Source organism: Roseburia sp. AF15-21 (assembly GCF_003479505.1).
Lineage (GTDB): Bacteria > Bacillota > Clostridia > Lachnospirales > Lachnospiraceae > Roseburia_C > Roseburia_C amylophila.
In genome coordinates this window covers 1-83,960 of record NZ_QUHG01000005.1, presented here as the reverse complement: position 1 = coordinate 83,960, position 83,960 = coordinate 1, and the positions used below count along the sequence as shown (strand labels likewise).

Annotated in this window: 69 protein-coding genes, 5 tRNA genes, 1 pseudogene and 1 riboswitch; of the genes and pseudogenes, 12 read left to right on the top strand and 63 right to left on the bottom strand. The window is 41.8% G+C overall.

The genetic code is table 11. The annotated features are described in order from the left end of the window. Window positions 1-24: 24 nt before the first annotated feature. The 8 genes from DWW33_RS08755 to malQ all read right to left on the bottom strand — a co-directional run bounded on the left by DWW33_RS08755 (window position 25) and on the right by malQ (window position 7,940). Window positions 25-97, bottom strand: a tRNA-Gly gene (locus tag DWW33_RS08755). A 21-nt stretch (window positions 98-118) separates the two neighbouring features. Further along, window positions 119-189 (bottom strand) — tRNA-Gly (locus DWW33_RS08750). A 20-nt stretch (window positions 190-209) separates the two neighbouring features. Then, window positions 210-282 (bottom strand) — tRNA-Phe (locus DWW33_RS08745). A 140-nt stretch (window positions 283-422) separates the two neighbouring features. After that, window positions 423-2,135 carry an alpha-amylase family glycosyl hydrolase gene (locus DWW33_RS08740; protein WP_118639293.1) on the bottom strand — a complete coding sequence of 571 codons (1,713 nt, stop codon included), beginning with the start codon at window positions 2,133-2,135 and terminating at the stop codon, window positions 423-425. A 603-nt stretch (window positions 2,136-2,738) separates the two neighbouring features. Then, window positions 2,739-3,617: a sugar ABC transporter permease gene (locus tag DWW33_RS08735; protein WP_117947131.1), complete on the bottom strand. Its 879-nt coding sequence runs from the start codon at window positions 3,615-3,617 to the stop codon at window positions 2,739-2,741. Then, on the bottom strand, window positions 3,617-4,999 hold the full coding sequence (locus DWW33_RS08730; protein WP_117947132.1) for a carbohydrate ABC transporter permease: 1,383 nt from the start codon (window positions 4,997-4,999) through the stop codon (window positions 3,617-3,619). Before DWW33_RS08730 ends, DWW33_RS08735 begins: the two co-directional genes overlap by 1 nt. 130 nt (window positions 5,000-5,129) lie before the next feature. Further along, on the bottom strand, window positions 5,130-6,413 hold the full coding sequence (locus tag DWW33_RS08725; protein ID WP_117947133.1) for an extracellular solute-binding protein: 1,284 nt from the start codon (window positions 6,411-6,413) through the stop codon (window positions 5,130-5,132). A 75-nt stretch (window positions 6,414-6,488) separates the two neighbouring features. Next, window positions 6,489-7,940: a 4-alpha-glucanotransferase gene (malQ, locus tag DWW33_RS08720; protein ID WP_197420814.1), complete on the bottom strand. Its 1,452-nt coding sequence runs from the start codon at window positions 7,938-7,940 to the stop codon at window positions 6,489-6,491. A 336-nt stretch (window positions 7,941-8,276) separates the two neighbouring features. Between malQ and DWW33_RS08715 the strand changes: the two genes are divergently transcribed. Continuing rightward, the gene (locus DWW33_RS08715) at window positions 8,277-9,296 is read left to right on the top strand and encodes a LacI family DNA-binding transcriptional regulator (protein ID WP_117841617.1); all 1,020 of its coding nucleotides are present in this window, start codon (window positions 8,277-8,279) and stop codon (window positions 9,294-9,296) included. A gap of 91 nt (window positions 9,297-9,387) precedes the next feature. Here DWW33_RS08715 and DWW33_RS08710 read toward each other — a convergent pair. From DWW33_RS08710 to DWW33_RS08575, 27 genes are all read right to left on the bottom strand, one after another. Next, window positions 9,388-9,471: transfer RNA gene (locus DWW33_RS08710), tRNA-Leu, on the bottom strand. 55 nt (window positions 9,472-9,526) lie between these two features. After that, window positions 9,527-9,608 (bottom strand) — tRNA-Tyr (locus tag DWW33_RS08705). Window positions 9,609-9,697: 89 nt separating this feature from the next. Beyond that, window positions 9,698-11,809 (bottom strand): alpha-glycosidase, encoded by a 2,112-nt coding sequence (locus DWW33_RS08700; RefSeq protein WP_118087983.1) that lies wholly within the window; start codon window positions 11,807-11,809, stop codon window positions 9,698-9,700. 141 nt (window positions 11,810-11,950) lie between these two features. Next, window positions 11,951-12,280 (bottom strand): LptM family lipoprotein, encoded by a 330-nt coding sequence (locus DWW33_RS08695; protein WP_118087832.1) that lies wholly within the window; start codon window positions 12,278-12,280, stop codon window positions 11,951-11,953. An 85-nt stretch (window positions 12,281-12,365) separates the two neighbouring features. Further along, window positions 12,366-13,676 (bottom strand): sensor histidine kinase, encoded by a 1,311-nt coding sequence (locus DWW33_RS08690; protein ID WP_243088618.1) that lies wholly within the window; start codon window positions 13,674-13,676, stop codon window positions 12,366-12,368. Beyond that, on the bottom strand, window positions 13,673-14,407 hold the full coding sequence (locus DWW33_RS08685) for a LytR/AlgR family response regulator transcription factor (protein WP_118639292.1): 735 nt from the start codon (window positions 14,405-14,407) through the stop codon (window positions 13,673-13,675). Before DWW33_RS08685 ends, DWW33_RS08690 begins: the two co-directional genes overlap by 4 nt. A 786-nt stretch (window positions 14,408-15,193) precedes the next feature. Continuing rightward, complete coding sequence (gene ftsH / locus DWW33_RS08680; protein WP_022242335.1) at window positions 15,194-17,044, bottom strand: ATP-dependent zinc metalloprotease FtsH; 1,851 nt, start codon at window positions 17,042-17,044, stop codon at window positions 15,194-15,196. 12 nt (window positions 17,045-17,056) lie between these two features. After that, a complete protein-coding gene (hpt, locus tag DWW33_RS08675) occupies window positions 17,057-17,581 on the bottom strand; it encodes a hypoxanthine phosphoribosyltransferase (protein WP_022242336.1) in 525 nt (174 codons plus the stop codon). Further along, window positions 17,574-19,034: a tRNA lysidine(34) synthetase TilS gene (gene tilS, locus DWW33_RS08670; protein WP_118639291.1), complete on the bottom strand. Its 1,461-nt coding sequence runs from the start codon at window positions 19,032-19,034 to the stop codon at window positions 17,574-17,576. Before tilS ends, hpt begins: the two co-directional genes overlap by 8 nt. A 1-nt stretch (window position 19,035) precedes the next feature. Then, a complete protein-coding gene (locus DWW33_RS08665) occupies window positions 19,036-20,871 on the bottom strand; it encodes a SpoIIE family protein phosphatase (RefSeq protein WP_243088616.1) in 1,836 nt (611 codons plus the stop codon). A 170-nt stretch (window positions 20,872-21,041) separates the two neighbouring features. Then, the gene (locus tag DWW33_RS08660; protein WP_022242339.1) at window positions 21,042-21,344 is read right to left on the bottom strand and encodes a septum formation initiator family protein; all 303 of its coding nucleotides are present in this window, start codon (window positions 21,342-21,344) and stop codon (window positions 21,042-21,044) included. Between the two features lie 14 nt (window positions 21,345-21,358). Next, a complete protein-coding gene (yabQ, locus tag DWW33_RS08655; protein ID WP_118639289.1) occupies window positions 21,359-21,835 on the bottom strand; it encodes a spore cortex biosynthesis protein YabQ in 477 nt (158 codons plus the stop codon). Next, the gene (gene yabP, locus DWW33_RS08650) at window positions 21,832-22,119 is read right to left on the bottom strand and encodes a sporulation protein YabP (protein WP_118639288.1); all 288 of its coding nucleotides are present in this window, start codon (window positions 22,117-22,119) and stop codon (window positions 21,832-21,834) included. Before yabP ends, yabQ begins: the two co-directional genes overlap by 4 nt. An 82-nt stretch (window positions 22,120-22,201) precedes the next feature. Continuing rightward, window positions 22,202-22,441, bottom strand: a complete 240-nt coding sequence (locus DWW33_RS08645) for an RNA-binding S4 domain-containing protein (RefSeq protein WP_022242342.1) — start codon at window positions 22,439-22,441, stop codon at window positions 22,202-22,204. Window positions 22,442-23,047: 606 nt separating this feature from the next. Then, entirely contained in the window at window positions 23,048-23,323 is a 276-nt protein-coding gene (locus tag DWW33_RS08635; RefSeq protein ID WP_022242343.1) for an HU family DNA-binding protein, read from the bottom strand. Between the two features lie 134 nt (window positions 23,324-23,457). Then, complete coding sequence (locus tag DWW33_RS08630) at window positions 23,458-25,194, bottom strand: phospho-sugar mutase (RefSeq protein ID WP_117841611.1); 1,737 nt, start codon at window positions 25,192-25,194, stop codon at window positions 23,458-23,460. A gap of 94 nt (window positions 25,195-25,288) precedes the next feature. Further along, entirely contained in the window at window positions 25,289-26,551 is a 1,263-nt protein-coding gene (locus DWW33_RS08625; RefSeq protein ID WP_118639287.1) for a hypothetical protein, read from the bottom strand. 66 nt (window positions 26,552-26,617) lie between these two features. Further along, a complete protein-coding gene (locus DWW33_RS08620; protein WP_158565981.1) occupies window positions 26,618-27,625 on the bottom strand; it encodes a phosphotransferase in 1,008 nt (335 codons plus the stop codon). A gap of 50 nt (window positions 27,626-27,675) precedes the next feature. After that, window positions 27,676-29,010, bottom strand: a complete 1,335-nt coding sequence (locus DWW33_RS08615) for a CCA tRNA nucleotidyltransferase (protein ID WP_117841668.1) — start codon at window positions 29,008-29,010, stop codon at window positions 27,676-27,678. A gap of 22 nt (window positions 29,011-29,032) precedes the next feature. After that, window positions 29,033-32,362, bottom strand: a complete 3,330-nt coding sequence (locus DWW33_RS08610) for a tetratricopeptide repeat-containing diguanylate cyclase (RefSeq protein WP_118639286.1) — start codon at window positions 32,360-32,362, stop codon at window positions 29,033-29,035. 234 nt (window positions 32,363-32,596) lie between these two features. Continuing rightward, the gene (locus DWW33_RS08605) at window positions 32,597-33,298 is read right to left on the bottom strand and encodes an aspartate/glutamate racemase family protein (RefSeq protein WP_117841607.1); all 702 of its coding nucleotides are present in this window, start codon (window positions 33,296-33,298) and stop codon (window positions 32,597-32,599) included. A gap of 142 nt (window positions 33,299-33,440) precedes the next feature. Beyond that, window positions 33,441-34,424, bottom strand: a complete 984-nt coding sequence (locus tag DWW33_RS08600) for an SIS domain-containing protein (RefSeq protein WP_118172886.1) — start codon at window positions 34,422-34,424, stop codon at window positions 33,441-33,443. Between the two features lie 42 nt (window positions 34,425-34,466). Next, window positions 34,467-34,886 carry a cupin gene (locus DWW33_RS08595; protein WP_243088614.1) on the bottom strand — a complete coding sequence of 140 codons (420 nt, stop codon included), beginning with the start codon at window positions 34,884-34,886 and terminating at the stop codon, window positions 34,467-34,469. A 22-nt stretch (window positions 34,887-34,908) separates the two neighbouring features. Then, window positions 34,909-35,814 (bottom strand): fructoselysine 6-kinase, encoded by a 906-nt coding sequence (locus tag DWW33_RS08590; protein ID WP_118639285.1) that lies wholly within the window; start codon window positions 35,812-35,814, stop codon window positions 34,909-34,911. A gap of 234 nt (window positions 35,815-36,048) precedes the next feature. Further along, complete coding sequence (locus DWW33_RS08585; protein ID WP_117697735.1) at window positions 36,049-37,362, bottom strand: anaerobic C4-dicarboxylate transporter family protein; 1,314 nt, start codon at window positions 37,360-37,362, stop codon at window positions 36,049-36,051. Between the two features lie 296 nt (window positions 37,363-37,658). Next, window positions 37,659-38,288 (bottom strand): HAD family hydrolase, encoded by a 630-nt coding sequence (locus tag DWW33_RS08580; RefSeq protein ID WP_117697737.1) that lies wholly within the window; start codon window positions 38,286-38,288, stop codon window positions 37,659-37,661. Beyond that, the gene (locus DWW33_RS08575) at window positions 38,288-39,298 is read right to left on the bottom strand and encodes an SIS domain-containing protein (protein WP_117697739.1); all 1,011 of its coding nucleotides are present in this window, start codon (window positions 39,296-39,298) and stop codon (window positions 38,288-38,290) included. The genes DWW33_RS08580 and DWW33_RS08575 overlap by 1 nt, the downstream gene beginning before the upstream one ends. Before the next feature lie 164 nt (window positions 39,299-39,462). On the opposite strand from DWW33_RS08575, the gene DWW33_RS08570 reads away from it, so the two are divergent. Next, entirely contained in the window at window positions 39,463-40,173 is a 711-nt protein-coding gene (locus DWW33_RS08570) for a GntR family transcriptional regulator (RefSeq protein ID WP_117697741.1), read from the top strand. 194 nt (window positions 40,174-40,367) lie between these two features. Next, the gene (locus tag DWW33_RS08565; RefSeq protein WP_118639401.1) at window positions 40,368-40,946 is read left to right on the top strand and encodes an alpha/beta hydrolase; all 579 of its coding nucleotides are present in this window, start codon (window positions 40,368-40,370) and stop codon (window positions 40,944-40,946) included. 25 nt (window positions 40,947-40,971) lie between these two features. On the opposite strand, the gene DWW33_RS08560 is transcribed toward DWW33_RS08565, so the two are convergent. The 13 genes from DWW33_RS08560 to DWW33_RS08500 form a co-directional block, all read right to left on the bottom strand. Next, window positions 40,972-41,841: an ABC transporter ATP-binding protein gene (locus DWW33_RS08560; RefSeq protein ID WP_118177201.1), complete on the bottom strand. Its 870-nt coding sequence runs from the start codon at window positions 41,839-41,841 to the stop codon at window positions 40,972-40,974. Further along, window positions 41,838-42,557: an ABC transporter ATP-binding protein gene (locus DWW33_RS08555; protein WP_118177202.1), complete on the bottom strand. Its 720-nt coding sequence runs from the start codon at window positions 42,555-42,557 to the stop codon at window positions 41,838-41,840. The genes DWW33_RS08560 and DWW33_RS08555 overlap by 4 nt, the downstream gene beginning before the upstream one ends. Next, window positions 42,557-45,388, bottom strand: a complete 2,832-nt coding sequence (locus tag DWW33_RS08550; protein ID WP_118639284.1) for an ABC transporter permease — start codon at window positions 45,386-45,388, stop codon at window positions 42,557-42,559. The genes DWW33_RS08555 and DWW33_RS08550 overlap by 1 nt, the downstream gene beginning before the upstream one ends. 11 nt (window positions 45,389-45,399) lie before the next feature. Further along, entirely contained in the window at window positions 45,400-47,622 is a 2,223-nt protein-coding gene (locus DWW33_RS08545; protein ID WP_118639283.1) for a biotin/lipoyl-binding protein, read from the bottom strand. Continuing rightward, the gene (locus DWW33_RS08540) at window positions 47,619-48,605 is read right to left on the bottom strand and encodes an efflux RND transporter periplasmic adaptor subunit (protein WP_118639282.1); all 987 of its coding nucleotides are present in this window, start codon (window positions 48,603-48,605) and stop codon (window positions 47,619-47,621) included. Before DWW33_RS08540 ends, DWW33_RS08545 begins: the two co-directional genes overlap by 4 nt. Before the next feature lie 9 nt (window positions 48,606-48,614). After that, entirely contained in the window at window positions 48,615-50,069 is a 1,455-nt protein-coding gene (locus tag DWW33_RS08535) for a DUF6034 family protein (RefSeq protein WP_118639281.1), read from the bottom strand. Between the two features lie 200 nt (window positions 50,070-50,269). Next, complete coding sequence (locus DWW33_RS08530; protein WP_158561824.1) at window positions 50,270-50,707, bottom strand: EAL domain-containing protein; 438 nt, start codon at window positions 50,705-50,707, stop codon at window positions 50,270-50,272. 78 nt (window positions 50,708-50,785) lie between these two features. Next, window positions 50,786-51,598 carry a hypothetical protein gene (locus DWW33_RS08525; RefSeq protein ID WP_117841598.1) on the bottom strand — a complete coding sequence of 271 codons (813 nt, stop codon included), beginning with the start codon at window positions 51,596-51,598 and terminating at the stop codon, window positions 50,786-50,788. Continuing rightward, window positions 51,574-53,001, bottom strand: a complete 1,428-nt coding sequence (locus DWW33_RS08520; protein WP_118639280.1) for a sensor histidine kinase — start codon at window positions 52,999-53,001, stop codon at window positions 51,574-51,576. Before DWW33_RS08520 ends, DWW33_RS08525 begins: the two co-directional genes overlap by 25 nt. Beyond that, on the bottom strand, window positions 52,998-53,657 hold the full coding sequence (locus tag DWW33_RS08515; protein WP_022243011.1) for a response regulator transcription factor: 660 nt from the start codon (window positions 53,655-53,657) through the stop codon (window positions 52,998-53,000). Before DWW33_RS08515 ends, DWW33_RS08520 begins: the two co-directional genes overlap by 4 nt. A gap of 300 nt (window positions 53,658-53,957) precedes the next feature. Further along, window positions 53,958-55,553, bottom strand: coding sequence for a GH1 family beta-glucosidase (locus DWW33_RS08510; RefSeq protein ID WP_118639279.1), 1,596 nt, complete (start codon window positions 55,551-55,553; stop codon window positions 53,958-53,960). A gap of 66 nt (window positions 55,554-55,619) precedes the next feature. After that, a complete protein-coding gene (locus tag DWW33_RS08505) occupies window positions 55,620-55,865 on the bottom strand; it encodes a hypothetical protein (protein ID WP_117841595.1) in 246 nt (81 codons plus the stop codon). A 194-nt stretch (window positions 55,866-56,059) separates the two neighbouring features. Then, window positions 56,060-56,995, bottom strand: a complete 936-nt coding sequence (locus DWW33_RS08500; RefSeq protein ID WP_117697763.1) for a glycoside hydrolase family 113 — start codon at window positions 56,993-56,995, stop codon at window positions 56,060-56,062. A gap of 153 nt (window positions 56,996-57,148) precedes the next feature. On the opposite strand from DWW33_RS08500, the gene DWW33_RS08495 reads away from it, so the two are divergent. Next, window positions 57,149-58,045 (top strand): AraC family transcriptional regulator, encoded by an 897-nt coding sequence (locus DWW33_RS08495; protein ID WP_118639278.1) that lies wholly within the window; start codon window positions 57,149-57,151, stop codon window positions 58,043-58,045. Between the two features lie 24 nt (window positions 58,046-58,069). On the opposite strand, the gene DWW33_RS08490 is transcribed toward DWW33_RS08495, so the two are convergent. The 4 genes from DWW33_RS08490 to DWW33_RS08475 are packed head-to-tail and all read right to left on the bottom strand — an operon-like array spanning window position 58,070 to window position 59,894. Continuing rightward, the gene (locus DWW33_RS08490) at window positions 58,070-58,387 is read right to left on the bottom strand and encodes a LiaF transmembrane domain-containing protein (protein ID WP_117697767.1); all 318 of its coding nucleotides are present in this window, start codon (window positions 58,385-58,387) and stop codon (window positions 58,070-58,072) included. 5 nt (window positions 58,388-58,392) lie between these two features. Further along, a complete protein-coding gene (locus DWW33_RS08485; protein ID WP_117697769.1) occupies window positions 58,393-58,929 on the bottom strand; it encodes a hypothetical protein in 537 nt (178 codons plus the stop codon). Between the two features lies 1 nt (window position 58,930). After that, a complete protein-coding gene (locus DWW33_RS08480) occupies window positions 58,931-59,389 on the bottom strand; it encodes a hypothetical protein (RefSeq protein WP_117697771.1) in 459 nt (152 codons plus the stop codon). 1 nt (window position 59,390) lies between these two features. After that, window positions 59,391-59,894 carry an RNA polymerase sigma factor gene (locus DWW33_RS08475; protein ID WP_117697773.1) on the bottom strand — a complete coding sequence of 168 codons (504 nt, stop codon included), beginning with the start codon at window positions 59,892-59,894 and terminating at the stop codon, window positions 59,391-59,393. A gap of 710 nt (window positions 59,895-60,604) precedes the next feature. On the opposite strand from DWW33_RS08475, the gene DWW33_RS08465 reads away from it, so the two are divergent. After that, window positions 60,605-61,963 carry an MATE family efflux transporter gene (locus DWW33_RS08465; RefSeq protein ID WP_243088612.1) on the top strand — a complete coding sequence of 453 codons (1,359 nt, stop codon included), beginning with the start codon at window positions 60,605-60,607 and terminating at the stop codon, window positions 61,961-61,963. Window positions 61,964-62,109: 146 nt separating this feature from the next. On the opposite strand, the gene nrdD is transcribed toward DWW33_RS08465, so the two are convergent. From nrdD to DWW33_RS08440, 5 genes are all read right to left on the bottom strand, one after another. Beyond that, window positions 62,110-64,272, bottom strand: coding sequence for an anaerobic ribonucleoside-triphosphate reductase (gene nrdD, locus DWW33_RS08460; protein WP_117841589.1), 2,163 nt, complete (start codon window positions 64,270-64,272; stop codon window positions 62,110-62,112). Window positions 64,273-64,366: 94 nt separating this feature from the next. Next, window positions 64,367-66,289, bottom strand: coding sequence for a type I pullulanase (pulA, locus tag DWW33_RS08455; protein WP_118639277.1), 1,923 nt, complete (start codon window positions 66,287-66,289; stop codon window positions 64,367-64,369). A gap of 108 nt (window positions 66,290-66,397) precedes the next feature. Further along, window positions 66,398-66,473, bottom strand: a riboswitch (cyclic di-GMP riboswitch). Between the two features lie 88 nt (window positions 66,474-66,561). Continuing rightward, the gene (locus DWW33_RS08450) at window positions 66,562-68,031 is read right to left on the bottom strand and encodes a UDP-N-acetylmuramoyl-L-alanyl-D-glutamate--2,6-diaminopimelate ligase (RefSeq protein ID WP_118639276.1); all 1,470 of its coding nucleotides are present in this window, start codon (window positions 68,029-68,031) and stop codon (window positions 66,562-66,564) included. Between the two features lie 17 nt (window positions 68,032-68,048). Further along, window positions 68,049-68,909 (bottom strand): diaminopimelate epimerase, encoded by an 861-nt coding sequence (dapF, locus tag DWW33_RS08445; protein ID WP_022243023.1) that lies wholly within the window; start codon window positions 68,907-68,909, stop codon window positions 68,049-68,051. 36 nt (window positions 68,910-68,945) lie between these two features. Next, window positions 68,946-70,130 (bottom strand): trans-sulfuration enzyme family protein, encoded by a 1,185-nt coding sequence (locus DWW33_RS08440; protein ID WP_022243024.1) that lies wholly within the window; start codon window positions 70,128-70,130, stop codon window positions 68,946-68,948. A gap of 207 nt (window positions 70,131-70,337) precedes the next feature. Here DWW33_RS08440 and DWW33_RS08435 point away from each other — a divergent pair, with 207 nt between their 5' ends. Together DWW33_RS08435 and DWW33_RS08425 are read left to right on the top strand one after the other, a co-directional pair. Continuing rightward, window positions 70,338-71,171, top strand: a complete 834-nt coding sequence (locus DWW33_RS08435) for an AraC family transcriptional regulator (protein WP_117947165.1) — start codon at window positions 70,338-70,340, stop codon at window positions 71,169-71,171. 537 nt (window positions 71,172-71,708) lie between these two features. Continuing rightward, window positions 71,709-72,887 carry an SLC13 family permease gene (locus DWW33_RS08425; RefSeq protein WP_118639274.1) on the top strand — a complete coding sequence of 393 codons (1,179 nt, stop codon included), beginning with the start codon at window positions 71,709-71,711 and terminating at the stop codon, window positions 72,885-72,887. A gap of 100 nt (window positions 72,888-72,987) precedes the next feature. Here the strand turns inward: DWW33_RS08425 and DWW33_RS08420 are convergent, their stop codons facing one another. Continuing rightward, window positions 72,988-73,215 carry a hypothetical protein gene (locus DWW33_RS08420; RefSeq protein ID WP_147404708.1) on the bottom strand — a complete coding sequence of 76 codons (228 nt, stop codon included), beginning with the start codon at window positions 73,213-73,215 and terminating at the stop codon, window positions 72,988-72,990. Window positions 73,216-73,527: 312 nt separating this feature from the next. Between DWW33_RS08420 and DWW33_RS08415 the strand changes: the two genes are divergently transcribed. From DWW33_RS08415 to DWW33_RS08405, 3 genes and pseudogenes are all read left to right on the top strand, one after another. After that, the gene (locus DWW33_RS08415) at window positions 73,528-74,388 is read left to right on the top strand and encodes a class I SAM-dependent methyltransferase (RefSeq protein WP_118639272.1); all 861 of its coding nucleotides are present in this window, start codon (window positions 73,528-73,530) and stop codon (window positions 74,386-74,388) included. Window positions 74,389-74,458: 70 nt separating this feature from the next. After that, window positions 74,459-74,917: pseudogene (locus DWW33_RS08410) on the top strand (DUF3990 domain-containing protein); the annotation flags it as partial. Then, complete coding sequence (locus DWW33_RS08405) at window positions 74,914-75,342, top strand: hypothetical protein (RefSeq protein WP_334294605.1); 429 nt, start codon at window positions 74,914-74,916, stop codon at window positions 75,340-75,342. The pseudogene DWW33_RS08410 and the gene DWW33_RS08405, both read left to right, overlap by 4 nt. Window positions 75,343-75,550: 208 nt before the next feature. Here DWW33_RS08405 and DWW33_RS08395 read toward each other — a convergent pair whose 3' ends face one another. After that, entirely contained in the window at window positions 75,551-75,847 is a 297-nt protein-coding gene (locus tag DWW33_RS08395; protein ID WP_118639270.1) for a hypothetical protein, read from the bottom strand. A 215-nt stretch (window positions 75,848-76,062) separates the two neighbouring features. Here DWW33_RS08395 and DWW33_RS08390 point away from each other — a divergent pair, with 215 nt between their 5' ends. Together DWW33_RS08390 and DWW33_RS08385 are read left to right on the top strand one after the other, a co-directional pair. Further along, window positions 76,063-76,893, top strand: coding sequence for a substrate-binding periplasmic protein (locus DWW33_RS08390; protein ID WP_117947171.1), 831 nt, complete (start codon window positions 76,063-76,065; stop codon window positions 76,891-76,893). Next, window positions 76,880-79,081 (top strand): ATP-binding protein, encoded by a 2,202-nt coding sequence (locus DWW33_RS08385; protein WP_118639269.1) that lies wholly within the window; start codon window positions 76,880-76,882, stop codon window positions 79,079-79,081. The genes DWW33_RS08390 and DWW33_RS08385 overlap by 14 nt, the downstream gene beginning before the upstream one ends. An 88-nt stretch (window positions 79,082-79,169) precedes the next feature. Here the strand turns inward: DWW33_RS08385 and DWW33_RS08380 are convergent, their stop codons facing one another. The 4 genes from DWW33_RS08380 to DWW33_RS08365 all read right to left on the bottom strand — a co-directional run. Beyond that, the gene (locus DWW33_RS08380; RefSeq protein WP_118639268.1) at window positions 79,170-81,191 is read right to left on the bottom strand and encodes an ABC transporter permease; all 2,022 of its coding nucleotides are present in this window, start codon (window positions 81,189-81,191) and stop codon (window positions 79,170-79,172) included. Next, window positions 81,184-81,951, bottom strand: coding sequence for an ABC transporter ATP-binding protein (locus DWW33_RS08375; protein WP_022243488.1), 768 nt, complete (start codon window positions 81,949-81,951; stop codon window positions 81,184-81,186). Before DWW33_RS08375 ends, DWW33_RS08380 begins: the two co-directional genes overlap by 8 nt. 256 nt (window positions 81,952-82,207) lie before the next feature. Then, window positions 82,208-82,669: a transcriptional regulator gene (locus DWW33_RS08370; protein WP_243006013.1), complete on the bottom strand. Its 462-nt coding sequence runs from the start codon at window positions 82,667-82,669 to the stop codon at window positions 82,208-82,210. A 66-nt stretch (window positions 82,670-82,735) separates the two neighbouring features. Next, the coding region (locus DWW33_RS08365; protein WP_243088599.1) for a recombinase family protein at window positions 82,736-83,960 on the bottom strand (1,225 nt) is incomplete at its 5' end.

The following is an 83,960-nucleotide window of genomic DNA, read 5'->3' as shown; positions in this document are numbered from 1 at the left end:
GATAAATTTCTTGCTTTTTGAAAGAGCGATAGACGGGGCTCGAACCCGCGGTCTCGACCTTGGCAAGGTCGCGCGTTACCAACTACGCCACTATCGCATATGCAATTGTATTCTGCAAAGCGGGTGATGGGAATCGAACCCACGTATCCAGCTTGGAAGGCTGGTGTTCTACCATTGAACTACACCCGCAGTTCATTGCCTTTCGGCAATGCCCAGTTCCGGAATCGAACCAGAGACACGAGGATTTTCAGTCCTCTGCTCTACCAACTGAGCTAACTGGGCTTGTGCTGTAAAGCACTCACAGCACTGATTATTTTATCGGAAAAAGCAGGGGTTGTCAAGACAATTTTCCTGCTTTTTTCATTTTTTCATTTTTATTCCGGTGGCACGATAACTCTGTTCCGTTTTTATGCATTTCGGCTTTATTCTACGGTAATAAGTGCCATGGAATAAGATGGCAGTGTCAGTTCATTATTATCCAGCGTAATTGTATCTTCTCCGGTCAGAAGCATTCCACCGATAGTACCTTCTCCGCCTAAATCTACACCTGAAATGTCAACCTTCTGAGTTTCCTGGGAAAGATTAAATACCAGTAATGTGGTTTTACCATCATATGTCTTGGTAATTGCTGCTATATTCTTATCAGAAAGATTCTCTACATTTGCAGCGATACCACGGGCGATTTCCGGATAACGGTTTCTCAGGCGGATTGCCTGTTTGAAATAATTATAAATGGAATCCGGGTCATCCTGCTGGTCTTCCAAGCTTCCATTTGTCATCTTAATGCTTTCCATTCCATCCGGCCCTTTACACATACCCTCTGCAGATGCATCTGAGGACCACTGCATTGGTGCACGCTTATTTTCATCTTTTCCAGAGCCTTTCATACCAATTTCTTCCCCATAATAAAGAAATACATTGCCGCTCATCATAAGATTCATGGCTCCGGCAGTCTTAATCTGTGCAGCCTTATACTCGCCGCTATAGTATCCGGCACCTCTTGCCATATCATGATTTGTATAAAACGGTGCATCAATATAATTTTCATTATACTGGCTTAAAAGCTCATCCATTTTGCCGCAGACATTGGCATATCCTTTTGCTCCGGACTCTGAGCTTCCTTTTACTGCATTGGCAATAATCCCATCGCCATCTCCAAAATCAAAATTGAATACACTATCAATTCCACTTTCCAGATATTTTGCATATGTCTCACGATCCGTCCAGACCTCTGCCACGATATAGGAATTCTCATCTTTTGCCTTTACCATATCATTAAACCATTTTAAGACTTCCACATTTTCTGTGGTATTATCTGAAAAATATTCTTTGGCACCATCCATACGGAAACCATCTACCCCAAGATCCATCCAGAAGGATGTAATCTCATCAAATTCAGCTCTCACCGCTTCACAGTCAAGGTTCAAATCCGGCATTTCACTCCAGAATTTTCCTTCATAATACCAATTGCTGCTGCCAGCTTTATAATACACACTGCTTAACTGATCTGTTGTAAAGTTATAATAATCTACATACGGACAAACGCTGCTATCCGGCTGCTGTCCGTCACTTAGTCCCTCCAGATATTCCACTGCCTGTGTAAACCATGGGTGTTTCGATGATGTATGGTTAATCGGGAAATCAATAATCACACGGATTCCGCGCTTGTGACATGCTTCGATTAACTGTTTAAAATCATCTATAGTTCCATACTGCTCATCAATATTTTCATAATCAGAAATGTCATATTTATGGTAGGTCGGTGATGGCATGATCGGCATCAGCCAGATTCCATTACAGCCAAGGTCTGTATCTGTACTGTCATCTCCATCATTGATATAATCCAGTTTATCAATTAATCCCTGGATATCTCCGATTCCATCTCCATCACTGTCATAAAAGCTATATAAAAACACTTCATAATAGGTGCGGTATTTATCATCAATGATATTCAGTTCTCCTGCATTTGCCTTTGCCATAGCAGAGTCTTCCACACTTGCGGTCTTTTCAGTTTCTGTCGCCGCAGCAGTCTCTGTTCCCGCAGCATTGTTATCCTGTCTGCCGCCACAGCCGGCACTTATAGTTCCAAGGGTAAGGCACAATGCAAGAAGTAACGCCTGTAGTCTTTTTTTCATATGATTCTCCTTTTCTTCTCTTTCTTATTTCATTGAAATGAAGGGGTGATGTAAATGCGATGCTTTTGTTCTGCATTTGAAATAACAGGTATTTTCATTCAGACAGAATGTGTCTCAATTCTTGGCAGTACATTTTTCTGATTTTCAGATGTCTTGCCACTGCTTTGACTGGATGCAGTGGGTGTCCGGCTGATACGGATACCTCATGCAACCGGTAAGGGGCGCTAAGAATTTCAATCTACATTACATCTATTCCGGCAACCGGCGCAAAGTCACATCCGTGTTCCAGTTGCGCCTCGTTGGCACGTCCTGTGCCAACGTTGCCGGTTGCCAGATGAAATTCCAAGCGCCCCTAACCAGTCACAAAATGGTATCCGTATTCAGCCGGACAACCACTTGCATTCTGTCAAACATTGGAAAGACAGATGATAATAAGAAACGAAAAATGTGCTGGTTAGAATTGGAGCATTCTGTCTGGAAAATAACGTTATTTCAAATGCAGAACAATGAAGTATTAAATCCCACACCCTTCATTATCAACTGATATAACAAAGAGAGGCAAAAAACTGCCTCTCTTTTAAACATTTTAAACGGCTGTGAAATTTAGCCTTTTACTGCTCCACTCATTCCTTCTACATAGAATTTCTGTGTAAACATAAAGAGGATAGCAATCGGAATTGATACTACTACAGCACCTGCTGCAAAACATGTATACCAGCTGTTGATATACTCTTTCTCTAACATCTTCCATAAACCGATAGATACGGTAAACTGGTCTGCATTTGCACCACAGATAACCTTTGCAAATACGAAGTCAATCCATGGTCCCATGAAGGAAGTCAGGATGGTATATACAATAATTGGTTTACTAAGCGGAATGGTAATCTTAGTAAATACCTGCCATCTGCTTGCTCCATCGATGATTGCTGCCTCATCTAAGGACTTTGGAATGGTATCAAAGAATCCCTTTGCTACATAGAATCCAACACCACTACCTGCGGAGAATACAATAATCAACGCAATACGAATCATGGATCCTTCGGATAATCCCAGTGCCTTTAAGATAAAGTATACCGCAATCATGGACATGAAGGATGGGAACAGACCTAAAATCATTGCAATATTCATAAACGGTTTTCTCATTTTAAAACGCATTCTTGACATACAGTATGAAACTGAAAGTACAAAGATGGTTGAAATGATACAGGTAAAGATTGCAATAATCAGTGTATTCATGAACATCTTAGGGAAGTTCAGGATACTTGTATCTGTAAATATTTTAATATAATTGTCAAAAGTATAACTCTTCGGGAAGAAGGTCTCAACATAAGAACCTTTCTCCGCACGGAAGCTTGTAAGTACTACCCAGAATACCGGAAGTACCCAGATAAATGCTAATACTGCAAGAAATATATGAACCAAAACATTTACAAGTGTTTTACGTACTTTTGCGCCAGATGTGGCTGTTTTCTGCTTACTCATTACATGAATCCCTCCTCATCTTTGTAGGATGTGGTATTTCGATAAGTAACCAGGGCAACAATAGCCAATACCACGAATGTCATAATACCAATAACGGCACCCAGGTTATAATATTTCTTATCAACAGTCAACTTATACAACCAGGTAACCAGAAGGTCTGTCTTTCCTGCGGTTGCATCCACCGGCGTAGGATTTCCTCCGGACAGAAGGTAAATAACATTGAAGTTGTTGATGTTTCCTGTAAACTGCGTAATTAAGTACGGTGTCATTACGAATAACATATATGGCAGAGTAATTTTGAAGAAAGTCTGGACAGCGTTAGCACCGTCAATCTTTGCTGCTTCGTATAACTCAGCCGGAATGTTCTGTAAAATACCGGTTACCTGAAGAATCGTATATGGAATACCTACCCACAGGTTGATTACAATAACGGTAACTCTCGCCCAGATTGCCTTGGTAAAGAATGGCAATGCAGTGTCGATAATACCATATTTCATAAGCAGCGTGTTAACAATACCGGTTGGCTGTAACATACTTCTCATAATCAGAAGGGAAACGAACTGTGGTACTGCGATAGATAATACAAAGCAGAATCTCCAGAATCCCTTTGCCCTTGTTTCTTTCCGGTTGATAATGATTGCAAGAATCATACCAAAAATATAGTTTAATGCTGTTGCAAACACAGCCCAGATCAGGGTCCATCCTAATACGGAATAGAACTGTTTTCCAATACTGTCTCCAACATTCAATATTTTCTTAAAGGTAGCAAATCCAACCCAGTCGAATAACACTAAGTGTTCTCCAGACGTACTGTAGTTGGTAAATGCCATTGTAATATTGTAAATCAATGGAAGAACAGTAAAGAGCAAAATTCCCGTCAGTGGGAGTGCCAACAGCAATTTATGTAAATTTTGATCAAACAAACTCTTGAAGTCTTCTTTAAATGTGTTTAAATGCTTACCTGCTTTTGCCAGCAGTTCTGATTTATATGAACTTTTTACTGCTTCCCTCCATACAATGATAAACATGAAGGTAAGATATAATGTTGCAACTCCATAAAGTAAGATAAGCTGTGAATTATCACCAGCCTGATATTCATAAATACTCTTTGCATCATTCCATACCTTTTCCTGCTCTCTCCATCCAAGTGATGGCAGCATGGAAACTGCATAGAATCCATAAGAAATCATGTAATAAAGATACACAACCTCAATTGCCAAAAACATAAGACCTTTTACAATCTGTTTATGTGCAATATTGCCCAAGCCCATGATTAACATGGAGAGCTTAGTAATTACATTTCCCTTAACTAACGCACCAGTAACGGTATATGGTGTCTGAAACTCTTTTACTTTTTTCTTTTTCGTAGCAGCCTTCTTCACGCTATGGGCCTCCTATACTCTCTATAGTAAGACATCCAGGGTACCGTTTCCGGTATCCTGGAGTCCCCGGTTCTTTTTCAAACCGCTTTTTTAGGAATTCTTATAATGAACTTCCAATTACATCTTCTGCTTATTCAGCAACGTCTGTATTCATAGTTGTGTTCATTTCTTCTGTCTTCTCAGCAGCGTTGTCTTTTGTTACTTCGCCAGACTGGATATTTTTACCCATATTCTCTGCTGGTGACCAGTAGTTACCCATTTCTTTACATAATGGCTGCATGATAGATGTATCTGTCATAACATTTGTAACTGCTGTTGCGATTGGATCGTCAGCTAAAGAGATGTTGATGTTTGAAGGAAGGATGTTTCTCATTTCATAATGAGCTGTCTGAGCCTTCTCACCTGCTAAGTAAGCTGCAAGAGACATAGCTACCTGCTGGTTCTCAGCATTAGGGTTAACACCGATTGCTTTAGATCCGATGAAGGATTTCATCTGGCCTTCTTTTCCGTCGATTGTAACGGTAGGAAGAGCTGCAACACCCATGTTGTCACCAAGTTTTTCTTTAACTGCATCAGCATCCCATGTTCCGGAGAATACTGCTGCTACACTGTCGCCTAATCCAGCAAGACCAGATCCGTCAGCATCTACTAAGAAGTTAGGATTTGCTGCTAAGTCTACTAAGTACTCTGTAACTGCTGCTGCTTTGTCTCCACCGAAGTCGATACCAGCATCTGTATCAGTTCCATCACCGAATAATGTACATCCGTTAGCTACATAGAATGCCTGAATATACCAGGAATCAGTTAATTTGAAAGAAACTTTCTTTCCAGCTTCTCCAGCTTTCTCTAACATTGTATCAAAGTTCTTTACGTCATCCTCTGAGAATACGCTCTTATCATAGTACATGAACCATGTATTAGAGGTAAATGGGAATGCTACTACTGAATCGTTGTATGTAACAGATGCAAGAATAGAATCAGAGTTTGTAGATGTTACATATCCAAGATAATCTCCACCAAGCTCTGATAATGCGCCTGCAGATACCAGATCCGGGATGTTATCGTTAGCAAGCATGTAAACGTCTGCTGCTGCTTCAACGTCTTTTGTTACGTTGTCTTTTGCTTCACCCTCTGCACATACACCATAATTGAAGTTGATTTTCCAGTTTGGATGCTCAGCTGCAAATGCTTCACACTGATCCTGAAGCCAGTTTGTATCCTGATCTTCCTGTGGGCTCCATACTGTTAAGTCACCCTCCCAAGCTTCATCTTCTGCTGCAGCTGGTTTTTCTGTTTCTACTGCTGCTTCAGTATCTTTCTTTTCTGTGTTCTTGTCTGCGTCTTTGCTACCGCATCCTACCATGGATACTGCCATAGCTGTTACAAGAAATAATGATAATGCTTTCTTTTTCATTTTCTTCCTCCTTAAAAATGTGATTTCGATTAAGCATTTATATAAAACGGTAATCCGTTCTATATCATATAGAAATTATCTGCGGTATACTGCCGCAATGGTGCGGATCCACGCTCTTCGTTCTTCACTCAGAGTATCTTTTCCCACCCGCCATTTCCAGTTCTGTCCGACTGTGGATGGCTGATTCATTCTGGCTTCATTGCCAAGCTGTAAAATATCCTGCATTGGAATAATTACCACATCCGCTATGCTTGAATAAGCCAGACGGATTAAGGCGTCCGGAATTTCTTCCTTCGAGCCGATATTCAAATATTCATAGAGGTAAGCCAGTTCATATTCTGTCTTATCCCGGAAATAACCAACAACAGTATCATTATCATGTGTTCCGGTATATACCACTATGTTATTTTCTTCAAAGTTATGTGGAAGATTTTCATTTCCTGTATTTCCATCAAATGCAAACATCAGGATTTTACTTCCAGGCCATCCAATTCTTGCAAGAAGCTTTCTGCTTCCGGCGATGGCACTTCCGGCATTGTCTGCTATGATTCTGCAGTCACCGGCACTTTCTTCCATCACATCTGTCAATTTCTTTCCAGGACCCTTGTTCCATTTCCCATTGCAGCAATCCTTTTCCCGAAACGGAATCGTATAGTACCTTACAACTCCAAGGAAGTGGTCAATCCGGATTACATCATATAACGCTGCGTTTTTCTCAATCCGGTGTCTCCACCAGTCAAACCGGTACTCTTCCATATAAGAGTAGTCATATACGGGATTGCCCCATTTCTGACCTTCTTCTGAAAAATTATCCGGCGGGCTGCCTGCTACATACTGCTGGCTTCCGTCTTCTTCTAATAAGAAGAGTTTCCGGTCTGCCCACACATCGGCACTGTCCATTGCCATATACAGCGGTATGTCCCCAATAATCTGTATTCCTCTTGTATTTGCGTACTGTTTTAAGAATTTCCACTGTTCATAAAATTTATACTGGCAGAATTTCCAAAACAGGATCTCTTCTTTTAGTAATTCTGTGTATTCCTGTAATGCCTCCGGTGTACGATTTCTGATTCCCGGTTCCCATGCCATCCATTCCCGGTTATTTTCTTTTCCTTTGACTGCCATGAACAATGCATAATCAGCCAGCCAGCAATCATTGTCTTCTTCAAACTTCCGGAAAGAAGGCTTTGCGGTATCAAACCGTTCAAATGCTTTCTTTAATATCTGAAAACGGTTTTCAAAAAGATTGGCATAATCAACATCTTTCTCATCTGCACCCCAGTTATAGCTTCGAATCTCGCTTTCCATAAGCAGACCGTCGCGAACCAGGTCATCTAAATCTATCAAATACGGATTTCCTGCAAATGCTGATATTGACTGATACGGGCTGTCTCCAAAACTGGTTGGTCCAATCGGAAGTATCTGCCAGTATCTTTGTTTCAGGTCTACAAGTAAGTCTACGAAATTGAAAGCTGCATCACCCAGAGTTCCGATTCCATAATCAGATGGAAGACTTGTTATTGCCATCAGGATTCCTGCTCCTCTGGTTAGTCTCTTTGCCTCCAATGTTTTTCCCCCACATCGGTTTTTGTTTTTTGCTTTTCGTTAATTTTCGTATCTGAGGTTATTTTACGTCTTTTTAACAACTTTGTCAAACAAAACAGTCCTTTTAGCATCATTTTTGCCGTTTTTAACGGAATTCGCATTGTTTTTTTGGTTATATTGCTATTTAAAACCCTGTTTTTTTCGAAAAATAATATTTTGCAGTACTTGCACCTGTCATGCAAATTCTATATAATACAGAATATAAGAGGTTTTTGATATGATTTTACTTAAAATATACCAGATTTATGGAGGCTTGTTATGGTCACAATTAAAGATATTGCCAACCGGCTCGGTATTTCCGTCAGCACTGTTTCCAAAGGATTAAACGGTGCCAGTGATATCAGTGAAGATTTACGGCAGATGGTTCTTGATACCGCTGTAGAAATGGGATATCAGTCCAAGAAGATGAAAAAGGACGAAAACAAGAAGCTTTGCCTTTTTATAGAAAATATGGACTATGAAACAGCCAACCAGTTCGGATACGAAATCATCCTGGGTTTCCGTCAGGCTGCTTTCCGGGATGGCTGGTCCGTCAGTGTAATTCCGGTTACTCCGGCTTTCCAGATGACTGAAAAATATGATACTTACATGTTAAAGAACGGTTATTCCGGCGGGTTCCTGGTAGGCTTTGCTCTCCATGATGACTGGATGCGGCAGCTTGCCTTCACCTCCATTCCGACCGTTCTTTTCGATAATTATATTAAGAAGAATCCACATGTGTGCTATGTAGGAACAGATAACTCTGAAGGAATTGAATCTGCAGTCGACCATCTCTATCAGCTTGGTCACAAAAAGATTGCTTTTCTCAACGGTTCTCTCTATTCCATGGTCAGTGAGAAACGCTATCAGGCATATTTAGATGCCATGAAATCCCACAATCTTCCAGTAGAAGAAGATATGGTTGCACATGGCTACTATGTTGCAGACAGTGCAAAATATCATGTACCGAATTTTCTTGCTGCCGGAGCAACAGCAATTCTCTGTGGTAATGACCTGATTGCTTCCGGAGTCATTACAGAATGCCGGCTTCGAGGTTTTTCTGTTCCGGATGATATCAGTGTGGTTGGTTTTGACGACCTGCCGATTTCTTCTTTCTTAGAGCCGCCACTGACTACAGTCCGTCAGGAAAGAACCGAGCTCGGCAAATGTGGATATGCTGCTCTGAGTAACCTTATTAATCATGTCTCCGTCAGCATGACTTTACTGCGTCCGCAGCTTATTACAAGAGCTTCTACTGCTCCATGTGCAGAGAGAGAAGAAGAGGCAGAAGAAGAATAGGACTATTCACAAAGGGAACATCACAACAATGGAAATGTGCTTTGCGGATTTCCGGCATAAAAAAAAAGAAAACGACCGTTTCCTTTTTTAATGCCCGCGACCGGAATCGAACCGGTACTGTGTCACCACAACAGGATTTTAAGTCCTGCGCGTCTGCCAGTTCCGCCACGCGGGCAAGCATCTTTTTATGGTTACATAAAAAAATTCTCATTGCATAACCACAACGAGAATGGGCAGAGGTGGATTCGAACCACCGAAGCAATTTGCAGCAGATTTACAGTCTGTCCCCTTTGGCCACTCGGGAATCTGCCCATTTATCAGTCATTAATTGTCCTGACGAATATAGATTATAGCATAACGCCCTGCTGTGTGCAAGGCGTTTTATGCATTTTTTGCATTTTTTATTCTTCCGGATTCTTTCCTTTCAGAATGACAGCTGCATGCTTTGGCAATGTAATATCCAATCTTCCATTGTCGATGTCATAGCTGACAGAAGAAATGGAGTATCCATTTTCACTGGTAAAAAGTATCTGTTCTAAAGTTCCATACTTCGGAAGCCCCACTGCCCATACAGACAAATCAATGTGCCGGATATTTTCATCATTATTTACAATAATGACAAACTGCTGTTCCCGGTTAAATCTTCCATAGCAGAGAAGATTATCCTCACCATTTAAAAATTTCACACTTCCGGTACGAAGTGCCGGGTTTTCTTTATGAATTCTGATGATATCACGATGGAAACGAATCAGTTCTTTATCTTCCCGGCCCCACGGATAAGTTCTGCGGTTATCCGGATCTGTAAATCCACATAGTCCGGCTTCATCACCGTAATAAACGGTAGGTGCTCCCGGCCAGGTCATCTGAATAACAACCGCCTCCCGTAGAACCGCTGTATTTACGCCCTCTTCTGCCGCTTTTGTTCCAAGGTGTTCCACTCTACCTACTTTATGATTGGTTCTGGTTAAAAATCTGGAATGGTCATGGTTGGAAAGTTCATTCATGGAGCACTGCAGCGATGGTGTCAAAAAGCTTGCCATATAATGCTTCATAGCGCCTTTAAAGTTCTCAAACTTTCCTATATTTTCCGGTTTAAAATCATCACTGTGTTTCTCCATTCCGGTAAGGAACCATGTCACCGGCTCCATAAAAGCATCATAGTTCATAACTGTATCCCACTGGTCTCCACCCAGCCAGTCTCTCGGGTCGCCGTAATGTTCTGCCAAAATCACTGCCTGTGGGTTGGCTTTCTTTACGGCATCACGGAATTCTCTCCAGAACTGATGGTTATATTCCGGACTGTGTCCCAGATCTGCCGCAACATCCAGTCTCCAGCCATCGGCATTATAAGGTGGAGAAACCCATTTTGCAGCCACATGCAGAATATAATCATGCAATGTATCTGAATCTTCGTAATTAAGCTTCGGCAATGTATCATGTCCCCACCAGCCATCGTAACTTCCGTTATCCGGCCACGCATTTTGATCATGGAACTGGAAAAAGTCATTGTACGGACTGTCCTTGCTGATATAGGCTCCCGGTTCATAGCCTGCTTCACTACGGTAGATTTTTTCACGATCCAGCCATTTATTAAAGGAACCGCAATGATTAAACACTCCATCCAGGATGACGCGGATGCCCCTCTGGTGCGCTTCCTTTACCAGCGTTGCAAAAAGTTCATTGCTTGCCTCCAAATTCCGTTTATCCGTCACGCGGGTGATATAGCGGCTGGCATGCTGGTTATTGCGGTCACCCGGTTGTAAAAGTTCTCCCTCATCCACCACTATTTTGCCGTAATGCGGGTCAATATAATCGTAATCCTGAATATCATACTTATGATTGGACGGAGAAACGAACAGTGGATTGAAGTATATCACCTCTATTCCAAGTTCTGTGAGATAATCCATTTTCTTTCTCACGCCCTCTAAATCTCCGCCATAAAATTCTGCTACCGAAAAATTCTCCGGGCATTTCTCCCAGTTATCTACCTTCTGACTGGTAGCACGGATATAGAAATATTCATCCGTCAACGGGTCGTTGGAAGTGTCTCCATTGTAAAAACGGTCTGTTAAAATCTGATACATAACCGCCCCTTTTGCCCAGTCCGGCGTGGAAAAACCCGGTACAATTTCAAAATTATACTGCGGTCTTGGTGTCTGATTCACGCCATAGCGGTCAAAGATACAGTGAAGCATTCCCGTCTCAATTTCAAAGTAATAGTAGAAATGCTCCTCTGTCATACGGATTTCTACGGAATAATAATCAAAGAGCCCCTCTGACTCGGTCTTTTCCATAAAATATTTTTTCTGTTCTGTACAAAGCCAGACTGCATCTACATTATCTCTTGCTGTACGAAAACGAATGGTCACCAGCTCTCCGACTTTGGGTTCTGCCGGACTACGATAATCTTCTGTTCCATCAGAAAAGAGTGCGCGTTTTCTAAGAATCGGGCGCATCTGCATAATATACTGCTGAATTCTGTTCAATTCATAAATCGATTGCTGTTTCTTCATCATCTTACAACAAGCCTCTCGTTTCTAAATAATTATTTTTATTACTATAATATACGAAAGTTCCAAAGATTACAACCAGAAAAGGACGGATACATTTTCCGTATCCGTCCCCTCTTTAAAGAAGTAACTCTATGAAATCTATTATATACCTAACTCCGCCTTTACGTCTGATACCCATTCTTCTACGGTACCATACCATTCAATCATTTCATTTAATTTGTCTTCTTCAATTTCAGTGTCTCCCTCTAACAGCTCTTTGTGCTGCTGTAAGACATCTGCCATTTCAACCATGGTATCAATCACATCCTGGTCGTATGCATCCGGATTCGCATTGATGGCATTCGCTACTTCATTGAATGATGTGCTTGCTTTATTGAATGCATCAATTGCAGCCTGTTTATCCGTTCCCCCGCAGGCAGCCAGTGAAATGCACATAGTTAATACCACTAAACATGAAATTATTTTCTTCATTTTTATCTTCCTCCTGTCTTTTGTGTGTCATCCTCGACTTAGATATATTTTACCATTCTTTCTTATCCAGCAGGAGATTCACGTCTCAAACGGCAGTAAAATGTACTGAATCGACATTCTTTTCCGACAGATTCAGACGGAGTACAAAATACTCTTTTTCCAATGAAAATGTATATACACCTCCATAGCGTTCCACAATGGCACAGATACTCCGGGTTCCGATACCATGTCCTTTTTTCTTTGAAACCGGGACTCCGTTTTCGAAGATTGGTGCTCCGGCACAGGAGTTTTTTATCTGTAAAAATACCTGCTGCTGTTTTTCATAAATCTGTACTTCTATTCTGGCTTCTTTTCCCTCTTTTTGTACTTCCCTGCAGGCATGGATGGCATTTTCCAGGGCATTAGACAATAGCACACACAAGTCAGTATCACTTATCACCGTCTTCGCTTTCATGCCGCCTTCCACTTTCATCACAATTCCTTCCGCTTCTGCCCTTCCTGCAAAGGATGACAAAATCAGATTCGCAGCTTCGTTTTCACAATACTGTATCACCTTCTGCTGTTCCAGCTCATTACAGATATCAGATATATAATCCTCTGCCTTCTGTATCTGATGGTTCTCCAAACAGGCATATAGATATTGTAAATGATGACGCAGGTCATGGCGGTAACGGCTGGCCAGATTCTGCGACTCCCGCAACGCCGTTATTTCACGCATGGACTGTGCTACCTGCATATCAAGGCTTTTCTGAATCTCCTTCATCCGGTTTTCTTCCTGCCCTTTTGTAAAGTTATACAACAAGAACACAAGATATGCCCCGCAACAGATAAACGGCATAAATTCCACAACAACCGGAGCCCCACTGGACAAAAGATCTGTGTACACCCTTGTCAGATAATCAAATACATAATACAGCACCGGTATCACACCAAACTGGCACTGCATTTTTCTGGAATAACCAGAAATATAGCGGACTGCCGGCGTCATAAAGTGCATCAGTCCAAACAGTAGTGGCAGCGTAATCAATAATTCCACCACATCCAGCATCAATACTCCTCCACCCAAAATTTCTACTGCAAGAAGTGCCAGCCAGCGTCGTAACTGGCAGCAAAGGTAGGCTGCCATCACAGAGAAAAATGGCCATAGCAATTTACCGGTCAGTCCACATAACAGTAAAATCAACGGAACATGTACCAGCAGCGGATAAATCTGCCTCAAAAAGCCATCATCCCATACATAGTAAATAATCCCCTGTGCAATCGGAATCAGTGCGATGCATATCCAGAATATGATCCGGTTTTTCCGCCGGTCCAGTGCATCACAGAAGGACGCCGCCAGCACACTTCCAAAAACACTGACTGCCACATTGTTAAGAAGGGACATCCAAAGGCTCATAACGTCACCTGCCCATCTTCAAATGCATTTTTCAGAAATGCACTCTTTATTTCATTGTATTTTCCTCTTGGAACAGGAATTTCCACAAGGCTTGACATCGTAATGGTACGATAAGAAAGATTCTTTATATATTCCAGATTCACAAGATATGAACGATGTGGACGTATAAAAGTTCCATAAGGCATAAGCTGCCGGCCCAGTTCATCCAGGCTGCCGCTACATTCATATACCATCCCATCGGCCAGATGTATCAATAAGGTTCTGTGAATCACTTCACAGTATTCCAGCTGCTTTAACTCAATCCGGGCAATTCCCGTCTTACAGCGCAGTACAATACTGCTGCCATGCTCTTTATCCATCTGTTCTAACACAGAATCCAGCAGATGATAGAATCCGCCCTTTTCAATCGGCTTCAACTGGTAATAATATGCTTTCACCTCATAAGACTGCACCGCAAACTCCACCGAAGAAGTAAGAAAAATAATTTTGATATTATTATCAAACTTCCGAATCTCGGATGCCGTTTGGATTCCATCTACCCCCGGCATTAAAATATCCAAAAACAAAATGTCAAAGCGGGTTCCTTTTTCCATTTCATTCAGTAAATCCAGCGGACTGTGATAGACTTTTGCATCTATTCTGTAATCACGCTCCCTGCGATACTCCTCCAGTAAGCTCTGCAGTTCTTTTAAAACCGTATCGTCATCATCGCAAAATGCTGCCTTTATCATGTTGTATCTCCCATCTATGTATCAGCTTTATCGAAATATTCTTTTCTTAAGATTCATTATAGGCAGTTTTAGGACCGATGTCCACTGTTTGAGGGATGGGAGTTTTCTATGCGAGATAAGTGAGGGAAAAACTCCCTCACTTCCGCGATAGGCTCGGGAACAAGTTCCCTCGCTATCGCGGTATTCGTCAAAGTTCCAAGCTGTAAAAAAGAAACTCAAGCAAGCTTGGTTTCTTTTCCTCGCCTGTCACTTTTCCTCATTACTCGCGTAAAAAAAAGACGACCTTTCGCACGGTCGTCCTTTTAGGAGAAGGTATTTTTACTATGGGGTGTAGCAAAAATTATATAATGTATTGGGGGGTTTTTACGTTAATTATAGTACCATTTTCCCATTCAAAAGTGTGCACAAACTTCCAAAAAAATTCACATTCCTTTTATTCAATCTGTATAGTTCATAAATTTCATGGCGAAAATACCACTTATTTTTTGCACAAAAGAATGGCTTTTTTAGGCTTCTATTTTGGTCTGACCATTTTTCTGCTCTTTTCCTCATTACTCGCGTAAAAAAAAGACAGCCACCGATCGGCTGCCCTTTTAAGGAGAAGGTATTTTTACTATGGGGTGTAGTAAAAACTATATATATAATGTATTGGGGGGTTTTTACGTTAATTATAGTATCACCTCTCCCGTTTAAAGTGTGCACAAACTTCACAAAAGTTGTGCCTACTTTTTGTATACTTTATATAGTACCTTTTTCCCATTTTCGAAAAAACTTTCTATTTGTGTTCTATTCCTCCGTTGTCTCAGTTACAACATCAGCTCCGCTCTGGAATAATGCTTCAAATTCATCTCTTCCAATCTTTTCTTTTTCCAAAAGAAGGTCTGCTGATTTATGGAGTACATCACTATTTTCCTGAATGATTGCCCTTGCTTTGGCATAGCATTCGTCAATGATACGTTTTACTTCTTCATCAATTTTGGATGCCACACCCTCGCCATAGCCTCTGGTATGTGCAAGGTCTCTTCCGATAAACACTTCGTCATCATCATTGTTATAATTAATCAGTCCGACATTTTCAGAAAATCCATATTTCGTTACCATTGCTTTGGCAAGCTCGGTTGCCTGCTTGATATCCTGTGAAGCTCCGGTTGTGATATCATCAAAAATCAACTCTTCTGCCACACGTCCACCTAAGGAAACAATTATCTGCTGCAGCATTCTTCCCTTGGTATCAAACATTTCATCACGCTCCGGCAATGGCATCGTATAGCCTGCTGCTCCACCACCGGTTGGGATAATGGATACGGTATATACCGGTCCCACATCTGGAAGTACATGGAATAAAATCGCATGACCCGATTCGTGATATGCGGTAATCTTCTTTTCTTTCTCGGTAATAATCCGGCTCTTCTTCTCCGGACCGACACCTACTTTCAAGAAGGATTCCTTAATATCTTTCTGGATAATATAACTTCTGTTTTCTTTGGCTGCAACAATTGCCGCCTCATTTAAAAGATTCTCCAGGTCTGCTCCGGTAAAACCTGCTGTAGTCTGTGCAATCTGTTTCAAATCCACATCCTCTGCCAGGGGTTTATTCTTTGCATGTACCTTTAAGATTTCTTCTCTTCCACCAATATCCGGACGCCCCACATGTACCTTACGGTCAAATCTGCCCGGACGCATAATTGCAGGGTCTAAGATATCAACACGGTTGGTTGCTGCCATTACGATAATTCCTTCGTTGACACCAAATCCGTCCATCTCTACCAGAAGCTGGTTCAAGGTCTGCTCCCGTTCATCATGCCCGCCGCCCATACCGGTTCCTCTTCTTCTTGCCACTGCATCAATCTCGTCGATAAATACGATACATGGTGCATTTTTCTTGGCATCTTCAAAAAGATCACGTACACGGGATGCGCCGACACCAACAAACATTTCTACGAAATCAGAACCGGAAATACTAAAGAACGGAACGCCTGCTTCTCCGGCAACTGCCTTGGCAAGCAGAGTCTTACCGGTTCCGGGAGGTCCCACCAGAAGAACTCCCTTCGGGATTCTCGCTCCCAGTCTGGTATACTTTCTCGGCTCTTTTAAAAAATCTACGATTTCTTCTAATTCTTCTTTTTCTTCCCGCAGTCCTGCCACATTTTCAAAGGTTACATTGCGGTTCTCATCGGTGGTCATCTTTGCCCGGCTTTTTCCAAAATTCATCATCTTGCTGCCACCACCACCGCCTGCCGCCTGATTGTTCATAACAATCATAAACAGAATAAACATTGCTCCAAACACAAGTAAGAGCGGCAATAAATTCATCAGCCAGTTTTCTGCCGGAATATCATTCACCACATAAGAAGTAAATTTTTCCTTATCCATCAGCGATTGAGCCTCACTGACATCCAGCACATATAAGGTCTCTTCTGACTTATCCGTTTTGACAATATCCAGTCTTCCGGTTGGATAAACTCTGTTTGGCTGCACTTCTACAGATTTAATCTCATCATCAGCCAGTTCCTGTTTAAACTGGGCATAATTATAGTCATCCTGATTCAGATGCTGTCCGTCCAGTAAGAACCAGACCAAAACCACAACTACAATCAGACTGATATAAAAGCCCCATCCTCTATATGATTTCTTCACGCAAACTCCTTCCTATCCCAAATCAAGAATGCCAATGTATGGCAGATTGCGATAGCGCTGGTCATAATCAAGACCATATCCTACTACAAATTCATCCGGAATTTCAAAACCGGTATAATCTACCGCAACGTCTGTTATCCTGCGATCCGGTTTATCTAACATTGCACACAATTTTAAGCTCTTCGGTCCTCTGGCGGATAAATCATCCAGCAGATAACGCAGTGTTCTTCCTGTATCAATAATGTCTTCAATGACAATTACATTTCTACCTTCAATAGATTCTTCCAAATCTTTCTTTATGGTGATTTTTCCACTGGACACGGTTGACGCGCCATAACTGGAAACGCACATAAAATCAATTGTTACCGGCACGGTAATACGCTTTGCCAGTTCACAGGTAAAGAATATACTTCCCTTCAGTATGCAGATTAAATGAACGCTTTCACCTTCATAATCCTTGCTAATTCTTTCTCCTAATTCAGCAATTTTACGATCAAGTTCTTCCTCTGAGAGTAATACACGAATCTGCTCACTCATTGTCTTCTCTTCCTCCATGATATTGTATTTCCAAAATTGTCTTCGTTGTACTGCTTACTTTGTAATATGCACTGATCCGGTATCCCACAATCCACAGGATATGAGCACCGTCTGCCACCAACGGAATCGTGTCCCGCTGCTCTTTTAAAATTTTCTCATTTACAAAATACTGCTTCAGCTTCTGTGTTCTGCCCGTCTCATCCAGCACAAAATAATCGCCCGGCTGTCTGTTCCGAATCAAAAGACTATTTTTTATTTTATCATAATCCAGCCATTTCGTATACTTTTTTTTAGAAATTCCTTCCGGTAACTCTTCCCGTTTATAAATCCGACAGGTAAAACCCGGATGTTCTTCTATTAACATCCCACAACAACCGGATGGCTGACCGCTTTGTCGTCCGACCGGCTGACTGGAAGACTGACTGGATAGCATTCCTACCGGTTCTGTAATTTTATGCTCCGGTTGTTTTTCACACTTTTGCAGACGCACACCGCCATAAGTCCGCTCTGCCACCACCTGATAAGGCAGGTTCACGCTTCTTCCCGTCTGCATGGCAAAAAGTTTCTGTACCAGTTCTACATGGGTTCTTGTAATATCTTTACTGCTTGCGGCCGTCTCACAGATACACTCCTTTATAATGCCTGTATACAGGATTTCCGGTTCTTTTAAAAGCTCCTCCGATATCAGGAAAGCCTGCGTCTTTCGGAAATCTTTTTCTACATATTGTGCCTTTTTTTCTTCTATTACAGCAGACAGATATTCCTGCGTCTTCCGGATGTCATCCCCAAGCTGTTCCATATGGGCATAAACTCCGGCATTCAGTTTCTCCAACACCGGAAGCACCTGATTACGGATCCGGTTTCTGGTATAATCCAAAGATGCATTGGTAGCATCCGTACAGTAGCTTTCACCTTTTTCTTTTAAATAATTTTCGATTTCCACCCTTGCCGTATGAAGAAGCGGACGGATGATGCCATCTCTCACCGGCGGAATTCCAGCCATGCCACGCATGCCGCTGCCCCGGATCATATTCCAGAGCATGGTCTCTGCCAGATCATTACGGTTATGGGCAACTGCAATTTTCCCTTCCGGCGCACCCAATTCTTCTAACGCTTTATGAAAACTTTCGTATCGTAAATTTCTTCCCGCCTCTTCTTCCGAATATCCATGCTGCTTTGCATATTCCGGCACATCATAATCATAGCGGAATAGCTGCACCTGATACCGCCTGCAAAATTCCTCTACAAACGCTGCATCCTGAAGGCTTTCTTCGCCCCGGATGCCATGCTGCACATGGACTGCTGCCAGCGTAAAGGAAAGTTTTTCTTTCAATTCAAGTAGATGCAGCAGCAGGCATACGGAATCTGCACCACCGGACACTCCGGCAACCACTACATCCGACTGCTCAATCATATGATATTGTTCCAGAAAAGATTCTACACCAGGAATCATATTATTTCTCCCAAATTGCGGTAGCAAGCACCGTCATATCGTCTGCTGCCTTTCCTCCGGTAAAAAGTAACACCCGCTCTAAAATGCGCTTTGCAAGAATTGTTGCATTATTGGTCTCAATGCTTTCTATAATTTCCTGCATGGTTTCTTCCGGATTCGGCACATGTAAATATTCTAGCACACCATCTGATACCATGACAAGGAAATCTCCGTTATATAAGTCCTTTTCGCTTTTTTCCATATCCAGTTTATAAGACACGCCCACCGGAAGACTGGTGGAAATAAGACATTCCACTATGCCATTTCTCCGGATAAAGGTTGCCGCCGCTCCGATTTTATAAAAGTGGCAGGTTCCGTCATATAAATCCAGTTCACTGATATCCACCGTGGAAAATAAATCCTCCTGCCCTTTCATCACCATGGCAGAATTCATCATGCGGACTGCCGTTTCCACATCAAATCCCGCCTCCAGGAATTTTTCCACCAGTTCAATAACCATTTCACTTTCCTTGCAGGCAAGACTTCCAGAACCCATGCCATCCGATAAGCACATGACCATTTTTCCACTTTCCGGCTCCAAAAAGGAAAAGTTATCCCCGGAAACTGCTGCTCCATCCTTTACCATCCGGGCTACGCCATAAATTGCCTGAAACCGCGGCTCTTCTTCATAGGTATAGAGGTTGACGCCTTTTCCAATCAGCGTCTTGGTATCCTTCTCCGGAATCATGCGCCGGTTCAGTGCTCCGGCTACTGCCTTTGTCAGTTCTCTCGTAGTGACACAGCCATCTTTTACCATGACTTTCATCACAAGCTGCCAGCGGCCGTTTTCCTTTTCCCAGAGTTGTTCATCAATCACTTTTATGCCCCGCTCTCTTGCCCGGTAAGCTATGTCCTGCAGATTTGCCCGGCACTCTTCTGTAATATTTTTCTGCTTCTTTGCACAATCCTCCATGATATATGCCATGGCATCCAGCTGCTCGGCTATGACCTCACGGTTTTCTACCAGCCGGTTGTACCACGCCATATTTAAAGAAGCTTTTTCAAATATCCGAAGAGCCTCCGCCGTCATTTCCTGCATATAGGGGCAATATTCTTCCATTTTCTTTTCAATATCGCGGTTTGTCTTTCCCGCCTCCCGGATAGATTGCAGCAGTGACGACAAATAGCCGTACATGGGGCTGTCATCCTTTTCCCAGCAAAGAGCACACTGGTCGCAGGAAACACACATTTTCCCGGTTATCTCATTTTGCATCCTGCCCATTTCCTCTGCCGAGAAACTGGTATGTTCCACATTCATCCGCCCGAATATATCTGAAAGGCTTTGAAAGGACTTTGCATAGGTCAGTAGTTTTTCTTCTTCATTACTCTTTATCTCCGGTATTGGCTGATTCACAAATGTGAATTCCAGAAAGCTATGTATGATACGGCTTAACACCATGGTGGCTGCAAATATAAAGACTCCTTCTAAGACCGCCATTTCCGTCCGCATCCCATCTCTTACGTTTAACATTTCTCCAAATACGGATAATAAGGTTGCCGAACAGCCTGCGCCAAAGGCAGCTATCCAGGTATAGCAGCCTTTATTTACCCATTCTGCCAGCTTGATGATTACTATGGTTACCAGCAGTGTCATTACATATTTTGTCATCAGTGTCAGCGGCAGCATAAATGCCATTCCAAGAAACATTCCAATTCCCAGCAGCAGCCGTCCGCCCCGTTCCAGGTAAGCTGCCGCAAAATATGCCGGGATAAAAGGGTAGCAGCCTGCAAATCCTAATTTACACACTGCTACCCCTATAAAACATATTACCGCCTGTTTCGTTCTCAATTTCTTCATTTCCATTGTTCCTCCTTCTCCTGTCATTTGTGACAGCAGAAGCTATTATAGAAATGTTTGTCCGAAATCTTTGTCAAACCGTTGTCTCATTTCAAAAAAGTTTTCGGCAAAAAGCGGAATGGTTTGTCTATTTTAAGTTTTTCTATGGTCTTTATGTTCTCGAAGCTGTTCTACTTCTTGTCTTCCTTGAAGATAATCTCATTTTCATGGGTCAGTCCCAGCTTGCTCTTTGCCTGGTCTTCAATATATTCCTGACTCTTGGTATATTCTTCGTAATTATCCAGCTGATTCTGACGTTCTGTTTCATCTTCTAAAGATTCCGTCAGTGCCTTCTCTCTGGCAGTATACTCCTGCTCCTTCTGGTAGAGCTTAACAATCTGAACTGACATAATCACTAAGAACATTATCGCAATCAAAGAGATACAGATTCTTCCGTTTCGTTTCTGTTTTCTTTTTCTTCGACTATTTGTCATACTCATTTCCTCATCTATAGTTTACATAATACCATTCTAATGGTTTTACGGATTTTTTTCAACGTTTTTTGTAATTTTCGTAATAATCTTCTGATTTTCCCTTTCAGGAAACGTAAGGGTACTGCCACTATGCGAAATACTGCCCGCAATGGTTTCCCCACTACTTGAAACAGTTTCTTAAATACTTTTACGATTCCCTTCACCAGCCATGGACTGATGGCATAATTGCATAACAGCATCCCAACGCTCATGCCCAGCATGCAAAAGCCTCGAATTGCTCCGTCATTTTCCCGGCAGAGCATAATAAATATAAATATGGCGCTTCCGATGCAGTACAGCATATCCTCCACTGCAACCACTCCGGTTCTATGGGGTATCAGCCTGCGCAGAATCCGAAACAGGTCAAAGGCTAAGATTAATAATATCCCCGCCAGCATGAACAAGAGGAACATTAAGGCTTCACCGGAAATTTCCGGGCTGATTTCTATCATTTAAACAACCTGCCTAAGAAGGATTCTCCGCCACCTTTGTGATAGGTTTCCACATCCGAATAGGTTAAGCCATCAATTCTTCCTGTGACATCCACTTCCCCCTGTTCTAAGGACAGGCGGTTTACATGAAGGTCATTTCCCTTTATCAGAAGCATTCCCTGTTCTGTTTCCAGTAAAATTTCATTTACATCAAAAGAAAGCACATCCAGCACTCCGCTGAAGTTTGCACTTTTCCGGTTTGCCAGCAATACTTTATGTGCTTTTGCTGTTTTCAATTCTTCCATTCAGTCTCATACTCCTTTACCCGAAAGTTAGTCCTTTCCAAAATATATGAGACTGTTTCTCTTTTTATGCGTTTTTACTCTTTTACAGATAGCGGAATAATTCTCCTGCCTCTTCTTTCTTGGTGGTATCTGCGATTGCAACCACTTCTACTTTCACCGTCTTCTGGCCAAACATGATTTCGATGATGTCACCTGCTTTTACATTGACGGATGCTTTCGCCGGTTTGCCATTTACGGTGACACGTCCGGCATCACAGGCTTCGTTGGCAACGGTTCTGCGTTTAATCAGGCGGGTTACCTTTAAATATTTGTCTAATCTCATTTGCTTACCTTCTTTCTTTTTGAAATTCGAAGGAAAACAGATATCTTTTCCTTCTTTCAAGTACAGCATGTACAGGAAACAATCCTGCCAAATCAGAATGTTGTAATTGCAAGGCTGCGTTTTTTCTTTTCTGATAAAACCAGTCTTTCCAATGTTTGACAAAATGCGGTGGATTGTTCGTCTGCATGCGGATACATGAACGAGACGGTTAGGGCGGCTTGCATTCTTTGGAGCAACTGGCAACGCTGACACAGGGATGTGTCAGCGAGGCGCAATTGGAGCATGGATGCGACTTTGCGCCGGTTGCCGGAACAGCCAATTTTTTTAAAAGAATGCCTAGCCGCCCTTACTGGTGAGTGTCGTATCCGCAGCAGACGGACAACCGCCGCATTCCGTCAAAGCAACCGGAAAGACAGGTTCTGCCAGAAAAACGCAGCCCTGAAATTACCACGCATTCTGATTCCACGCAGCATTCTTTCCTGTACATGCTTTACTTTAAAAAAATAAAAAATAAATCTCTTTCTCCTTCGAATTTCAATAAAAAAAGGTGTAGCAAAAGCAGTTTTCTACTTTCGTTACACCTCTAATCAGAATCATTTTATCAACTTATTTATTGATTAAATCTTTTAAAGCTTTTCCTGCTTTGAACTTAGGTGCTTTAGAAGCTGGAATAACCATCTCTTTACCGCTCTGTGGGTTTCTTCCTGTTCTTTCAGCTCTTTCAGATACTTCGAAAGTACCGAATCCAACTAACTGGATTTTCTCACCTTTTTTTAATTCTTCAGCTACGATATCAGTGAAAGCTTTTAAAGCTGCCTCTGCATCTTTTTTAGATAAAGCTGTTTTTTCAGCCATAGCTGATACTAATTCTGCTTTGTTCATGTTAAAATTCCTCCTCTGGATTTTATAATTCTTCTTGAGGTCTACACTCTCCAAGATTACCTACGAATATATTTATACTTGTTTTTCCTTTATTTGTCAAGGAAAATACGGTAAATTAAGGCATACAATTTGGTCTATAACATTTTGTTGATTTTGTCCAAAACTGCTTTTCCAAGGACTTCATATTTCTGCTCTGCTTCTTCCATGGATGAACCCTTCACACCAATGTAGAATTTTACTTTCGGCTCGGTACCGGATGGTCTTACACAGAACCACGCAGCATCGTTTAATTCATAGTAAAGTACATTAGAGCTTGGAAGTCCTGTTGCTGTTACTGCCCCTGTTGCAAGGTCTGTAATGGTATCCTTCTTGTAATCACGTACTTTTTCAACTTTATAGCCACCGATTTCAGTTAAAGTTTCGCTGCGCAGTGTATCCATGATTTCCTGAATCTTAGCCAGACCCTCGATTCCCTTTAATGTAATAGACTCAACATGGTCTTTATAGTATCCATATTTTTCATACATGGCAAGCATTGCATCCCAAAGAGTCATATTCCTGGTCTTGTAATATGCAGCAGCCTCACACAACGCCATAGATGCTACCACTGCATCCTTATCTCTTGCATAGGTTCCGGTCAGGCAGCCGTAGCTTTCTTCCATACCAAAGAGATAGGTTCCTTTTCCGGTCTTTTCGAACTCTAAGATTTTGCCACCGATAAACTTGAATCCGGTTAATACTTCGATTAACTGAATGCCATAGTATTCTGCAATGGCATCTGCCATATTGGTAGATACGATGGATTTGATAAATGCACCATCTGCCGGCAGGGAGCCGTTGATTGCTTTCTTTTGTCCGATGATATAATCACCAATCAGGCAGCCGGACATATTTCCGGTTAAGGAATGATATTCTCCCGTCTTAGAATCCTTTACATATACACCGAGGCGGTCTGCATCCGGGTCAGTTGCAAGGATTAAGTCTGCATCTACTTTCCTGCCCAGTGCAAGTCCCAATGCAAATGCTTCCTCTGCCTCCGGGTTCGGATAACTTACGGTTGGGAAATCTCCATCCGGAAGTTCCTGTTCTGGAACAACATATACATTTTCAAAGCCAAGCTCTTTTAACACACGGCGGACCGGGATATTTCCTGTTCCATGTAATGGTGTGTATACAATCTTAAGGTCTTTGCCTACTGCATCAATGGCATCCTGATGTACCACAAGCTTCTTAAGCTCTGCAATATAAGCATCATCGATTGCCGCGCCGATAGTCTCATAAAGACCTGCTGCCCTGGCATCCTCTAAGGACATGGTCTTAACGGTGCTGTAATCAGTTACTTTCTTTACTTCATCCATAATTCCGGTATCATGAGGTGGTGTAATCTGTGCACCGTCCTCCCAGTATACCTTGTATCCATTGTATTCTGGCGGGTTGTGGCTTGCTGTAATATTAATTCCGGCAGTGCATCCTAATTTACGGACTGCATAAGATAATTCCGGTGTTGGTCTTAATGACTCAAATACATATGCTTTGATTCCGTTTGCTGCAAGGCAAAGTGCGGATTCATCTGCAAATTCCGGTGACATATGTCTGGAATCGAAGGCAATTGCCACACCCTTATCCTGTGCATTTACTTTTAAAATATAATTTGCAAGACCCTGTGTTGCTTTGCGGACAGTATAGATGTTCATACGGTTGGTACCGGCACCGATTACCCCACGTAATCCTGCTGTACCAAACTCAAGATCTTTATAGAAACGATCCTCAATTTCCTTGTCATTGTCTTTGATTGCCTGAAGTTCAGCCTTGGTTGCCTCATCAAAATACGCTCCCTCAAGCCATGCTTCGTAAGTTTCCTTGTAACCCATTCCTGATTTCCTCCTACTTTTCATTTATGTTGTTTACCAAAAGAGCCTGCCAGTGGCAGCCTCCTTCGGATGTCTCGCCCTTTCATTTCTCTCACTAATCCGTAAGACTGTTAACTACCTGATTTAATGTACTTGTCGAAGAATTATTGTTACTGGTTAATGTATCAATAATTTCACTCAATGCCTTCCTATATGCATCAGAGTCACTGGATGAACTTCCACTGGAGCTGTTAGTTCCACTGGAATTCGATGTACTGTCGGAATGCTTATGCTCCACGGTTGTGTTCTCTTCATTTCCGGCAGTTTCCGTCGATTCTGTCTCTGTACTGCCCGTATCATCACCTGACAACGCAATCTCTATCTGCGCTTCCGGCGAATTTACATATAGCCGCTTCGACCAGGTGTCATATCCATCTGCAGTAATCTGTATGGAATGGATGCCATACTGCAGCTGTAATGGCTGTGTATAATCAACCTGACTACCATCAATATACATCAAAGCGCCTGCAACATCAACCGCAAAGGTTAAAGTACAATATTTCGGATCCTCACCCTTTATGGAATCTACATCCACGGAAATCTGCTCATTTCTTGTTACAGCTACCTCTGTGGAACCGCCGTAGCCATTGCCGGCAACGGTTAATTCATAGGTTCCTTCCGGCACCTCTAACTGCATATTCTCCGTGATCTTATAATAATTCTTATGATTCAGGCTTAACCAGCCGCCCTCTAATGCCTGTGTATTTACAAGCTGGATGACTCCATGTCCTGTTGTAACGGACACTGACAGCACTTTCCGGTCAATTCCCTGTATTCTTAAGGTGTCCTGTCCGGTAACTGCGGACAATTCTATGGCTGCATCTCCGGAAAACACTTGTAATTCTTCATCATAAGAATACTTTGTGTCTCCTATGGTAAATATCTTATCTTCTTCATTATAGGAAAATTTTCCGATATCGTCCATCTCCCATGCATCTGCCGACTGCTCCACCTTTTCTAATATCAGGTCTTTATCCCGGAGTGTTAAAGTAACCACTTTTCCCGGTACCATGGATGCAGCCGAAATCAGACTGCCATGTCTGTCTTTAAAAATTGTCCCATCTGTATAAGAATACTGTTCATAACGTCCCGTGTCAATATTCAGAAATGTCATTGTTGAAAGTGTTGTATCAACACTACTTACCGTATACAGGCTGCTTTCCTCTGCCTGTATCTCTTCCTCCGTTGCTGCCTCAACGCCCGATGCATAGCCTTTCATGCTGACAGGCCCATCGTCTTTCTTTCCACAGCCGCTCAAAGCCACAAACACTGTGAAAATAACCAAAGCCAACAGCCAGTGCTTTCCTGATTGCTTCATTTCGCACCTCTTTTTCTCCTGTATGCTCTTTTTCCCCGGCAATTGCCTGTACATGATTATACATGATTATTCCACAAAATAAAATAACATTCTTAAAAACTGCTGGCGGATTTCTTCCTGTTCGATAACCCGGTTCAACTTCTCAATGTCTCTGCCGGACACCCATGCCTTATTGGCATTAAAGTAGTGATTTGCCACTTTCCAGAACTTCTGTGGGTATGCCATCCTTACATAAAGCTGCTCCCATTCCTCTGGTAATAGTTTTCGTTTTTTTTCGTAAGCTGCCAGCATATCCGTTGCCAGCCCGATATTAAAATTATGCTTTTCCATCAGTTTCCGTAAGAAATGTGCCAGATCCCCTACCAGCACATCATAATGTGCCTGTTCAAAATTTGTAATTATAATTTTACCATGGGCAAATAATACATTATGCTGGTTAAAGTCTCCATGGCAGATTCCATACAATGCTGTTTCCCGGCCCTGCTGTCCGCTCTGCCCCTGCGTTTCACCCGGATTGGGTTTCATCAGCCGATGTTCCACGTCCAGTGCCTGTTTTAAAAAAGTCTCATAATTGTGCATAAATATCATTTCAAATTCATTCTTTTTATGCTTTCCATGAATATAATTGCGCACCTTTTTAAGCTCCCGGTTGTGCCGGAATACCTCCATGGCATAATCCTGTCCGCCAATTTTTAAATTTTCATCCTCCACCTTCTGCAGGACAAGATGCAGCTTTGCCAGTTCTTCTACCGCAGCAAGTACATCATCACGGCTCCTGGTCTCACACTCCCTGCCCTCCATATATTTTCTGGCATAGTACCAGGTTTCATCCACCTCCTGGGCTAAAATTTCTCCTTCCCTGGTATGTATGATTTCATCTGCTTCTATTCCATTTTCTTTCAGACGGAGCAGAATATGTTCTAAAGCTTCCGCTCTGCCTTTTGACCCGCGAAAAGATTCCATTATTATTTTTCCGTCCTCTGATGTTGTGCAGATATAGGTCCCCCTTCCTTTCTGGATAGCGGTTACCTCAAACGGATACTGTTCTAACAACTGGCTCGATAAATTATACACAAAAACCCCTCCATACGACGAATTCGCACAAATCTTTATGCGTCTTTCTATCATATGAAGAGGTTCTTTAAAGTATAACCTGTCAGATATTCTTTTGTATTCTTTTCCGGTTCTTCGATTACCACATCTAAAAGCTTTGCCAAAATGTTCCCTATCTGCGGACCGGGCTTCACGCCAAGTTCTATTAAGTCCCGTCCGTTAAGCGCAAGGTCTTTTAGTGTCAGACAGTCTGCATCTTCGATTATTTTATCATAAATCTTATGATATCCGTCCAATGCCTCAAGCTTTTCTGTCCTCTGATAATCACTCTGGGCCAAAATATCTGCTTTCTTCAGTTCAAATATAACCGGGTAGCACTCTAATCCGGCTTTCTGTACCGCCTTTCGTACGGACTCCGGTGTCAGTACCGGGTTAATATCGTGAATTGCCACCAGCCGGCAGACCATATCAATGGTTGCATTGTCGAATTTTAATCTGCGTAAAATTGTCTTCGTCTTCTTTGCTCCCACCTGCGGATGCCCGTAGAAATGGTCAATTCCATCTTCATCTGTACTGCGGCAGTCGGGCTTTGCCACATCATGAAATAATGCTGCAAGCCGTAGCACCTTGTCTGCTTCCACACCTTTTAACACTTCAATGGTATGCTCTCCTACTGTATAACAGTGATGGGGATTATTCTGTGGTGTACGCATCATCACCGAAAATTCCGGCAGTACCACATCCGCAATTCCTGTGGCATATACGGTACGCATCTCCTCCGGATGGACTGAGGTAAGAAGCTTAACCAGTTCTACCTGAATACGCTCTGCACTGACCTTTTTTAACATCGGTGCAAGCTCCTGAATCGCTTCTGCTGTCTCTTCTTCTATATCAAAGCCCAGCTGTGCCGCAAAACGCACTGCCCGAAGCATCCTTAAAGCATCTTCCCCAAATCTCTCCTTTGGTTCTCCTACACAGCGGATGATGCCACGCTTTAAATCTCCTGCTCCGTCAAAAGCATCCACCAGTCCCCGCTGTTCATTATATGCCATGGCATTAATGGTAAAATCCCTGCGTTTTAAATCCTCTAAAAGATTATCTGTATAGGTTACTTCCTTCGGATGTCTGGCATCCTCATATTCGCCATCAATCCGGTAAGTTGTCACCTCATACCCTTTTTTATCCAGCATTACCGTTACCGTTCCATGCTCAATTCCGGTATCGATGGTGCGCCCAAAAATTTCTTTTACGTCTTCCGGATAAGCAGAAGTGGTAATATCCCAGTCCTGAGGCACACGTTGAAGGAGGGTGTCTCTGACACACCCTCCTACTGCATATCCTTCAAAGCCTGCTTCCTGCAGCTTCTCAATTATAAACTTAACATGCTCTGGAAGCTTCATTACCATACGTTTTCCCGTTTCCTTTGCTTTACTTCTGTTCCTGCTCTTCAAAGAACTTATACGTTCCTTTGGATTCTGCTTTTACTGCATACAGAAGATCATCCGCCTCTTTAATCATTTCGTCAATGTCTTCTGCCTTCTTTACCTGATTGGAAGAAATAATACCAATAGAGCAGGAAAGTAATTTCTTATCATCAATCTCAACCGGCTGTCCGATTTCTTTTGCAATCAGTTCCCTGAACCCATCCTGTTTCTTAATCTCTTTATAGATAGCCTTTGCGGTATCCTCTAAAACCTTGTGCTCTCCGGTGTAGAGGAAAATAATAAATTCATCACCACCGAAACGTGTCACAAAGCCCTTGTCCCTGCAGACCCTGCTGAAGATATTTGCCATGGACTTAAGCAGCAAATCTCCTACATCATGTCCAAAGGTATCATTATATCCTTTGAAATTATCCAGATCGATAAACATAATACCAAAATCATGCTTCATGCGGCCCTTTTTAATCTTCCGGATAATTTCCTCGATGTTCTGATAGAATCCCTTCCTGTTGAAAATTCCTGTCAGCTGGTCGGTTACTGCAGATTTATACAATGCAGTATTCATTTCGTAGAGCTTCTCATATGCATAGAGACGATTCAGTGCATACTGCACTTCCCGGAACAAAAGCTCATAAATCCGCATATCACTCTCATCTAACATATAGCGGCTGACGGAAGAATGCCAGTTATCCTTCATCAGAATATATGCTATCATAATGCTTGTTACTTTTCCATTGTCAAAGAATGGAATAGCAACAAGGGAGCATACATTATCTTCACCAAACAGTTTGACCACATTCAGATGTTCCGAATAGTTACTGCTGATTTTCGATACAACAAACCCTCTCTGTGTCTTTTCGAACACTTCCTTTAAATACTTCTGCTCCTTCATAGAAAGACTGGCTTCTGTATTATCATAAAGTACCTTTGGTTTTCTTCCATGATACTGTATATATAATGCCCGGTCCAAATTAAAGTGATACAGGAATGTCCGCATAACATTCTCTACCATTACTTCTGCCGAAACATCCGTCACATCAATTGTCTTCTGCCATGTCGACAGAAAATCCATCTGACGGCGTTCCTGCTTGTAAGCACGGTTTATGCTTTCCTGCTTCAGCTGCATTTCCATCTCCTGGGAAGATATCACATGAAGAGGTTCTTCTGATAAATACTGTTCTAATGGCTCTAATATCTTAATTTCTTCATCTGTGAGAGAATGGGTATTATCCTCAAGATATTGTTTTAAGATTGCCTCTTCATTGCTCTTAAGTTCCATTCTTCCTGTCTGCCCATAAAAGCGGATCCTGTCCTTACGGAACAGCTGATAACAGAAGAACTGGTTTCCCTCAGTCCGCACCAGATGTGTCTCTGCACAATTAAAATCTTCAAATGCTGACGAATCATTACCGGAATCCATTCCAAGTAATGCCCGTGTGAAATGATAAAGGAACATATCGTCATCACAACGTGCATAATCGTGGATGATTCCCACATCATTCTGAAGCTTTTCTTTTTCAATTATGTAATTCAAGAACTGTTTGCAGTTATTGAGGTACTGTTCACAGTTGAAACGGTTGCCAATCTTCTGATTGCACAATGCTAAGAGTCCATACAATTTGCTTAAATTGCAGACCCTCAGACTATTCAAATGCAGACGTTCAATGGTCTTCATACAGCGCATCAGATATTCGTTGGCTTCCTTGAATTCTTCTGCTGCAATACAGTTAATTGCCATATTGTAATATACTTCCGCAATATCCTCCGGCAATTCCAGATTATATAAAATTTCTACTGCTTTCTGAAAATAACGCTTTGCAAGGTCATTCTGTCTTAATGCCGTTAAGGTATAACCGATTCCCGAGAAAATACGTCCACTTTCCAAGGAGCGTTTATTATCCAGTGCTTCAAAAGTTCTTACCGAATACAGCAACGCAATCGGATACATACCGTTGGTAGACGCCAGCATAATGTTCTTCTGATATGCATTGTAAATAAGCTGTGTATTGCCAATTTCTGTTGCCAGTCTGATTCCCTTACTGAAATAAATAAGCTGGGATTCGGAATAATATGCCTTTGCCACAATCTCCGGCTTATTGTCATAGGCATATACATAAATGTACGCCAGATGATTCCGGTAGTCATATTTCATTAATTTTTCAATCATGGCATCGCTGACTTCCACATTCTGTGCACAGAAGAAAATATTATTCCAGCCTGCCATTTTCGCTTGTATTTCTACCAGCTCTGCTTCAAACTGACCGCGCTCCATGCCGCCTTCTATTGCAATACTTTTTGCAACACCTGCACATTCAGTGGCTTCCTGCAGTTTTGACTGATACATATAAATTACAGAGCGGAGATAATATGCATAAAAGCGCATCCTGCGGTTCTTTTTCTTCTCTGCAAGCTGTAAGATACCCTCACTTATTTCCAGTGCTTTTGGCAAATCCCTCATATATACCGATACATATGCATAGAACTGCCAGAGTTCGTATTTCACTCCATCCGATACTGTAAAATTGTCAAATCTGATTTTGCGGTCTACTTTATCCAGATAAAACAACGCCTGTTCAAAATCCATGAAAAAGACAAGATTCTGCAATGTTCTGATATCATCTTCAATACTTTCTGCTGTAATAACCTCATCTCTTTGTTCCCGGGATTCTCCGGCATTTCCAATGCGGAATATTGCAACATTATTATCCAATTCCTCCGTTACGTTTTCCCAGCCCGGCAGCATATATTCCGGCAGACGCTGCTGCTCATTCATGCCGAGAACGATTCCGATATTCTCTGTATGCTCTGCTTTTAACAGTTCATAGACTATTTCTATGGTTCCATTTCCGGCAAACTGCATGCGGTTAATCCAAAGCATAAACGGCTGTATCTTAGAAACTTCAACAAGCATTGCCACAATAGCATCATGCATCCGCTCCCGCTCATAGTCAACTTCTGTATACAATAAACTCTCTTTCCGGATACATTTTCCACTCTCCCGGTATGCTGCAATAATCGGACGCTGCAGGGAATAGACATTACACTTGTCCAGGAATTCATCAAATGTCATCTCCTTCTGCTGGTCGAAAAGTTCCAAAATCAAATCCAGAAACGGCTCATATGCTCCCGATAATTTCTCTGCCCGGAATTCGTGGGCTACAAAACGAACCTCTTTATTATTCGTTATCTGCTCTGATATTTCCAACTGCTTTAATGAAAAATCATTGCTGTATTTTGCCAGAACAATGTTGTGTTCTTTCTTTCCAATCTGTGCAAAAACCTGTTCCAGAATACTGTTATAATATTTTTGAATCATCTGTTTCCCCCTTCAGAAATATTCAAAAAGGCTCTGAAAATATATGATAATTCCCTGTTATCATATACCTCCCTTTCTCTTTCTGTAATAACCTGTCTGGTATTTATAATTTATATATTAGTATAGTCCTCAAACCCACGGATTGTCAATGTTTGTTGCGACTTTTTGGGGGCTTTTTGAAGGGAGTTTTCACACTTTTCCGATACCATTTATTTTCATAAAAATACAGCTGCTTTATAATGCATGTATTGGTAATTGCAGAAATTTTAATGCAGCTCTTGCTGCAATCTCCGTCGGGTCAACTATATTTTCTCTGATTCCTGCCAGGGAAAAAGCAATTGGTAATTCAGTACATCCCAGAATCACACTTTGCGCACCCTGTTTAATCAAGGATTTTAAAATATCGTCAAGTCCGTACTTTTCTACATCCTTTTTTCCTGCTTTAATACACCGATAGATTACTGCCATAATTTTCTGTTGCTGCTCTGCATCCGGATAAATCGTTTTGATTCCCTGTGCCCGAAGCTCTTTCTCATAAACCCCACTCTTTATCACGCCATCCGTAGCCAATACGGCTGCACATGATATATTCTGCTCTTTTAAAGCTTTTACTGTCTCGCGGGGCATATGCAATATCGGGATATCAGTAAATATTTTTAACCGGTCATAAAAAAAATGTGCTGTGTTACAAGGTATCATCAATAAATCTGCTCCCATATTTTGCAGACTTACTGCACTTTTTACCATCTCTGGTATAGGATCCTCTCCCTTTTCAAGAATAGCTTTCGTTCTATCCGGAATATTCGTGTTACAATCAACACAAACATGCACATAGTTCTGATCGCAGTCTGCATCTGACACTTCAAAAATCTTTTTCATTAAATCGCAGGTAGCCATCGGTCCCATGCCACCAATAATACCTATTGTTTTTTTCAATTCCGTTCCTTCTTCCTCAGGTCATGTGTCAAAGCTCAGAAAGCCCGGAAATCATTATCATTTCCAGGCTTTCCTTGTAATGTACTTCAAATTTTCCATCAAAATCTGACATGCTGTATGTTTACATCATTTTTTAAGTTTTTTAATACTCTACCTTCCACATATAGCGTCGTGTTGTCAGTGGATGCTGTCTCTCCTCAGCCAAAGCCTTATTATAAACCGGATATACATTTGTGAATAAGGAATGGTTAAAATAGTCTACGACTGATGCATCAATTGTAGACAGCCCTAAATCCTTTGCATCAATTACTTCAATCCGTTTTGCATAAGTCTTCAAAAACTTCAATGCACGTTCATCCAACGGTCGATTGGTTCCCTCAGAAACCTGAAGCACAAATGGTACTTCTTTATCTGTAATTTCGAAAGGTCCATGGAAAAATTCCCCACTGTGAATACTGGAAGAATGAATCCACTGCATTTCCATAAAAATACATATACTTTGCATATATGCTGCACCATAACCCGCTCCGCTTGCCATAGTATAAATAATTTTATCATCTTTATATTCCCTGGCAAACAGTTCAGCCCGTTTTTCCACATGCTTACATGCATGTTTCACAATACCATCAATACGTCCAACACCATCCATAAATTCTTCATAATGCTCATACCCTTCTGTCTGATTCAACAGTTCCACTGCCACCAGAAGTGCACAGATAATTTTTTCACCAGCAATATCCTTATTATCTCCAAAAGTATAATTGATAATATAATCACCAAATGGGGTAATCTCTGATTCCTCTTTCCATGTCAGAATAATTACAGCTGCACCTTTTTCCTTTGCCAGTTTCGCTGCATTAATTGTTTCCGGTGTATTTCCCTTATGGCACGATAAACACACGATTACATTTTTTCCCAAATCCTTCGGAGTACTATATACAAATTCATTACTATTAATTAGTGCTGACTTAATATTTGCACATTCTCTTTCCATAAATGTTTTCGCTGGATAAAGTGCTCCATTAGAACCACCGCATCCCACAAAATATAATGCTTTAATACCACCTTCTTCTTTTCTGCTTTCTAAAATTTCTGTAATTACATTCTTGATTTCTGTTGGCTTCATTGATAATCCTCCTATAAATATTTTTAATACATTGTTGTTATATTATTCTGCAAGCATTGGTCTCGCTAATTTCTGAATATATGAAATTTCTTTCTGGCTCAGTTTACAATACTCACTATTATCCATACTACATCCGGCATCCTGCACATACATCATTTTGGTATCCTTTTCTACAATGGTAAAAAACCAACGCTCTTTCGGTACATTGTACAATGTTCCTTTCTCCACCGGAGTTAATTCAATATTAAACTTTCCATCTTTTCTGTCCGCTGTAATAATAATACATTTCCCAGAAATCAAAATGAATTGTTCATCTGTCGTATGATGTATCTCTAAATGCTCTAACCCATCAATGTCATTATTCGGTTTCCAATTTTTGATACAAACAACCCATTTTTCATTCCGATATGCACATTCTATTCCTTCTCCATCATACCTGTAACTTGTCGGCTTTATATCCATATAGCGTTCCTCCTTAAACCTTTTAATTATTTCTATTATCAATTATTCTTCCTGCAATTGGCGTTCCATACCCAAACGCTCCTTCGACACCGCAAATCTTTGAAGCGAATTCTGCTCCAGCCTGCATGGCTTTCTTTAAAAGTTCTTTAACATTCCCATCATCTTTACTTTCTTCTTTAAAAAATTCCGGTTCTTTATACCGTAAAATATATGTCAAAAATGTCGCGAAATAAGAGTCTCCTGCACCCATAGTATCCATAATGCTTTCTGCCTTTACAGCTTTTTCATACATCATTTCACCATGGTATAAAATGTATGAGCCAGCTTCTCCTATTGTTCCCAGAACAAGCGGAACTCCAAGCTCTTTTACTTTACTCATTTCCCTTTCGCGTTCTTTATCACTTAAATGTGCACAGGAAAGCATTGCCACTTTAATATGCGGACAAATTTTTTTCAGATATTCGTCTGTCCATCGATTTGAAAAATCAAATGCAACTGGAAGACCCAAAGAAGCAATTTCTTCTATGTCATCATCTATATAGGCATTCAGATTTGTATAAATCAAATCAAACTTTCTTATATATGAAAAATCTTCCTGCGTAAAATCATAAGGATACTCTTTTGCCACACCTCCATGATTGGACCCGACAAATACGCGATCTCCCTGATTCAGTGTCACACATGCAAATCCATTTTCACCTTCATAATTCCTGCTATGTGAAAAGTCTACATTCATATTTTTCAGTGCTGCCTGAATGCATTCTGCTACTTCATCATTTCCAAATTTACCTAAAAATGCACTTTCTGCATTATTCATATGTGCATATGCACATGTGTTAACACACTGACCTCCTGGATACATTTTCCCCCTGGAAAGATATTTGTCACAAACTGCATCTCCAATTGCAATTATTCTAGGCTGTCTCATTTTTATTTCTTTCTCCTTTCTTTCAATTTTTCTTTCACCCAGACTCCCTCACCTCTTCTTTTTGCAACAAGCAATTATTTTTCCAGATTCGCTCTTTCATTTTTTCAGATAGCCATTATTAATATTTATGTATATCTGGCAATCCATCATGAGGTGGCAGTTCCCACAGCCTGTCAGAATAACACAGGCTGTGTGCTGTTACTGTTTTCTTTATTTTGCCACCACCGGTTTTTATCAGAAAACAAAATATCCTATTCCTGTTGCTACTAATACTGATACAATTGTACATACAAGTCCCGGCCGCATATAGCTGTGATTAAATATAAATTTTCCAATCTTCGTAGTACCTGCCGTGTCAAAAGCAAGACCTGCTATACACTGGCTGGAATCCGGGATAAAATAGTTGGATGAGCATGCCATCCATCCACCTACAATAATATAAGCCGGCAGATTCAATGCAATTGCAATTGGAATCATAATCATTGTCGTAGACGCTTGTGAACTTGTCAGTGCACCTACCAGAAATACTGCAATAATATAAATCCATGGATGTTCATTTGTTAAAGCTGACAAATTTTCTGTAATGAAGTTTGTCTGTGCACCAACAAAAGTATTTACCAGCCAGCAAAGTCCCGCTGCAAGAATAACAGCAAAGAATCCAGTCTTTAACAACGGTACTTCTAAAATGTCGTTACTATCAATTTTACTTACAATAACAATAATTGCGGCAGCTACATACATAATAATCTGGATTAAAGATGTCATTGCTAACTGTGTACCATCGCTAAATGTTGGACGGAGTGCCGGGAAAATACCGCATATTGCAATTACTACCATAGAAACCAGGAAGATAGCAACAGAAATCTTTGCTTTTTTGGTTACCTGTTTTTCTCCTTCTACTTTCTTTTTAAAATCCTTTACCAGTCCATCTGCAACCCTCTGCTGATATTCAGGATCATCCTCTAATTCCAGACCTTTCTTGTATACAGACAATGCTGCAACCAATACTCCTATCAGTGCTGCCGGAATTGCTACCAGCATAATTGTTGCCAGATTTACTTTTTCAAAAATAGTCATATAACCCACAATAGCTACTGTTGCAGCTGTTATTGGTGATCCGGTATTTGCCTGCTGGGATGAAATAATACTAACAGAAATCGGGCGCTCAGGCCGAATTCCATTTTCCAATGCTATTTCATTAATAACCGGAAGTAACGAATATACAATATGTCCGGTTCCACAACAGAATGTAAATAAATACGCTACAAAAGGTGCTACCAAAGTAATGTTTTTCGGATTTTTCCGTAATATTTTTTCTGCAAGCTGTACCATAAAATCCAATCCGCCAGTCGCCTGCATCGTACAGGCTGCGGTAATTACCGCCAACATAATCAGTATAACAGTAATCGGTGGATCTGATGGAGTCACTCTAAAGATATATACGAAAATCAACATTCCGATGCCGCCAGCCATTGCCAGGAAACTTCCACCTTTTCTGGTTCCCCACACAATAATCAGCATTAAAACAATAAATTCAATCCAAAACATGGACATCTACCTCCTCTTTTTTATTTATTCCAAAGCATGTGCACTACTTTAAAACCAAAATGTATTAATTTGTTTTTATTTGTATTGTTTTATTTTGTATCTATTTGTATTATATAGATTCCATACATTTGTGTCAATAAAGAAATACATTTTCGACATTATGCACAATTTTTTGTTTCACTTTTTGTACATCAATATCAATTTAATTGTGCATAGCAAAACCCGCCAGGAGCACTGGCGGGCATACAATTAAATACTTTTTATTCTTCTGTTTTCTCTTTCTTTCACTCAGGCAGTTAAACGTATGAAGAAATAACATAATCCGCCTGACTTACATCCTGATTCTCACCAGCTCCTGTATACGCAACTACCTCTATATTTGCAGCCTTTGCTGCCTGTATACCAATAAACGAGTCTTCTATTGCAATACATTCTTCCGGCTTTGCTTCTAAATATTGCATTGCTTTTCTATAGCATTCCGGATCCGGTTTTCTATTCCGGCACATGTCTCCGCATACCAGCACATCGAACAAACCCAGCATTTTCATCCGGTTCAATGCTACTACAATCAGCCGTGTAGAGGTTGAAGAAACCACTGCCAGCTTTTTCCCCTGTTTTTTCAAACCGGCAATAAACTCCAGTAATCCCTCCATCGGCTTAATGCAGCCATTTTCATATGTATTTCCTATTTCTTTTCTTTTTTGCAAAAGCTGTTCCATTGTTATTTTCTCCGGCGAGCGTTCCAGCAGTTCCAGCAGAATATGGGAATCATGTGAGCCAATTAGTCTATCCCTGTCTTTTTGTGTCAGTTCCACTCCAAACTCTTTTAATGCCAGACCTAGATAATTACCATTACTCTCTTCTGTATCTGCTATAACTCCATCAAAGTCAAACAATACATATTTTTTTTCACAGAATTTTTTCATTAATATTCTACCTTCCACATATAGCGGCGGGTTGTTAACGGATGTTCACGCTTTACTGCCAGTGCGTGGTTGTAAATCGGATATACATTATTAAACAGTGCATGGTTAAAGTAATCTACTACTGTTGCATCAATTGTGGATAAGCCAAGCTCTTTCGCATCAAGAACCTCAATACGTTTTGCATATGTTTTCAGGAATGTAAGTGCTCTCTCATCCAGTTCGCGGGTTGAGCCTTCTGATATCTGAATCATAAACGGACGGTTTGCATCTGTAACTTCAAATGGACCATGGAAAAATTCACCGGTATGAATACTGCTTGAATCAAGCCACTGCATCTCCATAAATATACAGATACTCTCCATATAGGCAGCTCCATATGCTGCACCACTTCCCATTGTATAAATCACTGAATCATTCTGATACTCTTCTGCAAATGCCTCTGCCCTGGCAGCCACATGTGTACGTGCATTTCTGATGATATTGCTAATCATGCCTAAAGCTTCATAGAATTTATCATAATTAGCATATCCCTCCGTCTGTGCAACTAATTCCACTGCCACAAGCAATGCACACTGCGTCTTTTCTCCTGCATAATCAATATCCCCTGCAAGATGATCAGGACTTGCATCAAATGTATAATGTATAATATAATCTCCAAATTCTATAATTTCTGATTCCTCCAGCCATGTCAGAATAATAACCGCCGCTCCTTTTTCTTTTCCTAATTTGGCAGCCTTAATCGTTTCCGGTGTATTTCCCTTGTGGCAGGCAAGACATATAATAGAATTTTCTCCAAAGTCCTTTGGTGTGCTATGCACAAACTCATTACTGTTTATCCAGGCTGATCTCAAAACCTGTGATTCTCTCTCCATAAATGTTTTTGCCGGATAAAGTGCGCCAAGTGATCCTCCGCATCCCACAAAATAAATATTTTTAATTCCACCGATGTCTTTTTTTTCTTCTAAAATTTCTTTCACAATGTTTTTAATGTCTTTACTTACGTATCCCATTTTTTCTCTCCTTTTTATAATGTATTTATTTGTTCTATGCGTTTACTATAATACAATATAATACATTCTGTCAATATATATCATACAATATAGGAAAATATATACATTTTTGCAACTTTGTTTTATAATATTTGTGAAAGTTATATTAGGAGAGAGGTATTTATATGGAACTGAACAACACCATTGCCACACCACTGTACAAACAATTGGAGGAAAAAATACGAAAAGAAATTGACGCCGGAGAACGGGCGGCCGGCAGTCGTCTGCCTACAGAAAATGAATTAAGTGAATCATACCATGTGAGCAGAGTTACTGTCCGAAAAGCATTAGCCGTTTTATCTGAATCCGGATATTTAGAAAGGAAATCAGGAAAAGGGACTTTTGTAGCTGAGAAAAAATTGCAGCGTAATATTACAGAAGTCATAAGTTTTTCTGATATGTGCCGGATGAAAAACGCAACACCTGGAGCTAAGACCATAAAAATTGCATTGGAAGATCCTTCTGAACGGGATTTAACTGAAATGTCACTACACGAAGGGGATAAAATACTCGTAGTGGAAAGAATCCGTTATATGGATAATGTCCCTGTCATCTTAGAGTTCAATAAATTTCCTGAATCCTTTTCTTTTTTATTTGGAGAAGATTTAAACGACTCATCTTTGTATGAAATACTAAGAAAACACAATATCATTCTGGATCATTCACGTAAAACACTTGATATTGTTTTCGCTAATGCCCAAGAGGCTAAGACTTTAAACATCAGTAAGGGGTATCCTCTGCTCCGGATATCAAGTACCATCCACGACGTTGACAACACTATCACGAATCTTTGCAAACAGCTATGTATCGGTGATAAGTTCCAGTTTATTTTTTAGTTCCAATTTACACCATTTCCAATGCGGCTCATCTAATAGCAAATGCGATAAAGTTCCTTATTACAATTAACTTTATCGCATTTATTATATCCTTAGAGAAGTCATTATTTCCCATTGTGCTACTATATTTTCTAAGGTTAAAAAGCTCCGGTTTCTGCCACCTGAAAATGCCGGAACAGAAAGGACAATTTCTTATGCATTTATCGAAAAATAAACTGGCGGTCTTTTTTCCGGGCATCGGTTATCACTGTGACAAACCACTGCTCTATTACAGCCGAAAGCTTGTTGCCGAAGCAGGTTATGAAATCGCTCTTACACTGGACTATTCCCTTGCCGGCAGCGATATCACTGGAAATATCCGGGGTAATAGGGAGAAAATGCAGCAGGCTTTTTCTTATCTTTATGAACAGGCTGTAAAACAGCTTTCTTCCGTAAACTGGCAGGATTATGATGAAATTATATTTATCTCAAAGAGCATCGGAACGGTTATTGCCTCTGCCTATGCAAGGAAGGAAAATATTTCCTGCCGCCAGATTCTCTATACCCCTTTACGGGAAACCTATGATTTCCACCCGCAGAATGCCATTGCTTTTCTCGGCACTTCCGATCCCTGGAGCGATATTGAAAAAGTGACTGGCATCAGCAGAGGGCAAAAGATTCCTCTTTTCCTCTATCCGGATGCCAATCACTCTTTAGAAACAAAGGATACACTTGATAATATCAAAACGCTTCGCAATGTCATGGAGGAAACGAAGCGGTTTCTTACTTCATAAATACTTTGTTGCAGCAAGTACCGGTTTATTCTTTTTGAATCAGGATTTTGCCATCCTGAACCTCAATCCGCACTTTATTGGAATCGATACCGGCTTCTTCTAACATTTCTTCTGTCAGCTGCAGCCGGTGGGCTTTATCTAAAACGGAATATTCTTCATGGGTAAATTCTGCTGCACTTGCAAGACACTGCAGTTCTTCTAAAGATACTTTCCGAATCTTTTCGGTACTGATTTTGCCATCGGAAATCAGCACTGTCCGCTCCACTTTATCCGCCAATGCCATATCATGGGTCACTATGATTATTGTAATTTTAAATTCTTCATTCAGTTTGTGGAACAGCTCAAATATCTGATTTGCAGTCTTTGTATCTACTGCACCGGTGGGTTCATCCGCCAGAAGAATCGACGGCTGATTGGAAAGTGCAACGGCAATGGCAATCCGCTGCTGCTCGCCACCGGATAGCTGGGAAGGGAACTTATCCGCATGTGCTTCCATACCGACTGCCTTTAATAAATCTCTGGCACGCTTCCGCTTCTCCCGGGCGGATGTTCCCGGATGAAACTGCATGGGTGCTTCAATATTTTCCAGTGCCGTAAGATAAGAGAAAAGATTTCTTACACTCTTCTGCCAGACGAATCCCACTTTGTCACGGCGGTATAAAACCAGTTCTTTTTCCGTATAGGACGATAAGTCCTTTCCATCCACCATAAGGATTCCTGCTGTGGGTGTTTCCAGTCCTCCGATGATATTAAGCAGCGTCGACTTTCCACTGCCGGATTTACCGATAATTGCCATCATTTCCCCATCTTCTATCGTAAGGTCCAGTCCTTCCAGTGCCATGACTTTATGCTGTTCCATCTCATATATCTTTACCAGGCTGTCACACTGAATCATTTTACCAGCCTCCCATCCTTTAATTCATAGACGAAATCACCAAGTTCCATCAGATTCGGGTCATGGGTGGTCATGACTACGGTGATATGTTCCTGCTCTACCAGTTCACGGAAAAGCTTCATGACTGCAAGCCCTGATGCCGTATCCAGTGCACCGGTTGGTTCGTCTGCAAAAATCACCTGTGGTCTATGGGCAACTGCCCGGGCAATAGCCACCCGCTGTTGTTCGCCACCGGACAACTGATAAGGCATATGATAAATCCGTTCTTTCAGTCCGACCCGTTCTAAGATTTCTATTACACGCTTTTTCTGTTCTCCCCTATTTTTCTGCTCTTCCTTATCCTTCTTCCGTTTCTCTTTATCACCGGATAACCGCAGGGCAAATTCCACATTTTCATAGGCATTCATCACAGGAATCAATGCCACAGACTGAAAAACAAATCCCATCTGGTAACGCCGCAAGTCCTCCCGCTCCCTGTCTTTTAAATGTCCCAAATCTTTTCCGAAAAATTCCACTTTTCCTTCCGTCGGTACATCAAGAGCACTTAAAAGATTAAGAAGAGTTGTCTTGCCGGAGCCGGAACGTCCCTTTAAAATAGTAAGACTGCCGCTTGGTATCTCCATGGAAACGCCGTCCAAAGCCCGGACGATGCTGCCATCTCCCGACGAAAAATATCTTTTTATATTTTCTGTGCGTATTGCTATCGTCTGTTCCATCAGCTGTCCTCCCCTAACCGAAGTGCCTTTGCAATTTTCATGCTCCGCAGTATTTTCCGGATAATCAGATAACAGAATAACATCACTGCCAGAAGTACCGCTAAAAGCTTCAAAAGGTCTGTAGGATAAATGTATATTTCTATGGCTAGATTATGCTTTTGCGGCAGATAGACCACCATAAGCAGACGTACAAACAAAAGCGTTGTCACTGCTCCGATTCCTCCACCTGCCAGTACCGGTCCTGCCGAGGCAAAAAGCTGTTCCGTTAAAATCATCTTCCGGACTTCTCCCATCCGCATTCCCATTGCACGGTAGACTCCCAACAGCAATTCCCGTTTTTTCAGTGTCATGATCCAATACAGCAGAAATCCTACAGAACATATCACCAATGATAAAATAAAGCTTAATGTAAACATTCCATTTGTCACCTGTACCATGGCTGAATTCCGGTTGCCGGCAAGCTGTTCCTGCAATAAGGTAATATGTTGCGGCTGAACGCCTGCTGCCGCAAAACTTTTCGTAAACATAGTCTCTTTCACACCATCTGAAAGCTTCATCCACACCTGGTAAGGGGTCTGACCAAAAGCACTGATAACGGTGGCATAATTTGCTACCAGAAGATACTGTTCCTGTTCATTTAAATTGCCTTCTTCATCCTTTACATAAGCATATCTTTCATAACCAGGGAAGCAGTCTATGATTGCACAGACCTTTGCCTGCCTGCTGCCCATTTTATCTTCGCCGATTTCCGCCGGAAGATACCTTGTATAACTTAAAGTATCTCCCACCTTTAACTTTAATTTGTCTGCCAGATTGGAAGAAATTATTACCCCATCCGGCTCCTCTGCCAGTGCATTCAGTGCATAAAACCAGTGTTCTTTGTTGACACCATCTTTAAGCCGTGCAGTCTCCCCGAAGCCTTTTGTGTGGATTGCCATAAGATTTCCATCAAAAACTGTTCCGTTTTTCGCAGTAATATCCGTCTTTTCATCTATCAGTACCCTTGTGGCATCTTCACAGACATTTTCTTTGATTAATGTTTCATATCTTCCAAAATCAGGCTCCAGATATTTCCAGCTGGTTTCCTTTCCTTCCATTTTCGAAACCTGCAGCTGGAAGTTTTCTTCCACCACTGCATCTGCTCCGGTGACATATGCAATCTGCTCTTCCATATTCTGATTCATGGTTCGCGCCATATTGGCTTCAAATATTCCACTGGCTACTGTCATAATCAAAAATACTGCCAGAAATCCCATTTTGTACCAAGTCCGCTTCAACTGTAAAAATGCCGCATATTCTGCCGGGCGGAATCGTTTCTTAAAGATTTTATCTACCGCCAGTATGAGATAATAAAAAAGACGTATAAACAATAAGCCTGCTGCCAGTATAAATACCGATGTATTCAAAAGAATTACCGGATCCATCCCCTTTCCCGCAATCAGTTCCAGCGCAAGACTCTCCTTCTGCCGGTTGTAATTGAAAAGCAGATAGCAGGACAGAAAAAGTAACAAAACATCCAAAAAGCACTTTTTCCAGAAGGGATTTGTCACTATATTATTTTTTGCTGTCCGTTCATTTACAATGGTATATTTTGTCCGTCGCAGCGCCGGTATCGTCAGAAATAAAATTACAATAACCGCCGCCACCAGGGCATAGAGAATCATTCCCCCATTTAAGGTATACATGCTTACATCTTTTCCGGTAAATTTTAAAAACCCGTCGGTGGAAGCTGCTCCTTTGCACATTCCGTAACCCAGCAAAAGTCCAATCGCTGCGCCTGTCAGTGCCAGAAAGGATGCCTGCAACAGGTAAATCGCACCCACCTGCAATTTTGTTGCTCCACGGCTCCGGAGTACTGCAATCTCCCCTTCTTCCAGAGAAAGTATCTGGGAGGATACCATATAGATAAATAACAGCAGCAGTACAATGCATGGCAGTTCCAATGCCCACAACATCTGCTGTATCGTCCGCTGTTTTGTGAAAAAGGACGTCAGGGTATCTGCCATATTATCCCGATACTTTGTATCCGATGTCCGGAACTGCTGCATATAATCTGCATATTCTGCCGCATGCTTTGCATCTATCTGCCGGTAATCTAACATCAGATTTTCTTCGTAACTAATTTCATCCTGTCCAAAGGAATCTATCATGGCATCAAAAGTATTCTCTGATACAAACAGTGTATTTCCAAAATCACTGAGCGTGTGATACCAGTAACTATCATTGATATTCTTTTCTTTTATGATGCCTGTCACCTTAAAATCCACTTCATAAACTTCTGCTTCACCCTGGATTTTCATATGAAGCACTTCTCCTGTCACCAGTCCGTAGACATCCATCGTCTCTTCACTGACAAGGCATGGATAACAGCCGTTTGTTTCCACCTGATTTCCGCTGTCTAAACCCTCTCCGTATGTAATATCTGTGTTCTTCGATAATTCCGGCAGATATCCAACGGTAAAATATTCATTGGTTCCGCCCAGGCTAGTATCTGCTTTTCCACCGGAAAGGCTTAAATACTGCTCGGATGCCACTGTATCCACCGCCACATATTCGGTCCATTTTTTCTCATATGCCACAAGTTTCTCTAACACTTCCTTTGCAGAACTATAATCCTTCGAAGAATAGCTGCCACTACGATTCATCACTGCAGGAAATGTTTCCTGTTCCTTTGCATATGTTTCAAATCCTGTTCTTAATACCTGGTTTCCGGCACCACGTTCAAACATCGGATGACAGACAAATAACGCGATAAATAATGTAATTCCAAGAAGCAGGCACAAATTCAGTCCTTTTTTATTCTTTATTTTACAAAAGACAAAACGTAACATTCCAAATCCCCCTACTCTCTTGCCAGTACATCGCCAGACTCTATTCCAAAGAGAACCACTTTCCCATTTCCGGTAAGTGTATCATCCAGTAAAACATACTGTTTCACCAGATGATCCCCTTCCATCTTCCACACAAAATATGACACTTTATCCGGATGCATTGCATCCTTCTCTTCATAAATCATTCCTGCCGGAAGCACTATAACATCCTCCATGGAAATATAAGGGAAGTCCACGCTTTCTCCATTTCCCATATCATCTACGATTTCATCATTCATCCGTACATAAAATGCCGGTGTATCATACCCGGAGGTTGTCTGAAAGGTATAATGAGCACCATTTTCATCGATATAAAGACAGCCCTCATCCAGATTATTGCTGCCTGCTGCAAATCCCACACAGGTTCCGGTGTAAGTCGTATCCCCGGATGTAATACTTACCGGTTCTCCCGCCTCTGCAATATCATCCGTATACACCGTTACGGACTTACTGCTCACCATCTGCACCAGAAGTAAGTCTGATGCTTCTCCTTTCATCTTAAGAATTTCATCTCCGGCTTCCACCGTGTCTCCTTCCCAGACAGTTATTTTCGAAACCTGTCCATCTTCATCTGCATAAACGGATAATTTTCCGGTTCCGTCATTTCCGCGGCTTAACGTATCGTAAGCTGCCTGCAGTTGTTGCAGCGTATAGCTATGGTCTGCTTCTGCAACTTCTTTTTGAAGGGTTATGATCTGCCGGTCATAGTCACTGACAGAATCTGTGGCATTCTGCAATTCTATAAGCTGTGCATCATAGTCTGCCTGCTGTTTCTGATAAGTAGTATTCTCTGTCTCAATGGCATTGGCGGCTTCTGTAATGGCTGCCTTTCCTTCCCCGGTATCGATAATATAAAGAAGGTCACCTTTTTTCACTTCCGCATCCTTTTCTACCGCTATTTTTACAATCTCTCCTTCTTTTGCAGCAAGATAGACCCTCGCATTCTTATCTGCCCTGCCATATTTTAATCCGTGGTTTTCCACCTGAAAATCTGACCGTTCCACCATATACTCCGTATAATCCGAAGGCATCCGCTCCATTGTTTCATAATAGACCGCTTCCCCTTCCTCTAATCCCTCTACGATCTGGGTATTATGGTCGTCTGATACACCTGTTGTTACTTTACGTTTTTCCCTTGTATCATCTCCGGTTCCTACATAGACATAATTTTCTCCATCTTCCTGATAAAGAGAATTGTTTCCCACCAGCAGAACATGCTCCGCTCTTTTCTCTTCAAAATATATGGGATATAACTCTCCCGCCTTAAGCTCTACGCCCTCCGGCTTTTCTATCAAAACATTGGGATAATTATTATTTATCTTTGCAAGCACCAGCTCGTCAGTGCTGTATTCCCGCTCGGTAACCGGCACTCTTTCGCCAGATTGCAGCATATATTTTTCAAGAACATCTTTATATTTATAATTCTGTACCGTTACATCCTTAAGCTTTATTTCAAGGTCTTCTGTATCTGCCACAACAACGACATTTTCTCCTGTACCGGCATTCCGGCTTACCGTCAGGCTCTTGGTATAAACCACTTCACCACTGTGGTTTGCTTTCAATGTTCCATCTGCAATCAGGTCATCCAATGCCGCAATTTCCTCGTTCAGTTTCTGCACCCGGTACTCATGAAGCTTCGTATCGTAGCGGCTGTTTTCCTGCAGGACGGCTATCTGGGAGGTGATATTTTCAGTCCCTGTCTCCTGTGGGCTTTCTTCTGTTATTGCTTCCTGCGTATCATCCACTACTGCAGCTTCCTGTTGATTTGCTAATTTATTCTGCTGCAGCTGGTTGATTTTCTGATTTAATTCATATACGGTATTTTCATGCGACAGCTCCTGCTGCTTTGCTTCCCGGGACGCACTTGCCTCGTCTACATCTGCATATGCCAGTACATCACCCTTCTCCACCATATCCCCCGGTTCTACCAGAATCTTTGTTACCATGACATTCGCTTCATATGCCTGTCCGTATTCCTTTGGTACGGCTGTTCCAAGCAGCACGTTGGTGGTTCCGATATCTCCATAGGTCACCTGCTGATAAGAAGCATTACTTGCCGCCGGCTCTTCCAGGTCTGGTATTGTTTCTGTTTTCTTACTGCCACAGCCACCAATTAACATTACAAAAAACAGGCCTGTCAGGACTACTGGAATCACGCTTTGTGCGTTTCCTGCGTAACTTTTTTTCTTTCTCACAGAGTCACCTTCTCTCCACCGGAAAGTCCGGATGTAACAACCCAATGATTCCCTACTTTTTCTCCAACCGTTACCGGCACCGCCTCACGATATCCACTATCATCCAGAAGATAGACAAAGTGTCCCTCTTCACCTTCCTTTACGGCAGAGGCTTTCACATAAATGACATTTTCCAGCGTGGGCTTCGTAATCACAAGACTCAGCACGTCTGCCTCTGAAAGTGATGTCATATCCGATACCGGTGAAAATATGATTTTATTTTCTTCCACACCGGCAACCTTTAATTCATAGGACAGTGCATCCAGTGTAGCTGTATAAGTATCTCCCATGTTAAATTCATAGCCTTCCGGCAGGTCTGCTTCATAGTTACCGGTTCCACACACTTCAGTAATCAGATTATTTCCCGGCACAAAGCCTCCTTTTTGCAGATAATTATCCATGGCTGTAATGGTACCGGATTCTTTTGCTGTAATCTGATAGCGGGACAGCTTTTCTTCTGCCTCTTCCACATAAAGCTCTGCTACTTCAATATCCCGCTTTAAATTTGCAATATCTTCATTATAATCCAAGGATGCATCACAGCTCATGAGGTTTACATAATGTTCCACCAGAAGCTGTTTATCCGCAATCTCATCCTGACACTGTGTCATTTTTGCTTCCAGACTGTCTGAACGGAAGGATACCAGCAACTCTCCCTTTTCCACTTTATCGCCTACTGCCACATATACTTTGTCTAATTTCAATTCCGTATTTGTTGCATCATAAGTAATCTTTTCCAAACCCTCTGCTTTTAATTTCAAGGTAATTTCCGGCGTCAGATTTCCTTTTTTCACTTCCGTGGTATCATAAGCCAGCTTCTCATATGGTGTCCGGGCAGTTGACACAAGCTCTGGCTCTGCTTTTCCGCATCCCGTCAGAAAACTGCCTGCTGCCAGGTACAAAAACAGTTTCCATTTTCCCGTTCTTTTCTTTCTATCTGCCATAGGCACACCTTACCTTTCATCCAAAGGATGAATCAGTGTACCATCCATGGCATTGACAAATACCGGATGCCGGTTCATATCATTTCCGGATGCCATATAAAGACACCACGCCGGCACATAACTGTAACAGCCTTCCTTCTGGTCATCTTTGATACGCGCATAACCAAGCTTTAACTTATTAAAATTCTTGCACACATCCAGTTGGTAATCGTCTCCATTTTTTATAATCTCATCTTTGATTATATTTTGAATCGTTGATAACGGCAGCAGTTCCACTTCTTTTGAAATCTTTGTAACGCTTACCGGATACTGCATAAATACTTCTGTAATTCCATTATCCGTAACCGCAAATCGTATCTCATCCTCTAATTCAAAATTTACATCACTGTTTTCCGGCGTAACCCAGGAAATATCAAAGTCGTTATAATCCAAAGAATCACTAAATGCCAGTCCATTGACACCGGTTCCATAACCAAAGAGGTAGCCCCAGTCGATGACCTCCGCATAATCGGTATACTGTTCTCCATCCACTTCTATCTCATTTGCGCCATCCCAGGAATAATCCTGCTGCCCATAAAGCACCTGATTATCACGTCCTGTTTCTTTTAAGAACTGCTCCACTAACTGCTTTGCATCTTCTTGGGAAATACTGCATCCATTTTCCTTTTCCGAATTGTCGATATATGCAGTTACTGTATCATTCCCATATACAGCATCATAATCCTTTAGAGACTGTGGGCCATAATACTGATTCACATAAATGTCCGTCTTGTTTTTCACTAATGGCGATGCCACAATGTAGGCAATTGCATTTTCGTTTGTTTCTTTTACTTCAAATCGCACATTACATAAAAGGTCTCCGCAATACCCTGCATATTCATTGCAGCTGTCATAATCCTCTGCTGCAGTATAGGTATCTTTTGCAGTCTCTAATGCTTTTTCGTATTGTTTTTTCTGTTCTTCGGTTTCTTCCTTCCAGTCATTCAGCATTTCCTTATGTCTTTCTACATCCTGATGATGTGCATTATTCTCCAAATCATCGATTTGAGACTGGACAGCAACAATCGTTCCATCCATGCTGTCAACGGCAGTCTGTAATTCTTCTTTTGTCAGATGCTCAAAATCGTGGTAATAAATTTCAGAATCTTTAAAATATGCTTTCAGGAACTTTTTCTTATAATCGACATCTATCTTTAATTCTTCTGCCGCTACCACAGACATGGCATCTGCTTCCGGCACATCAATAGATGCATTGATTCTTACCTTCACATCTCCGTCAGAGGTTGTTACCGTAAAGCTGTCATCCCAGTTATCCGCTTCCCGGAATTCATCCAGTGTACCAACCACCCCTTTGGTTTCCTGTTCTGTTTCCATCTCATAATCTACTTTTTTCTCACCACATCCGGTAAGAAGTACCATCACCATACCTGCCAGAATCATTTTTCGTAAGATTGGATGTTTCATGCTGTCCCCTCCGTTTTCCATCTTTTATTTTCTGTTTACCTTTCCATTTTCCTCGTTTCTGGTGTTACTTTAACATGAAGATGTAAACTTTTTGTATCTTATCATTACAATAAAACCGGCAATTCTATGGCTGTATTTCTTATCGCCACAAAACTGCCGGTCTTGATAATTCTATTTTTACTTTTATTTTTTGTCTTTTCTTATTTTTTCCAGCTGTTCGAAAGAAGTATCTCCAGTTCATCTGCTCCAACCGGTCTGGAATAATAGTATCCCTGAAACCATGTGGCTCCCACAGTCCGGAGATAATCTTCTAATGCCTTATTTTCCACGCCCTCCAGACAACTCTTGATATTGGCTGCATTGGCAAAATCCACCATGCTCTGGACAATCGCCTTATTCTTTTTATTTACAAGAATCTTCCGGATAAAGCTCATATCAATCTTAATCTCATCAATCAGCATCTCCAGTGCCATGGCAGAAGATGAACTTCCTGTTCCAAAATCATCCATGGCAAATTTGATTCCATAGCCTCTTAATACTGCCATCCGCTCATTGATTACCGATACCGGAAGGCTTCTGCTGTAAAAAGCTTTTACTGTCCCACAAAGCCTGTTCCAGAACAAAATTTCCCAAATCATACATGGAAGGATCATTTTCGCAATAACTGCAGGTGACCATTTATGCCCCTGAAAATACCTTGCCTTCTTTTTTCTTTTTTATTTTACCATGTTACGCTTCGTTTGGCTATCTGATATTGTGCTGATTCCATAGATAAATCTTGTTTTATCAAAGAGTTCAAAGTACCGGTATGTGGCATCCTTTTCTTCCTGTATGTTATCGGATTTTATCCTCAGTCCGGCTACGTCCAACCCCGTGTAGGAAAGCTGTTCTGCCAGCTCTTTATCCACTGTTTTTTCTTCTTCATTGTCTTTAACGGATGAGGAAGCTTCCTCTGTAGCTGTAACATCCGATAAAATATCTTTTCCTTCTGCCTCCGCCAGCAAAACGGTGCCATCCTCTAACAGAAATACCGCATGCTTCTCTGTGCCATCATATTTTGTAAAAATAAGTTTCCAGTAGTAGGCACTGTAGGTATGAAATGTTGTATCCACCGCTTTCTCCGGAAATGCTTCCCAGGTATACCAGTTGGCATAAGAAGAAGCTAAATCAGAAGGATACTGCCCTTTCTGATAAATGGCTTCCATACTGTCTCTTGCCAATGCCGCTGCCTCGTAATCCTTTAAAGTCATCTCATAGGAATAGGCTTCCTGTGTCTCACTCTCCCACTGCCCGGTAATCAGCTGGATGCGGTCATTAAGCTTAAGGCTTTCCGATGCCTCCTTTGCCAGCAGGGAATCGGAAGCAATATACTGTGCCGGAACCGCCTGCACTTCTCCCACTGCTTTACGTTCCTGCCCTTCAATCAGAATTCCCGGCAGAAAAATTCCTGTCAGCACCACCAGAAGTGTTCCTGCTATCATTCCACAGACACTTCCTTTTATCTTTAATTTTGTTCTTTTCTGAAACATATCCGCATCTTCGTCCCCTTCTTTGGCTCACTTTCTACGATAAGTTCCGCCTGATGATGTTCTAAAATCAATGCCACTAATGACATTCCGATTCCGGCTCCGCCTTCCTGTCTTGCCCGGGATTTATCTGCCATATAGAATTCATCGCAAATCCGCTCTGTCTCTTCCTTGGTCATGCCGATTCCATAATCTTTTACGGAAAGTTCATAATAAAATGGATTTTCTTCTTCCTGTATTCTCTTTCCGCTAAATTCAATGACACCATGCTCTTTGGATGCTTTTCTTGCATTATCCAGTAAATTCACCAGTACAGTCACCAGAAGTTCTTTATTTCCGTACAGTACTGCCGGCTCGATATTTTCCTTTAACACAAGCCCTTTTGCCGCAAAGGACGGTGTCACCACCTTAAGTACTTCACTGCTTACATTTTCAACCTGAACTGCTTCCTTTTCCATTTCATGTTCCCTTAAATAAATCAAATCAAAGAGCTTTCCCGACATCCGCTCTAACCGTCTGCCTTCGGAAAAGATATAACTTAATGCCAGAAGCTGTTCTTCTCTTGGAAGCTCCATGGAACGCATGGTATCTGCATAACCGATAATGGAAGTCATCGGTGTCTTAATCTCATGGGTAAAGTCTGCTACAAACTGATCCCTTTTCCGTACCATTCCCTGAAGCTCTCCTATCTTTTCTGATACTGCTTCTGCCATCCGGTTAAAGTTTTCTGCCAGAAGTCCTACTTCATCCTGACTCTTTACTGTAATCCTCGTCTCATAAGAGCCATCGGTAATCTCCTCTGCCACCCGGTTCAACTGCTCCAATGGCCTGGTCAGATACCGGCTGATAACATAAATAAACAGAGATTCTATCATAAGGCAAATGAAAAGAATCAGCCGGAAATAACGGATTTCCCGGTCTCTTAATGCGTAGGCATCGGACACATCACTTCTGCTGATCATGCAGAGGTTCTCATCCCCTACCTTACTGGCTGCCGTCACATAAATATAATAATGACCGTCCTCTTCAAAGATGGCATAATTCTTATTTCCATCCTCCTGCTGTGCTTCCCAGACTTTCTTTAAATTGGCATTTTCTTCTGTTTCGTTATAAACCAGCTTATCCCCATAATAAATAAAAAATGTCACATTTTCTGCCCGCATACCGCTGCTGACCTGTGCTCCAATGTCTGGAAGTGCGCCCTTTACCGACTCTTCCCGGTTCAACGCCTGAAGTACTTCATATTCCACCGAGGACTGCACCAGATTATTCTGAATGACTGCATTAGAAATCTGTGTTTCCTTCGCCAGTTCAAAATTCTTATGTATCATCAGATAGCCCACCAGTCCCAGACTGACGGAAAGCAGGATTAAATTTGTAATTAATACTTTATATCGAAATTTCATGCTTTATCCTCTAACCGGTATCCTGCCTTAAATACTGTTTTAAGCTCCGCTCCAAGATTCAGTTTTTTCCGTAATCTCTGGATATGAAGGTCTAAGGTTCTTGACTCTACGGAATATTCCGTTCCCCAGATTTCTTCATAGATTCTTTCCCGGAACAGTGTAATATTCCGGTTGCGCATCAGAATTTCTAAGAGTTCAAATTCCTTTGGCGTAAGCTCCACTTCTTTTCCTGCCTTTGTCACCACCTGATTTTCACTGTCTAATTCAATATCCATAAAAGTAATCTTCTGCTCCATCTTATGATAGCGGCGCAGCACAATATTGACCCGTGCCAAAAGTTCTACCACTTCAAAAGGCTTTACCATATAATCCTCTGCCCCGGAGGTCAGCCCCTGCATCCGGTCTTTTAGGGAATCCTTTGCAGTCAGAAAAATCACCGGAATTCCCATTGGACGGATGTATTCCATCAATTCAAATCCATTTAATTCCGGCAGCATAACATCCAATATAATCAAATCAAAATTTTCTGTTTCCAACAGGTCTGCAGCTTTCATTCCATTGTATACACAGACACACTGATAGCCTGCCTTCATCAGATTCAGCCGGATTAAATCCGATATTGCCTTTTCATCCTCTACAACCAATATCCGTATCATGCTGCCCGCTCCTTTTACTACTCTTTGATGTTTATTTTAACATATATTTGTATCTAAAATGTATCTGAACATTAAAAAAGAATGTGCCTTGCACATTCCCGCGCCTGCGGCGGTCGCTTGCGACATCTACCTTATACGCCGCAGTGCGCATCCTCGCGGAGCGTTTTTTGCTTTACAGGAAAGCAATTTCCTGTAAAGCAAAAAAAGTTTCTTCTATTCCTTCTGATTGCTCATCGGAATAAAAGAAACTTTTTTTATTCTCATTTTCTCTGGTCTAGAAGAAACAATTATTTTTTCATGCTACGCCTGCACCAGTGTCATTTTTCCACTGCAATGCATCTTCCGGATGCCCTCCGGTATCGTAAGTCTGTCTCCGGTATCTACCCAGATGCTGCCAATTAAACCGCTGCCGGATGCCACATAAATGACATCTGTGCTGTCAGAAAGCAGCAGATCCATTTCCCTCTCTACCTTAAATCCTGCACCTGTTACTTCTGCAGCACCACGCTCTATCCGGATTTTTCTATCCGGCTGGTTGCAGGATAACGCTGCTCCATTGCTTTCCATGACTTTCTTATACCAGAATGCTGAATCCTTTACATAACGCTGCTGGGTTGCAAAGTCCACATAAATAATTCCGAACCGTTCGGAATAGCCCTCATGCCATTCGAAATTGTCCAAAAAAGTCCATAAGAAATAACCGGCAATCTCTGCTCCTTCATCCGCCGCCTTCTGCAGATTGCCAAGGTACTCATCTAAGAACTGGATACGGTTGGCATCATGTACACTGCCATCTGCTTCCACATTGTCATGACAGGACATTCCATTTTCCGTAATATAAATCGGAAGCTGATAACGTTCGTAGAGGAATTTTCCTGCCCAGTATAGGCATTCCGGTGTCACCGGCCATTCTGCGGCAGTCTTTGGGAATCCTGCCGGACGGTCTGCAAATTCCGGCTCACCATCTGCTCCTGCACGAACTGGATATCCGTTATAAATATTCTGTCCGTAAAAATCAATGGGCTGGTGAATCAGTTCCATATCTTCTTTCGTGATTTCCGGCAGATACTCCTTGTATTTTTCAAGTCCTTCCTTTGGATAATGTCCTAAAATAACCGGGTCAGAATACCAGGATACATTCCAGGTCCAGTTGTCGACATCATTATAAAAACCGAAATATACCTTCTTTGCAGCTTCAATATCTTCCGGGGAATCACTTGCCGGATATGCCACCCCGCTGGTTGGTGCATAGCCAATCTGAATCGGCTGCTTTGCATATTTCCGGAGCGTAATAACTGCTTTTCCATGTGCCCGCAATGCATTATGGGCAATCCGGAAGCTTTCCTCTGGTGTGACTTTCTTTCCCGGTGCATGAATACCACGGTAATATCCCAGTCCGATAAAGCACTGTGGCTCATTCAAAGTAAAAATCTTGTCGCAGATATCAGTAAAATTCTCTGCTACTACTTTTGCATATTCTGCAAACCAGTCTATGATTTCTTCATTGAGCCAGCCGCCTTTATCCTCCAATGCCTGCGGAAGTTCCCAGTGATAAAGGGTCATATATGGCTCAATGCCGTTTTTCTTCATTTCAAGAATCATATCACGATAGAGTGCCACCGCTTTTTCATTGACTCTTCCGGTTCCCTCCGGCATCAGTCTCGCCCAGCTTACGGAAAAACGGTATGCCTTCACACCGAGTTCTCTCATCAGCGCATAGTCCTCTTTATAACGGTGCATGTCATCGGCACTGACATAGGCATTATGATGTTCGAAGGTTCTTCCCTCTTCGGTAAAGGTGTCCCAGATGCAGGTTCCTGCGCCATCGTTTTTGTCTCTTCCTTCTACCTGATAGGCACTGCTGGCAACGCCCCATACAAAGTCTTTTCGAAACATTTGTTTTCCTCCTGATTCTATTTCTTGTGTTATTCTTCTGCAATTGTAAAAAATGACATTTATTTTTTATGCAATATCTGCGCAGTTTACCGAGCACGGATGCCGCATAAGAACTGCAAGGGGCACTAAGAATTTTGCGAGACCTGTTCTTTCTTCCGGCAACCGGCACAAATTCACTTCCATGTTCATATGTGCCTCGCTGGCACTTCCCTGTGCCAGCGTTGCCAGATGTCGGACAAAATTCCAGGTGCCCCTAACAGCCCTTAAAATGCATTCGTACTTCGGCAAACCTCTCAGATATATTCTAATCATAAAATATATCATTTTTCACAATTGCAGAAGGATTTCTCAATCGTTTTCGTTACAAAAACACTCTACCACGAAACAACTGTTTCGGGATAGAGTGTTTTACCTTAAAAATGGTAGAAATCTATTTTATTAAGAAAAATCAGAATGTACGGATTCCATATGACATAACAGTTTGTTTTAAGTCATTTGACTTTTTGTTACTTTTGAATAGAATCGTAGTATTTTTTCACGATTTTCTCTGCTGGTTTTGCATATATTTCATAATCTTTTTTCTTTAATGCCGCACTTGGTGTATAAAGGTGGCTGTTCCAGGACCAGAATGCCATGCCATTCACCCAGTCTCTCTTTAAGCAGGCTTCAAGCATTGCTTCATACCAGTCTGCCTGTCCCTTAGCATCCGCTTCTCCCTGCACCGTCCAGTCATTTGGCACTTTATTGGAATCCAAGACAGACATGCATCCTGCCTCTGCAAAGAAAAAAGGCTTTTGAAACCTCTTTACAACCGCTTCAATCCGGTCAAGCTGGTTCTCCCAGTCCTCCAATGGATAATATCCGCTGGAAGAAATCACATCTACCGCATCCCACCATTTCACATTATGCTCCTGATATTTATCGGTATTATAGGAAACAAGTCCGTCAAATTCACTCCGGATATCAGCGATCAGCTTCCGCCACTCTGCTTCCCTGCGCTCTGCCATAACCATTTCGCAGCCTGCAATATGCATTTCCACACCCATTTCTTTTGCCAGTCTCGCATAATGAAGCTGAAATTCGGTATAAGATTCAAACCAGTTGCACCACTTTGGTTCACAGACTACGTCTTCATCAAAGAAATTTACATGGGCGCGCCAGGTTCCATTTTTGCAGTTTACCGTAGGCTTTAATGCCACACGCATACCAAGCTCTTTCGCATAATCAATCATGCCCTTTAATTCATCATCTGACACCGTTGCTTCAGAAGTATAACAAATCTCTTCCGACTGTGCCGTATCCTGCAAGCCGTTCGGTGCTAAGATAACAAAATTGCTGTTGGTATTTTCTTTCATTTTCTTTAAGCTATCAAAAGCACTCTTCTCCTGATAGCTCCCTTTTCTTGCAAATGGTGCATATGTCATGCCGCAGATATATTCCATGGTAAGTGTTTCCGTTCTCCTCTTTCAATGACTTTTTATGATGGAAACTATAGCATTCACCCTGGAATCTTGCTATAATGATTTATTATAAAAATAGTAAAAATCTCTTATAACAGGAATTCATTTATTTCAGATATATTGGGGGACGACTTTATGAATTCACTTTTTGAATACAGCGACCGGCTGAATGCTCCTTTTGAATGTTTCTTATTTGACACGAGAATCCATTCTTTTCCCATCCGGTCCCACTGGCATTATTTTGTTGAAATTCTGTATATGTTAGAGGGCACCGCCATCATCAACTGTGATGATGATACTTATGTATTAGAAGAAGGTGATATGACATTATTTCTTCCGCAGGCAATCCATTCTATCTATACTGCCACAGAGCAGCCATTGGTTTATTATGTCATGAAATTTGACTTAAACCAGCTTGCACCATCCGGCAATGCATTAAGTACCACTTTTTCTGGGATTAATTTTGTATCACTTTTTAATCTGGCGAAGGGTGATTCCCATGCTCCGAAATATTTTTCCAAAGCGATGTTAACAGACTATCCCATTGCCGGAATCTTTTCCTCCTGTGAACACGAAATGCAGCAGCAGGAATACGGTTACCGGATTCTGGTACAGTCCCAGATTAATTCCCTTTTAACCTTTATCCTGCGTATCTGGCGGGCACAGGGTTTTAATACGGATAAAGCTCTGGCTATTCCGCAAAACACAGAAGAAGCGTCCATACACTCCATTACGGAATATATCGACGCTCATGCCCAGGAGCCATTAAAGGTGGAAGACCTTGCCAGAATGTGTAATATGAGTTATTCCTATTTTGCCAAAAGCTTCCGGGAACTCTATGGCCAGTCCTGTAAAAAATATATTGAATTTATCCGCCTTTGTAAGGCTGAGGATCTGCTGCTCTTTACCAATCTTGACTTGAATTATATCAGTCAGGAAACCGGATTTTCCGATTGCAGCCATTTTATTAAGGCTTTCCGAAACAAGCACAAAATGACGCCAAAGCAATACCGGAAGGAGCATTCCTCTTAATGGTAAATTCTTAAAACCTCATTCTTAAAGGTGCATGTAGATATCTGCCTGCTGAATTGCCACATCTGCTCCTGCCATCAGCATGGCAAAGAAGGTTAATGTGATGGTAAGGAATACCGCCTTACCATCATAGACAAATTCCACATTCTTCTTCCGGTTAGCAAGAAGAATTTCTATTCCAAGCAGGATAAAGATACATGGCCAGATATGGAAAATGATTTCATAGGTCAATACCGGCACAAACAGATGCACCAGAAACAGGATTCCAAATAAAACTAGTGCACTGCCTAAGGTAATGCTGCCCACTCTGTGGGTGCGTACTTCTTTCACATTCTCATCCATTTTCCTTATGCCTCCTTTGTTTCTTCTTCCTCAAGGGATTTTTTCTTACCATGAACCAGATAAATTCCTGCTGCTATAATTGCAATTCCTGCCAGCAGTCTTGGAAGCCGGTAACTGATTTCCTGAAGTACCCAGACCGTTTCATCCGGAATTAAATTTGCAATCATCCAATAGAAGCTGTTCCAGATTAACATAATACCAAGCAGAATCAGCACGACTGCAATAATGGTATGATAACGCTTTACAAAGGATTTATCTTTCCCGCCTTCTCCACTTAAATGGAATAAATACTCATCCTCCACGGCATAGAATTCTTCATCGGATAAGCCTGCTAAATTGTGTACATGAAAGAAGCTGTAGAACCATGCAATTACTGCAAGCACTGCCAGCGGTCCAAGTTCAAAAATGGATGCTGCTACAATAATGCCAAAGAACATCGACATCAGGCTTAAGCCCATTTTCATAAATCCCATATACATTTCCCCTGCTCCCGGTAAAAGGGAACAGCAAAATCTTAAAAACCCATTTCTCTTTTTCGTCATGTTATCTTTCCTCCTTTAAAAACCATCCATTTGTCGTCTCAGTAATAAAATTGCAAAATGCACTGGACGCATCATTTACACTTTGTAAGAAATTCTGCTCTTCACTACGCTTTTTCGCTTTCTCTTTCTGTTCCTGTAAGTCCTTATTGACCTGTTCTTTTGCTTCTGCTACATAAGTTTCCATGTTTGGTCTGCTCTGCTGCTCCACCGTAGGAACTACAATCAGAAATGCGATTGCCGCTGCCGCCGCTGCCATTACTTTCATGCTATAAGTCAGGAGTTTCCGCTTCGCTGACACTTTTTCTTTGTATACAATAACCTTCTGCTGCTGCTCAATTTTATGTAGAATATTTTCTTCTAAATATTCCGGTGCTTTTATCATCGGTCCTTCTTCTGTTTCCCGAATCAGTGCTTCTAACGCTTCGTCACTTAAATACTCCTGTGTATCTTCTTTTCTCATATCAGCTCCGCTCCTTTCCATATAGTTTTCTAAGCATTGCCCGCGCCCGGTATATCTGTGTCTGCACGGTTTTCAAATTCTTCTGCTTTAACTCTGCTATCTCGCCGGCAGGATGTTCTTCACAGAAGTACAGCTTTGCGATTTCATCATAAGGTGGTTTCAACTGTCCGCATTTTTCCTGCAGTTCTTCCCGGACCACCTCTTCGATGCATTGTTCTTCCGGTCCTCCCGCTCTCGCCGGATGACTTCCTAAGACTTCGTCTTCGGTGGGTACCATCCGCCTTGCCGCCTGTCTGCTGTAATCAATACATTTATTCGAAGCAATCCTGCAAAGCCAGGCTTTCTCATTCTTACCGTCGAACTCTTCCTTGTGCTGGTAGGCAGATAAAAATGTTTCCTGCGTCAAATCTTCTGCTGCAAAGTAATCTCCGGTCATCTTAACGCAAATAGAAAATACCAGATTCTGGTATTTATGAACCATCTGCGTAAATGGTTCCTGACACATTTTTATCCACCTCCTTGTCTCTTAAGAACGTTCTCATAATATATAACGAGTATCTTTTTCTATTGTCTTCAATTTTTTCAAAAAATCAATATTTTTTTAATTTATTCTATCCGGAATCCATTCTATTGACTTTTCTTTTCCGTGAAACTATAATCACTGTGGTTATCATGAATGATAGAGCAATTGCGAAAGAAAACATATATAACATATTTTAGCGGATAAATCTTCTGTTTCCTTTTAAATAGGAAATATTGTAATTCCATCCCCCGCATTTTTCTTTTTGCTATTCCGCCTGTCTTTCCAATGTTTGATAAGACACTTGGGCTGTTCGCCGAAATACGGACGCCTTTTGAAATCTGCCTAGGGGCACTTGGAATTTCGTCTGCAACCGGCAACACTGGCACATGGATGTGCCAGTGAGGTGTATCTGAACATGGATGTGAATATACACCGGTTGCCAGACGAAAGTAGAATCCCATCGAAATTCTTAGTGCCCCTTGCAGATTTCAGGCGGCATCCGTAATCGACGGACAGCACAAGCGTCTTTTATCAAAGCAAACGGAAAGACAGCCGGCAATCAGGAAAAATGCGAAGCAGGAATTACATAATATTTCCTATTAAGAAAAAGAAACAAAAGATTTATTTCTCAAAATATTTTAGAATCTTTTTCTTTCGCGATTGCCAATACATCTAATATACGAGGGATTTAAATGATGGAAAAGAAGAAAAACTCCATTGATATGACTCATGGATCTTTATGGAATAAAATTTTGATTTTTGCTCTGCCGCTGGCTGCCAGCAGTATCTTACAGCAGCTTTTTAACTCTGTTGATACCGCTGTTGTCGGCAACTTTGCCAGCAGCCAGGCTTTAGCTGCCGTGGGAAGTAACAGTTCCCTGATTGCTTTGATGATTAACCTTTTTATCGGTATCTCACTGGGTTCGAATGTTATTATTTCCCGATATATCGGTCAGGGTGTCCACAAGAATATCAAAGCTGCCATTCATACTGCCATTGTTGTAGCTTTGGCAGGCGGCATTTTCCTGCTGGTTTTGGGACAATTTATTGCAAGACCGGTTCTGGTTCTGATGGGCACACCGGATGATGTCATTGACCTTGCAGTCTTATACCTTCGGATTTACTTCCTTGGCATGCCATTTATTCTGTTATATGACTTCTGCTCCTCGATTCTCCGGAGTACCGGAGACAGCAGACGACCGCTTTATGCACTGATTGCAGCCGGTGTTATCAATACCGGGCTGAATCTTATTCTGGTCATTGTCTTCCACCTTGGTGTATCCGGTGTTGCTATAGCTACCGTGGTTTCGAATATTGTAAGCTCCGGAATCCTGATTTACATCCTGCTGCATGAGGATAATCCGATTCGTTTAGAGCCAAAGGCACTTGCCATCTCCTGGCATGAATTAAAGAAGATTCTTGTCATCGGTGTTCCTGCCGGATTGCAGGGTATGGTCTTTTCTATTGCCAATGTCTGCATCCAGAGTACCATTAACAGCTTCGGCTCTGATGCTGTCGCCGGTTCTGCCGCAGCGTTAAACTTTGAATATTTTTCCTATTTTGTGGTAAATGCTTTTGCCCAGACTACTGTTACTTTCACCAGCCAGAATTACGGTGCCGGTGAATATGACCGCTGCAAAAAGGTATTCCGCTTAAATATGATATTTTCCCTTTTCTTCTGTGGACTCCTTTCCAGCGTCTTCATCTTAGGACGGGGCTTCTTCCTGCACCTTTACAGCAACGACCCGGAGGTACTTACCTTTGCCGTCCAGCGTCTGTTAATTGCAACAACCTTAGAGCTTTTGACTTCTACCTATGAAATCAGCGGAGGCGCCATGCGTGGACTGGGACATTCCCTGTCGCCTGCACTGATTACCGTTTTCGGTTCCTGTGTCCTGCGGCTCATCTGGGTATCTACCGTCTGCCGGTATTTCCATGAGTTCTGGGTAGTTATGATTATCTATCCGATTTCCTGGGTGCTGACCGGAAGCATGATGCTCCTTGCCTATTACCTGCTGCGCAGGAAGTTATTTCGAAAAAGTGCAGTATAGAAAATCTGTCGCATAATTGAAATGTTTGCTAAAATGAAACCCCGGAAGCAGATGATTCCTTCTTCCAAAGAATGAATCTTTCTGTTTCCGGGGTATTTTTATGGAGCCAACTTTAACGTACTCCTTTTTCTTTTTCTAAATTTTCTTTACAAATGTAACACACGGTCTTTGATTTCCTGGGTTCTTCCCTGATTCCAGAACTGGGTTCCGATATAACCACAGGTACGTCTTGCCACATTCATCTTATCCTGGTCACGGTTACCGCAGCTTGGGCATTCCCACACCAGCTTGCCGTATTTGTCTGTCACAATTTTAATCTCGCCATTGTAACCACATTCCATACAATAATCACTCTTGGTATTCAGTTCTGCATACATAATATGGTCATAAATATAACGGATGACAGACAGTACCGCCTCAATATTATCCTGCATATCCGGCACTTCCACATAGCTGATTGCGCCGCCCGGGGAAAGCTCCTGGAACTTTGCTTCAAAACCAAGCTTCTTGAATGCGTCAATGTGCTCTGTTACATGGACATGATAGCTGTTAGTAATATAACTCTTATCCGTAACGCCCGGAATAATTCCGAAACGCTTCTGTAAACATTTTGCAAATTTATAGGTCGTAGACTCAAGCGGTGTCCCATATACACTGAAAGCAATATTTGTCTCTGTCTTCCACTTATCGCAGGCATCATTTAAATGCTGCATCACTGCCAGTGCAAATGGTGTTGCTTCCGGATTAGTATGGGATTTACCAGTCATATAACGGGTACATTCACACAATCCTGCATAGCCTAAAGAAATAGTGGAATAGCCGCCATATAAAAGCTTGTCTATGGTCTCGCCCTTCTTAAGACGGGCCAGTGCACCATACTGCCAGAGAATCGGCGCCACATCAGAAGGCGTTCCCTTCAGACGGTTATGTCTTGCCATCAACGCACGATAGCATAATTCCAGACGCTCATCAAAAATTTCCCAGAAACGGGTCATATCTCCGCCGGAGGAACATGCAATATCCACCAGATTCAGTGTTACGACACCCTGATTGAATCGTCCGTAATATTTCGGCTTTCCTTCTTCATCCTTGTATACGCTTAAGAAAGAACGGCAGCCCATACATGGATAGCAGTTGCCCTCTTTCAGCTGTTTCATGATTTTTTCTGAAATATAATCCGGTACAAGACGCTTTGCGGTACATTTTGCAGCCAGTTCTGTCAGATAATAGTACTTGGAATCCGGCTCAACATTATCCTCTTCCAGCACATAAATCAGTTTTGGAAATGCCGGTGTAATGTAGATGCCCTGCTCATTTTTCACACCAAGAATTCTCTGCTTCAAGACTTCTTCAATGATAGCTGCCAGGTCGTCTCTTACCTGTCCCTCCGGCACTTCATCAATATACATAAAAACTGTTACAAACGGAGCCTGTCCATTGGTGGTCATCAGTGTGATAACCTGATACTGAATCATCTGGACGCCGCGCTTGATTTCGTCTTTTACACGAATCTCTGCTACTTTATTAATCTGTTCTTCTATTAATTCCAGTCCTGCCGCTTCAAATTCCGCTGCTACCTGACGACGGAATTTCTGACGGCTCACATTGACAAATGGTGCTAAATGTGCCAGCGAAATACTCTGTCCCCCATACTGGGAACTTGCAATCTGGGCAATGCTCTGGGTTGCAATATTGCAGGCAGTCTCAAAGCTCTTTGGCTTATCAATCATGGTCTCACTGATTACCGTACCATTCTGCAGCATATCCTCCAAATTAACCAGACAGCAGTTATGCATATGCTGTGCAAAATAATCGGAATCGTGGAAATGTATAATTCCCTGCTCATGGGCTTCTACAATATCCTGTGGCAGCAGGAAGCGCTTGGTAATATCCTTGCTGACTTCTCCTGCCATATAATCACGCTGCACACTGCTTACAGTTGGATTTTTGTTGCTGTTTTCCTGCTTTACTTCCTCATTCTTGCAGGCAAGCAGCGTCAGAATCTGGTCGTCGGTAGAATTGGTCTTCCTTACCAGAGCACGTTTATAGCGGTAAGTGATATAATTTCTGGCTACCGTATACGCACGCTGATTCATAATCAGGTTCTCCACCAGATCCTGAATCTCTTCTACGGTTAATGCACGGTTCATGGTATTACATGCCTTCTCCACATTTTCACCAATGGCATTAATCTGTGCCTCTGTCATACGCTCGCTGTCTACCACACTTTCATTGGCTTTACACACAGCCGCTAAAATCTTCTCTTTATCAAATATAACTTCCGTCCCGCTTCTCTTAATGATTTTCATATTCGCACCCCTATTCAAAATAATTCATTTTCAACGCGTATACTATATATTGTATCAGATTAAATTATCTTTTCAAGGTATTGTGCCAAATTGTTTATTCTTTTTCTAATACAAGAGCGGAAAGCGGCTCTACATCGGCCTTTTCGGAAATAATTTTTTTGCCGTCTGCACCTGCCGTTTTGTCATCCACCAGAATTTTCCATTTTCCTTCCGGCAAATTATACAAAATCTCTTCATCATTTCCGTTGAATATTACCAAAATGTTTTCTGGTGTATCATCTGCACCTTTTCCCTTTAAAAGATATGCCACAACATTTTCCGGTGTATCTAATAAGAAGCAGAGATTCTGTGTCATTTCCGCTTCACTCTGCATACGGAATACCGGATGGGCTTTCCGCAGTGCCATCAAGCCCTTATAGTATGCTATCATATCCGGATATTCATGTATATTATCCCACTTGATGCTGTTTACCGCATCCGGCATATTATAGCTGTTTTCTGCAAAACCTTTTTTCTCCGGCAGCGGTTTGCTGCGGAGGAATTCTTCACCTGCCTGGATAAAAGGCACACCCTGGGAAGTAAATACAATGGCTGCGCACAACCGGTTCATGGCTTTCTTCTTTTCTTCCGATGCCTCCGGGCAGGAGACGGATAATTTATCCCACAGGGTATAGTTATCATGACAGGAGACATAATTAATACTCTGTCCCGGCTCTTTCGCCCACGGCTTACTGCCATAGGCATCATAATCTACCTGTGGATGTGCGACTGCTCCTGTAATGCCATAGCGCAATGCATTTTCCAGATGGGTGCCGCCATTAACGAAGCCCAGATGATCATCATAGAATACGCTTCCTTTTATGGTATCACGGATGTCATCATTGAACATGCCGATTCCCGGCATCTTTTTCGCACTGGCTTTAAATGCACGTTTCTCTTCTGCCAGAGAAGATGGGCCACCGTTCCAGCCTTCCCCATAAAGATAAATATCCGGACGTATTTCTTTTAAACGCTCTGCAATAACATTCATTGTATCAATATCCAGAACTCCCATCAAATCAAAGCGAAATCCATCGATATGATATTCCTTTGCCCAGTAAATCAGGGAATCTACGATTAATTTCTGCACCATCGGACGGTCACTGGCCACTTCATTGCCACAGCCGGATCCGTCAGTATATCCGGTCTCATCACTTCTATAATAATAGCCCGGCACAATCTTCTGAAGGTTGGAATCATCCCTTCGATAGGTATGATTAAAGACCACATCCATAATCACTCCGATTCCTCTGCTGTGCAATGCCAGCACCATCTGTTTCATTTCCTGAATCCGCACTGTTCCATCATATGGGCTGACTGCATAAGAACCTTCCGGAACATTATAATTATCCGGATCATATCCCCAGTTATACTGTGCTTTCTGATTTTTCTCATCTACGGTCTCAAAATCAAATGCCGGAAGAATCTGTACATGTGTCACACCAAGGCCACTGATATAATCAAGTGCCGTTGCCTCTCCGAAATGATTGGTGGTATTTGCCTCTGTCAGTCCTAAGAATTTACCGTTGTGGAACACACCACTGGATTCATCCATGGTAAAATCCCTTACACTGCCTTCATAGATAATGGCATCTGTGATATGCTCCGGATTCCGGTACCCATCCAGTTCAAAGCCCTGTGGGTTTGTCTTTGCCAGATTGATAACCATACCGCGCTGCCCGTTTACCCCGGCAGCTTTTGTATACGGATCTACTGCCTCCTGCTCTTCCCCGTGATTTACTACTGTATAGGTATAGTAGATTCCATTGCAATCGCCCTGTTTTTCAAAAACGTAAGTACCGTTTACTGACTTCTTCATAACATGCTGTTCTATGAGATTATCTCCTTCGCCCTGTTTATAAAGGTTCAGCTTCACGGATTCTGCCTCTGGTGCCCAGACCTTAAATCTTGTCATTTTCGGTGAGTATACCGCTCCTAAATCATTTCCTGTGTATACTTCATAATCAAACTTCTGCATATTTGTTTCCTTTCCCTCGTTACCTGCGTACGGCTACAGAAAACACACTTTGCGCATTTCCCGCATAACCGAAAAAAGGAAGCTTCCGCCAATGCACGGATGCTTCCTTCTTGCAACTGGCTGTCATTTCAAAGACCCTATAGCTTTGCGTCACAGGCTTTCACCTGTTTTGCTGATACATAATCTTTATTATAATGGTGGCACAATTATAAGTCAATGACTCCGGTTACTTATTGCAATTCTTATATTTCAGTATAATTCACATATGTGAATTATAAATTTAACTCTTTTTTGATTTCGGCGATTGCTTCTCTTTCATCAAAATGATATTTTACACCTTTAATTTCCTGATAATCTTCATGACCTTTTCCAAGCAACACTATCATATCACCCTTTTTGGCATTTTCGATACAATATTTGATGGCTGCTTTGCGGTCATCGATTTCGATATATTTTCCGTTGCTCTTTGCAAGGCCAATCTTAATATCGTTGTTGATGTCGCGGATTTCTTCATCTCTTGGATTATCACAGGTCAGCACGCTTAAATCTGCCAGTTCTCCTGTCACTTTCCCCATGTCATAACGGCGCAGCTTGGAACGGTTTCCACCGCCACCATAGACACAGATTAAACGCTTCGGATGATACTCTTTTAATGTGGTAAGCACACTTCTTGTGCTGACTTCATTGTGGGCATAATCAATAATTACCGTAAAATCTTTAGAAACCGGAACTAATTCCACACGGCCTCTGACTTTTACTTTATCCAGTCCACGTAAAATTGCCTCATCGGAAATTCCTGCCAAATGACAGGTCAGCATGGTTACCAGTGAATTGTATACTGAAAAGCTTCCCGGAATATGAACCACTGCATAAACATTCATACAGCCGGTAGTGGTAAAATGCATTCCAATCTGTCCCTCTTCATCCAGATATCCAACAGCTCCCGCCATCAGGTCTGCGTCTTTCTTACAGGAGAAGGTATGAAGCTTACAGGTATGATTTTTGATAATTCCATCTACATGCTCATCATCTGCATTTACGATTCCCTCTTTGCACTGACGGAATAAGAGACTCTTGCATTCCTGATATTCTTCAAAGCTAGCATGCTCATTTGGTCCGATATGATCCGGTGATAAATTGGTAAAGATTCCATAATCAAATACAATTCCTGCCACGCGGTGCATCTTAAGTCCCTGGGAGGATACTTCCATTACTACATATTCACAGCCGGCATCTACCATGGCACGGAACATCTTATGTAATTCATAAGATTCCGGTGTGGTATTCTTTGCCGGAAGCTTCTCCTCGCCGATCAGGGCACCGATGGTTCCAATCAGTCCGACTTTCTTACCGGCTTCTTCTAAAACGCTCTTTATCATATAAGTAGTAGTGGTCTTTCCTTTGGTTCCGGTCAGTCCAATGGTGGTAAGCTCTCTGTCCGGGTGTCCAAAGAAAGCAGCCGACATAATTGCCAGGGCATAACGGGCATCTTCTACCTGAAGAACCGTACAGTTCTCCGGAATATCAGTTTCTACTGCATGCTCTACCACAAGGGCAGCAGCACCTTTCTTTACCGCATCTTCAACAAAGTCATGTCCGTCTACAACAGCTCCTACCATACAGACAAATACGGTGTCTTTTTCTACTTTTCTCGAATCATAGATAATATCACTGATTTCTTTCTCCATCTCTCCCTGCAGGCAGGTATAGGTCAATTCTTCACATATTTCTGCTAATTTCATACTTCTCTCCTAATGTATTATTCCGCTGTTCCGATAATGTGGCTTGCATCAATTTCCGATTCAAATACCGTATGGGAAGGTCCGGTCATAAACATATGTCCGCTTTCTTCCTCCCACTCAATATAGAGCGGTCCGCCAATCTGCTCTACCGTTACTTTCCGGTCTAAGCGTCCGGTTAATACGCCGGCTACCACTGCAGTACAGCATCCGGTTCCGCATCCGATAGTCTCTCCGGTTCCTCTTTCCCATTCCCGGATTTTCACATAATCCCTGCGAACAAATTCCACAAAAGTTACATTGGTCTTATTGGTAAAAAGCTCTGTCATATGTTCAATGGTTTTTCCGTATTTTTCTACATCAAGGTCTGCCACGCTGTCTACATACATGGCACAATGCGGGTTGCCCCATGATACTGCCGTAATATGGAAGGTCTTATCCAGTACCTGTACCGGCTGCTCTACAAATTCATCCAGCTTTGTGTTGACCGGAATCACTTTTGCAGACATTCTCGGTGCTCCGATATCCGCTCTGATATTGCTTACCAGACCGTCTGTTACAGTCAGGTTCAAATGCTGCATGCCGCCTAAGGTTTCAATTACAAGATCTGTCTTATCCGTCAGTCTGTGATCGTATACATATTTTCCTACGCTACGCAATGCATTTCCACACATCTCACCCTCTGTTCCATCCGGGTTAAACATCCGCATCCGGAAATCCCCTTTTTCGGACGGACAAATCAATACCATTCCGTCAGAACCAATGGCAAAATGCCGGTCACTTACGAATCTCGCAAGCTCCGGCAGATTGTCAAGATGCTGATGAATGGCATCGATATATACATAATCGTTTCCAAATGCCTGCATCTTTGTAAATTTCATTTATTTTCTCCTTGCTTTCTCTTTCCTTTATTTTTCTTAAGCATTCATTGCCCGGTCTAAATCTGCAATGATATCATCCACATTTTCAATTCCTACTGACATACGAAGGAAGCAGTCTGTAATACCCAGCTTCTCTTTCACATCAAGTGGTGTATCCTCATGAGTCTGTGTGGTCGGATATGTGATTAAGGTCTCTGTTCCACCAAGACTCTCTGCAAACATAATCATATCTACATTTTTAAGAATCTTCTTAACGGTCTCATAGCTGTCTACGGTAAAGGAAATCATTCCGCCAAATCCGGTGGTCTGACGGCAGGTTACTTCGTAATCCTTATGGTCTTCAAAGCCAACATAATATACTTTCTTTACCTTCGGCTGTGTACGAAGCCACTCTGCTACCTTCCTGGCATTCTCATTGTGGCGGTCCATACGGACTGCAAGTGTCTTGATTCCCCTTAATACCAGCCAGCTGTCTAACGGTGCCAGCTGGCTTCCGTGGGATTTGATATGGATATGAATCTTATCCGCAATTTCTTTGTTATCTTTTACCACTACGATTCCGGAAATGGTGTCGTTGTGTCCCCCCAGATATTTTGTTGAACTGTGGGTTACAATGTCTGCTCCCAACTGCAGCGGTTTCTGGAAATATGGTGTTAAAAATGTATTATCTACAACGGTTAATGCTCCGATGGATTTTGCGATTTCAGAAATGGCATGAATGTCTGCCACCTTCATCATCGGATTGGTTGGTGTCTCAACGAAGAACATTTTTGTATTCGGTCGGATAGCTGCTTTTACTTCGTCTAATTCAGACATATCTACATAAGTATGCTCGATTCCATATTTTCCAAATACATCTCCAATGATACGGAAGGTTCCACCATAAATATCATCGGAAAGAATTACATGCTCGCCCGGATTTAACAAGGAAAATACTGCCATATTCGCAGCCTGTCCGGAAGAAAATGCAAATCCCTGGATACCGCCCTCTAAAATTGCCATGGTACGCTCTAATTCCTGTCTGGTCGGATTCTCAAGGCGGCTATAGGCAAATCCTGTTGTCTGTCCTAATTCCGGATGACGGAAGGTTGCTGCCTGAAAGATTGGCATGCTGACTGCGCCGGTTAATGGTTCCGTTCCTAATGCTCCATGTACTGCCTTGGATTCAAAATGTAAATCCTCTTTTGTACTGTAATCGGTATAGTTGCTGAAGTTTTTCATATTGTTACCGCCTTTCTTCGTCTTAATTACCCACCAGATATTTTCGTTTCTAACAGGACAACCGTCTATTGACGCACTTGTCCTTTTTCATATATTAATCATTATACCAACATTTTATTGAAATTGATAGTAAAATAATGCTTTCCTTATTGCAAATCGTGCTTTATACTGTTCCTAGATTGACTTTGTATATAGGATGTGATTTTTATGAAAAAATATGAGAAAACCGGATATCTTCATCATGATTTTAAGATATTTCACCTGACTGACCACGAAATGTCTGCCTACGACTTTCATTATCATGATTTTCACAAACTGCTCTTTTTCCTAAGCGGCAATGTCACCTATTGTATTGAAGGAAAATCCTACCAGCTTACCCCGGGGGATCTGGTTCTTGTCCGTGCCGGTGAAGTCCACCGCCCGGTCATTCATGATACCACCCCCTACGAGCGGATGATTATTTATGTCTCTCCGGATTTTGCAGTTACATCATCCGATAAGACTATTTTCTTAAACCAGTGCTTTCTTCCGGACGCTGCCATGCCGTCCAATGTCCTGCATTTATCCGGCATGAAGGAACGGCGGCTCTTAGATACCATGACAGAGCTTGTCCACTCTTTTTCCGAAGACAGCTTTGCCAATGAGATTTACCAGAATACGCTTTTCTTAGAATTTATGATTCACTTAAACCGGGCTGCCTTATCCGGCACCCTGCAATATGAAGATTCCTTCCAGGCAAATGAAAAGATTCTGTCGGTTCTTACCTATATGAATGAACATCTGACGGAAGATATTACGGTGGATTCTTTAGCAGAGCACTTTTTTACCAGCCGCTATTATCTGATGCACTCTTTTAAGGAGCAGACCGGGTATACCATCGGAAATTATCTTTCCACGAAACGGCTTCTCTTTGCCAGGGATTTAATCAGCTCCGGCACTGCAGTAACCGATGCCTGCTTTGCCTGCGGCTTTCACAATTATTCTACTTTTCTTCGTGCCTATAAGAAGCAGTTTGGGAAATCCCCGCGGGAAATGATTTAGGTGCTGCGAAAGAATAACATTTTAACAGAAATTTCTTTGCTATTTGAAGTAGGTGTGTTTATGTGCGTCAAAATACCAGTAGTTCTTAATATTATGTTTTGCTTGTCTGCAAGCAGTCTTTCCGTTACTTTGACATAAGATAGTGCCACTGTCCGTCGAATACGGATGCCACATAACGCCTGCAAGGGGCACTAGGAATTTCGGATAATTAAGAAGTTCGTCTGGCAACCGGCGCATATTCACATCCATGTTCAGATGCGCCTCGCTGGCACGTCCTGTGCCAGCGTTGCCGGATGCCAGGCGAAATTCCAAGTGCCCCTAACAGCCTTTATCAGGCATCCGCACTTTGACGAACAGTGGTGCTATCTTTGTTAAACATTGGAAAGACTGGTTTTATCGCAAAAAGCAAAACTAATATTTTAGAACTACGGTATTTCGATGCAAAACAAAGATACTTTACATAGCAAAGAAATTATTAGCAAAATGTTATTATCTTTCGCAACTGCCTAAGATATGATTTCATAGAAGGAGACCTGTATGTTTACAAAAGTAAAAGATTTTTTCAAAAAAGAAACCGTCTGCTGCATTGCTTTCCTGCTGGCAGTTGTATCCATGTTTTTTATTCCACCATCCGTAAATTACTTTTCTTATATTGATTTCCGGGTACTGGCTCTTTTATTCTCCCTGATGGCTGTGGTAAGGGGGTTTTCTTCGATTGGCGTTTTTACCCGGCTTGGAACCATGCTCTTAACCCATGTGCATTCCCTTCGGATGCTGTCGGCACTTTTCATTTTCCTGTGCTTTTTCTTCAGCATGCTTATCACCAATGATGTGGCGCTGATTACCTTTGTACCGTTTACCATACTGGTTCTGTCCATGGCCGAGCAAAAGAAGTTTCTGATTCCAGTTATCGTTCTTGAAACCATTGCCGCCAATCTCGGCAGCATGCTGACGCCTCTTGGCAACCCGCAGAATCTTTATCTCTATACGATTTCCGGATTATCCATTGGAGCTTTTGTCCGGATTATGCTGCCATACTCTTTTGTATCTGCTATCCTTCTGCTGATTTTTATTCTGTTTCTCCCAAAGGATACGGTTTCCACTGCAACTGCTGCAAACACTGCAAATTCTACAAATACTGTAACTGCTTCCAATACTTCCAATGTAATTTGTGAAGCTATAAAAGCACGTAAAAATTCCCGGATTCTTTTTACCGCCTATCTGATACTATTTCTTCTGTGTCTTCTGACGGTGCTTCATATTCTGCCTTACCAGATTATGTTTCTTCTTGTCCTCACAGGCTTTCTGCTTCTGGATTACCGCGTATTAAAGGATGTGGATTATTTCCTGCTGCTTACCTTTCTTTGCTTCTTCATCTTTATCGGAAATATGAAGCAGATTTCTCTGGTACACGAACTGATTTCAAAGCTTTTGGTCCACCATGAAATTCTGATGGGTATTGGTGCCAGCCAGATTATCAGTAACGTGCCTGCTGCCATCCTGCTTTCCGGCTTCACCGATGATTATTCTGCCCTGCTGATTGGGGTAAATCTCGGCGGCCTTGGTACTCTTATTGCTTCCCTGGCAAGCCTTATTTCCTTTAAATTCTATACCAATAGTAATGGAAGCGATACAAGGCGGTTTCTTGGGATTTTCACCCTCTACAATGTGATTTTTCTTGGAGTCCTCTTTGTTCTTTCACTTATTCTCTGCTGATTTTCACAGGCAGTTGTGAAAAAGATAGAACTTTTACCCGAATCATATTCCGCTGATTCGCAGGGGATTTTCTTTATCCGATATGAAATGCCAACAGTTCTTAGAATGCATGTTTTTCATGCTGATAAACTGTCTTTCCGGTTGCTTTGACTGAATAGTTGCACGGTCCGTCGAGAACAGATGCCTGATAAGGGCTGCAAGGGGCACAGGGAATTTCGGCATAATTATACTTTCTTCTGGCAACCGGCACAAATTCACGTCCATGTTCAAATGTGCCTCGCTGGTACATCCCTGTACCAGCGTTGCCTGTTGCCAGACGAAATTCCAAGTGCCCCTAACAGCCCTTATCAGGCATCTGTACTTCGGCGGACCGTGCAGTTATTCTGACAAACATTGGAAAGACTGTTTTAATCCTCTAAAGAAAAACACGCATTTTAGAACTATGGTATTTCGTAGCGAAAGAAAATCCCCTGTGAATCAGTGAAATACAATTGCGGTAATCTATTCCCTTTTCACAACTGCCTGTGATTTTTAAGCAGGAATAAGTTGACGGAACATTTTCCCCCTTATATAATAGGATGCAGATGTCTTAAGACAAAACGGAAAATATTTGATACCAGAAAATATTGGAGGAAATACTATGTGGCTTGCAGATAACTGGAAAGATTATGAAGTAATAGACTGTTCAAAAGGTGAGAAATTAGAGCGCTGGGGTGACTATATCCTGGTTCGTCCGGATCCTCAGGTTATCTGGGATACACCACGCAAAGAAAAAGGCTGGCATAAAATGAACGCCCACTATCACCGCAGTAAAAAGGGCGGCGGCGAATGGGAATTCTTTGACCTGCCACAGCAGTGGAGCATCCACTACCGCAGCCTTACTTTCCAGTTAAAGCCTTTCAGCTTCAAGCACACCGGTCTTTTCCCGGAGCAGGCTGCTAACTGGGACTGGTTCTCTGAACTTATTAAAAAAGCAGAAAGACCAGTTAAAGTCTTAAATCTTTTTGCCTATACCGGTGGTGCTACGATTGCTGCCGCAGCAGCAGGTGCATCCGTTACCCATGTAGACGCTTCAAAGGGTATGGTTACCTGGGCCAAGGAAAATGCTGCTTCTTCCGGTCTTGCAGATGCACCAATCCGCTGGATTGTAGATGACTGTGTCAAATTCGTGGAACGTGAAATCCGCCGTGGCAACCACTACGATGCTATTATTATGGACCCTCCATCCTACGGCAGAGGTCCCAAGGGTGAAATTTGGAAAATCGAAGAATCCATCCATCCACTGGTCAAACTCTGTGCACAGCTTCTGGTGGACAGACCTTTGTTCTTCCTGATTAATTCCTATACTACAGGCTTACAGCCGGCGGTTCTCTCTTACCTTATCGGAACAGAGCTAAAACGTTTCCCTGGCAAAGTCACAGCCGACGAAATCGGTCTTCCGGTCAGTTCCAACGGACTTACACTTCCTTGTGGGGCTTCCGGACGGTTCGAGGGGATTTAAATTTAATGCAAGAAAAGCTGCCATCGGCAGCTTTTCTCATTACTTTCATCAGCGTAAGCTGGGAAAATTGAAGAATGTTGAACTTGCAAAAGAGTGGGCGGTTTGTAAACCGGACGAAAAGAATGGATGGGTTCATAAGTACGAATTGGATATTACTAATTTGAAAATATTAGATTTTCAACAATACAATGTATTAGCCTGGTTAGCAGAATTAATGAAGCATCGAGAAGCGGCAGGCACCAATCGTTATAGAATTTTAGCGAAAGAGTTTGTCCGTGATAATATTGATATTGAAATTCTCGAGGAATTATTGTCGTTGGGCGGTCTTGGTATTCAATATTGTATAAAATCAGAGTTAGCATATTCGAAGTTAGAAGAAATAGACGCAGAGTTGATGAGTGTTAATTATAATGAATTCAATGATAAATATAATCAAAGAGACGTAGTCGCAAGGAAAAATATGCGTGAGCTTGTTAACTCAGATGCAAATAAAGTAATCAATGTGTTTAGCACATTATTTGAGAGGTGATTGAATTGAGAGCATATTCAGATGCGTATTTAAATGATGTAGTTGAAAATCAGGGGAAACTATTTGATTTTATTTCTCAAAAATATCCTCAAAAAGATACAGCGGATTTTATTCATGCTTATATGGTAAGTAAGACAAGAAAAAGTATTGATGAAGCCCAAGCTTATGTGAATACTATGAATGCCAATGAATTGTGGGATTATTTTGAAAAAACAGATAAATATGAACTTAAAGATGGAAAGGCACTTGAAGGATTTCTACCAGATTGGATAGGGGAGTTTTATGCTTATTATCAATGGTATTATAATCTCCCGAGTAGTGATGTGGTAAAAATAGTTCCATTAGATTTTTTGATAAAGGCTTATAGCGGGTTACATGATTTAGAACTTGAACTGGCGGTAAAAAAAGTAGGTAAAGTAGATTGAAAATTGTTTGTTTTCATAATCCAGAAGAAGAAAATGGTTATCTAAGTAATTGGTATCCCAGTCAATTTATTATGAATAATATCACCCTTCATCAGCGTAAGTTTTTTATATATAAATCAGATACAAATTTGCATTTCAATTAAACGTCAAAAAGGCATGACGTTAATCCGTCATGCCTTTTCATTCTTATCCTTTTCGAATCTGCTCATTAATATTCTTCATGTCCGATAAACTTGCATTTCGCAATATATCCACCACACCAGATTGCCCCTGCTACTGTTGCAGATAACAGACATTTAAAAGCTGCAAGGACAATTGTGCCAACTGCAAGTTTTCCTGCAAAATAGGCTGCCACAACACCCTGTACCGGTTTAAACAGCATCAGCCAGCCGCCTACATAGATTGCAAGCAATGTTCCAATCACTGAGCAAAGTGTTCCTGCCAGCAGCCGCAGTGTCTTATGGCTAATCTGTGTTTCCTCTGCCTGTTTTGTAACTTCTTTCATCCTAATTTCCCTCTTCTCTAACATATCCCTTAGCATTTCTACTTGCTTAAACTTTTCAGATAAAAATTTACATTTCTATATCAAATATACAATTTTTTTGTCGAAAATTCAAGTGATTTTCTATTGCAATCTGTTGTAATCTGTTGTATCTGCGCCTTTCCTACTTTATAATAGTAACACAGTAAAAAGATTTTTTTCAGGAGTGACTCTATTATATGAATGGTTCGAAAAAACTACAACAGCTATTGGCTGTTCTCTGTATTTTTACATTTTTATTATGTAGCTGCAGAAAAGCGGAAAATACTCTTTCCACAAAACAGGAAACTTCGCTGCCAACTATTGTAATCGGCAGCGACAATTATCCGCCTTTTAATTATAGCGGAACAGACGGCAGACCAACCGGCATTGATGTGGAACTTGCCACGGAAGCCTTCCACAGAATGGGCTATCAGGCTGAATTTGTCACCATCGACTGGGAAAATAAAAAAGCTCTTCTGCAGGATGGCAGTATCGACTGTGCATGGGGCTGCTTTAGCATGGACGGACGAATGGATGAATACAAATGGGCGGGACCTTATATGATCAGCCAGCAGGTGGTTGCAGTCAGTCCGGACAGCAATATTTACACCCTGCAGGATCTTGCCGGTAAAAACATCGCCGTTCAGGCTACCACGAAACCGGAAGATATTTTTCTCAACCAGACCGACCCCGACATTCCAAAAATTAACGGGCTTTTCGCCATGCAGAATCGTGAGCTGATTTACCCAATGTTAAGCAAAGGTTATGTGGATGCGGTTGCTGCCCATGAAACTTCTATTTTACAATATATGTCTGATTATCATGTGGAATACCGCATTCTGGATAAACCGCTTCTTACTGTCGGACTGGGTGTGGCTTTCTCTCTTGATGATACCAGCGGGCTTAACGAAAAACTGTCTGATACTTTAGAGGAAATGCAAAAAGATGGAACCTCTGAGAAAATCATCGGAAAATACTTAGCACATCCAAGTACTTATCTGGAGGTAGAAAATTATGAAGTCAAATAAGAACAAACCCTTTAGACTGCGTTTTTTCTGGCCTTTTTCAATATTTCTTGGCATCCTGTTCTTCCTTCTGGTATTTTTTACTTCCGCAAACGATGATATCGAATCCACAGAAGAACACCTTGCAGATACGGTTAATTATTTGAAGAAACAATGCTCCACCTACAGCAATTTAAATTTAGCCTCCGAAACCAAGAGCCTGATGCGTATTATTGAATGCTGTCAGCAGGCTGCCCACAATATTTCTACGGATAACTGTCTGCATGGCACAACATCCATGGAAAAAGCTTCCATGGAAGAATTTACAAAAGAGTTTTATATTACCGGCATTATTTTTCTGGATGAAACCGGAACTGTAACCTCTGAATATTGTACTGATTCCATTGGCAGTGCCGGCCTAACCGATACGCTGAAAAAAGAAGTTCTTCTGGATGTTGCCATACATCCGGAAAAAACATACTCTTCCAGAATCAACTGTGAAGATGGCTCTTATATCGACCTTGCAGCGGTAGGACGTACCGATACCTCTGGTATTATTGTAACTTATTACCATACACCACTTGATTATATTGAAAGTTACAGTATCTCTTTTCAGAATTTGCTGTCCGGCTACAGTATCAGCCGTAACAGCACCATTGTCATTACCAGTGGTGATAAAGTGATTGCCTCAAATGAAGAAAAACTCGAAGGAACAGATATTAATGATATTGAAGTACTACAGAATATAAACAAAAAAGCGGTAAGTGGACAGATGGTTCATGTTCATAATACAGTCTCCTCACCAAAGCATGTCTTTGGTATGTTAGATCAGGGACAGAATTATTATATCTACGTCTATCTGCCTGAGCATGCAGTTTTTGAAACGACTCCGCGAAAAGTATTTTATTATATGTTTAGTTATATCTGCCTTCTTCTGATTTTCCAGATGCTGCGCTGGAGGACTGACCAGAGCTACCAGAAAGCCCAGTTGAAGAAGGATAAACTCTATCAGGAATCACTAAAGGAGGCTGCCCAAAAGGCAGAAAGTGCCAACCTTGCCAAGACCGAATTTTTGCAGCGGATGAGTCACGATATCCGGACGCCGATTAACGGAATCCGTGGTATGGTGGAAATTGCCGGACATTATAAAGATAACCCTGTCAAGCAGCAGGAATGTCTCGGGAAAATCCGGGAGGCTTCTGGTCTGCTGTTAGAACTTGTAAATGAAGTTCTTGATATGGGAAAACTGGAATCCGGCGAAATTGTCTTAGAATCCCGCCCGTTCCATGTTCTACACCTGGTCAATGATATCACCACCATCATAGAAAAGCAGGCTGCAGAACGTGGCATCGAAATTATTTCCGAAGTTCCTTCTGTCCAGCATCCATGTCTCATCGGAAGTCCTATTCATATCAAGCGGCTTCTTATGAATATTGTAAGCAATGCAGTAAAATATAATAAGGAAAATGGAAAAGTCATTCTAAGTTGTCATGAAGTACGTTTCACGGAAGATACTGCCTGGATTGAATTTACCTGCTCTGATACCGGAATCGGCATGAGCAAAGAATTTCAGGAGCATTTATTTGAACCTTTTACCCAGGAAAGCCATGATGCCCGTTCTACTTACAACGGTACCGGACTTGGCATGGCAATTGTAAAGAATCTTTTGGATAAAATGGGCGGAACCATTGATTTTTCCAGTGAAAAGGATGTCGGCACCACTTACCGGATTACGATTCCTTTTTGTATCGACCATAACGCCGCTTCCACTTCCGAAGCAGAAACTTCCGATGAAGAAATCTCTCTTTCCGGCTATCATATTCTGCTGGCTGAAGATAATTTGCTAAACCTTGAAATTGCAGAATTTATTCTGACTGATGCCGGTGCAGTGGTTACCAAAGCCTGCAATGGAGAGGAAGCACTTCAGCTTTTTATGGAGGCTTCTCCTTATGAATACGATATCATTTTAATGGATATCATGATGCCGGTTATGGATGGTTACCAAGCAACCCGTGCCATCCGTTCCTTAGACCGTCCGGATGCAAAAACAATTCCGATTCTTGCCATGACTGCAAACGCCTTTGCAGAAGACCGTCAGAAAACTTATGCTGCAGGTATGGACGAACACCTTACCAAACCACTGGATACGGAACTTCTTTTAAAAACAATTGCTAAATACACACCAGAGAAAAAAGCTCCAATGACACCATAGTACAGCGGGAGTTTTCTCTTCTTTGCCAGACAACCGTAAGAAACTGCCGGCAGCAGGTTCTTACGGTTATTTGATATTATTAGAGTCTCTACCCAATCTGATGCCCGACAATTCGATAGTAGGTTTTTGAGGTCATCTTGTATACCAGAAGATAAATAACTGTAAATACTGCAATCGTACCAAGGAGACAGTACGCAAACAGTCTTCCATTATTCAGATTCATCACTGCCAGTATCATCCGGATCATTGGAAACGCTGCCAGCACATGTAGCGCAGCGGTAACAATCGGTAGTAAAAATACCATCCGGATCTGTGCACTGATTGTTTTCTTTACCTCTTCATTGCTCATTCCTACTTTTTCCATAATGGCAAAGCGCTCTTTGTCCTCATATCCCTCCGAAATCTGCTTATAAAAAATAATAAGTACGGTAATCATCAAAAACAGGATTCCAAGGAAAATGCCAAGGAACAGAAAGCCACCATACATCTGCCGGAAGGAATCTTCATTTTCTGCCCTGTTTTCTATCATGATATAATATTTACCGTCATGCCCTTCTTCCATGCCGTCTGCACCAATTGCCGCAGATACTGCATTTCCACAGGCAATTTTTTCTTCCCTGTTTCCATCGATGTCGATATACAGAGAGTAATAATAGCTGCTGGCATTTTTCCCATAAATCTCTTTCTGTGCTTCATACAACGGTGCCATATCTTCTATATTGTTTACTACCATATAATAGACCTGATTATCCATCCAATGTCCATTTTCAGAAGAAAAATGCTGTTTCTGTAAAATAGGATAAGTATAATCTCCAACCGTAATCGTATCTTTATCATAGTCATCACTGGTTGCCAACACCACTTCGTGATCCGAAAGCTCCGGAACCCTTACATTATAAGCTTCCTCATAATCTTCCCTTGTAATCATGCGGAGCATAATAATATCAGAACTATAATCGCCCTCATCATCATGTTTGCGAATTACAAGATTTCCATCTTCTGATATGCAGGAAAATGTCAGCGTCATCATGCCCTGTTCTTCTTTTATACTGCGGTTCTCCTGCTGGATGGTGCGGTTCACTAACTCCCGCAATGCATCACCTTCTGTAATCGGATTTTCACTGGTAATGGATACTCCGATATCTCCCTGATAACGGGCTGCCAGTTCATCATCCAGTCCGGCATACATACTTACCGTTGAAGAAATTACCACCAGTACCATCGTGGATAAAATACAGATGCTTGCCAGTCCTGCTGCATTCTGTTTCATCCGATAAATAAGACCAGAGACTGCCACAAAATGTTTCTTTTTATAATAATAACTTTTTCTCTTTCTTAAGAACTTAAGCACTGCAATGCTGCCTGCCATAAATATAAAATAGGTTCCGATAATTACAAGTATTACCGCTACAAAGAACAGAAGCACTGCAGTTACCGGATTATCTACTGTAATTGCCATATAGTAGCCTGCTGCAAGTGTTACAATTCCAACTATTGCCATCAGCCTTTTCGTCTTCGGCTCCCGCTCGCCCTGGCTGCTTCCATGCAGCAGTTCCACCGGTTTGGCAAGCTGTATCTGAAACAGATTATATATAAAGGTCAGCATAAAAATACCGGCAAATAAAAGGATGGTACTTACAACGCCACTTTCTGATACATAAAAAACAATTTCTGCATGGTATCCAATCATGGCATACAATAACATACACATCAGTTTACTGAAAGCAATTCCTGCAACAAGTCCGCCACCGATGGCAACCACTGCTGAAAAAAACGTCTCCAAAAAAATTACTTTTGCCAGATGCCTTTTCTCCATTCCAAGAATGTTATAAATACCAAGCTCCTTTTTTCTCCGCTTCATAATAAAGCTGTTGGTGTAAAACAGGAATATCACAGAGAAAAATCCAATGATAACTGCACCCAGTCCCAGCACAAACTTTACATCCACGGCACCAAATGGCAGTTCGTCCAGTCCCGGATTGTAATTCAGATACAACATGGTATAAAAGAATGCCACCGTCAGCATCCCAGTCAACAGATACGGCAGGTAAAACTGTCTGTTGTGCTTTATATTATTTACTGCCAGTTTTCCATATAACCCCCTATTCATGTTTCTCACCACCTGTCGTAAGCATTGTCAGTGTATCTGAAATCTTTGCATACAATTCCTCACTGGTTAAATTACCACGGTAAATCTGGTGGAATACTTCCCCATCTTTAATAAACAATACTCTTCTTGCATGGCTTGCAGCCTTAGTGCTATGTGTTACCATAAGAATTGTCTGCCCCCGCTCATTAATCTTATTAAATAATGTCAATAAATCTTCCGTTGCTTTGGAGTCCAGTGCTCCAGTAGGCTCATCTGCCAGTACCAGCTCCGGCTTGATTATCAAGGCTCTTGCTACCGCCGCACGCTGTTTCTGTCCGCCAGATACTTCATAAGGATATTTTCCAAGAATATCAAGAATTCCAAGCTGCGCCGCAATCGGTGTTATGCGCCGCTCCATCTCTTTATAATCCACACCGGATAACACCAGCGGAAGAACGATATTATCTTTTAATGAAAAATTATCCAAAAGATTAAAGTCCTGAAATACAAATCCAAGATTTTCTCTCCGGAATGCGGAAATCTCTTTTTCCCGGATATCCACAATGTTCTTGCCATTTAATATGACCTGTCCACCGGTGGGCTTATCCAGTGCTGCCAGAATGTTTAAAAGCGTAGTCTTTCCAGAACCGGATTCTCCCATGATTGCTACATATTCTCCTTCTTCCACAGAAAAGGAAAGATTCTTTAATGCCTCTACCTGATTTCCACCCAGGCGGGTTGTATAAACTTTTTTCAGATTATTTACTTCTAAGATTGCCATTGTTTTCTCCTCACTTTATTGCTCTGTCATCTTTTCCATTATCATAGCAAAAAAGGAAAATGTCAGCCATGGATTCTGCTTACATTTTCCCTTTATCTCTTACATTTTTGTAAGATTGAAATTATATTTTCTAGCTTTTTTATTGTACCATAATTATATTCCACATTTTTCAGGTGATAAATTTGCTAATATTTACATTTTTCAGGACATAATTTTGTATATCACTTATCTCTACTTCACATGCTGTGCATCCATCTTATTTTGTCAACACTTTTCTGCAATACTTACGTGCACCACATCGTGGACAGGTCAGTTTTCTTTTTCGGATAGTATGTGGTCCCATAATATAATCCTTCATCTCTGGCACAAATCTGCCATGACATTCCGGACATTCATACGCTCCTGCATCACGGTCAAGAACGCAGGCAATCGCAATACCCATTATAATTACTGCCGTACCTAACACAATTAAAAGAATCCTCAACCAGTTTTCCATTACAAGAGCTCCTGACACCACAAATAATGGTGTTGCTGCAACAATTACTAACATTGCCACCATTGCTGATAAAATTATTTTTTTCTTACTTTCCTGTGCTTCTTTTACTAAATTCACCATATTTTCTTCCGCCTTTCTACGATAATCTTCTTCAGAAACTCTTTCTCCGGATAAAAGCTCATTTACAGTAATATCCAGTTCCCCACACAAAGGTAATAGCAACGACACCTCCGGAAAACCATTTCCCGTTTCCCTTAATTAAAGATATTGTTGGGTAAAAAAGAAAGGTCAGTCGATTTTGCCGATGAAGCGGTAGTAGATTTCTACTTCCTGTTCACGGCTTCCGTCCTCGCCCTTGACAGCTTCGTGGACGGTTATTTTTTCAATTAGAGTGTTCAGAAGTTCGGCGGTCAGCTCCACAGGGTTGACATACTGTTTCATTAGGGCAATCCACTTTTCAGCATCCGCTGCGGTCTGTACGGCGGCTTCCATCGTTTCGTGAAGCTGTCTTATTTTTGTTTCAAGCTCCTTTTGCTCGTTCTGGTACTTCTCGGACAGCATATTGAAGTTATACTCGGTTATGCGTCCGGCAGACCAGTCCTCATACATTTTAGCAAACAGCCCGTCAACCTCGGCTTTACGCTTCGCTGCCTTTTTCAGCTCCGCAGCCTGCTTTTTCTTTGCAGAGTTTCTTTCCCTGTCGCTGGCATTGAGCAGGCGTTTCAGTAGCTTGTCCTCGTCTTTCTGTGCCAGCATAGACCAGTATTGCAGTCTTGCAAGTACATAGGCATACAGTACATCATAGCGGATATAGTGCATGGAACACTGGCGTAATCCCTGTCCGTTTTTGCTGCAATGGTAGTACCCGTATGGGTTTTTGTTCTGCTTGTTTTCCCCATAGGCTAAAGACCATCCGCAGTCTGCACATTTTATCAATCCTGCGAAAATCTGTGTCGTACCGTTTCTGCGTTTCCTGCGTCTGCTTGCAATCAGCTCCTGAACTTTTTGGAACACTTCTTCGGAAATGATGGCTTCGTGGGTATTTTCCACACGATACCATTCTTCCTGCGGCTTCCGCACCTTTTTCTTGTTCTTGAATGAAATGTTGCTCTGCTTGTTGTGAACGCTGTGACCGATGTAGGTTTCCTCTTTCAAAATGCTCTTGACCTGTGCAATCGTCCACGCATAGGCTTTTTCTGCGGGCGCACCGGCGTAGATATTAGCGAAAGTCCCGTATCTTTCATAGTTCAGCCAGCCGGGGGTAGGTACTTTTTCTTCCACCAGAATCCGTGTAATGCTGGCGGCACCCCTCCCGTGTACTGCAAGGTCAAAAATCTTCTCTACAATCCAGCGTGTTTCCGGGTCGATCAGAAGATGACCTTTTTTGTCCGGGTCTTTTACATACCCCAGCGGTGCATAGGCTCCATAGTGTGCGCCATTGGCAAATCTTGTGCGCATGGCAGCCTTGACCTTTTTGCTGGTCTGTCGGGCGTGCATTTCATTCAGGATGTTT

Coding starts and splice junctions, on each gene's coding strand:
- DWW33_RS08625 (WP_118639287.1), bottom strand. CDS start 26,551: ATGAAGCAATCAGGAAAGCACTGGCTGTTGGCTTTGGTTATTTTCACA.
- DWW33_RS08735 (WP_117947131.1), bottom strand. CDS start 3,617: ATGAGTAAGCAGAAAACAGCCACATCTGGCGCAAAAGTACGTAAAACA.
- DWW33_RS08555 (WP_118177202.1), bottom strand. CDS start 42,557: ATGGAACAGACGATAGCAATACGCACAGAAAATATAAAAAGATATTTT.
- DWW33_RS08715 (WP_117841617.1), top strand. CDS start 8,277: ATGGTCACAATTAAAGATATTGCCAACCGGCTCGGTATTTCCGTCAGC.
- DWW33_RS08565 (WP_118639401.1), top strand. CDS start 40,368: ATGCATTTATCGAAAAATAAACTGGCGGTCTTTTTTCCGGGCATCGGT.
- DWW33_RS08685 (WP_118639292.1), bottom strand. CDS start 14,407: ATGATAAAGGCAGCATTTTGCGATGATGACGATACGGTTTTAAAAGAA.
- DWW33_RS08415 (WP_118639272.1), top strand. CDS start 73,528: ATGTGGCTTGCAGATAACTGGAAAGATTATGAAGTAATAGACTGTTCA.
- DWW33_RS08535 (WP_118639281.1), bottom strand. CDS start 50,069: ATGAAACATCCAATCTTACGAAAAATGATTCTGGCAGGTATGGTGATG.
- DWW33_RS08575 (WP_117697739.1), bottom strand. CDS start 39,298: ATGGGATACGTAAGTAAAGACATTAAAAACATTGTGAAAGAAATTTTA.
- DWW33_RS08450 (WP_118639276.1), bottom strand. CDS start 68,031: ATGAAATTAGCAGAAATATGTGAAGAATTGACCTATACCTGCCTGCAG.
- DWW33_RS08645 (WP_022242342.1), bottom strand. CDS start 22,441: ATGAGATTAGACAAATATTTAAAGGTAACCCGCCTGATTAAACGCAGA.
- DWW33_RS08480 (WP_117697771.1), bottom strand. CDS start 59,389: ATGAGAAAAGAAGATACACAGGAGTATTTAAGTGACGAAGCGTTAGAA.
- pulA (WP_118639277.1), bottom strand. CDS start 66,289: ATGCAGAAGTTTGATTATGAAGTATACACAGGAAATGATTTAGGAGCG.
- DWW33_RS08615 (WP_117841668.1), bottom strand. CDS start 29,010: ATGGTAATGAAGCTTCCAGAGCATGTTAAGTTTATAATTGAGAAGCTG.
- DWW33_RS08380 (WP_118639268.1), bottom strand. CDS start 81,191: ATGAATAGGGGGTTATATGGAAAACTGGCAGTAAATAATATAAAGCAC.
- DWW33_RS08440 (WP_022243024.1), bottom strand. CDS start 70,130: ATGAAAAACTTCAGCAACTATACCGATTACAGTACAAAAGAGGATTTA.
- DWW33_RS08725 (WP_117947133.1), bottom strand. CDS start 6,413: ATGAAAAAGAAAGCATTATCATTATTTCTTGTAACAGCTATGGCAGTA.
- DWW33_RS08490 (WP_117697767.1), bottom strand. CDS start 58,387: ATGGATGAGAATGTGAAAGAAGTACGCACCCACAGAGTGGGCAGCATT.
- DWW33_RS08690 (WP_243088618.1), bottom strand. CDS start 13,676: ATGAGCCTTTGGATGTCCCTTCTTAACAATGTGGCAGTCAGTGTTTTT.
- DWW33_RS08540 (WP_118639282.1), bottom strand. CDS start 48,605: ATGGCAGATAGAAAGAAAAGAACGGGAAAATGGAAACTGTTTTTGTAC.
- DWW33_RS08550 (WP_118639284.1), bottom strand. CDS start 45,388: ATGTTACGTTTTGTCTTTTGTAAAATAAAGAATAAAAAAGGACTGAAT.
- DWW33_RS08585 (WP_117697735.1), bottom strand. CDS start 37,362: ATGTTTTGGATTGAATTTATTGTTTTAATGCTGATTATTGTGTGGGGA.
- DWW33_RS08500 (WP_117697763.1), bottom strand. CDS start 56,995: ATGGAATATATCTGCGGCATGACATATGCACCATTTGCAAGAAAAGGG.
- DWW33_RS08610 (WP_118639286.1), bottom strand. CDS start 32,362: ATGATTCAAAAATATTATAACAGTATTCTGGAACAGGTTTTTGCACAG.
- DWW33_RS08485 (WP_117697769.1), bottom strand. CDS start 58,929: ATGACGAAAAAGAGAAATGGGTTTTTAAGATTTTGCTGTTCCCTTTTA.
- DWW33_RS08495 (WP_118639278.1), top strand. CDS start 57,149: ATGAATTCACTTTTTGAATACAGCGACCGGCTGAATGCTCCTTTTGAA.
- DWW33_RS08665 (WP_243088616.1), bottom strand. CDS start 20,871: ATGAAGAAATTGAGAACGAAACAGGCGGTAATATGTTTTATAGGGGTA.
- DWW33_RS08395 (WP_118639270.1), bottom strand. CDS start 75,847: ATGAAAGAAGTTACAAAACAGGCAGAGGAAACACAGATTAGCCATAAG.
- DWW33_RS08520 (WP_118639280.1), bottom strand. CDS start 53,001: ATGAAATTTCGATATAAAGTATTAATTACAAATTTAATCCTGCTTTCC.
- DWW33_RS08425 (WP_118639274.1), top strand. CDS start 71,709: ATGTTTACAAAAGTAAAAGATTTTTTCAAAAAAGAAACCGTCTGCTGC.
- DWW33_RS08660 (WP_022242339.1), bottom strand. CDS start 21,344: ATGACAAATAGTCGAAGAAAAAGAAAACAGAAACGAAACGGAAGAATC.
- DWW33_RS08530 (WP_158561824.1), bottom strand. CDS start 50,707: ATGATTTGGGAAATTTTGTTCTGGAACAGGCTTTGTGGGACAGTAAAA.
- DWW33_RS08580 (WP_117697737.1), bottom strand. CDS start 38,288: ATGAAAAAATTCTGTGAAAAAAAATATGTATTGTTTGACTTTGATGGA.
- DWW33_RS08375 (WP_022243488.1), bottom strand. CDS start 81,951: ATGGCAATCTTAGAAGTAAATAATCTGAAAAAAGTTTATACAACCCGC.
- DWW33_RS08505 (WP_117841595.1), bottom strand. CDS start 55,865: ATGATTAGAATATATCTGAGAGGTTTGCCGAAGTACGAATGCATTTTA.
- DWW33_RS08510 (WP_118639279.1), bottom strand. CDS start 55,553: ATGTTTCGAAAAGACTTTGTATGGGGCGTTGCCAGCAGTGCCTATCAG.
- DWW33_RS08435 (WP_117947165.1), top strand. CDS start 70,338: ATGAAAAAATATGAGAAAACCGGATATCTTCATCATGATTTTAAGATA.
- yabQ (WP_118639289.1), bottom strand. CDS start 21,835: ATGATAGAAATCAGCCCGGAAATTTCCGGTGAAGCCTTAATGTTCCTC.
- DWW33_RS08630 (WP_117841611.1), bottom strand. CDS start 25,194: ATGGGTTACAAGGAAACTTACGAAGCATGGCTTGAGGGAGCGTATTTT.
- DWW33_RS08560 (WP_118177201.1), bottom strand. CDS start 41,841: ATGATTCAGTGTGACAGCCTGGTAAAGATATATGAGATGGAACAGCAT.
- DWW33_RS08525 (WP_117841598.1), bottom strand. CDS start 51,598: ATGTTTCAGAAAAGAACAAAATTAAAGATAAAAGGAAGTGTCTGTGGA.
- DWW33_RS08385 (WP_118639269.1), top strand. CDS start 76,880: ATGAAGTCAAATAAGAACAAACCCTTTAGACTGCGTTTTTTCTGGCCT.
- dapF (WP_022243023.1), bottom strand. CDS start 68,909: ATGAAATTTACAAAGATGCAGGCATTTGGAAACGATTATGTATATATC.
- DWW33_RS08570 (WP_117697741.1), top strand. CDS start 39,463: ATGGAACTGAACAACACCATTGCCACACCACTGTACAAACAATTGGAG.
- DWW33_RS08590 (WP_118639285.1), bottom strand. CDS start 35,814: ATGAGACAGCCTAGAATAATTGCAATTGGAGATGCAGTTTGTGACAAA.
- yabP (WP_118639288.1), bottom strand. CDS start 22,119: ATGGAAGAATTGAAAACAGCAAAAGCACATAAAGTATTGCTGGCAAAC.
- tilS (WP_118639291.1), bottom strand. CDS start 19,034: ATGATTCCTGGTGTAGAATCTTTTCTGGAACAATATCATATGATTGAG.
- DWW33_RS08595 (WP_243088614.1), bottom strand. CDS start 34,886: ATGGATATAAAGCCGACAAGTTACAGGTATGATGGAGAAGGAATAGAA.
- DWW33_RS08740 (WP_118639293.1), bottom strand. CDS start 2,135: ATGAAAAAAAGACTACAGGCGTTACTTCTTGCATTGTGCCTTACCCTT.
- nrdD (WP_117841589.1), bottom strand. CDS start 64,272: ATGAAAATCATTAAGAGAAGCGGGACGGAAGTTATATTTGATAAAGAG.
- DWW33_RS08635 (WP_022242343.1), bottom strand. CDS start 23,323: ATGAACAAAGCAGAATTAGTATCAGCTATGGCTGAAAAAACAGCTTTA.
- DWW33_RS08700 (WP_118087983.1), bottom strand. CDS start 11,809: ATGAAGAAACAGCAATCGATTTATGAATTGAACAGAATTCAGCAGTAT.
- DWW33_RS08465 (WP_243088612.1), top strand. CDS start 60,605: ATGATGGAAAAGAAGAAAAACTCCATTGATATGACTCATGGATCTTTA.
- malQ (WP_197420814.1), bottom strand. CDS start 7,940: ATGGCAATAACAAGTCTTCCATCTGATTATGGAATCGGAACTCTGGGT.
- DWW33_RS08515 (WP_022243011.1), bottom strand. CDS start 53,657: ATGATACGGATATTGGTTGTAGAGGATGAAAAGGCAATATCGGATTTA.
- DWW33_RS08475 (WP_117697773.1), bottom strand. CDS start 59,894: ATGTGTCAGGAACCATTTACGCAGATGGTTCATAAATACCAGAATCTG.
- DWW33_RS08390 (WP_117947171.1), top strand. CDS start 76,063: ATGAATGGTTCGAAAAAACTACAACAGCTATTGGCTGTTCTCTGTATT.
- DWW33_RS08695 (WP_118087832.1), bottom strand. CDS start 12,280: ATGAAGAAAATAATTTCATGTTTAGTGGTATTAACTATGTGCATTTCA.
- hpt (WP_022242336.1), bottom strand. CDS start 17,581: ATGAGTGAGCAGATTCGTGTATTACTCTCAGAGGAAGAACTTGATCGT.
- DWW33_RS08600 (WP_118172886.1), bottom strand. CDS start 34,424: ATGAAGCCAACAGAAATCAAGAATGTAATTACAGAAATTTTAGAAAGC.